The organism is Pacificibacter sp. AS14, assembly GCF_038899935.1.
Lineage (GTDB): Bacteria > Pseudomonadota > Alphaproteobacteria > Rhodobacterales > Rhodobacteraceae > Celeribacter.
Genome location: NZ_JBBMQI010000012.1, coordinates 1 through 97,497 on the forward strand (window position 1 = coordinate 1; position 97,497 = coordinate 97,497).

At 53.2% G+C, this 97,497-nt stretch carries 92 protein-coding genes and 1 tRNA gene; 44 read left to right on the top strand and 49 right to left on the bottom strand.

The genetic code is table 11. The annotated features are described in order from the left end of the window. Positions 1-411 precede the first annotated feature (411 nt). Positions 412-1,644 carry a bifunctional alpha/beta hydrolase/OsmC family protein gene (locus WNY38_RS11985; protein ID WP_342857575.1) on the top strand — a complete coding sequence of 411 codons (1,233 nt, stop codon included), beginning with the start codon at positions 412-414 and terminating at the stop codon, positions 1,642-1,644. 256 nt (positions 1,645-1,900) lie between these two features. On the opposite strand, the gene WNY38_RS11990 is transcribed toward WNY38_RS11985, so the two are convergent. Continuing rightward, entirely contained in the window at positions 1,901-2,350 is a 450-nt protein-coding gene (locus tag WNY38_RS11990; protein ID WP_342857576.1) for a GAF domain-containing protein, read from the bottom strand. 164 nt (positions 2,351-2,514) lie between these two features. Here WNY38_RS11990 and purB point away from each other — a divergent pair, with 164 nt between their 5' ends. The 4 genes from purB (at position 2,515) to WNY38_RS12010 (ending at position 7,061) form a co-directional block, all read left to right on the top strand. Further along, positions 2,515-3,822: an adenylosuccinate lyase gene (gene purB, locus WNY38_RS11995; RefSeq protein ID WP_342857577.1), complete on the top strand. Its 1,308-nt coding sequence runs from the start codon at positions 2,515-2,517 to the stop codon at positions 3,820-3,822. 191 nt (positions 3,823-4,013) lie between these two features. Continuing rightward, entirely contained in the window at positions 4,014-5,141 is a 1,128-nt protein-coding gene (locus WNY38_RS12000; protein WP_342857578.1) for a FliG C-terminal domain-containing protein, read from the top strand. 91 nt (positions 5,142-5,232) lie between these two features. Beyond that, on the top strand, positions 5,233-6,105 hold the full coding sequence (locus WNY38_RS12005; protein WP_342857661.1) for a DMT family transporter: 873 nt from the start codon (positions 5,233-5,235) through the stop codon (positions 6,103-6,105). A gap of 50 nt (positions 6,106-6,155) precedes the next feature. After that, positions 6,156-7,061, top strand: coding sequence for a lysophospholipid acyltransferase family protein (locus tag WNY38_RS12010; RefSeq protein ID WP_342857579.1), 906 nt, complete (start codon positions 6,156-6,158; stop codon positions 7,059-7,061). A gap of 34 nt (positions 7,062-7,095) precedes the next feature. On the opposite strand, the gene WNY38_RS12015 is transcribed toward WNY38_RS12010, so the two are convergent. Together WNY38_RS12015 and WNY38_RS12020 are read right to left on the bottom strand one after the other, a co-directional pair. Further along, complete coding sequence (locus tag WNY38_RS12015; RefSeq protein WP_342857580.1) at positions 7,096-7,677, bottom strand: PDC sensor domain-containing protein; 582 nt, start codon at positions 7,675-7,677, stop codon at positions 7,096-7,098. 112 nt (positions 7,678-7,789) lie between these two features. Then, positions 7,790-8,566 carry a DUF1223 domain-containing protein gene (locus WNY38_RS12020; protein WP_342857581.1) on the bottom strand — a complete coding sequence of 259 codons (777 nt, stop codon included), beginning with the start codon at positions 8,564-8,566 and terminating at the stop codon, positions 7,790-7,792. Positions 8,567-8,870: 304 nt separating this feature from the next. On the opposite strand from WNY38_RS12020, the gene acnA reads away from it, so the two are divergent. Further along, positions 8,871-11,561 carry an aconitate hydratase AcnA gene (gene acnA, locus WNY38_RS12025; protein ID WP_342857582.1) on the top strand — a complete coding sequence of 897 codons (2,691 nt, stop codon included), beginning with the start codon at positions 8,871-8,873 and terminating at the stop codon, positions 11,559-11,561. A 150-nt stretch (positions 11,562-11,711) separates the two neighbouring features. Here the strand turns inward: acnA and WNY38_RS12030 are convergent, their stop codons facing one another. Further along, entirely contained in the window at positions 11,712-11,912 is a 201-nt protein-coding gene (locus tag WNY38_RS12030) for a hypothetical protein (RefSeq protein WP_342857583.1), read from the bottom strand. 184 nt (positions 11,913-12,096) lie between these two features. On the opposite strand from WNY38_RS12030, the gene WNY38_RS12035 reads away from it, so the two are divergent. Further along, complete coding sequence (locus tag WNY38_RS12035; protein WP_342857584.1) at positions 12,097-12,846, top strand: hypothetical protein; 750 nt, start codon at positions 12,097-12,099, stop codon at positions 12,844-12,846. Positions 12,847-12,969: 123 nt separating this feature from the next. After that, positions 12,970-13,413: a ribose 5-phosphate isomerase B gene (gene rpiB / locus WNY38_RS12040; RefSeq protein ID WP_342857585.1), complete on the top strand. Its 444-nt coding sequence runs from the start codon at positions 12,970-12,972 to the stop codon at positions 13,411-13,413. Between the two features lie 120 nt (positions 13,414-13,533). Here rpiB and WNY38_RS12045 read toward each other — a convergent pair whose 3' ends face one another. The 3 genes from WNY38_RS12045 to WNY38_RS12055 all read right to left on the bottom strand — a co-directional run bounded on the left by WNY38_RS12045 (position 13,534) and on the right by WNY38_RS12055 (position 15,376). After that, entirely contained in the window at positions 13,534-14,151 is a 618-nt protein-coding gene (locus WNY38_RS12045; protein WP_342857586.1) for a flavin reductase family protein, read from the bottom strand. 96 nt (positions 14,152-14,247) lie between these two features. Continuing rightward, a complete protein-coding gene (locus tag WNY38_RS12050; protein WP_342857587.1) occupies positions 14,248-14,751 on the bottom strand; it encodes an EVE domain-containing protein in 504 nt (167 codons plus the stop codon). Positions 14,752-14,755: 4 nt separating this feature from the next. Continuing rightward, on the bottom strand, positions 14,756-15,376 hold the full coding sequence (locus tag WNY38_RS12055; protein ID WP_342857588.1) for a glutathione S-transferase family protein: 621 nt from the start codon (positions 15,374-15,376) through the stop codon (positions 14,756-14,758). A 94-nt stretch (positions 15,377-15,470) separates the two neighbouring features. Between WNY38_RS12055 and WNY38_RS12060 the strand changes: the two genes are divergently transcribed. After that, positions 15,471-16,193 carry a YafY family protein gene (locus WNY38_RS12060; RefSeq protein WP_342857589.1) on the top strand — a complete coding sequence of 241 codons (723 nt, stop codon included), beginning with the start codon at positions 15,471-15,473 and terminating at the stop codon, positions 16,191-16,193. 9 nt (positions 16,194-16,202) lie between these two features. Here the strand turns inward: WNY38_RS12060 and arsH are convergent, their stop codons facing one another. Genes arsH through WNY38_RS12075 form a run of 3 tightly spaced genes read right to left on the bottom strand, consistent with a single transcriptional unit; the run spans position 16,203 to position 17,691 of the window. Then, on the bottom strand, positions 16,203-16,931 hold the full coding sequence (gene arsH / locus WNY38_RS12065) for an arsenical resistance protein ArsH (protein ID WP_342857590.1): 729 nt from the start codon (positions 16,929-16,931) through the stop codon (positions 16,203-16,205). Further along, positions 16,928-17,323, bottom strand: a complete 396-nt coding sequence (gene arsC, locus WNY38_RS12070; protein ID WP_342857591.1) for an arsenate reductase (glutaredoxin) — start codon at positions 17,321-17,323, stop codon at positions 16,928-16,930. Before arsC ends, arsH begins: the two co-directional genes overlap by 4 nt. After that, the gene (locus WNY38_RS12075) at positions 17,323-17,691 is read right to left on the bottom strand and encodes a metalloregulator ArsR/SmtB family transcription factor (protein ID WP_342857592.1); all 369 of its coding nucleotides are present in this window, start codon (positions 17,689-17,691) and stop codon (positions 17,323-17,325) included. Before WNY38_RS12075 ends, arsC begins: the two co-directional genes overlap by 1 nt. 241 nt (positions 17,692-17,932) lie before the next feature. Between WNY38_RS12075 and WNY38_RS12080 the strand changes: the two genes are divergently transcribed. The 4 genes from WNY38_RS12080 to WNY38_RS12095 all read left to right on the top strand — a co-directional run bounded on the left by WNY38_RS12080 (position 17,933) and on the right by WNY38_RS12095 (position 21,844). Further along, positions 17,933-19,210 carry an O-acetylhomoserine aminocarboxypropyltransferase/cysteine synthase family protein gene (locus tag WNY38_RS12080; protein ID WP_342857593.1) on the top strand — a complete coding sequence of 426 codons (1,278 nt, stop codon included), beginning with the start codon at positions 17,933-17,935 and terminating at the stop codon, positions 19,208-19,210. Between the two features lie 233 nt (positions 19,211-19,443). Further along, entirely contained in the window at positions 19,444-19,899 is a 456-nt protein-coding gene (locus WNY38_RS12085) for a RimK/LysX family protein (RefSeq protein WP_342857594.1), read from the top strand. Continuing rightward, the gene (gene rimK, locus WNY38_RS12090) at positions 19,896-20,801 is read left to right on the top strand and encodes a 30S ribosomal protein S6--L-glutamate ligase (RefSeq protein WP_342857595.1); all 906 of its coding nucleotides are present in this window, start codon (positions 19,896-19,898) and stop codon (positions 20,799-20,801) included. Before WNY38_RS12085 ends, rimK begins: the two co-directional genes overlap by 4 nt. Next, complete coding sequence (locus tag WNY38_RS12095) at positions 20,801-21,844, top strand: succinylglutamate desuccinylase/aspartoacylase family protein (RefSeq protein ID WP_342857596.1); 1,044 nt, start codon at positions 20,801-20,803, stop codon at positions 21,842-21,844. Before rimK ends, WNY38_RS12095 begins: the two co-directional genes overlap by 1 nt. Before the next feature lie 152 nt (positions 21,845-21,996). Here WNY38_RS12095 and WNY38_RS12100 read toward each other — a convergent pair whose 3' ends face one another. From WNY38_RS12100 to yajC, 8 genes are all read right to left on the bottom strand, one after another. Then, on the bottom strand, positions 21,997-22,536 hold the full coding sequence (locus WNY38_RS12100; protein WP_342857597.1) for a DsbE family thiol:disulfide interchange protein: 540 nt from the start codon (positions 22,534-22,536) through the stop codon (positions 21,997-21,999). Next, on the bottom strand, positions 22,529-22,687 hold the full coding sequence (gene ccmD / locus WNY38_RS12105; protein ID WP_342857598.1) for a heme exporter protein CcmD: 159 nt from the start codon (positions 22,685-22,687) through the stop codon (positions 22,529-22,531). The genes WNY38_RS12100 and ccmD overlap by 8 nt, the downstream gene beginning before the upstream one ends. After that, positions 22,684-23,418, bottom strand: coding sequence for a heme ABC transporter permease (locus tag WNY38_RS12110; protein ID WP_342857599.1), 735 nt, complete (start codon positions 23,416-23,418; stop codon positions 22,684-22,686). The genes ccmD and WNY38_RS12110 overlap by 4 nt, the downstream gene beginning before the upstream one ends. A 110-nt stretch (positions 23,419-23,528) precedes the next feature. Next, entirely contained in the window at positions 23,529-24,185 is a 657-nt protein-coding gene (gene ccmB / locus WNY38_RS12115) for a heme exporter protein CcmB (protein ID WP_342857600.1), read from the bottom strand. Beyond that, positions 24,182-24,802, bottom strand: a complete 621-nt coding sequence (gene ccmA / locus WNY38_RS12120; RefSeq protein WP_342857601.1) for a heme ABC exporter ATP-binding protein CcmA — start codon at positions 24,800-24,802, stop codon at positions 24,182-24,184. The genes ccmB and ccmA overlap by 4 nt, the downstream gene beginning before the upstream one ends. Before the next feature lie 30 nt (positions 24,803-24,832). Then, positions 24,833-25,186: an Mth938-like domain-containing protein gene (locus WNY38_RS12125; RefSeq protein ID WP_342857662.1), complete on the bottom strand. Its 354-nt coding sequence runs from the start codon at positions 25,184-25,186 to the stop codon at positions 24,833-24,835. 54 nt (positions 25,187-25,240) lie between these two features. After that, a complete protein-coding gene (gene secD, locus WNY38_RS12130; protein WP_342857602.1) occupies positions 25,241-27,868 on the bottom strand; it encodes a protein translocase subunit SecD in 2,628 nt (875 codons plus the stop codon). Positions 27,869-28,014: 146 nt separating this feature from the next. After that, complete coding sequence (gene yajC / locus WNY38_RS12135; protein ID WP_342857603.1) at positions 28,015-28,338, bottom strand: preprotein translocase subunit YajC; 324 nt, start codon at positions 28,336-28,338, stop codon at positions 28,015-28,017. Between the two features lie 253 nt (positions 28,339-28,591). On the opposite strand from yajC, the gene WNY38_RS12140 reads away from it, so the two are divergent. Together WNY38_RS12140 and serS are read left to right on the top strand one after the other, a co-directional pair. After that, a complete protein-coding gene (locus tag WNY38_RS12140) occupies positions 28,592-30,208 on the top strand; it encodes a pentapeptide repeat-containing protein (RefSeq protein WP_342857604.1) in 1,617 nt (538 codons plus the stop codon). Between the two features lie 70 nt (positions 30,209-30,278). Next, entirely contained in the window at positions 30,279-31,571 is a 1,293-nt protein-coding gene (gene serS, locus WNY38_RS12145; RefSeq protein WP_342857605.1) for a serine--tRNA ligase, read from the top strand. A 91-nt stretch (positions 31,572-31,662) separates the two neighbouring features. Here the strand turns inward: serS and WNY38_RS12150 are convergent, their stop codons facing one another. Both WNY38_RS12150 and uvrA read right to left on the bottom strand, forming a co-directional pair. After that, positions 31,663-32,085 carry an NUDIX hydrolase gene (locus WNY38_RS12150; RefSeq protein WP_342857606.1) on the bottom strand — a complete coding sequence of 141 codons (423 nt, stop codon included), beginning with the start codon at positions 32,083-32,085 and terminating at the stop codon, positions 31,663-31,665. Then, positions 32,085-34,967 (bottom strand): excinuclease ABC subunit UvrA, encoded by a 2,883-nt coding sequence (uvrA, locus tag WNY38_RS12155; RefSeq protein WP_342857607.1) that lies wholly within the window; start codon positions 34,965-34,967, stop codon positions 32,085-32,087. The genes WNY38_RS12150 and uvrA overlap by 1 nt, the downstream gene beginning before the upstream one ends. 256 nt (positions 34,968-35,223) lie before the next feature. Here uvrA and WNY38_RS12160 point away from each other — a divergent pair, with 256 nt between their 5' ends. Next, complete coding sequence (locus WNY38_RS12160; protein ID WP_342857608.1) at positions 35,224-35,592, top strand: rhodanese-like domain-containing protein; 369 nt, start codon at positions 35,224-35,226, stop codon at positions 35,590-35,592. 18 nt (positions 35,593-35,610) lie between these two features. On the opposite strand, the gene WNY38_RS12165 is transcribed toward WNY38_RS12160, so the two are convergent. The 8 genes from WNY38_RS12165 to WNY38_RS12200 all read right to left on the bottom strand — a co-directional run bounded on the left by WNY38_RS12165 (position 35,611) and on the right by WNY38_RS12200 (position 46,285). Continuing rightward, a complete protein-coding gene (locus tag WNY38_RS12165) occupies positions 35,611-36,579 on the bottom strand; it encodes a LysR family transcriptional regulator (RefSeq protein ID WP_342857609.1) in 969 nt (322 codons plus the stop codon). Positions 36,580-36,734: 155 nt separating this feature from the next. Beyond that, positions 36,735-38,129, bottom strand: a complete 1,395-nt coding sequence (gene lpdA / locus WNY38_RS12170; RefSeq protein ID WP_342857610.1) for a dihydrolipoyl dehydrogenase — start codon at positions 38,127-38,129, stop codon at positions 36,735-36,737. Between the two features lie 159 nt (positions 38,130-38,288). Next, positions 38,289-38,894 carry a DUF924 family protein gene (locus tag WNY38_RS12175; protein WP_342857611.1) on the bottom strand — a complete coding sequence of 202 codons (606 nt, stop codon included), beginning with the start codon at positions 38,892-38,894 and terminating at the stop codon, positions 38,289-38,291. Positions 38,895-39,043: 149 nt separating this feature from the next. Then, on the bottom strand, positions 39,044-40,324 hold the full coding sequence (locus tag WNY38_RS12180) for an MFS transporter (RefSeq protein WP_342857612.1): 1,281 nt from the start codon (positions 40,322-40,324) through the stop codon (positions 39,044-39,046). Between the two features lie 167 nt (positions 40,325-40,491). Next, entirely contained in the window at positions 40,492-40,950 is a 459-nt protein-coding gene (locus WNY38_RS12185; protein ID WP_342857613.1) for a GNAT family N-acetyltransferase, read from the bottom strand. Between the two features lie 25 nt (positions 40,951-40,975). Continuing rightward, positions 40,976-41,596, bottom strand: coding sequence for a LysE family translocator (locus WNY38_RS12190; RefSeq protein WP_342857614.1), 621 nt, complete (start codon positions 41,594-41,596; stop codon positions 40,976-40,978). 100 nt (positions 41,597-41,696) lie between these two features. After that, positions 41,697-42,761, bottom strand: coding sequence for a tRNA preQ1(34) S-adenosylmethionine ribosyltransferase-isomerase QueA (gene queA / locus WNY38_RS12195; RefSeq protein WP_342857615.1), 1,065 nt, complete (start codon positions 42,759-42,761; stop codon positions 41,697-41,699). 23 nt (positions 42,762-42,784) lie between these two features. Continuing rightward, complete coding sequence (locus tag WNY38_RS12200; RefSeq protein ID WP_342857616.1) at positions 42,785-46,285, bottom strand: DUF3971 domain-containing protein; 3,501 nt, start codon at positions 46,283-46,285, stop codon at positions 42,785-42,787. Between the two features lie 22 nt (positions 46,286-46,307). Here WNY38_RS12200 and WNY38_RS12205 point away from each other — a divergent pair, with 22 nt between their 5' ends. From WNY38_RS12205 to WNY38_RS12235, 7 genes are all read left to right on the top strand, one after another. Then, positions 46,308-46,439, top strand: coding sequence for a hypothetical protein (locus WNY38_RS12205; protein WP_342857617.1), 132 nt, complete (start codon positions 46,308-46,310; stop codon positions 46,437-46,439). 30 nt (positions 46,440-46,469) lie between these two features. Next, a complete protein-coding gene (locus WNY38_RS12210; RefSeq protein WP_342857618.1) occupies positions 46,470-46,928 on the top strand; it encodes a peroxiredoxin in 459 nt (152 codons plus the stop codon). Then, positions 46,925-47,752 carry a ferritin-like domain-containing protein gene (locus WNY38_RS12215; RefSeq protein ID WP_342857619.1) on the top strand — a complete coding sequence of 276 codons (828 nt, stop codon included), beginning with the start codon at positions 46,925-46,927 and terminating at the stop codon, positions 47,750-47,752. The genes WNY38_RS12210 and WNY38_RS12215 overlap by 4 nt, the downstream gene beginning before the upstream one ends. 318 nt (positions 47,753-48,070) lie before the next feature. Next, complete coding sequence (locus tag WNY38_RS12220; protein ID WP_342857663.1) at positions 48,071-49,378, top strand: M23 family metallopeptidase; 1,308 nt, start codon at positions 48,071-48,073, stop codon at positions 49,376-49,378. Beyond that, positions 49,368-49,895: a polymer-forming cytoskeletal protein gene (locus WNY38_RS12225; RefSeq protein WP_342857620.1), complete on the top strand. Its 528-nt coding sequence runs from the start codon at positions 49,368-49,370 to the stop codon at positions 49,893-49,895. The genes WNY38_RS12220 and WNY38_RS12225 overlap by 11 nt, the downstream gene beginning before the upstream one ends. A gap of 160 nt (positions 49,896-50,055) precedes the next feature. Then, positions 50,056-50,961 carry a DMT family transporter gene (locus WNY38_RS12230; RefSeq protein WP_342857621.1) on the top strand — a complete coding sequence of 302 codons (906 nt, stop codon included), beginning with the start codon at positions 50,056-50,058 and terminating at the stop codon, positions 50,959-50,961. Positions 50,962-50,999: 38 nt separating this feature from the next. Beyond that, positions 51,000-51,683 (top strand): haloacid dehalogenase type II, encoded by a 684-nt coding sequence (locus tag WNY38_RS12235; protein ID WP_342857622.1) that lies wholly within the window; start codon positions 51,000-51,002, stop codon positions 51,681-51,683. A gap of 13 nt (positions 51,684-51,696) precedes the next feature. Here WNY38_RS12235 and WNY38_RS12240 read toward each other — a convergent pair whose 3' ends face one another. The 3 genes from WNY38_RS12240 to WNY38_RS12250 all read right to left on the bottom strand — a co-directional run bounded on the left by WNY38_RS12240 (position 51,697) and on the right by WNY38_RS12250 (position 54,722). Then, positions 51,697-52,182: a GNAT family N-acetyltransferase gene (locus WNY38_RS12240; protein ID WP_342857623.1), complete on the bottom strand. Its 486-nt coding sequence runs from the start codon at positions 52,180-52,182 to the stop codon at positions 51,697-51,699. Between the two features lie 32 nt (positions 52,183-52,214). After that, positions 52,215-52,988, bottom strand: coding sequence for a DUF2189 domain-containing protein (locus WNY38_RS12245; protein ID WP_342857624.1), 774 nt, complete (start codon positions 52,986-52,988; stop codon positions 52,215-52,217). Between the two features lie 123 nt (positions 52,989-53,111). Further along, positions 53,112-54,722, bottom strand: a complete 1,611-nt coding sequence (locus tag WNY38_RS12250; RefSeq protein ID WP_342857625.1) for a divergent polysaccharide deacetylase family protein — start codon at positions 54,720-54,722, stop codon at positions 53,112-53,114. Positions 54,723-55,000: 278 nt separating this feature from the next. On the opposite strand from WNY38_RS12250, the gene WNY38_RS12255 reads away from it, so the two are divergent. The 3 genes from WNY38_RS12255 to WNY38_RS12265 are packed head-to-tail and all read left to right on the top strand — an operon-like array spanning position 55,001 to position 57,458. Then, on the top strand, positions 55,001-55,594 hold the full coding sequence (locus WNY38_RS12255; protein ID WP_342857664.1) for an aminodeoxychorismate/anthranilate synthase component II: 594 nt from the start codon (positions 55,001-55,003) through the stop codon (positions 55,592-55,594). Further along, entirely contained in the window at positions 55,591-56,610 is a 1,020-nt protein-coding gene (trpD, locus tag WNY38_RS12260) for an anthranilate phosphoribosyltransferase (RefSeq protein WP_342857626.1), read from the top strand. Before WNY38_RS12255 ends, trpD begins: the two co-directional genes overlap by 4 nt. 56 nt (positions 56,611-56,666) lie before the next feature. Further along, positions 56,667-57,458 carry an endonuclease/exonuclease/phosphatase family protein gene (locus WNY38_RS12265; RefSeq protein WP_342857665.1) on the top strand — a complete coding sequence of 264 codons (792 nt, stop codon included), beginning with the start codon at positions 56,667-56,669 and terminating at the stop codon, positions 57,456-57,458. Here WNY38_RS12265 and WNY38_RS12270 read toward each other — a convergent pair. The 6 genes from WNY38_RS12270 to WNY38_RS12295 form a co-directional block, all read right to left on the bottom strand. Beyond that, positions 57,453-57,872, bottom strand: coding sequence for an RbsD/FucU family protein (locus WNY38_RS12270; RefSeq protein WP_342857627.1), 420 nt, complete (start codon positions 57,870-57,872; stop codon positions 57,453-57,455). The two genes, WNY38_RS12265 and WNY38_RS12270, sit on opposite strands and share 6 nt — an antisense overlap. Before the next feature lie 158 nt (positions 57,873-58,030). Next, on the bottom strand, positions 58,031-59,419 hold the full coding sequence (locus WNY38_RS12275) for a TRAP transporter large permease (RefSeq protein WP_342857628.1): 1,389 nt from the start codon (positions 59,417-59,419) through the stop codon (positions 58,031-58,033). Positions 59,420-59,424: 5 nt separating this feature from the next. After that, entirely contained in the window at positions 59,425-60,129 is a 705-nt protein-coding gene (locus WNY38_RS12280) for a TRAP transporter small permease (protein WP_342857629.1), read from the bottom strand. A 163-nt stretch (positions 60,130-60,292) separates the two neighbouring features. Then, complete coding sequence (locus WNY38_RS12285) at positions 60,293-61,294, bottom strand: DctP family TRAP transporter solute-binding subunit (protein WP_342857630.1); 1,002 nt, start codon at positions 61,292-61,294, stop codon at positions 60,293-60,295. A 343-nt stretch (positions 61,295-61,637) separates the two neighbouring features. Beyond that, positions 61,638-62,882 (bottom strand): sigma-54 dependent transcriptional regulator, encoded by a 1,245-nt coding sequence (locus tag WNY38_RS12290; protein WP_342857631.1) that lies wholly within the window; start codon positions 62,880-62,882, stop codon positions 61,638-61,640. After that, positions 62,879-64,687: an ATP-binding protein gene (locus WNY38_RS12295; protein ID WP_342857632.1), complete on the bottom strand. Its 1,809-nt coding sequence runs from the start codon at positions 64,685-64,687 to the stop codon at positions 62,879-62,881. Before WNY38_RS12295 ends, WNY38_RS12290 begins: the two co-directional genes overlap by 4 nt. 143 nt (positions 64,688-64,830) lie before the next feature. On the opposite strand from WNY38_RS12295, the gene WNY38_RS12300 reads away from it, so the two are divergent. Next, entirely contained in the window at positions 64,831-66,042 is a 1,212-nt protein-coding gene (locus WNY38_RS12300) for a cytochrome P450 (protein ID WP_342857666.1), read from the top strand. Here WNY38_RS12300 and WNY38_RS12305 read toward each other — a convergent pair. Together WNY38_RS12305 and WNY38_RS12310 are read right to left on the bottom strand one after the other, a co-directional pair. After that, entirely contained in the window at positions 66,013-66,861 is an 849-nt protein-coding gene (locus WNY38_RS12305; protein WP_342857633.1) for a type IV secretory system conjugative DNA transfer family protein, read from the bottom strand. The genes WNY38_RS12300 and WNY38_RS12305 overlap by 30 nt on opposite strands. 123 nt (positions 66,862-66,984) lie before the next feature. Continuing rightward, complete coding sequence (locus tag WNY38_RS12310) at positions 66,985-67,494, bottom strand: recombinase family protein (protein ID WP_342857634.1); 510 nt, start codon at positions 67,492-67,494, stop codon at positions 66,985-66,987. Between the two features lie 185 nt (positions 67,495-67,679). On the opposite strand from WNY38_RS12310, the gene WNY38_RS12315 reads away from it, so the two are divergent. Beyond that, the gene (locus WNY38_RS12315) at positions 67,680-68,849 is read left to right on the top strand and encodes a hypothetical protein (RefSeq protein WP_342857635.1); all 1,170 of its coding nucleotides are present in this window, start codon (positions 67,680-67,682) and stop codon (positions 68,847-68,849) included. Between the two features lie 173 nt (positions 68,850-69,022). On the opposite strand, the gene WNY38_RS12320 is transcribed toward WNY38_RS12315, so the two are convergent. Beyond that, complete coding sequence (locus WNY38_RS12320) at positions 69,023-70,072, bottom strand: endonuclease/exonuclease/phosphatase family protein (protein WP_342857636.1); 1,050 nt, start codon at positions 70,070-70,072, stop codon at positions 69,023-69,025. 177 nt (positions 70,073-70,249) lie between these two features. On the opposite strand from WNY38_RS12320, the gene WNY38_RS12325 reads away from it, so the two are divergent. The 3 genes from WNY38_RS12325 (at position 70,250) to WNY38_RS12335 (ending at position 71,674) form a co-directional block, all read left to right on the top strand. Continuing rightward, positions 70,250-70,762 carry a hypothetical protein gene (locus WNY38_RS12325; RefSeq protein WP_342857637.1) on the top strand — a complete coding sequence of 171 codons (513 nt, stop codon included), beginning with the start codon at positions 70,250-70,252 and terminating at the stop codon, positions 70,760-70,762. A gap of 544 nt (positions 70,763-71,306) precedes the next feature. Continuing rightward, positions 71,307-71,486 carry an AlpA family phage regulatory protein gene (locus tag WNY38_RS12330; RefSeq protein ID WP_342857638.1) on the top strand — a complete coding sequence of 60 codons (180 nt, stop codon included), beginning with the start codon at positions 71,307-71,309 and terminating at the stop codon, positions 71,484-71,486. A 14-nt stretch (positions 71,487-71,500) separates the two neighbouring features. Beyond that, positions 71,501-71,674 carry a hypothetical protein gene (locus tag WNY38_RS12335; RefSeq protein WP_342857639.1) on the top strand — a complete coding sequence of 58 codons (174 nt, stop codon included), beginning with the start codon at positions 71,501-71,503 and terminating at the stop codon, positions 71,672-71,674. Positions 71,675-71,873: 199 nt separating this feature from the next. Here the strand turns inward: WNY38_RS12335 and WNY38_RS12340 are convergent, their stop codons facing one another. Both WNY38_RS12340 and WNY38_RS12345 read right to left on the bottom strand, forming a co-directional pair. Beyond that, on the bottom strand, positions 71,874-73,232 hold the full coding sequence (locus WNY38_RS12340) for a hypothetical protein (protein WP_342857640.1): 1,359 nt from the start codon (positions 73,230-73,232) through the stop codon (positions 71,874-71,876). Positions 73,233-73,402: 170 nt separating this feature from the next. Next, a tRNA-Ser gene (locus tag WNY38_RS12345) sits at positions 73,403-73,492 on the bottom strand. Between the two features lie 286 nt (positions 73,493-73,778). Between WNY38_RS12345 and WNY38_RS12350 the strand changes: the two genes are divergently transcribed. The 8 genes from WNY38_RS12350 (at position 73,779) to WNY38_RS12385 (ending at position 83,534) form a co-directional block, all read left to right on the top strand. After that, on the top strand, positions 73,779-74,711 hold the full coding sequence (locus WNY38_RS12350) for an SPOR domain-containing protein (protein WP_342857641.1): 933 nt from the start codon (positions 73,779-73,781) through the stop codon (positions 74,709-74,711). Between the two features lie 95 nt (positions 74,712-74,806). Beyond that, positions 74,807-75,991, top strand: a complete 1,185-nt coding sequence (locus WNY38_RS12355; protein WP_342857642.1) for a D-alanyl-D-alanine carboxypeptidase family protein — start codon at positions 74,807-74,809, stop codon at positions 75,989-75,991. A 9-nt stretch (positions 75,992-76,000) separates the two neighbouring features. Then, positions 76,001-76,630, top strand: coding sequence for a dTMP kinase (gene tmk / locus WNY38_RS12360; RefSeq protein ID WP_342857643.1), 630 nt, complete (start codon positions 76,001-76,003; stop codon positions 76,628-76,630). Then, positions 76,627-77,781: a DNA polymerase III subunit delta' gene (locus WNY38_RS12365; protein ID WP_342857644.1), complete on the top strand. Its 1,155-nt coding sequence runs from the start codon at positions 76,627-76,629 to the stop codon at positions 77,779-77,781. The genes tmk and WNY38_RS12365 overlap by 4 nt, the downstream gene beginning before the upstream one ends. A 35-nt stretch (positions 77,782-77,816) precedes the next feature. Next, positions 77,817-78,629: a TatD family hydrolase gene (locus WNY38_RS12370; RefSeq protein ID WP_342857645.1), complete on the top strand. Its 813-nt coding sequence runs from the start codon at positions 77,817-77,819 to the stop codon at positions 78,627-78,629. Then, the gene (locus WNY38_RS12375) at positions 78,626-79,420 is read left to right on the top strand and encodes an MBL fold metallo-hydrolase (protein ID WP_342857646.1); all 795 of its coding nucleotides are present in this window, start codon (positions 78,626-78,628) and stop codon (positions 79,418-79,420) included. Before WNY38_RS12370 ends, WNY38_RS12375 begins: the two co-directional genes overlap by 4 nt. A 4-nt stretch (positions 79,421-79,424) precedes the next feature. Continuing rightward, complete coding sequence (locus tag WNY38_RS12380; protein ID WP_342857647.1) at positions 79,425-80,363, top strand: AEC family transporter; 939 nt, start codon at positions 79,425-79,427, stop codon at positions 80,361-80,363. A gap of 333 nt (positions 80,364-80,696) precedes the next feature. After that, on the top strand, positions 80,697-83,534 hold the full coding sequence (locus WNY38_RS12385) for a Hint domain-containing protein (RefSeq protein ID WP_342857648.1): 2,838 nt from the start codon (positions 80,697-80,699) through the stop codon (positions 83,532-83,534). Positions 83,535-83,726: 192 nt separating this feature from the next. Here the strand turns inward: WNY38_RS12385 and WNY38_RS12390 are convergent, their stop codons facing one another. Beyond that, the gene (locus WNY38_RS12390; RefSeq protein ID WP_342857649.1) at positions 83,727-85,409 is read right to left on the bottom strand and encodes a BCCT family transporter; all 1,683 of its coding nucleotides are present in this window, start codon (positions 85,407-85,409) and stop codon (positions 83,727-83,729) included. A 180-nt stretch (positions 85,410-85,589) separates the two neighbouring features. Between WNY38_RS12390 and WNY38_RS12395 the strand changes: the two genes are divergently transcribed. Continuing rightward, a complete protein-coding gene (locus WNY38_RS12395; protein ID WP_342857650.1) occupies positions 85,590-86,513 on the top strand; it encodes a LysR family transcriptional regulator in 924 nt (307 codons plus the stop codon). A gap of 90 nt (positions 86,514-86,603) precedes the next feature. Here WNY38_RS12395 and WNY38_RS12400 read toward each other — a convergent pair whose 3' ends face one another. The 5 genes from WNY38_RS12400 to WNY38_RS12420 all read right to left on the bottom strand — a co-directional run bounded on the left by WNY38_RS12400 (position 86,604) and on the right by WNY38_RS12420 (position 93,540). Continuing rightward, positions 86,604-87,206: a hypothetical protein gene (locus WNY38_RS12400; protein WP_342857651.1), complete on the bottom strand. Its 603-nt coding sequence runs from the start codon at positions 87,204-87,206 to the stop codon at positions 86,604-86,606. Positions 87,207-87,467: 261 nt separating this feature from the next. Next, entirely contained in the window at positions 87,468-88,391 is a 924-nt protein-coding gene (locus tag WNY38_RS12405) for a restriction endonuclease (RefSeq protein ID WP_342857652.1), read from the bottom strand. Positions 88,392-88,411: 20 nt separating this feature from the next. Continuing rightward, entirely contained in the window at positions 88,412-91,852 is a 3,441-nt protein-coding gene (locus tag WNY38_RS12410) for a DNA methyltransferase (RefSeq protein ID WP_342857653.1), read from the bottom strand. 63 nt (positions 91,853-91,915) lie between these two features. After that, complete coding sequence (locus WNY38_RS12415; protein ID WP_342857654.1) at positions 91,916-92,935, bottom strand: site-specific integrase; 1,020 nt, start codon at positions 92,933-92,935, stop codon at positions 91,916-91,918. Then, positions 92,932-93,540 carry an integrase arm-type DNA-binding domain-containing protein gene (locus tag WNY38_RS12420; protein ID WP_342857655.1) on the bottom strand — a complete coding sequence of 203 codons (609 nt, stop codon included), beginning with the start codon at positions 93,538-93,540 and terminating at the stop codon, positions 92,932-92,934. Before WNY38_RS12420 ends, WNY38_RS12415 begins: the two co-directional genes overlap by 4 nt. 162 nt (positions 93,541-93,702) lie before the next feature. On the opposite strand from WNY38_RS12420, the gene WNY38_RS12425 reads away from it, so the two are divergent. The 4 genes from WNY38_RS12425 to WNY38_RS12440 all read left to right on the top strand — a co-directional run bounded on the left by WNY38_RS12425 (position 93,703) and on the right by WNY38_RS12440 (position 96,615). Beyond that, entirely contained in the window at positions 93,703-93,852 is a 150-nt protein-coding gene (locus WNY38_RS12425) for a hypothetical protein (RefSeq protein WP_342857656.1), read from the top strand. After that, positions 93,849-94,265 carry a hypothetical protein gene (locus tag WNY38_RS12430; protein WP_342857657.1) on the top strand — a complete coding sequence of 139 codons (417 nt, stop codon included), beginning with the start codon at positions 93,849-93,851 and terminating at the stop codon, positions 94,263-94,265. The genes WNY38_RS12425 and WNY38_RS12430 overlap by 4 nt, the downstream gene beginning before the upstream one ends. Positions 94,266-94,268: 3 nt before the next feature. Further along, positions 94,269-95,588, top strand: coding sequence for a relaxase/mobilization nuclease domain-containing protein (locus tag WNY38_RS12435; RefSeq protein ID WP_342857658.1), 1,320 nt, complete (start codon positions 94,269-94,271; stop codon positions 95,586-95,588). A 232-nt stretch (positions 95,589-95,820) separates the two neighbouring features. Continuing rightward, positions 95,821-96,615, top strand: coding sequence for a hypothetical protein (locus WNY38_RS12440; RefSeq protein WP_342857659.1), 795 nt, complete (start codon positions 95,821-95,823; stop codon positions 96,613-96,615). Between the two features lie 599 nt (positions 96,616-97,214). Here WNY38_RS12440 and WNY38_RS12445 read toward each other — a convergent pair. Continuing rightward, on the bottom strand, positions 97,215-97,497 hold a 283-nt coding region (locus tag WNY38_RS12445; RefSeq protein ID WP_342857660.1), incomplete at its 5' end, for a hypothetical protein.

The following is a 97,497-nucleotide window of genomic DNA, read 5'->3' on the forward strand; positions in this document are numbered from 1 at the left end:
GCCTCTCAAGACCTTGCAATATCAGACGCCAGCAGAGAAGTTCGCACAGTGTGTTGCGTCGACCAGTTGAGATCGCCGCTCAATCCTGCCATTCGCTGCGATTGCATAAGATGCAGAACTTGGATGGCTTGGACTGTTATATCGAAAATTCGGGCATGTTGATTTTGCCAATTCAAGCAGGATGTCGCAACACTTTGCGACTGCCTTGTGTCGCCATGATCAAGATATAAACCTAGCCGCTTGAAGCGTCGCGCGTTTGCGTAACACAAACACTGCGTCACACAGTTTGTGTCACACACCTCGTATCACACTGTGTGTGTGTGTCACACACCTTGCCTCACCATCGCGTGAGGGGGCTTGTGATGTGGGGGAAGACAGACCAGTTTCGTGTCAAACGCAAAGGAACATAGCATGCCCACCGAAAAGCTTACCTTCACCGGCCACGGCGGTCACCAATTGGCCGCGCGTCTTGATTTGCCCGCGGGGCCGCATCACGCCACGGCGCTGTTTGCGCATTGTTTTACCTGTTCCAAAGACATCCCCGCAGCACGGCGCATCGCGGGCCGCTTGGCAGCCATGGGCATCGCTGTGTTGCGCTTTGATTTCACGGGTTTAGGTCATTCCGAAGGTGAATTCGAGAACACCAACTTTACCTCAAACGTATCCGATTTGGTCGCAGCTGCCGGCGCATTGGCCGAGCGCGGCATGGCGCCATCCTTGTTGATTGGGCACTCGCTGGGCGGGGCAGCGGTGATCCGCGCCAGCCAAGAGTTGCAAGGCATCAAAGGCGTCGTCACCATCGGTGCGCCTTTTGATCCTGAGCATGTGACCCATAATTTTGGCGATGCTTTGCCCAAGATCATCAAAGACGGCGTGGCTTCGGTCGACTTGGGCGGGCGTCCGTTTCGCATCGGCAAGCAATTCTTGGAGGATGTGGCCAAAGGCGAGTTGACGCCAGCATTAAGCAATTTGAAAGCAGCGCTGTTGGTGTTGCACGGGCCAAATGATCGGATCGTGGGCATCGATAATGCCAGCCAAATTTTTATGGCGGCCAAGCATCCTAAAAGTTTTGTCACTTTGGACGATGCGGATCATTTGATCAGCCGCGCCAGTGATGCAGAATACGCAGCCGATGTGATTGCGGCGTGGTCGAAACGCTATCTGCCAGCCCCAGTAGAGGCCGTGAACCCCGCCATCCCAGAAGGCATTTTGCGCGTGACCGAAGCGGACCCGAGCGGGTTTTTGCAAGACATTCAATCGGGCGACAATCACCTGTTGGCAGACGAGCCCGTCAGCTTTGGCGGCACCAACAAAGGCCCCTCGCCTTACGGTTTGGTGTCGGCGGGTTTGGGAGCCTGTACGTCGATGACCATCCGCATGTATGCGCGACGCAAAAACTGGCAGCTGACGGGGGTGAGCGTCGATATCAGCCACGCCAAATGCCATGCCACGGAAACCGCGAACGCAGGCGCCTCAAGTGCTGAGACCAAAAGCACTGAAAAAATCGATACCTTCGAGCGCATCATCACGTTGACAGGCGATCTGGACGAGGCACAACGCACCAAACTGCTGGAGATTGCGGATAAATGTCCTGTTCACAAGACCTTAGAGCGCCAATCGACAGTTAAAACACGGTTGGCTTAGCGCCGATTTACGGGGTGACGAGGTTCTAACATCAAAGCCATTGAGACGCATGGGGGCGCGCCATTGCCCCCGTGCGAACCCAAGCACCCGTGCACACCCAAACTTTGACGGTGTCTTGTCTGATTTCTGCTTTGATGCGCTTGGATTTAAGCGGTGCCGATGTCAAAGCGTTCCTGAGTGTCAAAGCGTTCCTGATTGGGGTGCTCAGATGGTTGCTCGACATCACCAACGCCATCAACGTTTGGGCCGCGTAACGTCAACGTCCCGTCACGATAGAGGACGCCTCGGAGGCCAGTTTTGACAAAGCTTGAGCAGCCTCTTCAAGAAGCGTGATATCGACAGCGTCCCAACGACGTGCGTGTTGATGCACTGCAGAAATGCCCCCGACAGGCACACCGTTCAAGTGAAATGGCGTGCCCAAATAGGCCATGATTCCCATATCTTCGACAGCGCCTGTTTTGCCCACCAAAGGGTGTGTCAGCGCATCATCAATCACCAAGGTCTTGTTCATCTCGAAAACCACATGGCCGATGGTATATTTTGGTGGCAAAATGCGGTCAAATTCACGCCCAACTGGCCCATTAATATGACCAATGATGTGAAGATCATTTCCCTTCATAAGCCAGACAGCAACCCCAGAGGATTTTACCTTGTCATAGACAGTGTCTGCTAAGGCCATAACTTTTGGATTCGCGAATTCAAACATCAGTTTTTCCCAGGGCGGCTTTCACCACGTAAAGGTAACACAGTTTGACCTGATTCTTTGCGAAACTTTGACGCCAAGCCCAAGAACATGTCCTCCCTCTTGCCCCCACGCCCTGTTCGTTCTAAAGACGCGGCAACTCCACAGCAGATACAAAGGGCAAGCCTATGATCCCCCGTTACTCCCGCAAAGAGATGGTCGACATCTGGGAACCCGCTACAAAGTTCAAAATCTGGTACGAAATCGAAGCACACGCCTGTGAAGCCATGGCCAATCTTGGTGTGATCCCCCGCGAAAACGCCGACGCCGTTTGGAAAGCCAAAGACGTTGAATTCGACGTGGCGCGCATCGACGAAATCGAAGCCGTAACCAAACATGACGTCATCGCGTTCTTGACGCATTTGGCCGAACATGTGGGCTCTGACGAGGCGCGTTTTGTGCACCAAGGCATGACCTCTTCTGACGTGCTTGACACCTGTTTGAACGTGCAGCTTGTGCGCGCCACTGACATCTTGATCGAGGATGTCAAAGGCTTGCTCGCCGCGTTGAAAACACGTGCGTTTGAGCACAAAAACACGGTCCGCGTTGGCCGCTCACACGGCATCCACGCCGAGCCGACCACAATGGGTCTGACATTCGCGCGTTTCTACGCCGAAATGGATCGCAACTTGGCCCGTCTTATCGCGGTGCGCGCTGAGATTGCCACCGGTGCGATTTCTGGCGCCATCGGCACATTCGCCAATGTTGACCCGCGTGTTGAAGAACATGTGTGCGCGCAGCTTGGCTTGACGCCTGAGCCTATTTCCACGCAAGTTATTCCGCGCGATCGCCACGCGATGTACTTTGCCGTGCTGGGTGTGATCGCATCCTCCATGGAAAACATCGTCATCGAGATCCGCCACATGCAACGCACAGAAGTGCTTGAAGGGGCTGAATTTTTCTCTATGGGCCAAAAAGGCTCGTCCGCGATGCCGCACAAAAAGAACCCGATCCTCACAGAAAACCTCACAGGCCTCGCACGCCTCGTGCGTATGGCTGTGATCCCTGCGATGGAAAACGTGGCTTTGTGGCACGAGCGCGATATTTCGCATTCCTCCGTTGAGCGCACCATCGCGCCAGACGCGACCATCACCCTGAACTTCGCCTTGAAGCGTTTGACAGGCGTGATCGAAAAAATGCTCATCTTCCCTGAAAACATGCTCGACAACATGAACAAATTCCCCGGTCTGGTGATGTCGCAGCGCGTGCTTTTGGCGCTCACCCAAGCTGGTGTGTCTCGCGAAGCCGCCTATTCCATGGTCCAACGCAATGCCTTGCAAGTTTGGGAACATCGTCTTGATTTCCAAGAACTTTTGCTGGCCGACGCTGAAGTCGTCGCGGCTCTGGGTGCGGATGAGATCAAAGAGAAATTCGACATGGGTTACCACACCAAACATGTTGATACGATCTTCAAGCGCGTGTTCGGCGAAAGCTAAACCGGCTTACGAAAAGGCTGGGGCCAATCCCGCTCGAGCCCCAAAACAGACGCCCGCACGGTTTATCCGCTTGCGGGCGTTTTCTGTCAATTCTTCTAAAGTTTAATGCAATTTCAAACCTCTGGTAGCTTTGCGTTAAGGTTGATCGTGCATCTTGGTCAAAAGGCATGAATCAAATGTGAGGCAGTGGCGTGGACGGACTTCCCCAAGACTTTGGCGACATGGGCGCCCTGCCCGATCTGGGGTCCTTCGGGGGCAACGACGGGGGTGGTGGCGGCATGGGGGATTTCGATTTCGACCTGCCCGAACCCGTTATGCGGATGCCGACAAAACTGTCGCAAAAGGCCAAGGCCGCGGTCATCGTGAAATTGCTCGCCTCTGAAAATGTCAAACTGCCCCTATCGACCTTCCCAGAAAAAATGCAGGTCGAACTGGCCCATCAGCTGACAGACCTGCGCCACATCGACAAAGAGACCCTGACCGCGGTTGTTGAAGAATTCTTGACCGAATTGGAAGCCATCGGCCTGTCGTTTCCCGGCGGATTAGAGGGCGCGCTGAGCGTCCTTGAAGGGGCAATATCGCCGGCAACTTCGGCAAAATTGCGCAAAAATGCAGGGTTCTCTTTGACCGGCGATCCTTGGGAACGTATAGCCGATCTTGATGTCACCCGCGTTTTGCCCATTTTGAAAGACGAAAGCGTCGAAGTGGGGGCAGTGCTTTTGTCCAAACTCAAAGTCTCCAAATCCGCGCAATTGTTGTCGATGCTGCCCGGCGAACGCGCGCGGCGGATCGCTTATGCCATCTCGCTCACGTCTGGCATTGCCCCCGAGGTGGTGCAGCGCATCGGCATTTCCATCGCGGCCAAACTGGACGCGCAGCCCGCGCAAGCTTTCTCAGATGCACCGACTGAACGCGTTGGCGCAATTTTGAATTTCTCAGCCTCTGCCACGCGCGATGGTGTGCTCGAGGGGTTGGATGAAACCGACAAAGAATTCGCAGAAGAAGTGCGTAAGAACATCTTCACCTTCGCCAATATCGCCACCCGTGTAGACGGGCGCGATGTGGCCAAAGTTGTGCGCGGCGTCGACCAAGACGTGCTGATCAAAGCCCTTGCAGGGGCCACGGGCGATGCTGCAATCTCGACCGAGTTTATTTTGACGAATATGTCCAAACGCATGGCAGACGGGATGCGCGAAGAAATCGAAGCGGTCGGCAAAGTCAAAGAATCCGACGCAGAAGAGGCGATGAACGCTGTCGTCGCAGGCGTTCGAGAGCTTGAAGGCGCAGGCGAGCTGTTCTTGCTGACAGGTGACGAATAGGCCCTGTGCACGGGTGACGCCGGATCACGAGTGGACAACACGCAACCCTTGCCCCTAAAGTCCCGATATGATTTGGTTTTCACGTCAATCAATGGCCTCGCAAGGCATCCTTTTCGTCATGATATCTGTGAGTTTTTTCTCACTGATGGATGCCGTGGCCAAACAGCTTGGGCTGATGATAGACGTCAGCCAAATCCTGTGGGCACGTTATTTTGGGCAGCTTGTTATCGTCTTGATAATATGCCGAAAACGCACAATTCCCCTGCTCCAAACCTCACACTTGGGTCTGCAAGTCCTGCGCGCATTGACGCAACTCAGCGCGGCGGCCTGTTTCTTCATTGCGCTTAAGAACCAAGGTCTGGCCGAAGCCACCGCAGTTGCCGACCTTGCACCAGTGTTCATCACCATGTCCGCCGCGCTGTTTTTAGGCGAGAAAATTGGCCTGCGCCGCATACTTGGCGTTTTGGCTGCTCTTATGGGGGCGATGATCATCATTCGCCCTGGCTCGGATATTTTTGCCCTCACGTCTCTTTGGCCTCTGGGCACTGCCGTCAGCTTGGCTGTTTTTTCCATCATAACGCGCCACATTGGCCCGACAGAATCGCCGCTGACGGGGCTACTTTACTCGGGCATTGTTTGTGCAGCGATCATGTGCGTCATCGCGCCGTTTCACTGGACAGCGCCAACATATTTAACCGCGCTGATGATGGTCTGTGTTGGGGCCATCGGCACCATAGGACAATTGATGATGATCAAAGCCTATACGGTGGCGCCGGTCTCGATTGTGGCGCCGTTCACATATGCGGGTTTGCTGACAGCGACCCTTTGGGGCATCTTGTTTTTCGACCAATGGCCGGACCTATGGACCTGTGTCGGCGCACTTGTGATCGTGGCTGCAGGACTTTATGTGTGGCACCGAGAAACACGCGCGACGCGCGGCACGCATATTTCTGGGCAAACATAAGCGCGCTTTAGGGGGCAAGCCCTCTGGTCGTGTGTCACAAGGGGCAGTCAATGAAAATCAAACGCGGCGAGATTGAAGGCAGTCTGAACGACTACGTTCAAAACATTGTTTTGCGTGGACTTTTGGCGATTGTTGACCGTTTGCCATTTGCGTGGCGCCTTAAAACGCTTGGGGTCATCACGGCCTATGTCATCGGACCTTTGGCTGGATACAACAAACGTGTGCGTGAAAATCTTGCCTTGATCATGCCGGACTTGCCCGCACGCGAGGTGCGCCGTTTGATGCGCGCCGTCCCTGCGAACACCGGACGCACTATGGCGGAACTGTATTCTGGGGCAGATTTCAAGAATCGCGCAAAGAATGCCAAAATCACGGGCAAAGGGTTAGCGGATCTTGAACGGGCTATGGAGCGCGGCCAAGGGGTTATTTTGGTTTCGGGCCATTTGGGCAGTTATGAGGTGGCGCGCGCAGTACTGTTTGAACGCGGTTTCAACGTCGGCGCCTTGTTTAAGCCCTTTTCAAACCCGTTTTTCGATCCTTACTACCAACGCAAAATCGGTGAAATTTCTCAACCGATTATTCCGTCCAAAGACCGTGCAAGTCTGGTCAAAATGATACGATTTTTAAAGTCGGGCGGCATGGTTGGAATGTTGATTGACGTTCATTCTTACGGCGCGCCAGTTTTGAAATTCTTTGGGAAACGCGCCGCGACAGCGACTTCGGCGGCTGATTTGGCACTCAAGCACAATCTGGCGCTTGTGCCCATTTATGGCATTCGTTTGGACGATCACGGGGCCTATGAATTGGTGATAGAGCCGCCCATTGCGCACACAACCGCGCCAGAAATGATGCAGATGGTGAACGATTCCATTGAACACCAAGCACGCGCGCACATGGACCAATACTTTTGGATTCACCGGCGTTGGAAGGCTGAACCAGACAGCGGACGCACCTGAACTGCCCACCCATCTGTGTCTTTGTTTAATTGATCTATAGAATAGCGTCGGCAATCAGACCAACGGTGATCGCGCCAATGGGTTCGTTCGTGTTCGGGTCTGTGATCGTGTAAGACACTTGGACCTGATACACTCCGGTGGACGCGTCCATTTCCAGTTCAGACACATGCATCGCCCCCGTCCCTTTGCCAAAGGTCTCGGAGTGTTTGGCCTCATCGCCTTGCCAATAGTCTGACGTCGCTGACGAAGCCGCAACGTTCAGACCATGGGCATCCATAATGAACACTTCGGTGATGGTGCCCCCTGCATCTGCCACACGGTGGCGCAAAAAGTCACCGGCATCACTGTTCACAACAGCATCGACAAGGGGATGTGTGTCGGTTCTCACCTGTGCGCGCCACTCATTGTCTTTGGCGATGATGTCGTCATCACTCAGGTCTCCATCGATCACATTGCGCACACGAATGGCGCTCAGCAGGGCGACATCGGTGGCCCAATGCGCGACTTTGTCTTCGAAGAAACTTTTGATGACCATTGTTCGATCTGTGCCTTGCCCGTGAGCCGCGCTCAGAGGCATGAGCAAGAATAGGGCAATCAGCATATGTTTGAGGTTCATGAGCGCATTCCTTTTAATCTCTTCTGCAAAATGACAGAAAAAAATAAACGAAAGCTTTCAGTTCTATTTTAACTTTCAGTTCTATTTTAAATAGGCCAATGACTAAGGTCGATCAATCGACGCGCAACGCCGCAACAATCTCACCGGGTAGACCGTTTAAATTCTGCTGCACAATAACCGCGACTGGATCGGCTGAGGTGAGACCAAAGCCTAAGTGTATTGGGGACGCGCCATCCCAATCGCCGACATGCGTCCAAGAGGTGACGATATTGGCGTAGTCGATGGATTTTCCGGCGTTTTCACCCACGCGGATGGCCACAGTTTTATGCGGTTGATACCCGACGACTTGCACCCGCAAATCTCTTGACCGCGCGCCTGTGTTGGTCAGCGAAATAGACAGGCTGTCGCCAGAACGCACAGCCGTCAAACCTAGCTGTGAGGCCTCAATCTTACGTCTGTGATCTGCAATCAAATCTGCCAATTTCATCGGCTTGAAGCCGACGATATGATCTTGGCCGCCAACAATCATTTGCGGGGTATATATGGTCCTATGCCCTGCGGCTTTAGCGTAGGCACGCTGGCGTTCTGTGAAGCGCGGGTCGGCAAAGATGTCTTTCCAGCCGATGTAATCCCAGTAATCCACATGCAGCGCCAAGGGCAAAACATCGTCACGTTTGGCCAGTTCGACCAAAAGCGCATCAGCCGGCGGGCACGACGAGCAACCTTGCGAGGTGAACAGCTCGATCACGACAGGATAGGACGAGGGCAAATCTTGGGCCGCGCTGTGTTGCGCAGGAAGGGAAATCGTAAGACAAAATAAGAGGACCGCAGAGATGCGGGATTTAAGCGAAAAACGTTTGGATTTTGAAAATGCTTTGGCCTGTGTCATGCGCGCTCCGAATGCTGTAGAATACTCTTAACGCGTTGTGGGCTTTCAGGCCAATCAAGCAATCGCGAGAAAGCGTTACAGAAGTATAAATCGCCTGTGTACTAAGCGCGATCATAATGCCCAGAATTGGACCCGATGGTCACAAAATTATGCCAAAGCGCCACAAAAAAACCTGACAAAAACACTTATTTTGTCAATTGTGTACAACGGCATACAAAAAACGACATATGCCTCTTGATTGGACGCTGCGGATGGGTCAAAAGCAATTAAGCCATTTTTTTTCATGCACCAAGGGAGCTCACCCATGACAGTTGTTGTCGGACATGACACAGCCAAAACACGTCGCACACTCGACGTAAACGGCAAAAAATTCTCATACTACTCAATTCAAGCCGCAACAGACGCAGGCCTTGGTGATTTCACCAAATTACCCGCCGCTTTGAAAGTTGTTCTTGAGAACATCTTGCGCTTTGAAGACGGTGGTTTTTCTGTTTCCACAGACGATATCAAAGCCTTTTCTGAATGGGCTGACAAGGGTGGTCAAAACCCGCGCGAAATCGCTTACCGCCCTGCTCGCGTTTTGATGCAGGATTTCACCGGCGTTCCAGCTGTTGTGGATTTGGCGGCGATGCGTGACGGAATCAAATCTTTGGGCGGCAGCGCATCCAAGATCAACCCGCTTGTGCCAGTTGACCTCGTGATCGACCACTCTGTGATGATCGACGAATTTGGCAACCCACGTGCGTTCCAAATGAATGTTGATCGCGAATACGAGCGCAACATGGAGCGTTACCAGTTCCTCAAATGGGGTCAGACTGCGTTTGAAAACTTCCGTGTTGTTCCTCCGGGAACAGGTATCTGTCACCAAGTGAACGTGGAATACCTCGCGCAAACCGTTTGGACAGACAAAGACCAAAACGGCGAAGAAGTGGCTTACCCTGACACACTCGTTGGCACAGATTCTCACACAACAATGGTCAACGGTTTGGCTGTTTTGGGGTGGGGCGTTGGCGGCATCGAAGCCGAAGCTGCGATGCTTGGCCAGCCGATTTCCATGCTCATCCCTGAAGTTGTTGGTTTCAAACTGACAGGGTCTATGCTTGAGGGCACAACAGCGACTGACCTTGTGTTGAAAGTTGTTGAAATGCTGCGCGCGCATGGCGTTGTTGGCAAATTTGTTGAATTCTACGGTGACGGCCTTGATCGTCTGCCACTTGCTGATCGCTCAACAATCGCGAACATGGCGCCTGAGTACGGCGCGACTTGTGGTTTCTTCCCAATCGATGGCGAGACCATTCGTTACCTGAAACAAACAGGCCGCGACGAAGAGCGTTGCGACTTGGTTGAAGCCTACGCAAAAGAAAACGGTTTCTGGCGCGGCGACGATTACGCGCCTGTTTACTCTTCTACTTTGTCTCTCGACATGGGCGAAATCGTTCCTGCGATTTCCGGTCCAAAACGCCCACAAGACTACGTGGCTTTGACAGCTGCGAAATCTGCATTTGCGGGTGAAATGACCGACACGTTCAAACGTGAGCAAGGCAAAGAAGTGGCAGTTTCTGGCGAAGATTACACCATGTCATCTGGCAAGGTTGTCATCGCCTCCATCACATCTTGTACAAACACATCAAACCCCTACGTGATGATCGGCGCTGGTCTTGTGGCCCGCAAAGCACGCGCTTTGGGTCTGAACCGCAAGCCTTGGGTGAAAACATCTTTGGCCCCTGGGTCACAAGTTGTGACTGAATACTTGGAAGCCGCTGGTCTGCAAGAAGATCTGGACGCGATCGGGTTCAACCTTGTTGGTTACGGCTGTACGACTTGTATCGGTAACTCCGGTCCGATCCAATCCGAGCTGTCAGACGCGATTGCCGAAGGCGATCTCGTGGCGACGGCTGTTCTGTCGGGCAACCGCAACTTCGAGGGTCGTATCTCTCCTGATGTGCGCGCCAACTACCTTGCGTCTCCGCCCCTTGTGGTGGCCTACGCTTTGGCTGGCGACATGAACATCGACCTGACAACTGAGCCTTTGGGCACAGACAAAGACGGCAACGATGTGTACCTCAAAGACATCTGGCCAACCAACGAAGAAATCTCTGATCTCGTTGAGCAAACAGTGACACGCGAAGCCTTCCTCAAGAAATACGCTGACGTGTTCAAAGGCGATGAGAAATGGCAAGCTGTCGAGGTTTCCGGCGGCGAAACATACGATTGGCCAGCAGGATCGACCTACATCCAAAACCCACCTTACTTCCAAGGTATGGCTGCGGAAAAAGGCACGATCAAAAACGTGACAGACGCGAAAGTCTTGGCAATCTTGGGCGATATGGTCACCACCGACCACATCTCTCCTGCGGGCGGTTTCGCGCAATCCACACCGGCGGGTCAGTTCTTGTTGGACCGCCAAGTGGCCCCGCGTGAGTTCAACTCATACGGGTCTCGTCGTGGCAACCACCAGATCATGATGCGCGGCACCTTCGCCAACATCCGCATCAAAAACGAAATGCTGGATGGCGTTGAAGGCGGTTACACCAAAGGTCCAGATGGCGCGCAGGCGTCTATCTATGACGCGGCTATGGCCTACCAAGACGCAGGCACTCAGCTGGTGATCTTCGCAGGTGAGCAATATGGTGCGGGGTCCTCGCGTGACTGGGCGGCCAAAGGCACAGCGCTTTTGGGTGTCAAAGCGGTCATCGCGCAAAGCTTTGAACGTATTCACCGCTCTAACCTTGTGGGCATGGGCGTTGTACCGTTCGAATTCACAGGCGACGACAGCCGTGCCTCTTTGAGCCTCACAGGCGAAGAGACCGTGTCTATCACGGGCCTCGACTCTGTGTCTCCGCTGCAAGAACTGCCATGTGACATCACCTACGCTGACGGCACTGTGAAAACCATCACTCTCAAATGCCGCATCGATACAGCGCCAGAGATCGAATACATCGAGAACGGCGGCGTGCTGCACTACGTGCTGCGCAACCTCGCCAAAGAAGCGTAAGTTTCTACGCCTCAAAAACTAAGAAAGCCCCGCCAATTTGGTGGGGCTTTCTGCTTTGGGCTTATGATGAATGGCCGAGACATCCTCCTGCCCGATCATTCATCTCGATTGTCTCGGTTCAACAGGACGTCAAACATGGATTGCTGCATCTCAGTTTTGGCAGGGGGGTTGCATCGGAATAAATTCCCCTCTGGCCTGCTTTTGACTGCGATACGCTGCAAATTCATCTTCACCAACGGCGCCATCGCCATTGGTATCCAACCCCGAAATATCCAATTTGAGGTGAGCCACATCCCCCAATTCACGCGGGGCAGAATAGGCGGTCGTCGATAGCACAGGTCCCAAGGTCATCATCATTCCTTTCAAAACATGCCTCGAAGTCTTGCAAAAACTGGTTACAGTTTTCCTAAGATTGATCAGGCCCGAAAAGAAGACGGCGAGACCCCATTATTCCGATTTTTGCTATCAAAAATTGCCTGATACGGTTTTACGCATCAAAGTAGCCTCCAGAATGAGTCCAACAGGAATTTTATTAATGCCCATGACGAGCGAACAGTTAAAGTTAAAGTTAAAGCTAGAGCTGATGCAGCGCCTTGGTTTGGCTGACCAGAACGGCCATCTTAATATAAAAAAGGTAGAGCGCGCATATGAGCGTGCTCACAACAATCGAGATTTTGAAATTGAATTATATTGGAAACGCGCAACATACTTCTGGGGGTTTCAGGCTACATTCATGGCCGTAGCAGGAATAATTCTCGCAAACAATCCACTGGGAGGATGGTCATTCGGGTATCTTGCGTTGATCTCCCTAGCGGGTTTTTGCATAACCATTCTCTGGGGAATGATGTCCTTAGGTGCGAAGTTTTGGCAGTATAACTGGGAACGCTATGTCGATCTGCTCGAGCCATATGTCGTCGGAGAAATTTACAAATTTTTTATATCTGACAAAGAGCTAAGGCGTCCTTTCAGTGTGACCAAAGTCAATATGTACGTCATCTATGTATTTGGTTTTTTTTGGGCAGTCACATATTTCACATCTGGTTACGCAGCCACAAATACAGTCGCAGAACAGCCCAGTAATTTGGTAGCAGCGTTCGTATTCTACCTGGTAGGGATTGGACTCATGATTTTTTCGATGGCGCAACTTTTAGGTAGTCACGCATGGAAGGGGCTTCGAATGGGAGACCCAAAAGATCATGCGTTCACAAATCCAGCTTTGCACGGTGAAAATTTCTATCTTTATAAGCGGACCACTGTATTAGACACATCCGAAAAAGACACCTGACCCCGCCTTTCGTCGTCACACTTCACCAACATTGACTCCCCATCCCCCCACACAGTACCAGATGCTCAACCGTGGCTGGGCATCCTACGCCCCCACCGAACTCAAGGTATAGGACCTTCCATCATGACCGAAAACAAACGCATTGTACTGTCGAGCGACCATTCTGGTTTGCAGATGCGCGCGGCGATTGTGGCGCATATTACTGAGCTCGGATGGGAAGCCGTCGACATCGGCCCGACCACCACCGAGAGCACCCATTACCCTCTGCACGGAAAAGCGGCGGCGGATTTGGTGGCCTCGGGCGATTGCCGGTTTGGCATCATTCTGTGCGGCACGGGCCAAGGCATCATGATGGCGGCCAATAAGGTCAAAGGCATCCGCTGCGGTGTGTGTTCCGAGACGTTTTCTGCCCGCATGATCCGCCAGCACAACGACGCGAATATGCTGGCCATCGGCGTGCGCACCACGGGCGAAGGCTTGGCCTTGGACATCGTCGACGCGTTTTTGAACGCCCAGTTCGAAGGCGGGCGCCACGCCACGCGCGCGGATATGATCGAAGCTGACTGATCAGCGCAGCATAAAGCAAAAAAATTGGGGGCCGCGCATTTGCCCCCAAAGCCCATAACAGGGCAGTGTTTTGTCCAAGCGCCTTGACCATACGTCCTAACGACATGTCTTGAGCAGGTTTTATTCCGTCCAAACATCGCCAAGTTCAGGCGCGATAAGATCGAATTGCCTGTCGGAATTGATATAGCTGTCCCCATGCAGCCGCGCGATGGGGCGATAGGTTTCGGGGTTCACGTAGCGGCCCTCGGCGTCCAAACAGTCGCGGCGCACATGCATATGGCTGACCTCGCCGATCACCAAAACACGATTTGGCCAGTCCAAAAGCCGCTCAGTACGACATTCAAACACACAAGACGCGCCGGTGATCCGGTCTGCGTCAATGGTCTCGCAAGGCTCTGTTTCAACGCCAGCCAATGACAGCTCATCCACGCCCATAGGCACCGCGAGCCCCGCGATCAGCATCGCATCACTGAGCGCCATATCGACCATATGAATGGCAAACTGCCCTGTGCGACGGATATTCGCGGCAGTGTCTTTTTCTTGATCAGGTTTCGAGGCGATGCCTAAAACCAACAGCGGTGGATCAGAGGACATGACATTGAAAAACGACATGGGGGCTGCGTTGTTCGACCCATCCGTGTTGCGCGTGGTGACCAAGGCAATCGGGCGCGGGCCAACAAAATTGGTTAAAAGCCTGTAGCGGTCGCGGGGGGCAAGCGTGGTGAAATCAAACTGCATGTTAAGCCTCGCATTTGGGAGATTCTCACCCAAACAGGCCACACGCAGATTGACAACCGCCGTCGCGCACAGCCTGCCTGATACGGGCCATGCTGCTTAAAATTCAACCGCCCGCGGTGGCGTTTCGACCAGCGGCAAAGTGACATCCATAGCCCGCGCAATCAGATTGAAATCGGCCGCAGAAATCGCAAAAGATCCGCGTCTGAAAGGCATACCCCAGTGCCGGATATCTTCTATAAAGCCAAGGTCTTGCAACATGGGCCTGATCGGCGCAGAATTGGCTTTGAAATAGGTCACATCACGCCGGTAAGGCCAAAACCCAAGCGCTTGTTCAACTTGATAGACCTCACTTGTCACCACGCCGATGGCTGTAAAAGCCTGCAATGTCGCGCCCTCGCCCATGCCTTCACGCGGGGCATAATAGCTGATCAAATCGCCCAGATTCAGACGTTTTATCGGCGCGTGTTTGCCATGCCCCAATTGGGCAAAGCCCTCTGCGCGCCCGCGCGCCACATGACGCCCCGCCGCGACGCCAATCCAATAGCGGCGCGGGGAGGTCGTGACACTTGAGCCACCAAAAAGATCGCGTTCAAGTGCCATGGTGTTAAGCCGCCATCAATGCATCTTTGGCGCGTGCCTCATAGGCCTGTAGGGCTTCGCCATTGATGGCGTCACTCACGCGTTTAAGCCAGGCTTTCACATTGTCATAGTCCGGCGTCAAATGCGGCGCCCATTGAAAGGCTGAGGCCATGATCAAATCGGCCACAGTGATTTTATCACCCAATAAGAATGGCTTATCAGCCAAACCGGAGGTAATATGTTCACCCACTTCTTTCATGGTACGCACGCTGGTGACAATCATCGGATGATCAATTTGCGCGAAATGCGCCACCATTGCTGGTTCCAATACACCGCAATAATAGGTCATCCAAGACAGAAAGGCTCCGCGCCCCTTTTGACCTGCAAGGATGCTCAACCCAGACCCGTAGAGCTCATCAAGATACATCATAATCGCCGCACTTTCGCGGATATGTTCACCATCGTCCGTGATCAGATACGGCACCTTGCCCTCTGGATGCGGGTTGTTTGAATCCGCATGACCGGACCCGTCTGCTTTCACAACCGCGACATTGACCACTTTGATCTCATCGAGTTTACCCATCATCATAAGTTGGGCGATGATGCGTGTGGCGCGACTTTCAGGGGTGTAATAAAGTGTTGGCATGGTTTGGCCTCTCGTTTTTGGCTTTGCGTTATGCCGTCGTTGTGGCACCTTGCTGCTGACAATTCCTGTCAGTAAGTTTATGCGATAAACCTATATGTCCAAATCAGATCGACTGTTCAGATTGCTCCACCTCATTCGCGGTTTGACCCCGCCGGTGACGGCTGCGCGATTGGCCAGCGCTATGGAGGTGTCAGAGCGGACGATATATCGCGACATCGACAGTTTGCGCGCAGCGGGGGCACAGATCGAAGGCGAAGCGGGCTTGGGCTATACCATGACCGAAGACATCGCCTTGCCACCGCAGACCTTCACGCAATTGGAAATCGAAGCGCTGACATTGGCCTTGTCGGATGCAAACCAGCGCTGCGATCCTGCGCTGGCTCAGGCGGCATCGGATGCTTTGACAAAAATTCTGGCCACCCTGCCTGAGCGCCAACAACGCCAAGCCGCCCATGCGGTGAATTTGGTGCATCGCTTGCACAGGCCGGCCGCGCCGAGCATCGATATGAGTGCGCTGCGCGAGGCGATGTGGGCCGAAGAGGCGCTCGACATAAGCTATACAGATGCCAAAGACCATGAGACCCAGCGGCGGATTTACCCGCTGACCTTATCGTATCATGATCAAGCGGTGATGCTGCTGGCGTGGTGTTGCACACGGCAAGATTTTCGCATGTTTCACACCACGCGCATTTCAAACCACAGCAGAACAGGCGAAAGCTTTCGCCCCCGCCGTGTGCCGCTGTTGCGCGATTATGTGGCACGCTTGCGGGCGCGTGACGCAAAACATGGCGTCAGAGCCCTGCCTGAGCGCCGTTAACCGCCGCCCCTAACTTGCCGCTTGCTTTAGATTGACGCGATCAATCAAGGCCTGCGCGCTTTCCACACGTTCAGAATAACGATCCGTCAAGGCGGCGCGCGCGCGGGTCATATAGGTGAACTTGACCAGTTCCTCCATCACGTCAGTGATACGCATCAAATAGGGCGAAGGTTTCATGCGGCCAGCCTCGTCGAATTCATTCCATGCCTTAGCGATTGAAGACTGATTGGGGATGGTCACCATCCGCATCCAGCGGCCCAAAATGCGCATTTGGTTGACCGCGTTAAAGCTTTGCGAGCCACCACAGACCTGCATCACCGCCAGCGTTTTGCCTTGGGTTGGACGCACAGCGCCCATTGAGAGCGGAATCCAATCGATCTGGGCTTTCAAAATACCGGTCATCGCACCGTGGCGTTCGGGGCTGGACCAGACCATGCCTTCGGACCATTCCGCCAAGTCGCGCAGCTCGGCCACTTTTGGGTGATCGGGATCGCAAGCATCGGGCAATGGCAGGCCGCTTGGGTCAAAAATTTTGACCTCGCAACCATACCACGTCAGCAAACGCGCGGCTTCTTCGGCGGCCAAACGCGAGAATGACCGCGCACGCAATGACCCGTAGAGCACCAAAATACGCGGCGCATGACCATCGTCTTTGGCATTTGCATAATCGCGCCAATCAATGGGCTTGAGCTGGCTTTCCTCCACGGCGGGCAAAGCGTCTGTGGCAATCAAACTCATGATTTCACGACCTCGCCGTCTTCTTTGGTATAGCTCGCAGGCGGGTTTTCCATGATCCCAAAGACCTTTTCAGACGGGCGGCACAACGCCGTGCCTTTGGAGGTCACCACAAAAGGCCGGTTGATCAAAATTGGCGCCTCCATCATCGCGTCCAAAATTTGATCCTCCGTGACGCCATCGCCCAGCAAACCGCGCTCTGTGGCCTCGGATTGTTTGCCACGCAGAGCACTATGCGCTGTCTCGCCCGCATCCGCGATCATTGTCACCAATTCAGCCCGCGTTGGCGGCGTTTTCAGGTATTCGATCACCTCGATGTCGTCCTCTGACTCTTGCAAAATCGCCAACGTGTTGCGCGAGGTGCCACACTTGGGGTTGTGGTATATTTTTGTCATTATTTCAGATCCTTAGGAAGGGTATTTGAAGTCGCATCGCAACAAGGTGCAATCATATTGACCACAGGGGCACAGGCTTCGGTTGCGCCACCACAGCAGTCTTCAAGTAAAAAACGCAGCAAAGCATTCACCCCATCCATGTTTGAGCGATAAATGATGCTACGCCCTGCCCGCGTGCTGGTGATCAGCCCCGCCTGCACAAGCTGCGACAGGTTTTGCGAGGTGGTGTTTGCTTTGGCGTTCAGCGCCACCGCGATGTCGCCAGCGGCCATGCCATCTGGGCCAGCTTTGATCAACAGACGAAAGGCTTCAAGCCGCAAGGGCTGGCTGAGGGCGGCAAAGGCGGTGAGAGCTTGTAAAATATCCATATTTCATGAATTACTGAAATGAAGGCAATTTGCAAGCCATCTTTTGCGCTGTTTAGAGGTTTTCAACCAATGTCTGGCACCCTGTGGCCTATGAAAATTTTGCTGACAGTGATTCCCCTACCGATCACAGAGCTTTTGATCGGCCTGCCTCTTGTCCTGATGTTGATTTTGGGCAGCTGACACCATTGTCATGCGCCCCCCTGTGACCTAGTTTCACGCAACAGTCACCAAGGAGGACACCATGACCGAACGCACCCAAGGGTTTGACACGCTTCAAATTCACGCAGGCACTTCCCCCGACCCCACCACTGGCGCGCGCCAAGTGCCGATTTATCAAACCACAGCCTATGCCTTTCGCGATGCAGAACACGCAGCGAAATTGTTCAACCTAGAAGAAGTCGGCTACATTTATTCACGCTTGACCAATCCGACGGTGGCAGCCCTGCAAAACCGTATCGCAGCACTTGAAGGCGGCGTGGGCGCTGTTTGTTGTTCATCTGGCCACGCGGCACAGATCATGGCGCTGTTCCCGCTGATGCAGCCAGGCACAAATATCGTTGCCTCGACTAGGCTTTACGGCGGCACGCTGACGCAATTCAGCCAGACATTCAAACGCTTTGGCTGGTCTGCAACCTTTGTCGACTTTGATGATTTGGATGCCGTGAAGGCCGCGATTGACGACGACACCCGCGCGATTTTCTGCGAAACGATTGCCAACCCCGGTGGCTATATCACTGATCTGGACGCTGTGTCTGTCATCGCCAAAGACGCGGGCATTCCGCTGATCGTCGACAATACCACCGCCACGCCTTACCTGTGCCGACCGTTTGATCACGGGGCCACTTTGGTGGTGCATTCGACCACGAAATACATGACCGGCAACGGCACTGTGACCGGCGGTTGTGTGGTGGATTCGGGCAATTTCGACTGGATGGCTTCAGACAAATTTCCCTCGCTCAGCCAGCCTGAACCCGCCTACCACGGTCTGTGCTTTGGCGCGGCTTTGGGTCCGATGGCGTTTACATTTCACGGCATCGCAATTGGTCTGCGTGATTTGGGCATGACCATGAACCCACAAGGTGCACATTACACATTGATGGGCATCGAAACCCTGTCTTTGCGGATGCAACGCCATGTTGAAAATGCAGCGACTGTCGCTGCATGGTTGGAAAAAGACCCTCGGGTTGAGGCCGTGACCTACGCTGGCTTGGACTCGTCGCCTTATAAAGAACGCATGGCACGCATCTGTCCCAAAGGCGCTGGTGGCTTGTTCACCGTGGCGCTCAAAGGCGGCTATGAAGCTTGTGTGGCAACCGTGGACAAGATGGAGCTGTTCTCTCACGTGGCCAACTTGGGCGACACGCGCAGCCTTGTGATCCACCCAGCATCAACCACGCACCGTCAGTTGACGGAAGCCGAACAAGTGAAAGCAGGTGCATCGCCAAATGTCTTGCGCCTGTCCATCGGCATTGAAGACGTGGCAGATATTATTGCTGATTTGGATCAAGCGATTTCATAAGCGCCGAAATTCAAAAAACACGAAACCCGCTCTCATTTGAGGGCGGGTTTTCCATTGGATGCAGTCGACTTTTGCGACATCTTTTATGTCTGTCTCAATGGCCGCTCTGCGGGACGAAGCGTGCGTTTGCACCATCAATTTGAATGACCGACAGTTCATTCAACGCGCCCCATTGGCACCTCCGCCAAAAGCTGCCATAAATCAAAGCTACACACTAACTGGAGACGCCTCACATGCTCGTTGTCGGCTGGCGAGAGCGGGTTGATCTCCCGCTCTTTGGACTTTCAAACCTTAAAGCGAAAATTGATACAGGTGCGCGGACCTCTGCGTTACATGCCACAGATATCGTAACATTTGAGCGCGACGGTGTCCCATGGGTGCGCTTTCACACAAAATTCGACGACGACTCGATCGATACTGATGTGGAATGCCCGATCCATGACCGACGCGATATCAAAAACACAAGCGGCATCCCGGAGACCCGCATCGTGATACGCACCAAGTTCCGCATTGGTAAGAGATTGTGGTCGATCGATCTATCGCTCACAGAGCGGTCGGACATGAAATTCCGCATGATTGTCGGGCGCACAGCGTTACGTAAACACCACATTCTGGTCGACCCCAATAAAAGTAACCTCACGACGCCCATTTCAGCAACAAAAACAGATGAAACAAGGATTTCTTCATGAAAATTGTAATGCTCGCTCGCAATCCCAATCTTTATTCACACAAACGGCTTGTGGAAGCCGCCGAAACGCGCGGGCATGAAATTCGCATTGTCGATACGCTCAGATGTTACATGAACATCGCATCGCGAAAGCCCGAGATGTACTACAATGGCGAGAAGCTGACAGGGTATGACGCAGTGATCCCGCGGATTGGCGCCTCGATTACCTTCTACGGGATGGCGGTTTTGCGGCAGTTCGAAATGATGGGCGTTTACCCCCTTAACGAGAGCGTCGCGATTGGCAGGTCACGTGACAAACTGCGCTCTATGCAACTGTTGGCCCGTGACGGTATCGGTTTACCGGTCACCACCTTTGCCCATGACCCCAAGCAAACCGAAGAAGTTCTTAAGGTTGCAGGCAAAGCCCCGCTCGTCATTAAATTGCTCGAGGGGACACAAGGCATGGGCGTTGTTTTGGCCGATACGGATCGGTCCGCCAAGTCGGTGATTGAAGCATTTCGCGCCACAAAAACCAATATTTTGGTGCAAGAATTTATCAAAGAGGCTGGGGGCACAGACATCCGCGTGATCGTTGTGGGCGGTAAAGTTGTGGCTGCGATGAAACGTACAGGCGCCGAGGGTGAATTCCGCTCTAACTTGCATCTTGGTGGGTCCGCTGAGGTGATTAAACTCTCACGTGAAGAACGCGCCACGGCCATTGGGGCCGCAAAGTCGATGGGGTTGAATGCCTGTGGCGTCGATATGCTGCGCTCTGATAATGGTCCGCTGGTGATGGAAGTGAACTCATCTCCCGGTTTGGAAGGCGTTGAAAAAGCGACTGGTTTGGATATTGCAGGTAAGATGATCGAGTTCATCGAAACGCATGCGAAGCCCAACGCCACAAAAACCAAAGGTAAAGGCTAATGCCCAAACGCGCCGATTTTGTCATTGGCAGCGAACGTGTAGCGCCCGGCACCCGCCGGACGATACATGTTCCTGTCAGCGTTTTGTCAGACCATACGCCGGTAACAATGTCGGTGAATGTCACGCATGGTCGCCTTGATGGCCCCACGATTTTTGTTAGTGCTGGCATTCATGGAGACGAAGTGATCGGGGTTGAGATCGTGCGCCGATTACTAAGGTCGCCCAGTCTTGGCTCGATCAAGGGCACATTGATCGTTGTTCCGATCGTGAATACCTACGGTTTCTTGAACCATTCTCGCTACTTGCCGGATCGACGCGATTTGAATCGCATGTTTCCCGGAAGTGAGACAGGATCACTTGCATCGCGTCTTGCGCATATTTTCACGACCGAAATCGTCGCGCGTTGCGATCTTGGTATTGATCTGCATTCAGCCGCCATTCACCGCACCAACTATCCCCAAATTCGCGTCTCGCCGAACAACCCTGAAATGCTTGAACTGGCCAATGTCTTTGGTGCGCCGATTATTATGCAATCACCCGTCCGCGAGGGATCACTGCGGGGGTCAGCAAAAGACCTCGGTATCGACGTGCTTTTATTCGAGGCTGGCGAGGGCCTGCGGTTCGATGAATTCTCGGTAAGGTCCGGCGTTGCAGGTATTTTGCGCGTGCTGCGTTACAAGGGCATGGTTGCGGGCAAAGGGATTGCCAAGGCAAAAGCCACACCCCAATTTTGCCCATCAAGCAAGTGGTTGCGTGCACCAACAGGGGGGTTATTACGTACGTTCCGGGCGGATGGCGATCTCGTCCGCGAGGGGGAGCTGATGGCATCAGTCTCGGACCCATTTGGTGAGACTGATGACGATATTATAGCACCGTTTGACGGCATCATCGTTGGCCGCGCAGTTATGCCCATCGTGAATGAAGGTGACGCTGTTTTCCATCTCGCCCGCGTGAAATCGGTGACAAGAACCGAGGACATGGTCGAAGACTTGAACATCCAGTTGAGCGATGATCCGATGTTTGATGAAGACGAGATTATTTAAGGGCATTGAAAGTGTCTGCCGTCAGGTGTTCATGAAGATCAAGCGCAGGCGCACCAGACGAGTCTCCAAAGCAGACATTAGCTGCAACGCAGAAATTTGGTAATTGTGGGCTCATTGCTGCCGTTCGCTGCGCTCTACGCAAGCCGTCCCTCTTACTCAGCCGCTTGCACGATCTCAGGCTTGATGTACTTGTCCATGATCTCTTGCGTGATCGGGCCTGCAAAGCGGTAGGTGATCTCACCGTCTGCGTTGATCACATAGGTCTCGGGCACGCCGTATAGGCCCCATTCCAACGCCGTGCGGCCCGGTTCGTCCGCGCCAATAGCCGTATAGGGATTGCCCATCTCAGATAGGAACCCAATCGCCGCATCAGCTTTGTCTTTGTAGTTGATGCCGTAGATGGTCACGCCCTCGCCCGCCATGGTCTCAAGCTGGGGGTGCTCGGCACGACACGGGGCGCACCAAGAGGCCCAGTAGTTCACCAGTTTGACGCCGCCCGTGCGCAGCATGTCGTCGCTGAGAGGTGTTAGATCACCAAGCGGGGTGACATTGGCAATCGACGGCGCCGCTTTGCCCGTTTTGGCAGAGGGCAATTGATTGGGATCATCGCGGTTCATGCCGTAGATGAACAGGCTTGCGAGCCCCACAAACATCAGCGGCGGCAGGGCCATAAGGGGAGAGAATTTAGCCATTGGTTTTGCGACGCTCCTCGGCGGCTTGTAGACGTTTTTTGATACGGGCGGCACGGACCATCGACAACGCAATCAGCCCGCCTAGCAATACGAATGTGATCCCGTAAGCGGCGAACACATCGCTCGCGTATTTTCCCAGATCAGGCATCATCCTTGGACCCTTTCGCGCATTTCGATGGCGTGCAAACGACGCGCACGGATTTCTGTGCGGGTGCGCAGCAATACCAGCGCCAAGAACAGTAAAACAAAGCCCGCGAGCGCCACTAAGGCCGGATACCAAAACACATCTGCGACGTTTTCCGCCTTGTCCAACGACAAAGACGCGCCTTGGTGCAAGCCTTGGTTCCAAAAATTTACTGCGTAGCGTGACAGAACGGCAAAGACCGATCCGACAAGGCATAGGACTGAGGTGAGATCGGCAGCTGTGTCTGGGTCCTCGATGGCTTCCCAAAGCGCTAAGTAGCCGACATAAAACAAAAACAAGATCAGGAAAGACGTGAGACGCGGGTCCCATTCCCAATAGGTGCCCCACATCGGCTTGCCCCAAATGGCGCCTGATGCGAGCGCGATCAGCGTCATCACCATGCCCACAGGGGCAGCGGCTTTGGCCGCCAATGCGGACACATGGTGGCGACGGATCAGCCAGACCAGCGAAGCGATGAGCATCATCAACCAAGCATTGATCGCAATCATCGCAGAAGGCACATGGATGTAGAAAATCTTGACGGTGGCGCCTTGGCGGTAATCATCAGGGGTGAAAAAGAACCCCCAAATCAGCCCAGCCAGAAACAACACACCCGCAGCGATGGAAATGACAGGCAGGGCCTTGTCGGTCCATGCCATGAACTTGCGCGGATTCGCCCATTCCCAAAATGACGCCATGTGTTTCTCCCGATTTGAGGCTCACCTTAGGGGCAAGCGCCGGTGTTCTCAACTCAACATCGCGTTATAGCGGTATGCCAAGTCCCTGCTGAGGTATAAGGCAAAATGCTTTAACGCAATGATATGCGAATGGCTGCGGCTGCGGCAAAGGGCAGCAAGGCAATCGCCCCCGCTGTGATACCGCCTTGCATCAACAAAGGTGTCATGACTTCAAAGCCTTGCGCGCCACGTCTCACCACTTCTGCCCCGAAAATTAACGTTGGAATGTAAAGCGGCAGCACGAGCAAGCTCATCAACAACCCACCGCGTTTAAGCCCCACAGTGATCGCCGCGCCAAAGGCGCCAATGAACGACAAAGCCGGCGTGCCGATCAACAGGGTGACGATCAGCCAAACATAGGCCTCTGTATCAAGATGTAGCAAAACGCCCAACATCGGCGCGGCTATCACCAGTGGCAGGCCTGTGGTGATCCAATGCGCCAGCGCTTTCATCGCGACCAAGCCTTCGAGCGGCACAGGGGCTGTGGCCAGCAAATCAAGCGAGCCGTCTTCAAAATCGAGGGCGAAAATGCGATCCAGCGACAGCAAGCACGACAGCAATGCCCCGACCCAAAGCACGCCAGGCGCAATGGCCCCAAGGCGTTCGGAATTGGGGCCAACCCCAAAGGGCACAAGCGTCACGAGGATCAAAAAGAACCCAAGACCAAGGCCAAATCCGCCGCCCGCGCGCAAAGCCAAAATAAGGTCGCGCATCAACAGCCGGATCATAAAAAGGCCTCGTCAAAAGCGCCAGACATGGCTTTGGAATCGGCGCGAAACGGCGTGACATCCAAGACCTGAGCGTCGAATCCAAGGTCGATATGCGTGGCCACGATCAAAGCACCCCCTTGAGCGATATGATTGGCCACAGCAGCAGCAAACAAAGCGACCGAGGCCGCATCGAGCGACACGGTAGGTTCATCAAGCACCCAAACGGGGCGGCCCGTGACCAGCAAGCGCGCCAGACCCAAGCGACGCTTTTGTCCTGCTGACAGATTGCCCGCAAGCCGATCCGCCAGAGAGGCCAGATCAAAGGCTTTAAGCGCAGGGGCAATATCGCCACCACCATAAACACCAGACCAAAATTTCAGATTTTCAGCAGCCGTTAGCGTCGATTTCAACCCGTCCGCATGGGCGGCATAAGCCACGGCATCATCAGCGCAGGTGACAGTGCCCGACATCGGCGGCTGCAACCCCGCCAGCGTGCGCAGCAACGTGGTTTTGCCCGCCCCATTGGGGCCGCGCAGCACCAAAATTTCGCCCGCTGCGACAGAGAAATTGAGGCCTTCCAAAACAGGAATGCCACCGCGCGCGATGCTAAGGTCTGTGACAGATAGGATGCTCATAAAGTCAGCCTACAGGCATTTGTGGGCGCATCAAACAGGTAAGAGTGCCACAGCCACGCGGCGGCCTTCTGAGGCCAAAATATTGTAGCTGCGACAGGCTGTTGGCGTGGCCATAACTTCGGCCCCGATGCCCGCTGCGTCCAGTGCGCGGCGCAAGTCTGCTGGCAGATAGGCCAGCTGCTCACCTGTGCCAAAGACGATAAAATCAACCTGACCTTTGAGGGCCAAAAGTGGCGCGTCATCATCAAAGCCGCCCCAAGCCGACACATCCGCTGCCATCATCAACATCGCGCCTGTGTGCACTTCGCCCTGCACCCGAAAAAAACCGGGGCCATAGCTGTCAATCGGCACGGCGCCGTCAAAGGCCATCTCATTAATATGCATCATGCACTCCGTTGCTTGGCGTTCGGATTGATTGTCGTGGTGGGCAGAGCGGGATTAAACCGCGCTGCCGTCTGCTTGAATACCCGGTGTCGGATCTTTCTTTTCCCAGTCGCGTTTCACACCCAGCCAAAGCAAAATGTTGGACGCCACAAAGACCGAAGACCATGTGCCGACGACGACACCCAAGGTCATCGCAAACACGAAGCCACGGATCACATCACCGCCCAGAACCAATAGTGCGATCAAAGCGATCAAGGTCGTGCCAGACGTCATGATGGTACGCGCCAAGGTTTCGTTGATCGATAGGTTCAATACGCCGGACAGTGGCAGTTTTTTATACTTGCGCAGGTTTTCACGCACGCGATCAAACACCACCACGGTGTCATTGAGCGAATACCCCACGATGGTCAAAAGCGCTGCGATGATCGTCAGGTCAAACTGGATTTTGAAGATCGCGAAAATCCCGATGGTGATGGCGACATCATGCACCAAAGCCACAACTGCGCCCAAAGCGAACTGCCATTCAAAGCGCAACCAGATGTAGAACAGCACTGCGCCAATCGCTGCGACAACCGCCAAGACAGCTGTCGTGATCAACTCACCCGATACTTTGGGACCAACCGATTCAACAGATGGGAAAGTGATCGTTGGATCAACGGTTTGCAGCGCCGCTTCGACAATGGCGATGATTTCAGGCGTGACAGCTTCGACCTCGTCTTGCGCCTCGATACGCACCATGGCGACATGCTGGTTTTCATCAAATGTCGGATCAAAGACTTCGGTGATGGTCACATCGCCCAGCCCCAATGGCTCCATCGCGGCACGGTAATCTGAGACACTGACAACGCTTTCAGACTGCGTGCGAATGGTTGTGCCACCGCGGAAATCGATGCCAAAGTTCAGCCCAAAGATAAAGAAGGCCACCACAGCTGCAATGACCATCGCACCAGACAGGCCAAAGGTGAACTTGTTGGTTTTGAAGAAATCGACAGTGGTGTTGTCACGCACAAGTTTGACACCTTTAAGCGTCCAGCCTTTGCGGTTCTTGCGGTGGTACCAAATCGACACCATCGCGCGGGTCACATAGATCGCGGTGAACACAGAGGTCAAAATGCCCAAAGCCAGCGTCACAGCAAAGCCTTTCACCGGACCAGAGCCCATGACAAACAGGATCGCAGCGGTGATAAAGGTGGTGATATTGGCATCGACAATCGCCGACAGGGCTTTCTCATAGCCAAGCTCAATCGCACGGCCCGGCCCTTTCGAGGTTTTCAATTCTTCACGAATACGCTCGAACACAAGCACGTTGGCATCCACAGCCATACCCACGGTCAAGACGATCCCCGCGATACCGGGCAAGGTCAGCGTCGCGCCGATGGCCGACAAGAACCCGAACAGAATCGCAACGTTGATGATCAAAGCGATATTGGCGAACATACCGAACAGCCCGTAGGCCAGCCCCATGAACACCAACACGGCGGCGAAGGCGACCATGGTCGCGACCTTGCCAGCCGCGATGGAATCCGCGCCCAGCTCTGGTCCGATGGTGCGTTCTTCCAAGAAATTGATCTTGGCAGGCAAAGCACCCGCGCGCAGCAAAACAGCCAATTCGGTGCTTTCCTCAATCGAAAAACTTCCCGAAATCTGACCAGAACCACCACGAATGGCCTCGTTGATCACAGGGGCCGAAATCACTTCATTGTCCAAAACAATCGCGAAAGGCGCGCCCACATTGGCCGCCGTGTACTCGCCAAATTTGCGAGCGCCCGACGGGTTGAACCGGAAGGTCACAGCCGGTGCGCCGTTTTGGTCAAACGCAGGCTGGCTGTCGGTCAGCTCATCGCCGGACACAACAGCGGTGTCTTCCAATACATAGTAGACGCCATTGCCTGAAATATCAGGGGCAAGAAAATTGCGCGCGCCGGGGGCTTGGTCAGGGTTCGATGTCTGGCCCACAACAGGGTGGAACGTCAGTTTAGCAGTGGTGCCGATCAAGGACTTCAGCTCTGCAGCTGATCCGATCCCAGGCACCTGAATAAGAATGCGATCTTCGCCTTGGCGCTGGATCGTTGGTTCGCGTGTGCCAACTTCGTCGACGCGGCGGCGGATGATTTCAAGCGATTGCTGCATGGTGCGATCGTCTGTTGCGGCGCGTTCGGCCTCTGACAGCTCAATCGAGATCACATCATTGTTGGCGCTCACCACGATGTCGTTCTGACCCGCTGCGGTCAAAGACACCACAGGTGTGGCCAAAGCGCGGACTGTTTTCAGTGCTGTTTCCATTTGATCGGCGTTGGAAATACGCACCCGCAAAAGGCCGTCTGGCGCGTCTAGGCGGCGGATCGTGCCGACTGTGGCGCGTTCGTCGCGCAAGGCATCGCGCACCTCTGGCCAATAGCCGTCCATGCGTGTCGCGTAGACCTCGTTCACGTCCACTTCGCCCAGCAAATGCGCCCCGCCGCGCAGATCAAGCCCCAGATTGACCACATTAGACGCCAGCCATGATGGCCAAGCGTCGCGTTCGGCTGCCAAGGCTTCGGTCTCTCCAGAGGTTTCAATCGTGGCAATCGCCTGATTGTGCGCATCAACGCGGTTGTAAAACCCGTTGGGCAAGGCCGCATAAAGACCGAGGGCGACAAAGCCCCAAATTACGATCCGTTTCCAAAGAGAGAAGTTGAGCATGTCACAGCCTATATGCGGGGGCGCGGGTGTGGAGTATCACCTATGCGCGGGTTATTTTCGAGGTCTTAAAACCAGGTCTTAAAACAGTCTCTTTAAACGATCAAAGGCCTGCAGTTTCGCAGGCCTTTGTTAGTCATATCAAACGCTTAGGACGCTGGCTCTGTTTTGGAAATCACATTGGCCAATGTGCCTTTGAGAACGCGTACCTTGACGCCTTCCGAAATTTCGACTTCCAATTCGCCGTCTTCTTTGACCTTGGTCACCTTGCCCAAAAGGCCGCCCGCTGTTACAACCATATCGCCGCGACGCACCGCTTCGATCATGGCTTTGTGCTCTTTGGCTTTTTTCTGCTGTGGGCGGATCATGAGGAAGTACATGATCGCGAAAATCGCAATCAGCGGCACGAATTGCATGATTGGGTTGCCTGCTGCGCCGCCTACGGCTTGAGCATATGCTGGAGTTACGAACATGTTTTCGTCCTTTGTCAAAAGCGGCGCATATCTTGCACCAAATATCATTCCAAAAGGCGGTCCCCCGCCCCCTTGTCGCGCGCACCCTATAGGCGGCTTTTGCCCTTTGCAAGCAGGCCATGTCGGGTTTTTGCGCCCTATTTACGACCAGTTTTACGACCCGCCAACATCAGACAATTTCGCCCGTGACAATCACACAGTTCCTTGCTGATATAGGGGCGATTTTACGGATAAGAATAAGAGCGGATTAGAAATGTCAGAGAAAACCGGTTTTCAAGAGCTTATGTCGCAGGTGGATGGGGTGATTTTCCATCCTTTGACTGTATTTTTCGCTTGGTTCGCACTTGCATGCGTACTTGTTTTGAAAAGTCCTAAAAGCCTCAAACTTAGAAAACTGAAACTTTGGCGCTTTTCTGATACATGGTGGTTGAATGCTCTTGGTTGGTTTGCAGTTGGCTTCGCTCCGATACTGATAGCATTGCTGCTATCTGTGCTGACAATGCTTACCCAAGTTGGTTGGCGTATTGTATCAGGCGACACCTTACAACCAATCACGACGCCAAAAGGCATCATCGAGGATGGCGCTGATAATTTAAGATGGTACGTCCTAGCCTTTGTTGGCCTTTTAACCGCTCTCGCCGGAATTCTGGGAACCCCCCTCACTTTAATCCGCGTTTGGACAACGGAACGCCAAACAAACACAGCGGAACAAGGGCTGATCACCGACCGAATTAATAAGGCGGTCGAAGGGCTAGGGGCAGAAAAGAACGTCAAACGTCACCGCCAACATTTCAAAGGGCAACTTCAATACGAAGATATAAAGGGTATTGACGGCAGGCTTCAGCCGAATATCAACAAACCTATTTATGAAGAAGTTACGGTTCCAAACCTTGAAGTCAGGATTGGGGCAATATTTTCGCTCGAACGCATTGCGCAAGATAGCTTACGCGATCACGTGCAGATCATGGAAATAATCTGTGCATATATTAGGTCAAATGCACAAGCTGAAGACGCACTGCTTAGCCCACATGAAGTCTCCGACACTCTCAGTGCAGGCAATGAATATGAACAAGGTTTAAATAGCGAGCAGATATTTCAAGACAAACGATACAACCATGTAAATTTTTATGAGTGGACCCCAACCGAACTAACACACGAAAACCTACTAAAATGGGCACAAGAGCGACTCCAAGCGAGAGAAGACATACAGACGGCGCTAGCAGTTCTTGGTCGACGAACACAAAGCCAAAGAGCGCACGAGCATTCGGCAGATTACAAAATTAATCTAAAGAAAACGAACCTTCAAGGAGCTGTCCTGCGCGGCAACTTTGATGACGCCCTGTTCTCAGACTCTAAGCTGGATGGCGCAAACCTCTACGGGTCGTTTGAAAATGCTCACTTTGGAATTTATGCAGAACATGCCCTGTCAGGTGCAACATTACAGGGCGCGCGCTGCGACAGTATCAATGCGACAAAGACCGATTTTTCTGGATGTAATCTCGACAGCGTTTTTTTTGGCGGATCCACTTTGAATAAGTGCCTATTCCGCGCCGCAAAATTAGATCACACGAATTTTAATGGCGCATCTCTTGTGGGAACCGACTTCGCATTTGCAAAACCTCTGCATGTCTATTGCAATAATGGTGCAAATTTCGAGCGCTCTCGTTTTTATGACACAAAACTCTCTGAATTTAAAGGCATTGAGGAGGGCCCTAGTAAAGATCTTTGGGTCGAGAGCAACGTCAACATGACACAAACTCAAGAAGCAAAATTCGAAAAAAGAAAAGGCAATATCGGCGAGCTAGACAGTCGGAAAAAATGGCAGCAGTGGGTTGAAAATGTTTCTCCTAACCTAAATCCAGATGCTTGATCCCATCCCTGCCCTATTGCATAAGCAGCACAACAGATTTTCAACCCGCTCCAATCCAAGGACTTCTCCGATGCATGACATCAAAGCCATTCGCGACACCCCTGATGCTTTTGACGCCGCCATGGCGCGCCGTGGGCTGTCTGGGCTGTCATCGCAAATCTTGGACATCGATTCCGCGCGCCGTGCGCTGATTGCAGAGGCCGAAGAGGCCAAGGCGACACAGAACAAAGCGTCCAAAGAGGTCGGCGCTGCCAAAGCCCGTGGTGACGAAGACGAATTCCAACGCCTGCGCGCGCTTGTGTCCGAGAGCAAAGCCAATATCGCGCGGCTCAATGACGAGGCCAAAGCCAAAGACGCAGAGCTGACAGATGTCTTGGCCCGCATCCCCAATGTGCCAGCGGACAATGCGCCAGACGGCAAAGATGAAGACGAAAACGTCGAAGTCAAAACATGGGGTGATGTGCCGTCTTTCGATTTTGACGCGAAAGAGCATTTCGAGATCGAAGCGGTCAAAGCATCGATGGATTTCGAGACAGGCGCGAAATTGTCGGGCACACGTTTTGTGGTGCTCAAAGGCGGCGTCGCACGCATTCACCGCGCTTTGGCGCAGTTCATGATCGACACCCATGTGGACGAAAACGGCCTGACGGAAGTGAACACACCCGTTTTGGTGCGCGACGAGGCCATGTATGGCACGGATAAGTTGCCAAAATTCGGTGAAGACAGCTATCAAACCACAAACGGCTGGTGGTTGATCCCAACATCCGAAGTGCCGCTGACATATTCCGTCGCGGGTGACGTTTTGGACGCCAGCGCCCTGCCGATCCGCATGACAGCGCATTCTTTGTGTTTCCGGTCTGAGGCAGGATCAGCGGGCCGCGACACATCGGGCATGTTGCGCCAGCACCAGTTCGAGAAAGTCGAAATGGTGTCCATCACGCACCCAGACGCGTCAGACGCAGAACAAGCACGGATGCTTGGCTGCGCTGAAGGCATTTTGGAAAAACTCGGCGTGGCGTATCGCACCGTCGATCTGTGCACCGGCGACATCGGCTTTGGCGCTAAGCGCACATTCGATATTGAAGCGTGGTTGCCCGGTCAAAACGCGTACCGCGAAATCTCATCGGTCTCGACCACTGGCGATTTCCAAGCCCGTCGCATGAATGCACGCTTCAAGCCTGCGGATGGTGGCAAACCTGAGTTTGTGCACACGCTCAACGGCTCTGGCTTGGCGGTCGGTCGTACGTTGATTGCTGTGCTGGAAAACGGTCAACAGGCCGATGGTTCTGTCACCCTGCCCGCCGTTTTGGCGCCTTATCTGGGCGGCAAGCTGACCTTGGGCGTTGATGGCAAACTGAGCTAATCTCGCCTTAACGCAAACGAAAACGGCGTCCTTTTTTACAAAGGGCGCCGTTTCTTTTTAAGACCAAACCATCAGTTTACTGTGCTTGTTACTAAGCTTGAAACACAGCCGCCATGCACACCACGTCATCGACTTTATCCGACATAGGCAAGCGTTTGGCGTAGATGTCCTCGAGCGGCACCCAAGCGGCATCAAGTGCATCGTCATCGGCCACAGGTTCGCCCGAAACATAGTCGCACAGCACTGCCCCAAGCACGAAGTGGTGGGTCACAGTGCCACTTGCATCACGGTGAATAAATTCAGCGGTCTCAATCAGTTGCACAGGCGTGGCGATCACGCCCGTTTCCTCGGACAGTTCACGAACAGCAGCCTCGGCAAAGGTCTCGCCAAACTCCACATGTCCGCCAGCAAAGCCCCAAGTGCCCGCGTCTGGCGGGTTCTTGCGTTGCACCAGTAATGCGGCCCCATCGCGCAAAACAACCGCCAGAGCGCCAAGTTTTGGAAGCTGTGACATCACTCAGCCGCCTTGCGTGCTTTGATCTTTTCCAACATCGGTTTCAAGTAGCGCCCAGTGTGCGAGGCGTCAACTTGGGCCACCTGTTCGGGCGTGCCTGTGGCCACAATCATGCCGCCGCCATCGCCGCCCTCAGGCCCGATATCGATGATGTGGTCTGCGGTTTTGATCACATCCAAGTTGTGCTCAATCACGATCATCGAATTGCCCTGATCCACCAGTTCGTGCAGCACTTCCAACAGCTTTTTCACATCTTCGAAATGCAGGCCCGTTGTGGGCTCATCAAGGATATAAAGCGTGCGTCCAGTTGAACGTTTCGCCAGCTCTTTGGACAGTTTCACCCGCTGCGCTTCGCCGCCCGACAGGGTCGTCGCTTGCTGCCCAACTTTGATATAGCCAAGCCCCACACGCATCAGCGCATCCATTTTGTCGCGGATGGCTGGCACGGCTTTGAAAAACTCCTGCGCGTCCTCGACTGTCATATCAAGAACGTCAGCTATGCTTTTGCCTTTAAAGTGAACTTCCAAAGTTTCGCGGTTGTAGCGCTTGCCTTTGCAGGTCTCACATTCCACGTAGACATCTGGCAAAAAGTGCATCTCAATCTTGATCACACCGTCGCCGGTGCAGGCCTCACAGCGCCCGCCTTTGACGTTGAAAGAAAAGCGTCCGGGCTTGTACCCGCGGGCTTTGGATTCGGGCAGACCGGCGAACCAATCGCGAATTGGCGTGAAGGCGCCCGTATAAGTCGCGGGGTTCGATCGCGGGGTGCGTCCGATGGGGCGTTGGTCGATATCGATAACTTTATCGAGGTGCTCCAATCCCTTGATGGTTTCGCATGGTGCAGGGGTTTGGCGCGCCCCGTTCAGACGCATTGATGCTGTTTTGAACAGTGTTTCCAAGGTCAAGGTCGACTTGCCGCCGCCCGAAACACCAGAGACCACAACGAACATCCCTAGCGGAAATTCCGCTGTGACGTTTTTTAGATTGTTGCCCGTGGCCTTGACCACTTTGATCTTTTTCTTATTGCCCTTGCGGCGCACTTCGGGGATGGGCACCTCGCGTTTGCCTGTCAGGTAATCACCAGTGATAGACCCTTCGGTCTGTTCAATTTCCAAAGGCGTGCCCTTGGCAACCACTTGCCCACCGTGCACCCCTGCCCCCGGACCGATGTCGAAAACGTAATCAGCCTCGCGGATCATGTCTTCGTCATGTTCCACCACGATCACTGTATTACCTTGATTACGCAAGTTTTTCAGCGTGTCGATCAGGCGATCATTGTCGCGCTGGTGCAGGCCGATTGAAGGCTCGTCCAGAACATAAAGCACGCCTTGCAAGCCTGACCCGATTTGCGAAGCCAAGCGAATACGCTGACTTTCGCCACCAGACAGGGTGCCAGAGTTGCGCGACAAAGACAGATATTCAAGGCCAACATTGTTCAAAAACCCAAGGCGTTCGCGGATCTCTTTGATGATGGCTTTCGCAATCTCTTGCTTTTGCTTGCTCAAGGATTTGTCGATGCCATCGATCCAATCATAAGCTTCTTTGATCGACATCTGCACCACTTCGCCCGCGTGCAAGCGCTGGTCTTCGGGGCCGATTTTGACCGCCAACGCTTCGGGGCGCAGACGGAAGCCATTACAAGTGCCGCAATGGCGGTTGTTTTGGTAACGTTCAAATTCTTCGCGGATCCAGTTGGAATCCGTCTCGCGGTAGCGACGCTCCATATTGGGAATCACGCCCTCAAAAGCCCGCGTTACCTCGTAGACGCGGCCGCCTTCGTCATAGCGAAACTTGATTTCTTCTTCACCAGAGCCGCGCAAAAACACCTCTTTGACATGATCGGGAATGTCTTTCCAAGGGGATGAGGCCTTGAATTCGTAATGCTTTGCGATTGCTTCGATGGTTTGCAAGAAATACGGCGTTTTGCCTTTACGCCACGGCGCGATAGCCCCGTCTGCGACTTTCAAGCTGGCGTCAGGCACCACAAGGCGTTCGTCGAAAAACAGCTCGACCCCAAGCCCGTCACAATGCGGACAAGCTCCGAAAGGCGCGTTGAAGGAAAACAAGCGCGGCTCAATTTCTGGGATGGTAAAGCCCGACACAGGGCAGGCAAAGTTTTCGGAAAACGTCAGGCGCTCGATCTCGCCTTCGCCCTCACGCGGGGCTGTTTCTAAAATTGCGATACCATCAGCCAGATCAAGCGCTGTGCGCAGGGAATCCGCCAAACGGGTTTCCAAACCTTCACGCACCACGATGCGGTCGACCACAACGTCGATGTCGTGGCGGAATTTCTTGTCCAAAATGGGCGGCTCATCAAGTTCGTAAAATTCGCCATCGACTTTGACGCGCTGAAAGCCCTGTTTGCGCAGATCAAGGAATTCTTTGCGGTATTCGCCTTTGCGGTCGCGCACGATGGGGGCCAGCAAGAAGCCTCGCGTGCCCTCTGGCTGCGTCATAACGATATCGACCATATCTTGGACCTGTTGGGCCTCGATCGGGTCGCCTGTCGCGGGGCTATAGGGCGTGCCCGCGCGGGCAAACAACAGACGCAGATAGTCGTAAATCTCGGTCACGGTGCCCACAGTAGACCGTGGATTTTTCGAAGTGGTTTTTTGCTCAATCGAAATCGCAGGGGATAGACCTGCGATGTGATCAACGTCAGGTTTTCCCATCATATCAAGGAATTGGCGGGCATAGGCGCTCAAAGATTCCACATAGCGACGCTGTCCTTCGGCATAGATCGTATCAAACGCCAATGAGGACTTGCCTGAGCCCGACAGCCCTGTGATCACCACAAGCTGGTCGCGCGGAATATCCACATCGATGTTCTTGAGATTGTGCTCGCGCGCACCTCTGACTTCGATCGATTTCAGCTCTGCCATGTGCCTGCCACCCGTATAAATTCACCCAAAGCTCAACGCTTTTAACATATCTAGCGGGCAAAGCCGCATGTTCCAATACAAAAAAGAGAACATTAGGCGAACAAATGCAATATATAGGGAGCAATCGCAGCATTTAGGGGTAAGTTGCGCACAGGCCATACCCGATAAGCAAAAAGTTGGCGAATTTATAACTGACAGCAAGCTTGATCTGGCCTAAATGATGCGCAACACAAGACATGAAACAAGAAGGCAACACATGTTTGGACTTTTCAAAAGCGGCCCCAAAAGTGGACCAAAAATCAGCGTCGATGATATTCGGGTCGGCATCAGTTCCGGAACAACGATCTTAATCGACGTGCGTGACCCAAGCGAAGTTGCTCAATCTGGCATTGCCAAAGGCGCGGTGAATATTCCGCTGGCTGCGTTGGCCATGCGCGCCAACCCGTCCTCGCCTGAGTGCGACTCGGACCTGAAATTGGGTAAAAAAATCGTGCTCTATTGTGCTTCTGGGGCTCGATCGGCTGGGGCAGCACGGATGTTGACCCAAATGGGGCATCGCGATGTGCAAAACCTAGGCAGCCTGACCGATTGGACATTAGACGGCGGCGACATACATCGGGCCTAGACTTTTGATATAGGGTCCTTATTCGGCGGGTTCGGTAACATCACCGTCAAAAGTCGCCTGTTCTGCGCTGGCCATTTTCCCACCCGCGCTGAGTTCATCTGGACCGAAATAGATCTCGCGGCGCGATGAAAACCGCGCCGCGATAAAGCGCATAAATTCGGTCACACGCGGGACATGACGCAGATCGGGATGGGTCAAAATCCAAATCGGGAAATGATCATCCAGCGCGAATTGCGGCACACGCACCAATTTCGTATCACCACTGCCCACCAAATGGGTGCAGCGTACGACGCCGATACCCAAATGTGCCGCCGAAATGGCCGAGATCATATCGTCGGTTTTCAGTGCGATTCTACAGCTGGGCATATTGGCGAAGAGCGTCGGCGGACACACGTTATCCCAAGCGGTAAAACCGATATAGGGCAGCGGCGTGTCCATGTCTTTACCGTCCAAGACATCGGCGTATTCTTCGATAAAATCGGGCGAGGCAAACCAGCCTGCGCGCTGTTGTACCATCATCCGCCCCCACAGGCTTTCCTCAGGCGAACTGCTGACGCGTATGGCGATATCCGCCTCGCGTTTGTGCAAATTCAACACATCGGTAGAGCCACGAATCTGGATATCAATACCAGGATGCAAACGTTTGAATTCTTTCAGGTCTTGCGCAAAATGGTCTTCGGCAACAAGCGGCGGAATGGTGATGCGCAATTCGCCCTCTTCGGTTTCGTCGCGCGCCGCCAAAGCGATGTCGAGCGCGACCATGCGCGCTTCAACCTCTTCAGCATGGGCGATGGCAACTTTACCCGCTTCTGTCGCTTGCAAACCAGACGCCAAACGGGTGAAGAACCGCACGCCTGAAGCCTCTTCGACCCGCGACAATTGACGCGATACGGTGGCGTGGTTGACCCCCAAAACGCGCGCAGCACCTGACAGGCCACCCTCGCGAGCGACAGCCAAGATATAACGCAGGGAATCCCAATCAGTCATAGGGCGACCATAGGAGTACGCGCATATGCGCACAAGCCCCGCACGAACATCGAACAATTAAGAACACCTAACGAATTCACGCAAGCAGCTACATAAAAAACGCAAAGCGCCGCCCCAATGGGACGGCGCTGTATCAATGTGATCAGGTGAAAACCTTAGATGTGCAGCGCACGCCCGTAAGCATCCAGCACAGATTCATGCATCATTTCCGACATGGTTGGGTGTGGAAAGACGGTTTGCATCAAGTCTTCTTCGGTGGTCTCAAGCTGACGTCCGATGACGTAACCTTGGATCATCTCGGTAACTTCTGCGCCAACCATATGCGCGCCCAATAGCTCGCCTGTTGCTTCGTCGAATATGGTTTTGACCAGCCCTTCGGCCTCGCCCATGGCGACAGCTTTACCGTTGCCAATGAAGGGGAATTTTCCGACTTTGACTTTATAGCCGGCCTCTTTCGCCTTCTCTTCGGTCAGACCAACTGACGCCACCTGTGGGTGACAATAAGTGCAGCCCGCAATGGTGTTCGGCTTGATCGCGTGGGCTTTGAGACCTGCAACAAGTTCCGCCACCATGACGCCTTCATGAGACGCTTTGTGCGCCAACCAAGGCGCGCCTGCGACATCACCGATGGCGAAAACGCCTTCGACGCCAGTGCGGCAGTATTCGTCTGTCACGATATGTGTACGATCGACTTTGATGCCGAGATCTTCGAGACCCAAGCCTTCAACATTGCCGACGATACCAACAGCAGAAATCACAGTGTCAAATTCTTGCGTTGTGGTGCCTTTGGCGTCTTCAAGATGTGCCACAACTTTACCCGCGGAACGGTCCAGTTTCTTAACAGTGGTTTTCTCTAGAATTTTCATGCCTTGTTTTACGAATTGCTTTTTCGCGAAGGCCGAGATGTCTTTGTCTTCAACCGGCAACACGCGATCCATGACCTCGACAACAGTCGTTTCAGCGCCAAGTGTATTGTAAAAGCTGGCAAATTCGATGCCGATGGCACCAGAGCCGATCACCAGCAATTTCTTTGGCATACGCGTCGGCACAAGCGCTTGGCGGTAAGCCCAAACGAGATCGCCGTCTGCTTCAAGACCGGGCAGTTCACGTGCACGTGCGCCTGTTGCGACGATGATGTTTTTGCCCACAAGGGTTTCAGTGCCCGCGTCGGTTTTCACAATGACCTTACCTGAGCCGGCCAACTTGGCCTCGCCCATGATCGAGGTGATCTTATTCTTTTTGAACAGGCCTTTGATGCCTGCATTCATTTGCTTGGCCACACCGCGTGAGCGCTTAACGATGGCGTCCAAATCAAAGCCGATTTTTTCAGCTGACAAACCAAAGTCTTTGGCACGTTCCATGTGGTGGAAAATTTCTGCGGAGCGTAGCAATGCTTTCGTCGGGATACAGCCCCAGTTCAAACAGATGCCGCCAAGGTTTTCACGCTCAATACAAGCGACTGAAAGACCAAGCTGAGCGGCTCGAATTGCGGCGACATAGCCGCCTGGGCCTGCGCCGATTACGACTAGGTCAAAAGATTTATCTGCCATGGGGATCCTCCCGAAACCATAATTAGTTTGACACTAAACTACTTTAAAAACTCGATCAACGGGCCTTGTGTCCATAGCTGCGAAAGGCCGCGTCCCACCTGACGCATAGCTCAGGCGAAAAACGCATAGATAGAGCGAAATGGTTTTGTTTACAGGCGATTAAGCTGCAACAGACGAGAGGGATTCCAGCGCAAATCGATATCCACCTTTGGCCAAAAACGCCTCTTCGGCTGTATTTGTGGCCCGAACAAGTGCTTCATTGCGGTAGGGAAAGCGACCAAACTCGCGAATAACATTGCGATGCGCCTTGGCGTGGCGCAGGTTATCATCTGAGGCCTCCATACGTTCTTTGAACAGACACACATTACGTTCTTGGTCTGTCAAACATTCAGAATGCATCAAGGGCAAATAGAAAAACTGACGTGCAGGTGCATCGATTTTCATATCCCAGCCCTTAGAAATAGCGGCCTTTGCTGCGGCCAAAGCTATCCGATCAGAAGCAAAGCTTTTGCCCTCACCACGAAACATATTGCGCGGCATCTGATCGTTCAGAATGATATAGGCCAATGCTCCGGAGGCGTGAGTCAGCCACAACGAAAAGGCCCCCTCCTGTGCTTTTTCCCAAGCCGGTAAAAACCGGTCGCGGATTTTAGCATCCAGCGCGTCATTCGCCACATACCAATCTTGGGGTGTGAGCTCATCGAGCCAAAAGGACAAGACATCATTCGGCGTGATGTTCAATTGCAGCGACGGGATATGGGCCATGTCGTCTCTCCGTGATGGCGTACCTGTTACATAAAATCGTTACAATTCCTTAGGGGTGACACAAGGGGAGTATCTCGCAAATCGCGTCATATTTTCGAATGTTGCGCAATTGGGACAGTTTGCGCAACAAATTAAAGTCGCAAAGCAGGCTACTCAAGTAACGCGGCTTGGATCTCGGCTTCTTCTGCGTCATCTTCGGCTTGCTCTATCGCCCATTCTTGCGCCACTTCAGACGCCACAGGTGTCGTTGACGGCATAACAGCGACATAGGCAGCGGTCTCATCAACGGGGGTCGCAGCGCGGCGCGTCATCCGCCAAGCCGCATAGCCCACGATGGCCAGCATCAAGATCGCTTGCAAAAGCCAATACCCAGACGGGCCAAAAAGCCCCATAAGCCAACCGGCAATCATCGGGCCGCCAACGGCACCAACACCATTAATGAAAATCAACCCACCAGACGAACCCGCCATATCATCAGGTTCGAGAAAGTCACTGGTGTGCGCAATCAAGAGTGAATAGAGCGGTGACGCCATGCCCCCCGCCAGAAGCGCTACACCAATTGCGATATAAAGCTGCGTGCCCATGACACTGCCCGCAAGACAGGCAACGCCACCAATACCGGCGGCCCCCAAGATCACCAAACGGCGGTCAAGGCGATCCGAAATCCACCCAATAGGCAGCTGGAACACCAAGGCGCCAATGAAGATCGCGGCCAAAAAAGTCGAAACTTCAGGCAAGGTAAACCCAGCTTGAGTGGCATAGACTGCCCCCATACCGAGCTGCGCCCCAAAGACGCCCCCCACCAAAAACATACCGACACAGCCCAAAGGTGACACGGCAAACAAGCGGCGCAGCGTCATTGGCTTTGAGGTCTCAAAGGGTGGCGTAGGTGATACCGACAGCAAGATCGGGGCGAAAGAGATCGAAACCAACACAGACGGAACAATGAACAGTATATAGCCAGAAGGGTCGCCAATGGACAAAATGCCTTGGGCGATCACCATGCCAATCGTTTGTACGATCATATAGGCGGAAAGCGTTTTGCCGCGCATGTCATTGGTGGTGGCATTGTTCAGCCAGCTTTCGGCTGTGACATAGACGCCTGAGAAACAAAAACCCAAGATGATGCGTAAAATGGTCCAAACGGTTGGGTCTGTCAGGGTGGGGAAAATGATCAAGGCTGCGGAAATGAACGACCCAAGCGCGGCAAAGACCCGCACGTGCCCCACTCGGCGAATCAAATGCGGGGTGATCTGCGATCCGCCCAAAAACCCAAGGAAATAGCCAGACATCACGACGGAGAGCGCGAAGGTGGAAAACCCTTCCAAGCCGCCACGCACCCCTAAAACCGACCCTTGAAGACCGTTACCGATCATCAAAAGCAACATACCAAGCAATAAAGCTGAGGAAGACGCGAGAACCTGACGCATAGAGTCACCTTGAACACTAGAATATTGGGGTGCCCATTTTGACGTTTGGACAGTTGAACGCCACTGCTATCAAAGGCGAATGAACTAAGAAAGAAGAATATTCACGGCATGCGAAAACGTCGCGTTTGAATAGATGAAATCCGAATGAAACACGGTTTTCTCAGGTTTCAAATGTCTTTGACAAAAAAGACACGATTGAACCCCTGCTCTGTGCGGCGTTCGATTTCGCGGTATCCTAGGTGTGGATAGATCGACAGGTTTTCGATCATTTTCTCATTGGTATATAGGCGCACTGCATTCAAGCCGGACTGTTTGGCAGAGCTTTCGCAAAAGCCGATCAAACGCTTGCCTATGCCGCGCCCTGTGGCCTCGCTGTGCACGGCGATATTTTCCAACATCATGTCTGATCCATCGGGGTAGAACACGATAACCCCAAGCACGTCTGACTGCGCATCAGTGGCGACATGGACATGACCCGAGGCAATAAGCCCCGCATAATCCGCTGTCATAGGCGCGGGCTTGTGCCCTATGGCCGCTATATATTGTTCATAAGCATCATGGGCGCAGGCGCGCACAGCCTCTACATCTGCACCTTGGGCTGGTCGAATGCTGATAGTGTTGTTCATTGGTCCACCTCCAAATCTACGACGTTCATCCTGACCGCGTGGGAGACGGGCTGACCAGCAGCAAAAGGCCAAAAAGCGCCATGGTCAGACCTGATGCGCGCTGCATCAGTGGTAATTTTCCTGCGGAAAATTTGGACGCGAAACGCCCGATCAGCGCATAGACACAAATCGCAATGGCTTCCATACCAATGAAAGCAGCACCAAGCATCGCATAGCTTTGCCAATAGGCGTCAAGAGCCACAAATTGCGGAAAAAAGGCGGCAAATATCAATATGGCCTTTGGGTTGCTCAAGGCGACAACCGCCTCAGTTTTAAAGGCGCGTAGTAGGTTTAGCTTCGCACCATCAGCAACACCCAACTCAATCGAGGCCGAACTGCGCCAGAGTGAGAGACCCAGCCAAATCAAATAGGCAGCGCCAATCACCTTAACGAAACTGAACACCACGGCAGATGTTGTTAGCACAACCCCCAACCCCAGTGCACTGACCGTGATCATGGGCACGAATACCATCAGTCGCCCCAAAGCGGCACATTGTGAAAAGACCACGCCCGCCCGCGCGCCATGCATCAATGCCAAAAGATTGTTCGGACCAAACGCAAGATTGAGTGCGAAACAAGCTGGCAAGAAGATGATCCAATCGATCATGTTGTCGTGCCCCAAATATGTGAAAATACTCAAGAGCAGTTTTACCGATTTACTTTAAGGTCGCAAGTTAGGATCACAGCGCCCCTTGGGTGGTTGCATGTCACTTGGCCTCATGCGGCAACAACAAGGACGCATCCCCATACGAGAAAAAGCGATAGTCATGCTCAATCGCATGGGCATAAATCTCGCGGATACGATCATATCCCATCACAGCGGACACCAGCATCATCAGCGTCGATTTGGGCAGATGAAAATTGGTCATCAGCGCATCAGCCACGTGAAATGTGAACCCAGGGCGGATGAAAATATCTGTGTCAGACACGAAAGCCGCGATTTGGCCTGTCTCGCGCGCGGCACTCTCGATCAGGCGCAAAGCGGTGGTGCCCACGGGGATCACACGGCCCCCAGCGGCTTTGGTTTTGGTGATCTCAGTCACAGCTTGGGGGGAGACCTCGCCCCATTCCGCGTGCATTTTATGATCGTCCACATTGTCGACTTTTACCGGTAAAAACGTACCTGCGCCCACATGCAGCGTCACATAAGTGATCTCGACGCCCTTGGCTTTGAGCGCTTCTAACAAGGGCGCATCAAAATGCAGCGAGGCCGTGGGGGCAGCAACCGCGCCAAGGGTTTTGGCCCACACGGTCTGGTAATCTTCTTTGTCTTGCGCATCAGCTTTACGCAGGGCCTCGATATAAGGGGGCAAAGGCATGGCGCCTGCCGCGTTCAAAGCCGCATCGAAATCATCGCCCGTCAGGTTGAACGTCATATAGGCAGCTCCGTCTTCTTTGCTGTCCAAAGTGGCGCTTAGGTCGTCTGAGAACCGAACGACTTCGCCCTCTTTCACCTTTTTCAACGGCTTCACCAATGCGCGCCACTGACCTGCTGTGGCCTGCGGTTCCAGCAAAGTTACCTCGACGCGTGCCTCTTGATAGCCTTGCGCAGTGTCGCGCCCGCGTTGGCCTGTCAGGCGCGCTGGCAGCACCTTTGTGTCGTTCAACACCAAGCGGTCGCCGGCGCGGAACCAATCCACCAAATCATACACATGCGCATTATGGATCTGCGTCGGCGTTGCCACCAACAAACGCGCAGAGGATCGAGGCTTGGCAGGCCGTGTCGCGATCAAGCTTTGCGGCAAGTCGAAATCAAAATCAGAGAGTTTCATCAAAATACCTTTAAAGACCCGCGTCAGTTGGCGGGGACAGAAGACGGTTTTTTACGGAAGATGCTGCGCAAAGCCCCCGGCGTCAGAATAGACAGCGGATTAACCCCTACGCTGGGATTGTCAATCGCGCCTTTGAGGGTGAAGTTAAAGCCAAACAATCCCTCGCCCTTACGAGCAAACACTTGACCGATCCCGTTCAAGAAATAGATCGGGGAAATCACCCCTTGCAAATCGATCTGCCTTGCGGCGGTATAATACGTACCCTCGCCCGTGATGCCCAATGACGGGCCCTCCGCGCTGGACGTCCCAATGAGGATCCGGTCGGGTTGAACTGTAAAATCGCTGCGAATGTCGCTGAACGCGATACCCGGCCCAGACAATTGATCCAACAATCCAACCACTGAAACCAGCGACAATAGCTGCGCCAATTCAGGCGCGGACAGCACACGCATATCCGTGATCCGCACTTTGCCGTCATAGTTGTTTTGAGCGGGCTTTGACGTTAGCGTCAATTCCAGGTTCCCGCCTGAGGCTTTCTCCAATAATCCAGCCGCCATGACGGTATTGCCCGCATTCTCGGCTCGCACAGAAATAGTCGGCCCAAATTGACCAGGACGAACCGTTCCAGTGATCGGCGCTTGACCGTTAAGCCGGCCCGCAAATTGTCCCGAAAGCCCACGGTTTTGTGTCAGTTGCGCCGAGACTCCGTTCAAAGACAAGCTTTCAGTCACAATCAGGCGATCCAAGACCATCTCGATGGGTCCAGAACTGGACGCGCCGCCTGTGCTGCCACCGTTTCCAAAGGGCGATTTCGACAGATCAAGTGTACCGCCGCCAAGTTTCACCGCGACAGATTGCCCTTTGCCACGCCCAATCAAGGTGGCAGAACTGTCCAACCAGCTGCCCACTTTCAACCTGTCAAAGCGCAAACGATCAAGCCCGCCGTTTGAAGCCAGCGTCACAGAGCCACCCGTCGCTGTCAGCCCCGGCGCTTCAATGGATAAAGACGTCACCTTGGGCACATCGCCGGATGTGCCGCTAACGCGAAACGAGCCGCTGCGCGCTTTGGATTTTGAAAACCCGATGGTGGGCATCGACAGACCGAGCCCCTCCATCTGTGAGGTGATGCGAAACGTTGGATCTTTGCCTGCGCGTAAGGCGACGTTCAAATCCCCTTGCGCACTGCCCGACAAAGTTCTGGCAGGCAGATCAATATCAAAGGCATCTAGAAGCGCTTGATTGATCGTAACAGAGCCGGAAATATCTGATTTTCCGCGGTTTTCAGGGCCAAAATTTTTGCGCCAAACCGCTATGGCGCGGGCGCCCGACACCTCGACGGATCCAGATAGACTTAACCCCTCAGGGGTCAGCGCCAAAGCCATACGTGGCGCGCGCAGCTCTTTGCCCGCCATCAACTGGGTTGAAGACGCATCTGTAATATCTCCGGTGATGTCGAAATCAACGTCCTTGATGTCGATACCTTTGATCAAAGGCACTGATAGCTGCCCCGCCAAAACCGCCTGCCCCTGCGCCACATCCGTGCCAAAATCAGCATCTTTGAGCACTTCAAAGGGTTTTAGCGTCATCAAAGCCAAAGCCGCCTCAACTTGCGACGATGTTTTTAGCTGCGCGGTCAACACCGCGGGTTTGACATCCAACTGTGGAATACGCAAAACTGTACCCGCCACATCGACATCGCCGCCAGACGGTGCCGAAATCGTGCCCTCTTGCACAACAATGGTCAGTGCATTGCCTGAAATGGTTCCATAGCCAGCGCCCGCTGTCACAAGGGGCAAAGCCTTCATGAACCGTACATCTGCATCCTCAAACGACCAACCCAAATGGGTTCGTGGCGTTGCAGCCCCCGGGGCCAATCGAAGCGACATTGCAATGTCTTTGTAGGTGGCTGACTGAATATTTTCCATGATCCAAGTGCGAGTCTTAGGCACGACAGCATCAGGCCATAACGCCATAAGGTCAGAGGCTTGCATCGCATCTGTTTCGGCATCTACGGACAAGCTCCAGCCCTCAGGTGTCGCGTGCGCGGCGCCCTTTGCGCGCAGCCATAGATCACCTTGCTGCAGCGCCAACTGTCCCAGATTCACAGAAAAAGGTTCAAGACTCAGTTGCAGATCAACAAGCCCAGCGTCAAACGACAGCGGTTGGTCGAACACGCCGCGCGGGTCGGCTGTGAGCTGATCAATATAGAACTGCCCTACAAACTGCGACGGGAAATTGCCCTCGAAAGCGCGCAGTAACACCTGACCGTTACCTGCGATGGTAAATGCTTCAGAGCGCATTGATAACTCTGTGAATGACAAGCGCTCAATCGCTGGGTCATAATCAAAATACCCTCTGGCACCGTTAAAATCTAATGGCCTTGCCCCGCCGCCAGCGATCAATTGACCGGAGCCAATTTCCAACGTGCCTGAGTAACTCGACAGGTCGCCAGCAGAATTTATATACGCGCGCATCGCGACTGAAATCGGTGCATCAAGTACGGATAAAAAGGCCAATGCAGGGGTTTGTTGCGCCATATCCAAAGCTGGTGCATTTTCGATATTCAACGCGATGGTTGTGGCCAATGACCCCTTGCGCGTTGCAAAGCTCATTTGCAGGCGCGCCAAGTCTTCTGTGCCATTAAACACATCAAAGTTCATTGATATATCTATATTTTCGTCAGAATTTGTTAATGTAAGAACCGCATCGGTAGCTTGCCAAATGCGATTTGAGCGCGCGTCCTCTAAAATGACAGTTAGTCCACTGACATCAACGGTTTGAACATCGCTCAACGGCTTGGTTGTAAAGGCAGTATCGATGGCTTTGAGCACCTCTTCCGCGGAGCCAAAAATTCCGCTTGCGCCACCAAAATCAAGGGCAAAGTTACCATCGACACCGCGCCTCACGACGATTTGTGCGCCCATCAAACGCAAGGCACGCGGCGTAATCTGTCCGCTTTTCAATTGCCCTATGGAAAATTGCGCATGAAGCGTGCTCAGCCGCGCGATCTCAGACCCGGTGGGATCAATGATGCCCACATTTCTGGCGCGAATTTGTGGAATGAAATGTTTATCGACCGTGACAACGATTTGCCCGACCGAGACTTTGGCATCGCCCAAATTGCGGTTCATTTGGCTTTCAATGTGTTTGGTCAGCGCGGGCGGCAAAACGACGTCCTGTCCCGTCAACGACAACACACCCACCCCAGCCAAAAGCCCCAAGAACAACACCATAGAAAAGAACCACAGCCCAAAACGGTGCGCGTGGTGGCGTTTTTTATGAGGGCGAACACCCCAAAGCTTATTGGTTTTTTTGTCTTCACCAGAGTTTGCACCGGGTGCGGATGCCTCATCCGTCTCCGGCGTCTCCGGTGTCACATCGATTGCAAGAATCGCATCGGTGCTGCTTGCTTGGCGCAAGCCCTTGTCGCCTGAGGCCTCCATCGGCGTGCCTTCACGGCCTGTCGCAGCAGGGATCTGCGTGCTGTCCTTTTGGGACGGATCAAGATCAGGCGTGTCGCTCATGGCGTGTTTGGGACTCTCAAAAATGGATCTCGCCACATCACATGACGGGCGGCTGGTTGATCTTGGCGTATTCCGGCTTAAAACTGAACCCTATTCAGATGCAATGGTCAAAGCGGTCCTTTTCAGCGACAAGGGCACAAATTGGCCGACCTAACAGAAACGCTTTAACCCGCAAGGATCAAACATGCTCGATATTGGAACACTCGCCCCTGATTTCACTTTGCCCCGCGACGGAGGCACCGATCTGTCACGCGCCGATCTTATTGGACGCAAGGTGGTTTTGTATTTCTACCCCAAAGACAACACACCCGGTTGCACGACAGAGGCGTTGGATTTCACGGCAATGAAGGCGCAGTTTGAAGCGGCAAACACCGTTGTAATCGGCATTTCGAAAGACAGCGTTAAAAAGCACGATAACTTTTGCAAAAAACACGATCTGGGCATTCCACTTTTGTCCGACGAAAATGGGACGATGTGCGAAGACTACGGCGTTTGGCAGGAAAAATCCATGTATGGCAAGACCTTTATGGGCATCGTGCGCGCGACCTATCTGCTTGATGAAGCTGGAAAAGTTCTGCGGATCTGGCCCAAGGTCAAGGTCAAAGGACACGCCGCCGAAGTGCTTGAAGCCGCGCAATCATGACCTCGCGCTCGAGTCCCGCGATGACGTTGACCGAGATGGCTGATGCTGTGTTGCGCACGGCAGACGGGCGCGCAAAAACGGCGCTGTCCCATCGTTATGCCGCATTGTGGCGCGCCAGTCGCGAGGACGGCGCCACACCGATTGAGGTCGGCACAATCACGCCGCCGGACTTTCCTGCGCGACCTAATAAACCTGAATTGCTGTCGCCCAGAGATGTACCCAAACGCAAACCCGGTACGCCGGAAGGGCGCATCGCGATGTTACATGCAATTGCCCATATCGAATTGAACGCCGTCGATTTGCATTGGGACCTGATCGCGCGGTTTTCACATGTGCCGTTCCCGATTGGGTTCTATGACGACTGGGTTCGCGCAGCTTATGAGGAATCCAAACACTTCAATCTGCTGTGTGATCGTCTTGAAGCCTTTGATAGCCACTACGGCGCTTTGCCAGCCCATGCCGGCATGTGGCAAGCCGCCGAAGAAACAGCAGACGACCTAATGGGGCGTTTGGCCGTGGTCCCGATGGTTTTAGAAGCCCGCGGATTAGATGTCACGCCAGGCATGATCAAGCTGTTCCAACAGGCCAAAGACAAAGACACTGTGGCGGCCCTCGATGTGATTTATGCCGAGGAAGTGGGCCATGTGTCCTATGGTTCTAAATGGTTCCATTTTCTGTGCGGCCGAGACAATGTTGATCCGAAACCGTTGTTTCACGCGCTGGTGCGCACATACTTTCACGGGGCGTTGAAGCCGCCTTTTAATGACGAAAAACGCGCGGAAGCAGGCATTCCACCGGACTTTTATTGGCCACTGATTGACTAATTCGCAAAATGCAACACTTGCGTGCTGCAGGGTATGGAATACCATATCTTGCAGTGGCATCTTTGCAGTTCTCAACCTTGGTGTGGTTTGATTCGGCGTGTCTAAAACTGGCAGCAAAGAACAGGCGAAATTCAGGCTCGTTTCGGCAAAAAACCGCCAATAAACATGCATTTCCCAATAGTGCCACATCAAAACGGGCAAAAGGATTGCCGATAGATGAATCCTTTTGTAACACAGTGGCAACCGCTGTGGATCGGTTTACAACCGCCCACATAAAAAGCGGACAAAATGGGATGTGAGGACGGTTTTTTGACCAATATGCTGACACACAAGCTCAATTCTATGCTTGAGCACAGTTTTCCTGAGCAAAGGGTATTTCTACGCTCTGAAAGCGAAACACGTTACATTCGCCTGACGCCGGTCACTCAAGTCATTGGCTTTGCTGGAATGTCTGTTTTAGCAGGATGGTTGATTGTCGCATCTGCAATAATTTTGATGGACAGCATTGGGTCGGGCAACCTGCGCGATCAAGCATCGCGCGACTTGGCACTGTTTGAAAGCCGCGTTAACGAATTGGCGGCTGAGCGCGATATGCGCGCGGCCGAAGCCACAGCCGCGCAAGCGCGGTTCAACACGGCGCTGGCCCAGATTTCCACCATGCAATCCGAGCTTTTATCCTCTGAAGAGCGTGTGCGTGAACTGGGTACAGGCGTTACCGTTGTCCAATCAACGCTGCGCCGCACCATGAAGGACCGCGATGCGGCTCGCGAAGACGCCGCGCTGCTACAGGCCAAACTTGATGGCAAGGATCCAGACACCCAAAGCATCAACCCGCAAGAAATTCGCAACACTGTCGATGTCCTGTCTGCCGCTTTGAACGATACGGCTGTTGAACGCGACAATATGGTGTTGCTGGCCAATCGAGCCGAACATACGGCCGACACGCTGCAAGACGATCTTCGCTTGATGGAAGAAAAGAACGACCGGATTTTTTCCCAGCTTGAAGACGCTGTGATCGTATCCGTTGAACCGCTGGACAAGATGTTTACGGCGGCAGGCTTGTCTACCAAGAGCTTGCTGAACACGGTGCGCTCGGGCCTGTCGGGCCAAGGTGGGCCGCTGACACCTATCACATTTTCCACCAAAGGCGGCATCGCGGACCCTGACAGTCTGCGCGCCAATAGCATTATCGAAAAAATGGATCGTTTGAACCTGTATCGCATAGCCGCCCAAAAAGCGCCGTTTGCTTTGCCGCTTAAAACTTCTTTCCGCTACACATCGGGCTTTGGCCCGCGCTGGGGCCGCATGCACGAAGGAACAGACTTCGCGGCAGCCTACGGCACACCTATTTACTCTACTGCTGACGGCGTTGTCACTTTTGCGGGCTGGTCTAACGGATATGGCCGTCTGGTCAAAATCCAACACGAGTTCGGAATTGAGACACGTTACGCACACCAATCACAACTTATGGTCAAAGTTGGACAAAGGGTCTCGCGTGGTCAGCAAATCGGTGCTATGGGGAATTCTGGCCGCTCCACTGGTACTCACCTCCACTACGAAGTGCGCGTAGATGGAAAGGCCGTTAACCCGATGACCTATATTAAGGCTGCCAACGATGTTTTCTAAAAGCAGAATAAATGAGCCGGGCCCGTCTAAAGGAACCGATGACGTGACACCAACAGACGCCGCTACGGCGCCAAAATCAGCGCCCCCTAAAAAGGCACCTGAATTCACCCCAACAGCGCCAAAAGCCAAGCCGCCAGCCTCTGTGCTGTCCAGCGATTTGACGATTGTGGGCAACCTCAAAACAACCGGCGATATTCAAATCGAAGGCACTGTTGAGGGCGACATTCGTGCGCATTTACTGACCATTGGCGAAACAGCCACGGTGCGCGGTGAAGTTATGGCAGATGACGTTGTCATCAATGGCCGCATCATCGGTCGCGTACGCGGTTTGAAAGTGCGTCTGACATCGTCTGCTAAAGTCGAAGGCGACATCATTCACAAAACCATCGCTATTGAGAGTGGTGCGCATTTTGAAGGCTCTGTTCAGCGTGCTGACGATCCTTTGACAACCAATTCCCAAAACAAAGCCCCTGGCGTTGCGAAAACATCGCCCGCGAAAGATCCTGCTGCCAAATAAGGCGCGGCTTGATCAGGTTTCAAAGCGGCCCTGACCTTTGTGTCACGGGCCGTTTTTTGTGTGACCGACTGCCATTGAAATTTCGACACATGCCCCCAAGACGCTTGTCTCTTGAGGCGATCCAAGACAGTGTTTGTTCAGATACTTAAGGACACGAGAGATGCCCAATACCACAGATAAAAGCGGCGCCGCTGGCAATGTGACAGGCGCTGCCTTTATGGTGCTGGCCATGGCCTTGTTTGCCGTCGAAGACACACTTTTAAAGCATGTATCATCTCACCTGCCTGTTTCTGAGATTTTGATTCTATTCGGCACTGGCGGGGCGCTGGTTTTCGCACTGCTGACTTGGCAGCGTGGCGAGCGTATTTTTAATACTGACCTCAAACACCCTGCCCTGTTGATCCGGTCTTTGTTCGAGGTTTTGGGGCGGTTGTTTTTCACGTTGTCGCTCGCGCTCACGGCACTGTCGACCACATCAGCGATTTTGCAGGCCACGCCTTTGTTGGTCGCCGCCGCCAGCGCTGTGATCTTTCGTGAAAAGATTTCGGGTCTGCGGTGGGCTTTGATCACTTTGGGGTTCTTCGGCGTGCTTTTAGTTCTGCGTCCGGGCCTTGACGGGTTCACACCCCTATCGATTTTGGCGGTACTTGGGATGATCGGCTTTGCGGGGCGTGATCTGGCGACACGTGCCGCGCCAAAGGGGCTGTCCTACGCCCAGCTTGGCGTTTATGGCTTTGCCATGTTGATCGTCTCTGGCGTGATCTTGCTGGCATGGCGGGGCCAAATGGTCATGCCCACAGGGCTTGAAGCCTTGATGCTGATATCCGCTGTTGTGGTTGGCGTCGCGGCCTATACGGCATTGACCTTTGCCATGCGCACAGGCGAAGTATCGATGGTGACGCCGTTTCGCTATTCGCGCCTGTTGTTCGCGATGGTGTTGGCGGCACTAGTATTTCATGAGCGTCCCGACGCGATGGAACTGTTCGGCGGGGCTGTAATCGTCGCGGCGGGATTGGCCTTGATGCTTACAGGGCGCAGGCGAGCTGCAGTGACCACCCCGAGCTGATGTAGCTTGAGAATTTGCGATCAAAGAAGGAGCTGACGATGACAGACCTAGACCGCCCAACCGTTTTGGTGTTTGACGTCAATGAAACTTTGCTGGATATCACCGTGCTGGAGCCGCTATTCACACGTCTGTTTGGCTCTGCCACTGTGCTGCGCGAATGGTTTGCTGAGTTGATTTTATATTCTCAAACACTCACCCTGTCCGATATTTACACGCCCTTTGGCGCGCTGGCGGGCAGTATGTTGCGCATGGTGGGAGCCAACAAGGGAATCGACGTTACGGATGCGGACATTGCCGAGCTGAAACAGCTGTTTGGCCAGATGCCAGCCCACAAAGATGTCGCGCCTGCGCTGACCGTTTTGCGCGATGCGGGCTACACCCTTGTGACCTTGACCAATTCTGCCCCGACGCCATCGCCGACACCGCTGGAAACTGCAGGCATCGCAGGGTTCTTTGATCATCACTTCAATGTATCCGAGGTTGAAAAGTTCAAGCCCCATAGATCTGTCTATGACCTCGTGCCCAAAGCGTTGAACATACCAGCATCAGACATGTGCATGATCGCATGTCATATCTGGGACACCATCGGCGCGCAGGCGGCAGGCTATCAAAGCGCCTTCATCGCGCGTGCGCACAACAGCGTTTTTGATCTGCCCAATGTGCGCAAGCCTGACTATGTCTGTGGCGATCTTACGGAGTTTGCAAAGCGGATGACGACGTAGATTTAAGCTGCGCTTATCTATGCGCCACCATAGGCAAGATCACCCCCCACTGCGTGTTTTGCGGCGGACCTAACGGATCGAACCCAAGCTTTGCATAGACAGCTATCGCGCGGGTATTGTCGGGGTGGGGATCGGTCGCAATCATCGGCGCGCCTGCGTCAAACAAAGCGCCCATCCTTGCAGCGATAAAGGCCGATCCATGCCCGAGGCCAATCATCTCAGGATCGCCAATGAACTGATCAATACCTCGCGTGCCTTTGGCAAGATTGGCAAAATGATGGTCGTTCCAGCCATGCACCGTATAATCTTGCATGAATGCAAAAGGACGCGCCTCAAAAGACACGATCCACCGCGACACGCGCGAGTCATTCATGTCGTCTTGATCGTATGGCTCTGCTGCATCCCACCATCTACGCACATGGGGCGCAGCTTGCCACCCAGTAATCAGTTCGACGTCATCCAGCGTCGCTTGGCGAAACTCATAGGAATTTTCCGCCATCAATCACATCCATCCGGTCATGATATAGCCCGCTACACCAAAGCCCGTTTGTACAGATGCCAAGTCGCGTGGCCCAAAACGGGCATGACCACCAACAAACCCAAAAACAACGGCAGCATGGCGATAAATGTCAGTCCCGCCACAAGCATGGCCCAGACCATCATCACCCAGAAGTTTTCTTTCACCACCTGCAAAGACAACAGCATGGCCGTGACAAAATCCACTTCTTTGTCAAGCAGATGCGGCAGGCTGGTGACGGTGAGCGAAAACAAGATGAAGGCCAAAACAGCCCCCACGCCAAGTTCAACTCCGATCATGGTCAGGCCGTTTGGCGTCAAAAACGCCTCATAGCTGGTGGACACATTGCGCATCACAGATAGACCCATGAACAGCGCGAAAATCATATGCGCTAGGAAAGACCAAAACAGGAAGTAAATCAAAATGATCGCGCCCATCCATGGCACTTGGCGGTCTTTTTCAGATTTCACCACGCCCAAGATTTTGTACCAATCCATCGCCCCGCCACGCTCTAGGCGGCGCGACACCTCGTACAATCCCACGGCGGCAAAAGGTGCCACCAGAGGAAAGCCCAAGGTCATCGCAAAGGTCCATTCCACTGTGCCCGCGCCCAGCCAGACCAAAACGATCCCGCCCAAGACGTAGACGATGGAAAAGAACAACCCGAACTGCGGCGCTTTGCGAAAGTCGCCCGCGCCAGCTTTAAGCGCAAACACCAAATCGCCAAGCGATAGACGCGCGACCTCAGGCACTGGGGCGGCAACTAAATCTGTCTCTAGATGGCTCATCGGGACCTCCTCGCGCCTGCGTTTTCAAAATTGAAAACACACCTCTTGGCTCAATGAGTTCACGCGAAATCTCACCCTGCTGTCAAGCATTCAACTTTGCGCATTCGAAATACAGCACGAAAGTTATTTTGCCGCCGTACCGCCGCCGATCAACAAAAACGATAAAGGCACCAATTCAACCGTGGCCGCGCGATTGCCCAATGACCATTCAACCAAAGCTTTCACGGTGTCCTCTTTGGCGCGGCCGACCAAGACGATGTCTTCGTCAATGCCTGCACGGAAGGCGGCCTGGTCCAAGAACCGCTTGATAGCAGCAATGTTCTGATCGCGCCCATCGAAATCGCGAAACACCAGTGCAGCGGGCTCTTTGGCGCGGGTGGCTTCTTGCATCAACGCATTCAAACCACTTGAAAACGACACAACGCCATGGCCACTTGAGGCGGCAGAGGCGACCACTTGGGCTGCTATTTCTCGTGTCGCTTGGAAAGAGGCCGAGGGCACATCAAGGAAACCGACAGAAACAGGTACCAAATCGCGCGCTTGGTTGATGGTCAAGGCTACGTCTTGGGCCGATGCGCCCTTAGGCAAGCCGATCAAAGACAAAACTTCAAGCCCCGCCGTGCGATACATCTGTGCCCGTTCGCGCGCACCGGGTGCCAGCGCATCGACGGCAAAGGTCACAGGGAATGGAAGGTTTGCAATTTGCGGTGATGTAGGGTCCAATTCACCGATATCGACTAAGATCACCGTCATTTCAGGCGCCCCGCTCGATTTGGTGTAGTCGGCGGAAAAGGCGATGATGGCTGGCAGGTCTTCTGCTGCGATGACAGGCGCCGCATCCGCCATCGCGCTGCCTGTCACTGAGGGCAATCGAGTGGATTTCATTGCATCGGTTCGATCGGTGAAGCTTCCGACTTTTTGTCCGACTGGCCTTTGTCCCTGAGGCATAATTTTTGCATCTGTTTGAGGGGCAACTGGCAGCTGTGCGCTCATAGCGTCGGCGATGCTCTGTGCGGCCTTATTGGTGTCACTGGCCGCGTCCTCTACCACTTGGGCTTCAGTCGATGGCGTCACAGTTGTGCCCATAGGCTTTGGCTTTTCGCCTGGCAGATCCGTGTCGACGTGAACTGGCGCTGTCCCTGTGTTTGGCTGGGTTAGCTCCATCGCTTGCGGGCTGCTCAACACGGGACTATCGCCTTGAATGACTGGCGTGCTTGCGATTTCAATTGCGGGCACATCCAAGCCCTCAGGCGTCTCATATGAAGGCAACGGAGCAGTATCATCAACGATTTCAGGCAGTATATCAGACTGCGTCTCAGGTTCGGATTCGTCAGGCTTAGCGGTGCTGCGAGCTGGCTCAGCGGCTTCGATTGGCGCTTTTGCAACGGGAGCGAGGTCAGACATGTCTGCGGCGTCCATTTGTGCGGGCGACGCGGTCGAAACCTCAGGGTCTTGAAGGTCGATTGGATCTTGTGCTTCAACCGCCTTTGGCATCTCAAGCTCCGTGATGGCAACAATTTCTTCTGCCTCATCGACAGGTTGTTCTGGGGCCATATTTTGCTCTGGCGCCAAAACTTCAGCTATTTCTTTGGGAGTATTGTCGTCATTTGCGGCGTCAGATGACAAAGACACGGGCGAGAGATACACTTTATCCACCACTTGGTTGGCAACAGTGACGATTCCAAAGCCCACGACAGAGCCCCACACCAAACCTGCCAAAATTCCGCGTCCCATACGTCGAAGCCCTTTGCTCACTATCGCTTTTGCCAATTTTTACTGGCATATTGCTATCTGTCTTGGCTTGTTTGAGACGCCAAATCCGCCCAAACATCGCAAAAATCAAGAGCGCGCTCTTGACCCTTTGCCTGCCTTCGTGGACATGTATAGCGCGTGCATCCACAGGGTTCATCCCCTTTTGACGCATGCGTGGCCAGATGGACGCCTATTGGCCACAGATTTTGCTGATTTACGCCGTCGTGCCCACGGAAAAAACCGTTTTAGAAAGACCTCATATGCTGCTTTTGATCGATAACTACGACAGTTTCACCTATAATCTCGTCCACTACATTGGCGAGTTGGGCGTGACCTCGAAAGTGGTACGCAATGATGAACTGACGGTGGATGAAGCCCTTGCATTGAAGCCTAGCGGTATTTTAATCTCCCCTGGCCCCAAGACGCCGAACGACGCTGGCATCTGCATGGATTTGATCAAAGCGGCGGCCGATGCTGAGATCCCACTGTTTGGGGTTTGCCTTGGGCATCAATCTATCGGTCAGGTGTTTGGCGGCAATGTTGTGCGTTGCCACGAAATCGTCCACGGCAAAATGGGCACGATTGTTCATGAGGGCAAAGGCGTTTTCAAAGGCCTGCCTTCTCCGCTGGCTGGCACCCGCTATCATTCGCTGATTGTGGACCGCGCCACCCTGCCCGACTGTTTGGAAATTACCGCCGCGTTGGAAGACGGCACCATCATGGGTCTGCGTCACAAAACCTTGCCGATCGAGGGCGTTCAGTTCCACCCTGAAAGCATCCGGTCAGAGCATGGTCACGAGATGCTGCGCACATTTCTAAATCAATTTTCCAATACCAAAGAGGTCGCCGCATGAGCGACATGAAGACCTATATCGCCGCCGCAGCTGATCGCGCATTGACCCGTGCAGAGGCCGAAGCAGCCTTTGACATCTTGTTCAAAGGCGAGGCCACCACCGCGCAAGTCGCGGGCTTTTTGATGGCGCTGCGCACACGCGGCGAAACAGTGGACGAGATCACAGCCGCTGCCGCCACCATGCGCGCGCATTGCGTGAAGGTTACGGCACCTATTGGCGCAATGGACATCGTTGGCACAGGCGGCACAGGCAAAGCCACGCTGCAAATTTCGACGGCATCTGCCTTTTGCACTGCCGGTGCGGGCGTGCCGATTGCCAAACATGGCAACAAAAAACTGACCTCCAACTCTGGCGCGGCTGACAGCCTTGGCGTCAATGGCATCAATGTGATGGTTGGAAAAGACGTTGTTGAACAATCGCTTGCACAGATTGGCATGTCGTTCATGATGGCGCCGATGCACCACCCTGCGATGAAACATGTCATGCCGGTACGCCTTGAGCTTGGCACGCGCACTGTGTTCAACATCCTTGGGCCTTTGACCAATCCAGCGGGCGTCAAACGCCAACTCACCGGCACGTTTTCCAAGGATCTGATCAAGCCCATGGCCGAAGTGCTTGGCGCGCTGGGGTCTGAGACAGCATGGCTTGTGCATGGCTCGGATGGCACCGACGAGATCACCATCACGGGCGAGACTTATGTGGCCAAGCTTGAGAACGGCGCAGTAACGGAAGGAAGCATTCACCCCGAAGACGCTGGCCTGCCCGTCTATGCGTTCACAGACATCGAAGGCGGCAGTCCGACAAGCAACGGCGCGCGCCTGCGTGCGGTTTTGGCGGCTGAAGAACACGGTGCCTATCGCGATGCAGTGCTGTTGAATTCTGCTGCCGCTTTGGTGATTGCGGATAAAGCGAGCGATCTGAAAGCAGGCGTTGAGATCGCCAAGGAAAGCTTGGACAGCGGTGCGGCCTTGGCGAAGCTTGAAGCTTTGGCAAAGCTTACATCGTCCACGAACTAACAGGCCGCGTTCGGGCAAGCCGCTTTGAGACCTATAAGGATTTTTCTGTGGACATTATGTGCTTAAATGGATGGGGCGGGACGTTGCATGAAGGCCTGCTGCCCTATCTGCAAACAGCTGCACCTGATATTCTATGTTTGCAAGAGGTCGTTCACAGCCCTGCGTCAGATAAGGACTGGCTAACATATCGCGACGGGAATCATATTCTACCGCAACGAGCGAACTTCTTTCGCGATGTGTCCAGAGCCCTACCCGATCATATTGCAGTCTTCTGTCCCGCCGCACAGGGCGTTTTATGGGATGACGATCAATCAATACCGTCACAATGGGGATTGGCAACATTTGTGCACAAATCAATCCCGATCATCGGACAAGCGCAGGGCTTTGTGCACAAAGGATATTCGCCTGACGGTTATGGGGATCACCCAAGATCACGTAACGCGCATGGCGTGAGGGTCTATAACTATAAATCCAATCGAACCATCAGCGTGACCCACATGCACGGGCTGCGAGATTTGAGGGGCAAGATGGACACGCCCCAGCGTGCAAAGCAAGCGCAGCGCCTTCTTGATCTGTCTCAACACCTGACCGAACCAGATGACGTGAGGGTGATTTGTGGCGATTTCAATGTTGAGCCACAAAGTGAAACGCTGCTGATCTTGCAAGCGGCTGGATTGACCGAATTGGTGATCAGCAGAGGCTTCACCAGCACGCGCAATTCACATTACAAAAAGCCCGGAAAATTCGCAGACTATATGCTCATCAATGACGCCGATGCTGTGAAGACATTTGACGTGGTTTACGATCCAGAAGTGTCCGACCACTGCCCTTTGGTGCTGTGCTTATAGAATCACAGGTCCAACGGTCAGTAGAATATTTGCAAATCGGCGCGTTTCGCCTGTGGCGATGACCAATAATGTGTCTGGGGATTTCACAGCGCCGTAAAAATCGCCACGCTGCACATAGTCCATCGGCGTCTTATCGGGCAAGATATCGCGGTAGCTTTGGTGGATGGTGTTATCGAAATCATCAGGCCAAGCCATCATCGTGCCTTGCTCGATATTGATCAGCTTGCTCACGCCTTCAAGCACGGTGGTGCTGGGGATCATGTTTGGCGCGAAGTTGAGATAGATAATTTCCGCGGCAGGGTTCGCGTTGGTCGCGCAAGAATAATTGGCATCAGCGATCAAGATACGTGCTTTGTGGCCCGCCTTGGCGAGCGTGGACAGAAGCTGTGGGTGGATGATGTCGGATTTGATCATTGGCTTTCCTTTGCGTGTGCGGTGCCGCTTTGGTGTACGCCAAGGCACGACGTGATGCCAGTGCAGCAAATCAGTCTCGCGAGCCAGTGCCACATAAAAGAAACCCCCACCGTGTGACCGGCAGGGGTGACTTTAGGTTTCAGCGTAAGTTTGTCACGTCAGTTCGTTATGATTTCCGGTCCCATCAAGGTTGTCGGCAGGTAGGTCGAAATGATGGGGATGTAAGTGACCAAGATCAAGAACACGAATAAGATCGCAAGGAACGGCAATGCGGCGCGCACAACAGACATCATCGGCATACCCGCGACGCCAGAGGTCACGAACAGATTAAGCCCCACAGGCGGCGTGATCATGCCAATTTCCATGTTCACCACCATGATGATCCCAAGGTGGATCGGGTCCACGCCAAGCTCAATCGCAATCGGAAACACCAAGGGCGCGACGATGACGATAAGGCCTGAGGGCTCCATAAATTGACCACCGATGAGCAAGATCACATTGACCATGACAAGGAACATGATTTTGCCAAAGCCCGCTGACAACATCGCGTCGGCGATTTTTTGCGGGATTTGTTCGTCAGTCAAAACATGTTTCAAGATCAAAGCATTCGCGATGATGAACATCAACATGATGGTCAGCTTGGCCGCATCGAACAAAGTATCACGCGTGTCTTTGTGGAAAAACGCTGTCACAATGGCCTGTGGCTTTTTCAGCAAGGACACAGGCGCGTTTGAGCCTTTGAGCGGGCCCATATCACGATAGACGAATGAGGCCACCAAGAAGGCATAGACAGAGGCCACGGCCGCCGCTTCGGTCGGGGTAAATATCGCGCCTGTGATGCCAGGGATGCCATAAATACCAACCATGATGATGACGATCAGCATCAGGCCCCAAAAGGCGTCTTTAAACGAAGCAGAGATTTCACCCCAGCCCGCCCATTCGCCTTTGGGCAGTTTTTTGACCCGCGCGATGACATAGATGGCAATCATCAACATGGACCCCGCCAAAAGACCGGGGATCACGCCCGCAAGGAACATACGGCCCACGGACACATCCGTGGCTGAGGCATAGACAACCATCACGATAGAGGGCGGGATCAAGATGCCCAACGTGCCCGCGTTACAGATCACACCCGCGGCGAAGTCTTTGGTGTAGCCCACCTTTTGCATTGCTGCGATCACGATCGAACCGATGGCCACAACCGTCGCGGGGGAAGACCCCGACAGAGCCGCAAAGATCATACAGGCGAAAACACCCGCGATGGCCAAGCCGCCGTGCATGTGGCCGACACAAGCGATGGAAAAGCGCACAATGCGCGTCGCCACGCCGCCGGTGGACATGAAACTGGAGGCCAAGATGAAAAACGGGATCGCCAGCAAGGTGTAGTGACCCGCCATGGCTTGATACAAAGACTGCGCTACGGACCCCAAAGAGGTGTCCGAGAACATAAGCAAAAAGACCATCGACGACAGGCCAAGGGACACAGCAATCGGCGCACCGATCAGCAGCAGGCCCAAGACCATCGAAAAGAGAAAAACGACTTCCATAGTGATTATTCCTTGTTCAAACCGGCTGTGTTCAACTCGGCCGCAACGCGCTCGACATCGTCTTCGGCTTCATGGGACACGATCAGGCTTAATTGCTCGCCTTTGATGATGCGAATGGTGGCTTGCACCACACGCAGCAAGATCAACCCGCAGCCAAAGGGAAGGATGAAATAGGGCACCACACGCGGCAGTTTGTCATATGTGTCACCATAGTTGATTGCGTCTTCCAGCCAGCGAAACATCTCAAGCATTGGCACTTGGTCGGTCATGTAAAACGCACGGTCGCGGGTATTCTCTGTGAACCCAGTTGGGAACCAGCGGCCTTCTGTGGGTTGCAATGCTGCGAAAGGCGCCCAGTAATCCCATGCGCCCTTCATCAACAAAGCCGCATAAATCACGCAGGCAAGAGCCGCCAAAATCGCCATGATCCGCTTGCCACGCTCAGGCAGCATATTGGTGACGGCATCGACCCCAAGGTGCGTGTTCTTTTTAAAGCCGTAAGAAATACCCAGCAGCACGAGCCAAGCGAATAAGATCAAAACGACCTCAAGCCCCCAAATAAAAGACTGGTTAAAAACATAGCGCAGCACCACGTTGAAAAACGTAATCAATGTCATCGCGCCCAAAATGCCAGCGATGATATTCTCTTCAAGCGCGTCGATAAAACGCGCGATGGCGCTTTGCGGCTTATCGCCAGATTGATGTGACATCTGTGTCCCCCACATCTTTGAAAATTGATGGGCCTTTGGTACGCGCCAGCCCCAAAAGGTCATGCACGATCAAAAATGTACAACACCAGCAAAGGCCGAACTGGTGCTTGAAAAAATGGCCCCGACCGCAAAGTCAGGGCCATATGTAAGTCAAATTAGAGCCTTAGTGCTTGGCGTTGATGGCTTGTGCCGCTGCGATATTGTCTGCACCAACATCGCCTTCGAACTGCGCCCAAACGGGTTTCATCACATCAACCCATTCTTGACGCTGCTCAGCTGTCAATTCACGGATCACGCCGCCTGCATCAAGCACAGCTTGGCGGTTTGCCGCGTCAACGCCTGCGATGGCTGCGTTACGCTCGGTCGTCACTTCTGTCATGATAGTGCGCAATTGATCGCGGATATCCGAGTCTAGGCCGTCCCACCAGTCAACAGATGTCACAACCATGTAATCCAGCAGGCCGTGGTTGCTTTCTGTCGTACCGTCTTGAACTTCAAAGAACTTTTGACCGTAGATGTTGGACCAAGTGTTTTGCTGACCGTCAACAACGCCGGTTTGCAACGCGCCGTAGACCTCAGAAAATGCCATCGGTTGTGGTGATGCGTCCATGGCTTCGATCTGTGCGACAAGCACATCAGAAGGCTGTACACGGAACTTGAGGCCAGCTGCGTCTGAGGGGTGGATCAAAGGTTTGTTCGCAGAAATCTGCTTGAGGCCATTGTGCCAGAAATCCAAGCCAAGCAAACCGCGGCGTGTCATGGATTCTTTCATCGCCTGACCTGTTTCAGAGTTTTGGAACTCGTCTACAGCGTCCATGTTTTTGAACATGAAAGGCAAATCGAAGATGCGGAATTCTTTGGTGAATGTCTCGAATTTGGACAAAGACGGTGCCGCCATTTGAACGTCGCCTTGCAGCATCGCCTCAAGCACTTGGTCATCGTTGTACAATGTTGAGTTTGGGTACACTTCAACACAGGCTTTGCCATTCATTTCAGCGTTCACACGCTCCATGAACAAAGAGGCTGCGATGCCTTTTGGATGCTTGTCGGTGTTGGTGACATGGCTGAACTTGATAACCATTTCGCCTGCATCACAAGCCGCCATTGCGGATGTGGCTGTGACGCTCAAAGCGAGTGCTGTTGCTGCTGTTGCGAGAAATTTCATGGATGTCCTCCCAGACATAAAGTCAAAATCATTGGCCTGCGTATGATTGCCCCCTTGAATCAGGGCGCTGCAGGCTCGATGTATAAATGACAGTCTGGCTATGTGCGCAGCAAGGGGAAGTGTCACATTTATAACAAATCCCTTTAAACGCATAAAAATCAAAATGTTAACGGTCAATCTGATTGCATAGCAGCCATGCCCCAAACGCAACATGTGCGGATTACCGCACATATGTTAGCGGCAACTGTGCGGATTTCCACACAGTCACACTCAGCGCGCGTTTGGCGGCAAATTTTTGATCCGCGCCACATGCGCCTAGATGTCTTCGCGCGTTTTGTAGATTTTATTGACGATACATCTCAGCCTTTATTTTATGGCGTGTCAATTTGTCGTAGAATGTTTTACGCGGCAACTTTAACCCGCGCGCAGCCTCGGTCACGCAGCCTGATGACCGTTGCAGCGCCGCGATCAACAACGAGCGTTCGACTTGCGCGATTTGCTCAGACAGTCCCAATTCGCCCTCCTGCGCATCGCCGTCCGACAGCCCCATAGCAAAGCGCATCGCGGCGTTCATTAGGCTGCGCGCATTGCCGGGCCAGTCCTGCGCCATCAAATTGGCGATGATGTCAGATGTAATATCAGGCACGGGCAGATTGGTTTGCTCGCAGGCAATATCGACGTAGTGGCGAAACAACACAGGGATGTCTTCGGGGCGTTCACGCAGCGCTGGAATGCGGATCACAGCAGCCTCAAGCCGGTAAAACAAATCGGCTGAAAACGCGCCTGCTTTGGCCAAACCAGACAGGTCGGCATAAGATCCCGCAATCAAGCGCGGGCGATCATGGGTCTCCAACAAGTCCAACAATGCGAATTGGGTATTTGACGGCAAAGCAGCCACTTCGTCGATAAACACAGACCCGCCCTCGGCGTCTTGAAAGGCTGTCGTCACCGCACTCGGGGTCATGGAGGCGCCGGAAAATTTCAAAAACGGCGCAAGTGATCCCGCAGACAACAGATGCACCACTTCAGCCATTTTGGCGGTGCCAACACCCGGTTTGCCAGTGATCAACACATCAGCCGCCGAGCGCGCCACAGCACGGGCTTCATCGCGCAAGCGTTTGGACAGATCAGAGGTGCCGCGCAACAATCGCGCCGCAGCATCACCTGCTTCCACTTGGCGCTTCAGGCGACGGTTTTCCAAGACCAAGGCCCGCGTGCGCAGGGCTTTTTCCACCACCGCCAAGAGTTCTTTTGGCGAACAGGGTTTTTCCAAAAAATCAAAGGCACCGCCAGAAATCCCTTTCACCGCCATCGGAATATCGCCCTCGCCCGTAAGCAAAATCACTGGCAATTCAGGATCGATTCCTTGCGCGTACTCTAACAGCGCGAAACCATCTTTACCGGGCATACGAATGTCGGTGACCACAACGCCTGCGAAATCACGCAGGATATGATCTTTGGCCTCGATATAAGTCCCAGCCAAGGTGGGCACGAGATCGGCCAGCTCAAGGGTCTGCCCCAAGGCTTGGCGCACGGATAGATCATCATCGACCAAAAGCACGCGGTCTACAGCATTGGTGCGTTTCATAGCAAAGTCTCCTCAGCAGCGTTACGGGATTTTGCAGGCGGCAATTCGATCACAAAAGACGCGCCGCCTGCGTCCGCATTGGATCCACGGATGCTGCCGCCAAAGCTTTGGATCAGCCCGTAGGAAATCGATAGGCCAAGCCCCATACCTTGAGCGGCGCCGACCTCTTTGGTGGTGTAGAACGGCTCGAACATTTTCTCGGGCTCCAAAATACCGGGCCCTGTGTCGCTAATGCGCAAGCGTACAGGGTCGCTTGGCTGGTTTGAGGGCGTGATGGCAATGGTGATGCGTCTGACATCGCTATCGCTCATGGCATCCACTGCGTTCGACACAAGGTTCATCACCACCTGCTGCAAACGCACATCGCCACCGCGCACCCATGCACGCCGCTCAGGCACCCAATCGACAGTGACGCCCGCGCCAGAGGTTTTGCCCGTGGTCATTTCCAACGCGGCATCGACGACGGCGCTGAGATCAACGTCAGATATGGCTTCGTTTTCTTGGCGCGCAAAAGACCGCAGGTTTTTGATAATCCGCCCCATGCGCCGTGACAGTTCTGCGATACGTCCAAGGTTTTCGCCGGCTTTGCTCGTGTTGCCGCGTTCCAAAAACAATTGCGCGTTCTCGGAAAAACTGCGGATGGCCATAAGCGGCTGGTTCAACTCATGCGAAATTCCCGCCGACATTTCGCCCAGCGCCGACAGTTTGCCCGCTTGCACCAGATCGGCTTGGGCACGCCTCAGGCGGGCCTCGGCCTCTTCACGCTCGGACACTTCGCGCATGAGATCACGATTTGCGATTTCCAAATCGGCAGTACGCGTGGCCACGCGGGCCTCAAGACGGGCATTGGCCTCAGACAATGTGCGTCTGCGTTCGGTGGCCAGCACCAAAAACGCGCCAAAGGCCAAGGCAATCGCCGCCACCAGCCCCGCTTGTAGCCCCGCGATGGACCGCACCGGTGCCAGATCATATAACAGCTCGCCCGTCATATCGACCACAGGCAAAGGTTGACGGATGTGCAAAACACTGGCGGGAATATAAGGCCCAGCCTCCATAGACCAAATATCATGACCAGAAATCACCCGTTTGCGCGTCACAGGAAGAGCACCAGCACTGCCCCCCGCCAAAATCAATTCCGTACGATTGGACACGAAAATCACATCAGCCGTGTCGGTGAAATAAACCGCGAATGGATCCGCGGGCCAACCCCATTCGATCGATTCCATATCCACACTGACCAAAACCGCGCCATGCGCGGCACCGCCGGGCTTGAACACAGGGGCGGCATAGACAAAGCGACGCGCGCCATCGACATCGACAAAATGCGCCACGCCCAGCGCACCGTTCATCGCACGGTCAAAGGCGGCTCGCGCGCCATGGGGCAATTCCCCCCCTTCGGAGGACGCAAGCACCAGACCGGATTTAGACACCAGCATCAAAGACTGTGAACCGGTTTTATCCGCCATGCTTTGCAGCAAGAGCGCCGCAGAGGTGTGCATCTGCGACATCGTATTGTCTGACGCATCACTTTGCAGAACCAAAGACAACACGGTGGGATGTTCAGCGATGAAAACTGACAGCTCGCGGTAGCGCCCAAGTCCGCTGCGCAGCCTATCCGTGGACAGCGCCAAATCGGCTCGCGCACGGGCGGCGGCCTGATCCAATTCGGCGCGAAAAGCCAAAGCATAGACACCTGCGCCTATCACAGCGACCATAAGCACAAGGCTACAGACCTCTATCAAGCGCCGCTTAAAAGCGCGCGCGGGCAGATCATCAACTGACGTATGCGGGGCAAGGGTGTTCATAGGGACGCACATTAGAAACTCCTGCTTGCAAAGCAAAGCACCAAGCAGCACTTTCCCTTTAATCAGTCTTTGGCCCCTCGACTTTCAAGAGATCACAGAACAAATTGCACATATAAATGACCCAATCCATTCGAGATTTTGCGATGAAAACCATTCTTCAAGACCCCAAATGCCCGAGCTTCGTGCAAGATCCCTATGCGTTCTATGACACCCTACGTGACTTAGGCCCTATCACCTATTGGCAGGACTTAGACCTACCAGTGATTGCCTCATACGACGGTGTCACTATGGGCCTGCGAGATCGACGGTTTGGGCGTGAAGCCCCTGAGGGGTTTCGCCCAGCGCATCCTGAGCATCTGCGTGCTTTTTATGACGTGGATGATCACTCTATGCTAGAGTTGGAAGGTGACCGTCACAAGCGTTTGCGGGGTCTGGTGTTACGGGCTTTCACCTCTAGACGCATCAAAGAGCTGGCCCCTGAGATCACTCAGACCTGTCACGAGTTGATTGATGCCTTCCCCACTGACGCCTTTCAGAATGCGCAGACGGATGACGGTTTCGATCTGCTGCGTGCCTATGCCACCCCCCTGCCCATTCGCATTATTTCCAAGCTTTTGGGCGTACCTGAGGATATGGGCGATCAATTGCTGGCCTGGTCCAACGCTATGGTCGCGGTCTATACGCCCAACTGTAGCATTGAGACGCAAGTGGCTGCGTCCAACGCGGCCTTAGCCTTTTCAGACTTCATGCGCGCCTATATAGACAAACGCCGCCTTACCCCCGCTGACGATCTGATTTCGCATTTGATTGCGGCCGAGGAAGATGGCGATAAGCTGTCTACGGATGAATTGATCGCAACCTGTATTTTGCTGCTCAATGCAGGCCATGAGGCCACTGTGCACTCTATCGGTATTGCGGTGAAAACCTTACGCGAGCACCAGACCCCTGTTGAGATGCTGAGTGACATAGCGATTGATGGCACCATTGAAGAGCTCTTGCGCTATGATCCCCCCCTGCATCTGTTCCAGCGTTGGGTGAACGAGGATACGACGTTTTTGGGGCAAGACTTCAAAAGAGGCGACAAAATAGGCCTTTTGCTTGGGGCGGCCAATCGCGATTATGACGCTTGGGATGACGCCGGTGTCTTTGACCCAACCCGTAAAGTGAAACAAAACACTGCCTTTGGTGGGGGCATCCATTTTTGCGTCGGCGCGCCGCTCGCGCGGCTCGAAATGCGCATCGCTTTGCCCGTGTTGTATGAGCGCTGCCCTAACCTACGCCTCACCGAAACACCCCGGTATGCAAACACATGGCATTTCCACGGGCTAGAACGACTTATGGTGAAGACATCCTAAGCGCCCCTCTTGAATGACGCGAATACCCATACTGATCAAGGTTGATGCCGCCTCATAGGGAACGCCGTAGGCAAAATGTTTGTCCCTCATCATATGTATGTTGAGTTGTTCAAAAAACTGAACTGGATCACTCTCTTCTGGGGTCGCTACATTCTTACGATCCTCAGGGCTTTGTGCGGGAATCTTTGGCAAAAAGATAAGCCGCTTTACTTCGTTTAGAGTTTTGTTCTTGATCTCAGGATGAGCAACAACCCAAGCAATATATCCACGTAGAACCAATCTGGCCGTATCGTAAAAGTGAGAATTGGCCCCCGTTTTATCTTGAACCACGAGCGCGTCGGCGATGGCGTCACAATCATCAATGAAGTTTTCGCTGAGCGAGTTCAGACTGCTGAGTGGGTTGAAGCCAGCTCGATAGCTATCATCAACATCGGCCACTCCAAAAGGATCGATGACAAAGACATCTTGATCTAAACCACCATCTTTAATGCCTTCGCCACGCCCGCGTCGCTCGGCGGTTAGCGTGGCATTCTCACCTTTGGGGTCGATGACCAATACTGACCCTTGATACATCAGCAAATTTGGCACGATGGCCGAAGTTCCTTTGCCAGTACGTGATCCAGCTATGGTCAGTAGATGGCGATTATCCTTCACGCCAATTGGAACGCCACCAATCCCCCCAAGGAATATTTTATCTGACGAATACTGCCAGTCTGGATGTGATTTAATTTTGTCGCGGGCTACCCATAATGCACGAGGCGCTTTGTCTTGAGAAGCATGAGAGTCAGGGATGCCGCGTGGCAGATCGGTAAAATCCATGTGAGTTCCTGATCGAATATCAAATGTAAAATAGGGACGTCATAAATTGGCAAGTGCGGTGATAGTCGCACTCATTCGTAACCTGTCATGAAAACTGAATTTATCAAACGTTTCTTGATCGCTTTAACCAATTTTATTGTTCGGCCTTCCCACATGCACCCCACGTTTCTTTGCTGCCGCCATGCCTGCTTTGGTGCGTTCTGATATTAAGCTGCGTTCATATTCTGCGAATACGGCGAGTTGCCCGAATATCATGCGGCCAACGGCGGTGTTGGTGTCGATGCCTTGGGTGATGGCGTGGAAATGGATTGCGCGCTCTTGCAGGTCGCTTAGGATTTGCAGCAAGTGGATTGTCGAACGCCCCAGCCTGTCTAGCTTCCAAACTGTTAGCGTGTCACCAGCCTTGAGGTCACGCATCATTTGATCCAACGCGGGGCGCGCCACCTTGGCACCTGAAACGCCGTGATCGCGGTATAGCTTTACGCAGCCTGCCTTTCGCAGCGCATCAAGCTGCAACGCTTCGGACTGATCGGCATCGGACACACGGATGTAGCCAATGATACGGCCTTCGGATTTGGTGAGTTCCATGCGTTTAGTGTGATCAATTTGTGTTTTGAAACAATCGTCAATCATGGCGTTTTTCCTCTTCCATAAAGGGGTCCCTTTGGAAGTGGGGTGTGACCTTGTTTTGACAGGACGGACTCCGCCTAAAAAGCTGTGGAAAAACAGCGCGCGCGGACTCCGAGGGGGTGAATATGCTACCCTTATCAAAAGGGACCCCTTTCACAGTGGCCGATCCAATCTAAAGGACGACCCTTATGTTACCCAAACAACTTACTGCCATGGCTGGTGTTCTGTGCACCGCCAGCATGCTTGCCAACGCCGCTTATGCTGAGGACGCAGTCACTTCACTTTCCGCCATCGAAGGCGAATGGGAAGGCAAGGTGCAGGTGGGCGGACTTGCAGGTTTTCTTGAACTCAAACTTGGTGTCACCAGTGCTGGTGCTATCTTGGGCATGCAACAACTGACACTGAGCTGCGAATACGTCGTTGCGCCAACGATAAAAGACGGCATGTTCGACGCCTTTCTTGTCAAAGACGTCAATAATAATTGTGAGAACGACAAAGTGACATTTGCGGTTACAGACGGTCAACTTGGCGTCAAACTCGTCGATCAATGGCAGAGCGTAGGGGCGTTGTCCCAAACCAATGGCCCTGCAATTGGTGAACGTGTTTTCCCCGATGCGGCTATTAAAGGCGTGACCATGGGGACGCCATTGGATCAGCTCGACGGTCTGCTTCCTGCAGGTGGAAAGATCACGCCAGAGCAATCTTTGCGCAAAGTCGTTCGCGCATTAAAGCAACTTAATGGAACATATCGTCAAATCTCCGTTCCATATTCTGAGCCAGAATTCACGAAATATTCTCAGGATAATTTGGCGTTCTATAACGTTCCCAATGACGCCAATGAGGGTGTGATGGCAATCACACGATTTTACTCACCGTCACCGCTACAAGCGACGACATTCGCCAGCTATGAGGCCGCACTATTAGAAGCCTACGGCCAGCCAGCCCAAACCAGTAAAGAAAGTCGCAGTGTCATGCATCACTGGCACTATGGCCTCGACGGTCAACCCGCAACGGGGATCGCGTTGGAAAGCTGCACCAGACACATACGCAGCAGTACAAGCGGGCCTGCCGCAGCCATGCTCTTTAGTGCACTAAAGTTTTCTGTGAGTGGGCGTCCTGCAAAAGGCAAAGGGAGCCTGACTCCCAAATTACTCACGCGGCCAAACTGTGGTTATTCATTGGAATACTTCATCACAAGCAAAGAGGATGGCAGCTTGCAAGACGCTCAGGCGGTGTTTTACGACCATCGCGCACTCGCCACTGAGATGTGGCCAGACAAGGCCGAAGACTTACAAGAAGAAGTCGAAAAACGGTTGGCATACATAAAGGCCGCAGCAACGAACGCACCTGACCTATAAATCCACCGTCATGGGGAGTCTCAGGGCTTTCCCATGATTACTATCCCGCCCGATAAATCAGCCGTTCGCCTGAGATTTCTGTTTCGGCGTACTCCACCGCCAGATCGCAGGCGATGGAGCCTAGATTGATGTAGTTGACAAGGTGATCGGGGATTTCGCCGGACAGACCTTCGTCAACTACGAACGGTAAGGGTTGCACATACAGGAGCGTGATCCGTTGTCAGAAGCTTATCAAGATCATCGAAATGTTCCGAATATACCTTCAAGTCGCTCACTTTTGCGATGTGATTTAGATTTTTTGGATTGAGTGCATTTGTGACAAAAATGTAGTCAAGCGTTTCGGCTGGATACTTCCAACCACCCGCGTGCGTTGCTGGGCGCGTCGCTGAATTCTGGCTCGGCAGAAGCCCGTAAGCGTCATAGAGCTGCCAAGTGAAATTCCAAGCACGGTCAGAGGCGTCTTCAATCTTACTGCGTCTCTTACGAGCAATGTTATCGATCCACTCTTGTTGGGTTATCATTCTTAAAGTTGGTGAATGAGGTCCATCATTCATGTCTCCCAATACGACAATTGGCTTACTGGGATTTTCATCCAATTCTTCCATTGCGGCCAAATAGACACCCGCAGCCTCGGCGCTTCGACGCACAATTTGATCAGCATCCTTTATTGCTCTAGCCCGAAGATGCTCGCGAAAGCGAGTTTTCCAATCCGCAAAACTCGCAATTTCGTCTCCATCGATAAAGGCCCCTTGAGACTTAAAGTGGCACACATAAACCACAACTTCGCCAAGTTGTGGTGTTTGAACCGTTGCGCGAGTTACGGCACGTCGAAAATCAAAGCCATCCTCTACTTGTGTTTGATCTTTTAACTGTTGCGGAAACGCCAACGCGGAAGGCTCGCCTACAAATGGATGACGAGAGGCAATTGCGGTGATTGGACCGACAAAAACTTTGTCATTGTTTGGGTCAACTGCTGGAGTATCGACCACAGCCACATGTTCGTACCCAAGTGAGTTGAAAAGCTCTTTGAATTCTTCGACGCTAAAGATTTCTTGCAGCCCAATTATGTCGGCATTCATATCTTCGACTACGCTACGAATCCAAGAAAGCTTTTGAGCCCATTGATCCGGTTCATAGTCGTTGCTTTCCTCCATGTCGTACCAGTAGGTACCAGGTTTTGCGAATTGATATAGATTCCAAGTTGCTACTTTTAGTTCAGCCATTTTGTGCCCTATAAATTTGATTTTATGTATTGCCCTCATACCACAAATTGTTCGAAATTTTAATGACAAGTTGCGCCTGCAACCGTCTGGCTTCCGCCGAGGAGCGGGGTGGTAAGGATCAAAGGTGCGGTCACGCAGGACCAGAGCCACGCGCAGGTGCAGCACAGCGAACCGAGCATGGCGAGGCCCCACCCTTTGATCCGCGCGGGGGCAGCACAGCGAACCGAGCATGGCGAGGCCCCACCCTTTGATCCGCGCGGGGGCAGCAGCCCTAGTTGTCATGGGGGTATTGGGGGAGCGGACAAGCTCACCAAATTGGCGATCATCCCATTGCCAAGCCGTGCGCTTGAAATATTGACAGAGGCAAAGGCACTCAATGACGGGTCCGACCTGATCTTTGCAGGGACGCGCTATGGCAAACCTCTTTCCGACATGACGCTGTCGAAATTGGTCAAAGAGAACGGCTTTACCGCAGACATTCACGGGTTCCGCACATCGTTTAAGACGTGGACCCAAGAGCGTACGACCACCGCACGCGAAGTGTCAGAGGCCGCGCTGGCTCACACCATCCAAAACAAGGCCGAAGCTGCCTATGCGCGGTCTGATCTATTTGAGAAGCGGCGTGCGCTTATGGAACGCTGGCAGAATCACCTATCCGCCAAGGCTGCGAAAATTCATCTGATCGGGTGAAACCATACTGCTAAGCCTATATCTAGCCAAACAACCCTGCATTTGTTGCCCGAAAGCCACACTCAATTTGTTCGCATATGATGGACACAATTCATCATGGCGCGAGCAATTTTCGCTCAAGCAACACCACCTTGGATTTACGCCTTTTAGTTGAAGGACTTACGATACAATCCAATCCAAATTGACAAATTCACAGTGAAAAAAGTAACACTAAAGTAACCCCAAAATGACCCCAAAATGACCCCAAAACAGCACATAATTACGGGTAAATTACGGGTAAATTACAGGAACAAATCTTGTTATCTCAATAGCTTGCAACACCGTTTCAATATTTTTCTTGAGCAAATTCCTTGCAACCCCTTTGCACTGTGTGGGACAGGCTTTAGTGTTTGCGGCAAGGCTTACAACAGGCCCCGAAAGAGCACGGACGCCGAGAGTAATCCCAGCGTCCGATAAAATGGAAAAAACTTTGGAGAGTCAATTTCCATGCTCTTTCTAACACGCCGCTAGCAAAAAAAAAGCGGCAAAATTGAAAGGGTCTCTAATGACCGAACACCTATTGAGACGCTACGGCGTTGAGCAGATCACAGGCATGAGCAAGAGCGGGCTTTACCGCGCTATGTCCGAAGGCAATTTCCCCCGTCCCGTGAAAATCGGACAAAGAGCCGTTGCATGGCGCGCAAGCGACATTTCCAAATGGCTTGAATCCCGAACCACAGCTTAGGGGGTTCCGATATCATGGAAAACTTAAAACCCGCTTGGGCGGCACGGCGGAGCTATGTCATCACCAATGGTGACTGCGCGCCATTCACACTGACCACCAAGGGCCGCACCGCATGGCTTTTGGATGTCTTACGCCTGACCAAAGGCAAGGGCATCACCACCGCAGAACTGCCCGCACACTTGCACTGATCCCGCTATACCGATTTGGTTAGACAGCATCGCAGACATGGGGTTCGTGTTTTTGGGCTTTGCTGTGGCATGTTGCCTTTGGGGAGGCTTAGGCTGGCGGCATCCGAACACTGACCCCAAACCTTAACATTTCTCAACATGCTGGGCGGGGAACTAATGCCGCCCAGCTTGCAAAAACTTAATAAAACGCTGGGAAAGCCTATGGCTCAAAGCCCTCAGAATCTTCTTCTAAAGCTTCGGTAGAAACATCTTCGCTATCATCGCGGCCTTGTTTGATCTGAGGAGCCTTGCGCTGCCAAGCAGAAATGTTTGAACCGAAGTCGCCATAAAACTTAGGAACCAAAACTTCCAACTCAGCGATAAAGTTAGTTTGCTGGGTAAATTTGGCCCCAAGCCGTTCAGATGCAAAGAGATGAAAACCATGGGGAACAAGGTGTTCTTTGCCCTCACTTGCCAAGTCGGGGTCATTGCGCAAGTCTTGAAATGCGTGCTGTGTAGCCTCGCTTGCACCTGGCCAAAGCAGTCGCAAAAACAAGCCATCGACCTTTTCAGCTTTGACTTGGCGCAACAACCAATTCACTCGCGCCTTTGTGGTTTTTTTATCCTCAGGCGCGCGCAAGGTCATCCCAACGTCGATGCTACGGCGCGGAATGTCAGCGACAACATCAATTGTTGCAGCGGCATCTGGCACACTCAGCGAACACTTCAAACAATGAGCATCGCGCAAATCTTGCAACTCGTCCTTTTGACGGCTGGCAGGGTCAGCGGCGTGTTTTCGTGGAAGGCGCTCAGACACATTCGCCCCCGTCATACGACTTAAAATAAGTGATAGGTCACGCGTTTCTTGGTGCCATGCCTGCAAAACAGGCAGAACCAAAGGTGAGCGTGCAGGAATGCTACCGCCACTTGAAACGAGCTTATTCAACTCTGCCCATTCGCGCGGCATACGATCAAAGCCCTTAACCCCCGCGCTTTCGTGAGTTAGAAATCTTCGCAATTCATTCAGCAATATTTTCTGATCGGTATCTGCAACCCCCTCACTAGACAAAAGCAAATCTGCAATCGTCAGAATATGCATCCATGACCAGTGATAAACTGGAATTTTCGAACGGCTTTTTCGAACATCATCTAGCGGATGAACCATTGGGCTAGTGGCGAACTGATTTGAAATAGAAATCACACAATCCGCGCCGTTCTCTTTTGCCAAGGCACGATATCGCTCTAATTGGCTTGCATCTAAATCATTGTTGCCGACCTTCGCTTCGATCAAGGCCACCCATTCACGACTGCCTGTCTTTAGGGTTATCAATCCATCTGGACGGTCATTGACTGACCCACTTTGTTTTTCAAAACAAACTTCGGTGTATGTTGCCACCTTAGTCCGTTTCCCAAGCTTTTGCCCGACACTAGACAGCAACTCTGAGCCGAACTCTTCAACCTTAGACACACAAGCCAAAACAATAGACGTTGTTCGCCCTTCTTTGGATGTTGTTGAGAGAACGGGAAACAAACGCGCGGCTTCACCTTGCTTAAGATACTCAGGTAATTGTTCGGACATGTCCCCACCTCAAAAATTATTAAAATACTGAGGTATGAAAGCCCAATGCAGAACCCTACGTCAACAATTAGAGAGGCGATGACTATGATTTAGCCGTGGGGCAATATGTGGGGCAAAAAACGACACACCTACCCTAAATGTTTGATTTAATGCAAAAATTTAGGGTGATGTGGCGGAGGAACAGGGATTCGAACCCTGGGAGGACTTTCACCCTCGTCGGTTTTCAAGACCGGTGCATTCGACCACTCTGCCACTCCTCCGACGCGCTCTCTCTAGCGCCCTCTTTTCGATTCTAAAAGATGTGTAACGAAAAAAAATCAAAACAATTTCAATATGTCCAATTTTGACGGTCTTGTGCAATTACAGCCAAGGCTGAAAACGTGCCGTTTTTTTTGCCCATTGCCGAACGCAGGGCTTTCCAGCGCAAGGGCAAGCCGCTAGACTGCAAAAAAACAAACCGCACCAATGCCCAAAGCGGCGAAGCGGGACAGGCAGAGCAGATCATTCGTGCGCAAGACGCGGCACAAAGTTCAAGGGGCACAGAGCATGCAGTCGACAGGCACTCCAACACCAAGCAAACGCCTAAATCCAAGCCTCAAGAGCCGCCCCTTCGTTCGCGTGCTTTTGGCACTGACAAGCGCAACATTTCTTGTGGCCTGTGAAGACGGACAAGGCGGCAATATTTTTCAGAAAAAACCGAGTGCGTCTGCGGATGGTACCGTGCAGCAGCAAACATCAACCAAAATCGTCGAGCGTGACATTGAAGCCCCTGATGTGTTTCAAGTGACCTCAAACGGACTTTGGGATGGCAGACCATCTTTAGGCGGGGTTTGGGTTGCGCATTCTGACGTGACCGACCCCGAAAGAGTCATCATCCGCAATTCTAACAATGGTAAGTTCGTGATTGGCGCCTTGTTCAAACGCGAGCGCAGCTCGCCTGGCCCTGACATTCAGGTGTCCTCCGATGCTGCACAAGCGCTTGGTCTTTTGGCCGGCAGTCCAGCTGAACTAAACGTCACTGCGTTGCGCCGCGAAGAGGTTCCTGTTGAATCGCCCCCTTTACAGGTTGAAACTATCGCCCCAGCAGAAATCATTGAAGCGGCCCCACTTGACCCCATTGCCGATGCAGCCGCCACTTTAGACGCCCTTGCTCCTGCGGTCTCAAGCACGCCAATCGCAAAACCTGTGGCACCCCCAGAAACAACTGCGCCAAAGGCAATAGCAGCCCAGCCTGCTGCCTCAACGTTGAGCAAACCATTCATCCAAATCGGGATTTTCTCTGTCAAAGACAACGCGGACCGCACGGTTAAGATGCTTGGCGCGCAAGGCCTTGTCGCCACCGTAAAAAATGGTGAAACCTCAGGTAAAGCGTTTTGGCGTGTGGTCGTGGGACCGGCGTCCAATGCAAACGAGCGCAAAGATCTTCTCGCAAAAGTGAAGAGTTCTGGCTTCACTGACGCGTACTTTGTGACACACTAAGGCACTGAAGCTCTATTCACCTTTACCGTTCAATAAGTTTACGTTTGCCCACGTGGCACCGTTTTGACGTCCGAGACACAAAGGATTGCATATCAATGCCCCATCTCCTGTCCCGCCTCACCTGTATCTGTGCAGCAGCCTGTGTGTTCGTAGCATCGGTATTGCCCGCCTCTGCTTTTGAAACCCGTGCGCGGGCCGCGTGGGTTTATGACCTGACGACCGATACGCTGTTGTTGGAAAAAGAAGCCGATACACCGCTCCCGCCAGCCTCGATGTCGAAATTGATGACGCTCAACATGTTGTTTGAAGCGTTGCGCGATGGTCGTGTCACTCTGGATACGCGATTTTCTGTATCGACGCGCGCCAAGAACATGGGGGGGTCGACGATGTTTTTGGACGAAACGGATCGTCCCACCGTCGAAGAACTGATCCAAGGTATTATCGTTTTGTCTGGCAACGATGCATGTGTCGCGGTGGCCGAAGGGCTTGCAGGCACAGAAGATAATTTTGCGCGTTTGATGAATGAACGCGCGCAGGCTTTGGGCATGGACAATTCGACCTTTGCCAATGCCTCTGGCTGGCCAAATCCTGGTCAACGCATGTCGATGGAAGACCTCGGCGTCTTGGCCACACGCCTGATCAAAGACTTTCCCGAATACTACGGGTACTTTGGTCAGCTTGAGTTCCCTTATGACAATCGCGCACCACAAAACCGCAACAATCGCAATCCCTTGCTGAAACTTGGCATTGGTGCTGACGGACTTAAAACCGGTCACACTGAAGAGGCAGGCTATGGACTTGTCGGGTCTGCAATGCAGGGGAACCGTCGCTTGATCTTCGTCATCACAGGCCTGACATCACAAGCCGAGCGTGCTCAAGAGGCCGAGCGCATTGTCAGCTGGGGCTTTCGCCAATTCGCGCAAAAAACCGTCGCGACATCAGGGCAAGAATTCGCCCGTGCAGACGTCTGGATGGGCAATGAGACAAGCGTTGGGCTTGTCGCGGCACAAGACATGTCTTTGTTGCTGCCTGCCCCAATGTTGCAAGATGTTACCGGTACTGTCGTCTATTCAGGCCCGCTACAGGCGCCAATCATGCAAGGCGACAAGGTGGCAGAACTCGTGATTGACCGCGGCGATATGCCTGAGGCGCGCTTGCCGCTGGTGGCGGATCGCACGATTGAACGCGGTGGCATTGGCCCGCGTTTACGCACGGCTTTTGGGGTGCTGCGCACTAAGCTGACCTCACCCTCCGACGCCCCTGCGACTGTGGCGCAATAGGACCTATATATGTTCATCAGTTTCGAGGGCATCGACGGCTCTGGCAAATCCACTCAAGCGCGTCTTTTGGCGGATTTTCTGCGCAATCAAGGTCATGACGTGATCTTGACTCGCGAACCAGGCGGATCGGCAGGCGCTGAAGAAATTCGTGCGCTGGTGCTTGAAGGCGATCCGGATCGTTGGTCGGCGGAAACAGAGCTATTGCTGTTCACCGCTGCGCGCCGCGACCATCTGGAGAAGACCATTCGCCCAGCACTGAAAGCAGGACAAATCGTAATCTGTGATCGCTTTGCTGACAGTACGCGGGTCTATCAAGGCACCACCCGTGGCGACCTGCTGGAACGCGTGAATGCGCTGCATGCGGCGATGATCGGGGTTGAACCTGACATCACGATTTTGGTCGATATCAATCCCAATGTCGGCTTGTCGCGCGCAAAATCACGCCAGACTGCAGAAGAGCGCTTCGAGGATTTCGGGGTTGAGATGCAAATAAAAATGCGCAGCGCCTTTTTGGACCTCGCGGCTCACGCCCCTCGCTTTGTGGTGATCGAGGGCGCACAAAGCATCGACGATGTTGCCAGTGATATTGCAAAAGCAATTCTGCCGCGTTTGGTCGCCGCGGAAGGCCCCCACGCATGAGAGCCCCCGCCGGTGACATGGAGCTGGAACCAGAATCCGACCGTGCCCCCGGTGCGCCGCACCCGCGTGAAACCTTGCATTTGTTTGGCCAATCCAAAGCCGAAGACGCGTTTTTGGAGGCGTTCAACACAGGACGCTTGCACCATGCATGGCTGATCACAGGACCACGCGGCGTTGGCAAAGCAACGCTCGCATGGCGGATTGCACGCTTTTTATTGTCTCAACCTGTCGGCGAAGCTGACGCGGGCCTATTTGGGGACGCGCCCCCTGCTCCGACCAGCCTAGAGATCGGGCATGACACGCCTGTCTATCGCCGGTCCGCACAATTGGCAGAACCGCGCCTGTGTTTGATCCGGCGCGCATATGATGCAAAAAAAAGTCGCCACACGGCGCAGATTTCCGTGGAAGAAGTGCGCAAACTTGGCGCGTTTTTCCACATGTCCGCTACCGACGGCGGGCGCCGCGTGGTGATAGTCGACAGTGCTGATGAAATGAACGTCTCATCCGCCAACGCATTGTTGAAAATGCTTGAAGAGCCGCCTAAAGATGCGGTGCTTTTGCTTGTGTCCCATCAACCCTCACGGCTTTTGCCCACCATCCGTTCACGCTGTCGCGAGTTGCGTTTGGGGCATTTGAACAGCGAAGATGTACGCCAAGCCCTTGACGCAGCAGGCTTTGATGCGGCAGACCAAAGCGAAGCCCTTGCTGAATTGGCAGCAGGGTCGGTTGGGGAAGCTTTAAGATTGACGCATTTGGACGGAATGGACGCTTACCGCGAAGTCGTTGCCCTGTTCGCAACGCTGCCCAAGCTGGATCGCCCCCGTGCGCTCAAACTGGCGGAAAGCTGTGTGGGAGCTACGAATGTGGATCGTTACGAGCTTATTTTAGGACTGATTGATCGGTTCTTGACCCGCTTGGCGCGTACGGGTGCGGGCCGCCCGCCTCTGGTCGAAGCCGCGCGCAAGGAGGTCGAGGTTATGACCCGTTTGGCCCCAGACAGCATGGCAGCCAAGGACTGGGCCACATTACAGCAAGAAATATCGGCCCGTGCGGCCCATGCCAAGGCAGTCAACCTTGACCCCGCTGCATCGATCCTTGATATGGTATTTAAAATCAATGACACGGCGTCTCGCGTAGCACGTTCTCGGTAAATTTCTGCGCGCCGCCACAGTTTAGAGCATCCGCAATGTCCGCATCTGATATCACAACCGAAACAATGCCTTTGATCACCGACAGCCATTGTCACACGGACTTTCCTGACTTTGCAGATGAATTGCCGCAGGTGATTGAGCGGGCGGTGGCGGCGGGCGTGCACCGGATGGTGACCATCTGCACCAAGCTGAAAAACGCACCCCAAGTGCAAGCCATTTCTGAGGCCCACGCGCCGGTGTTTTGGGCCGCGGGCACCCATCCGATGTCGGCGTTTGAGGAACCATTGGCCAGCGTAGACGATTTGGTCAAATTGGCAGAACACCCGAAATTCGTTGGCATTGGTGAAACGGGTCTCGATTATCATTACAGCGTCGACAGCATGAGCATTCAGCAAGAAAGTCTGCGCATTCATATCGAGGCGGCGCGCCAAACCGGCCTACCCTTGATCATTCACGCCCGCGCTGCCGATGACGACATGGCGCGTATCTTGGCTGAGGAACATAAGGCCGGAGCCTATTCTTGCGTGATGCATTGCTTTTCCAGCTCACGTGAATTGGGCATGGCGGCACTTGATTTGGGGTTCTACCTGTCGATGTCTGGCATAACGGCTTTTCCGAAATCATCTGAGCTGCGCGAAATTTTCTGCGATGTGCCCAAAGACCGGATTTTGGTGGAAACGGACGCGCCTTATCTTGCGCCGCCGCCCTTTCGCGGTCGTCGCAACGAGCCGTCATATGTGGCCCACACAGCGCGCAAAGCGGCCGAGACCTTTGGCATGGATTACGCCGATTTTGCGGCCCAAACAGAAGCCAACTTTGAACGCCTGTTCACCAAGGCCGCGCTTTGAGCCTGACGTTTACCATATTGGGCTGCGGCTCATCCGGCGGCGTGCCGCGCATTGGCGGGGTTTGGGGGGCTTGCGATCCAGAGAACCCAAAAAACACGCGGCTGCGCTGTTCTGCCTTGGTTGAAAAAACCGGACCCAACGGCACGACAAAAGTGTTGATCGACACCTCGCCCGATATGCGCAAACAGCTGCTGGACGCGCAGGTCAGCCATTTGGATGGGGTGATCTACACCCATTCTCATGCGGATCACGTCCACGGTATCGACGATTTGCGCCAAGTGGTCATAAACATGCGCAAGCGCCTGAAAGTCTGGGCGGACAAAGAAACACAAAACGATCTGACTACTCGCTTTGGATATGCTTTTGTGCAGCCCGAGGGCTCGAACTACCCTGCCATTTTGGATCTGCACGCCATATCAGGCCCAGTGACAATCGACGGTGCGGGCGGGTCAATTACCTTTGATCCGATCAAGGTCAACCATGGCCAGATCGACGCTCTTGGGTTCCGTATCGGATCTTTAGCCTATATTCCCGATGTCTTAGAAATCTTTGAGGATAGCTGGCCCAAGCTTATGGGGCTGGACACATTGGTTATTGATGCGCTGCGTTACGAGCCACATCCGTCGCACGCACATCTGGCACGCACGTTGGAGTGGATCAAACGCGCGGCCCCCAGCACAGCCGTTCTAACAAATATGCACATTGATCTTGACTACAAGACCCTGCAAGCTGAGACCGAAGATCACATCACACCGGCATTCGATGGTATGATGATCGCCTTTAAGGACTAATCCTATGCAAGCGCTGCTCGAAGTCATTTTACCTGTCGCTCTCGTGGTGGGTTATGGATATCTCGCGCGGGTACGCGGTTGGATTTCCGACGAAGCTGTGGCGATGTTGACGAAATTCGCCCAAAACTTTGCTGTGCCTTTGTTGCTATTTTCCGGCATTGCGCAGATGGACTTGGGCGAGACGTTTCATTTGCCTTTGCTATTGTCCTTCTATATCGGCGCATTTTCGGGCGGCGCTTTTGCTTTTTTCGGAGCGCGCTATCTGTTTAAACGCAGCCTGACCGACAGTATCGCCATCGGTTTTGTCGGGTGGTTTTCAAACGGTATGCTGCTGGGCATTCCCATAACCGAACGCGCATACGGGATTGAAGCCTTGGCGTGGAACTTTGCAGTTATTTCGATCCATGCGCCATTGCTCTACGGGTGCGGGATCACTGCGATGGAACTTGCCCGCGCCCAAGGGCAAAATATATCCGCGACAAAACTGGCCAAACAGGTCAGCTCGGCTATTTTGCACAATCCTTTGATCATCGGCATCTCAGCAGGTTGGATCGTCAATGTGACGGGGCTGTCATTGCCCCTGCCCGTCTGGGACGCGGTAAATCTGATGAAAAGCTCTGCCATCCCAGTGGCCTTGTTCGGATTGGGCGGCGTTTTGGTACGCTACCGTCCTGAAGGCGATATGCGCATCATCGCTTGGACTGTCACTGCATCGCTTGTGGTGCACCCTTTGATTACCTACGGCTTGGGTCACTTCGTTTTCGATCTAGAGGTCGGCCCCCTCAGATCAGCGGCACTCACTGCTGCGATGGCTACAGGCGTCAACGGCTATTTGTTTGCAGATATGTACGGATCCGCGAAAAGGGTGGCTGCCTCGTCGGTTCTGATCGGGACAGCATTGTCGGCGCTCACCATATGGTGTTGGCTTGCCATTCTTCCCTAAGAGCGCGCCAACGCCCCCTAAAGCATAATTCTTTCTGAGCACGATGCCATGTCGCGTCTTTTGGAACTCACGTGCTGTTGGCCCGTACAATCGCCCCGCGATCTTCGTTTGGGTGCCAAAAATGGTTTCGAGCGCTGAGCCAAAAACCAAAATTTGGACGGATCTATAGATGAAAACAGTGCGTTTTCGGAAACAGTGCCACCAAAAACCCCTTATCTTTCACGTTTAGACCCAAAGTGCGCCCGATTTGAGCCGCAATTCAACGTCATTTTATTAACCAATAAGACCAAACTGCGCTCTGTGATTGGGCCTATAGTTATTAAGGTTACTGATATGTCCGTATTCGACGTGAAATTTTATGATATTGATCCAGCATCCTTTTTGGGAGCAACGGGCACTTCATCAGTTTATACTGGCCCTGAAACTGCCACAGGCATCGCCGCGATCACAGACAACGGCACGAGCGACGATGGGCTGGGCTTGGATGATGACAATGGCGGCGACGGCGCGACCACGGCTGTCGTTTCGCTTGATGGGAACACCTCGTCTGGTGTGACGGTTGACGCAGAACTCGTGTGGACCGTTCAAGACACAACCACAGGTGAAATCTTTCAGATCGCGCAATTCGACGTTGAAAGCGGCGACGCAAGCGGGCTTTACACATTGTCCGAAGTGCCTCTCGTTCAAGGCCATACTTATGAAGTCCTGAACTATGACAGCTTCGCGGTCATCGCGGACGGCGAAGAAGCCTTTACCTATGCCGATTACCAAGACGACATCGTCGAGGGCACCAGCGGAAATGACACGATAGACACCAGCTACACTGAAACGTCGGGTGGTGACGTGATCGATGGTGAAACTGTCACGACAAACGTCTTTTCTTGGGATGACTACGCTGAAGATGACGTGGATTTGTCGGGTTCAGACGGGTCCATGACTGTCGGCGGCATTGAGGTGTCCATCAGCTATAATGACGAAGGCCCTGGATACTCCGCCGCTGTTTCGGACGACACGATCTACACCGAAACAGGCGAAGACTTTGACACCGACAGCTCTCTTTTGCTGCTCGGCAACAACGCGAACGGCAACGGCACCGGGTCTAACACCTCGACTTTGACCATCGACTTTGATCAGGCCGAAGGGTCTGAGATGAATGCAGAAGTTGAAAATGTCACATTCCGCATTTCCGATATCGATGTGGCGACCTTTGTCGACACCCTCACGGTCACAGCAACGGATGCCTCGGGCGACCCTGTCACTGTCCTTATAACATCCGCAGGAGATGTATCCGTCGTTGGAGACACAGCAACGGGTGTCTCCAGCACCTCCTCGGCTGACGCAGATGGATCGATCCTTGTGACCATTGCTGGCCCAGTGGCGTCTATCGAGATCGATTACGGCAACGATGGCACAGGCAATCAAGGCGTCAACATCTCTGACATCCATTTTGACAGCGTCTACGCCGATTACGACGATACAGTTGAGGCTGGCGACGGCGACGACTATGTCGATTCTGGTCTTGGCGATGATATCGTATCTGCAGGTTCTGGCTCTGATACTGTGTCGGGCGACGATGGCGATGACGTCCTATTTGGTGATCAAGACACTGCGCCGACGGCCACAACCATGGGATCAAATCTGATCACTAACGGCACCATGGAAGCCTCTGGCACCAAAGTCGACGGCTCTGTAAAGGCAGAGCTTTCAGGATGGACCAGCACCGTTGATGGGATTGAAGTTACGAATTCTGAGATCTGGAATGGCTCTCTTGACGGGGTCAGCAACACCGCTGGCGACACCTATGTCGAACTGGACAATAGTTTGGGCGTCGACGCCATAAGTCAGACGATTGAGACCACAGCGGGCACTCCGTATGTTCTAAGCTTTGACATGGCCTTGCGCGACACCGCCAGCGACGATGGCATAGAGGTCTATATCGACGGCGAGCTTGTAGACACCATCAGGCCGAGCGATGAAACCTGGGAAACGTATACGGTCGAATTCACAGGAACCGGCGATGATACAACCATCGAGTTCACTGAGATCGCCAGCGAAGACGACAAACGTGGCGTGCTTTTGGACGATGTGTCTGTCATGGAAGTGACCTACGTCGTTGACGCGGATGCGACGACAGACGGCGACGACATCATGGATGGCGGCGACGGTAATGATATTATCTACGGTCAAGGCGGCAATGACACGCTGAGCGGCGGCGCTGACGACGATTACATCGACGGCGGCAGCGGCGATGATACGATTGACGGCGGTGACGGCGAAGATACGATTGACGGCGGCGACGGCGAAGATACGATTGACGGCGGCGACGGCGATGACACCATCTACGCTGGCAGTGGTGATACGATTGACGGCGGCGACGGCGACGACACATTCATCATCGATCCCTCACAACTTGAAGGCAACGTAGACCTGCTAAACCCTGATGTCATCACCATCATCGGTAGTGAGACTGGCGAAGACGGCATCGGCGATACCTTGGACATGAACGGCCTTATGGTGCCTGGATCCGTTGTGCGCGATGCTGACGACGACGAAAGCGGCTATGCGACGCTGACCGATGGGACGATCATCCGCTTTGAGAATATCGAGACCTTAATCTGTTTTGGTCGCGGCACCCGCATTGAGACCCCTTACGGACCACGGCGCATTGAGACGCTGAAGGTCGGCGAACTGGTTCTGACGCGCGATCATGGCCCGCAGCCGCTGCGTTGGATCGGGTCACGTGGTGTTGAAGCCAAAGGCGATTGTGCTCCTATTGAAATCAAATCTGGCGCATTGGGCAACACGGCCGATCTGATTGTATCGCCGCAACACCGCATGTTGCTGGACGGATGGCGCGCTGAGATGTTGTTTGGCACGGACGAAGTCTTGGCGGCTGCCAAGCACCTGATCAACGACAGCACCATTTTGCGTCGCAAAGGCGGGTTTGTGGAATACTTCCACATAATGTTCGACGCACATGAGGTTGTTTTTGCCGAAGGCGCTGCCTCGGAAAGCTTTCACCCGTCTGATGTGTCTTTGACTGGGGTGGCTGATGAGGCGCGCACAGAACTGTTCGAACTGTTCCCAGAGTTGCGCACGGCACCATCTGGACATGGGCCGACAGCACGGCTTTGCTTAAAAGCACATGAAACGCGATTGTTGGTCGCCTAAACCTCCAACTCTCCAAAATGTCAAAGCGCCCAACGTGAATTGGGCGCCTTTTACGTCACAATGGAAGAGCTCAACCTCCTCCCGCGCCGCCTGTCGGACCACATTTAGCCTGTCCAACTTGCGACGGAAGTCGCTCTGCATGTTGCAACGTCGATTTGGTTACCGGACGCACCATCGCGCATCCGGCAGTGTTTATTCAGCGGGTGATACCGCCACTTGTCCATCGGTCGTTGTCGCCACACCTTCAGCAGCACGTCTGGTATCGTTCCAGATGGCTTTCACCAAAGCAACACATTGAAGAACCATCACGATAGAAAATGGGAATGCACCGATGACCATCGCGGTTTGAATGGCTTTCAATCCGCCACCTGGTCCACCTGCAATCAACAGACCAGCAACCACGGCTCCCAGAGCAATACCCCAGAAGTAAATATGAGGACGCGCTTTGGGGCCTTCGTCACCTGCCGCGTTGATTGTGTTCACAATCAACACCGCGGAGTCCGCTGTCGTGACAAGGTAAGTCAACAACAGCACAACGATAAGCACCGACATGATCCAACCCAGATTGGCACCCAACATGTAAACGACCATAGCGAAGATCTTGTCACCATCAGAGACAGAGAAAATCGTATCGCCAGCAGCGCCGTTCAAAGTCAGGTCAATGGCTGTACCACCGGCAAAGCTGAACCAGACAAAGCACATGAACGCAGGGATAACCATCGCGCCAAGAACGAACTCACGAATGGAGCGCCCCTTGGAAATACGCGCAAGAAACATGCCCACAAACGGTGCAAATGCGACCCACCAAGCCCAGTAGAATACAGACCACGCACCCTGCCAGTTTTCTTGGTTCGTCGCAACGGACCCTTCAACACCATCAGAGCGGAAGACTTGGAACATCAGTTTTGGCAAGGCCATCACGTAGTCAATAACGCCAAAGAACAGAGCGTTCAAACCAAACCAAGTTGAGCCAAAGATCAAGAAGAAGGCCAACAAGCAAATGGAAAGGCCCATATTGACGTTGGACAAAATCTTGATGCCTTTGCCAACACCTGACAACGCAGATGCTGTCGACGCCCCCATGATGATGACGATCGCAATCAAAACGCCAAGCGTGTTGGATGTGCCAGCATCGTTGGTCAAACCGCTGATACCGATACGGGTCATGCCTGCCACGAATTGTTCGACGCCAAAGCCCAAAGCTTGAGCAACGCCTAAAATAGTGGCAACAACGGCAACAATGTCGATAACATTGCCGATTGTGCCTGAAAGGGCCTTGCCGAAGATCGGTGTAAGCGATGAACGCACTGTCAAAGGCAGACCACGACGGTAGCTGAAGTACGCCATCGCCATGCCTGTCAGACCGTAACACGCCCATGCGCCAAAGCCCCAATGCAGGTTTGACCATTTGTAAGCGTTGCGCACATTGTCAGCGGCGGAGCCATTCGTAAGCCCCGCGATCACGTCAGGATTGTTCTGAAAGTGATACACAGGTTCAGCCACGGCCCATGTCAGCATGCCGACACCGATGGCAGACCCAAACATCATTGAGAACCATGAAAAGTTAGAAAATTCAGGAACGTCGCCTTCGACGCCAAGTTTGAGTTTTCCGGTCTTAGGATTAACGGCAAGAACGGTGCAAACTATTAAAAACAAAGCAACAATATAGATATACCAATAGGCCGTATGGGCCAGAATAAAGCTATTGATTGCGTTTAAAATGCTACCAGCCTGCTCAGGGAATACAACGGCCCAGATCACAAGGATCGCGACAATTATTTTCGAGTAGATAGAAACACTTTTACTAAAGCCAGTGTAGAATCCGCTATCGGATGTCTCAATCGGCAAGTCCATTAAGGGAGGTTTTAGGGACATAATTTCCTCTTTGTTGGTTAAAAAGGTGCTTGGTGTTATGCGCTCTCAATCATTTAATTGGATAGAGTTGTCGCTGGGGAATTTTATTTTCTTGAGCACCTATCTTTACGTTAACCGAAAAGTTTGGTTTGGTAATTTACAACCTTTACTCTTAAGGTTGCACAAAATGGAAACCATGAGTTGGCAAGACAGGCAATCCTAAAGTCCCTTGGGGACGTCGACATCCGCCTTCTACGCGTCTTCGTTGTCGTGGCAGCCTGCAATGGTGTCGCCGCTTCCGAACTTGAATTGAACATCGGCAAGTCGACGATATCGCGCCATCTTTCTGATCTTGAGGCGCGGCTTGGATTGCGTTTGTGCAACCGTGGCCCTTCTGGTTTCAACCTCACACCAGAAGGCGAACAGGTGCTGCAACTCACCTCGCAACTCTTGGCGCATATTGATGAGTTTCGCTCTGGCGTAGATGCGATCCAAAGCAATCTGTCTGGCACCATTCGGTTTGGGTTGTATGATCAATCGTCCACCAACCCGAATGCGCAAATTGATCGCGCCATCGAAAAGTTCGACACGATCGCGCCGAATGTTTCGCTTGAAATATCTGTCGACACGCTGACAGCGCTTGAGGCCAATGTGGTCAACGGCTCGCTTGATCTGGCTGTTATGCCAATTTATCAAACATCGTCGATGCTGATTTATACGGAAATTTACTCGGCCAATATGACCCTGTACTGCGGCAAAGGTCACCCGCTGTTCGGATGTGACACCCAAGGCCTTGATCCAAAGCTGGTTTTGACTGAGCATAAATACGCGGGCTATTCTTTTAACTCACCCAACATGCGCGCGACCAATATGCTGGGTTTAGAGCGTGCCGCCAGCGTGAAAGACGAAGAAGCCCTAGCCCTTTTGGTGCAATCTGGTCGTTATCTCGGATTTTTGGCAGATCACATCATCTATGGCATTGGGGGAAGTGATAATTTTTGGCCGCTTTTTGCAGATGAAATTGCCTATTCCGTTCCCTTTGCAGCCATCACCCGAAAGCGGCATCAACCCGAACGTAAAGCGGAAGCCTTTTTAGCTGCCTTGATCGAAGCTCATACGGCTTAGACTCACAACAGCTTAGAGCGCAAAAAATCCACCATTGGCCCAGATCAATTTGGTCGCCGTCAGCGGCGGATATCTTGTTTTAAACCACCATTAGGCGATTTGACTAAGAAAGTTTTTGGTCCGCTCATGTTGCGGATTGCCAAAGAACAGCTCAGGCGTGTTTTCTTCGACAATCAAGCCAACCTCCAATAGCTTGCTGATTTCATCACGTGAGACCAAGCGATCGCGTGCGGGGGCTTTTGGCGGCTTGCGCACCTCTGACAAAGGGTTGGCATCGATCCAGCCCCATTCGCGCCGCGCCACGTTCAGCGCCACACTCATGATTTGCATTTCGCGAATAACGCTGCCCGCCGCCAATGCGCACAATTGCGCGTCGCGCCAATCGGCAAAATGGATTGGTTTTAAATCTGTGAGTTTGATCTGTGCGATCGGGTCACGTTTCAGCTTTTCAAGTCGCACGATTTCCCATCGCGCCCCACGTTTTTTGTGCGAATGCTCACGGGCATATTTGTCGAACACATCATAGAGTTTGAAGTTGCTGACAGCTTTCGCCCCATGGCGCAGCGCATGCTCTTCGTCATCGGCCCAAGCCTTGGCATCTGATTTAAGGCGAAAGGTTTTCGACTTGCGCGTGCCCTTCACATAAATCTGAGCTTGATGCTTGCCATTTGCGAGCCTCTGAAATGTCGCCACGAAACACTACCTGAGTTAAAAACGAATACGTTAATTCGTAATTTATTCGTAATGCTTGGTCAACTTAGGGGAAAATGGGGGTGTAAAGCTATGCCTAAACCTTTGTTAAACCCCTTATTTATAAGGGCAAAGGGAATTTACTCCCACACGGACACACATTCAAGAACTAGTAGCTTGATATAAATAAATAAAATAAATGTGATTTATACCAAAGCCCCCTCTGAGGCCCCCAAAGGGGAATTTACCCTCTGTATACTGAAGTCAAACGCCGTCAAACCATTGCGGATCGACAGTCACTTGTTCGACCATTTCTGTCTGCACTCCTAGCTTGTTAGCTTTCAACAGATCGCACAGGCGCTCGCCATCTATCAGGTCGATTGCCTTAGCACCGTCGCGTGTCGCTTCTTCTGAGGCTTGGCTGGTGAAATGGCCCGTTGTTATAAACAGCCCCTTGTCTGCGCGGCCTTCCAATGCGCCTCGGAAATCTCTGATCTCTTTTGAGCCCACACTGCCTTTATAGCGTTTGCATTGAAAGTAGACTTGGAAAGAGACCAAATTGACCCTGAGCACGCCCACGCCGTCGATCCCGCCGTCACCCGATTTGCCGCGCACTTCGACTTTGACAAAGCCCGCTTCTCTTAACAGTCTTTGTGCCAAGCGTTCAAACGCGTCGGGAGCCATGGCTTTCATCACATCCAAAAGTCTAGACTTCCAATCATCGTGAATGTCCGGCTCTTCTTGCGTGATCACTTCGATCTCAGGCGCTTTGCGCTTTGGCTTGTCACGCTTCGCTTGCAGGCGCTCTCGTTCCTTTTGGCGCTTTTCCTTTGCCCGTTCTTTTTCTTCTTGGGTGACCTGATCATAAATCGCGCGCGTTGCGGCAACATCCAGTATTTTCGTCCCCGTTTCCGTCAGCGCCCAAACGCCACGCGCAGAGTTTTCCAACGCCTGCCCCCGTTTCAAATAGGTGCGCGCCCATGACAGATAGTAATTCACACGAGGCATATTGTTATTGGCCATCATGTAGCTTTGCTCGGCCTCTGTGACGCCTTCCAGCGATATGACCTCTTCATCCAGTTCTTGAATCGTTGCAGACCCGCCAAGCACGCGCAGGGCCTCAACCGTGGCCAGCATCATGCCCGCCAAATCTGGCAGGCTGTCTTGGTCGACTTCAAATCTGCGCACGTCCATGTCCTATCTTCAAATTAAGCGGCAAATTTGCCGTCATCCAATTTATCCGCCTGCCCAAGCGCTGCCAAACTTTCTAACAAAGGTTGCACGGCTGTGGTGCGGGCACGGGAAAAACGGCGGGCGATTTGTTCGGGGGACGCCTCGCCCATATCCACCAGAGCCTCGCGCACGGCGGCGATTTGATCGGGCATGGTTTTGGGCCATGGGGCTTTTTCGACCTTGGCAACAACGCCGAGATCCATATCGGCGGTTTTGCCTTTTTCCACCTGCACGCCTGTTGGGTTTTGATACTCAGGGCGCAGCCAGCGGATGTGACCGCGCGCTTCTTCTTCGGCGCGCTCCTTGTTGAGATCAACCAGTCGCATCAGAATATCTTCATCGCTGAGGTCTTGTGGCCAGCCGTAAGCATCGGCCACAGCGGCGTCGATTTGATCATGCAGATCACGCAGAATACCGATGAGACCTTGGTCGTAAATCTCTCTGTCCTTGCCTTCGATATCATCGCCCGCGCGCAGCTTTTCCAACACGTTGTACATTTGGGTCAAGGTCAGCTTCGGATGCGCCGCCTGTTGGCGCTTGCGATGCGCGTCGAGGTCTTCGCCAAGCTGGCGCAGGTGGATGCGTTGCGGGTCTGTGAGGTCTGGGAAGGGGAATTTATTGAAAGCGTCAGTATGATTATATGTTGGGTCATTTCCGATCCCCAACCAACCGCCCGCTGCAAGAGAAAACACCGTGTGTATTTTTCCACTCAGTATCGAAAGTTGACAAGCATCTGAGAGCCCAACAGCAACAATTTTACTTTCACTTATTGTCTTCCCGTTTTGAAATTGAAACAGCCTAAATTTTGATGTGCGGGTCGTCCCAATATAACGCTCCAAGCCGGTTAATGCCTGTCTATAATTTCTATGTGTTGCTCCAAACCATTGCCAATTGTCTCTGCGAAATGGAATTGGGTTTTCATCACGTTCAGGCTTAACTCGGTCAAAAAGCAATTGGTAGACTTTTGGAAATGCTAACTTTAGTTCCGACCGCGTCATCGGGTAAAGATCAAAAGCATACCTTGCGGGCTTATTGTTTGTTAGATCTGAACCGTTCATATATCTTCGAAGATAAGGGGTGATAGCTTCCCCATACTCTTCAAAATAAGGCCTTGCTTCAGCTTCGCTTAAAATAAAGCCTTGGCCGTTCAATTGCATGCCCTTTACAGCAAGTTTTTCATTTGAAGTTAAAGCCTTGGAACCAGCCACATCAGCCCCAATCTGTAAGTTCGCAAATATCTTGCCATCCTGACGGTCAAAGCTGACAATGCGTCCATCCACATCTTCTTTGTCTTTGCTTTCACTGGTCACAGTCAGTAAATGCCCAGTACGATTGCCAGCCGCCCCAACGGTCATAGCTATCCGCACGGCTGCGCCATACAATGTATCCACCCAAGGGTGATCCGGTATCGCAAACAACAGTGACAGCGGCTTTTTCGGATCGTTTAGATGCGGTTCTAACACACGACGATTTAACGTCTGACGCAGAGAGTTGGTAGTAATTAATCCAAAGCGCCGCGTGCCTTTGCCCGTCTTGGCATTCCAGCCACGTGCGGCCAAAGCCGCCTTGTCCCACCAGAACATCACCAAATCCGCAGATTGCGGCATTTTGGGGTAGGCGGACCATAGGGCTTCGACATAACCATCGCCCAGACTGTCCCGCAGACGGGATGCGCCAATAAACGGCGGGTTGCCCACGATGAACTCCGCCTCTGGCCATTTGGTCGGTTTGGGCTTGGCATAGTCATAGACGGCAATGCGCGCGGTGGGGTCTGGTACCTCTTCGCCCGTAACTTGGTGGCGGATGGTTGTCACCCCGTCCCAACGGGTCACAGGCGCGCCGCTTTCATCGATACGTGGCGTGTGTTCGGACCATTCCAGCACGGCATCACGGTTTTCGATATTTTTGAAATCACGCAACACGGGCTCCGACGGGGCGGCGATGCCATGGGTGCGGTAGTGCCATTGCAGATAGCCGATCCACAGGACAAGCTCAGCCACATTGGCGGCCCAAGTGTTCAACTCGATGCCAAGGAACTGGTGCGGATCGACAGTGATGAAAGAGCTTTGGGCCTCGCCAAGTTCATCCATCAAACTGGTGACTTCGCCCTCAAGCCGTTTCATCATTTCCAAAGCAACATATAGGAAGTTGCCCGAACCACAGGCGGGGTCCAAAACGCGCACTTCGCACAGGTTGTGGTGAAAATCCTTGACCAGATCGAGCGCCTTATCGGTTTTGCCATCGGCGTTCAAACGCTGCACAGCGATCTGCACATTGCGCCAATCATCGCGCAAGGGCTCCATGATCGTCGGTGTGACAAGGCGTTCAACATAGGCACGCGGGGTATAATGCGCGCCCAGTTTGTGGCGTTGTTTGGCATCTAAAGCGCGTTCTAGCAGGGTACCGAAAATAGCGGGCTCGACCTGTTTCCAGTCGGCTTCGGCTGCTTCGATCAACAGGCCAAGTTGCACGTTGTCCAAGGGCAGCGCATCTGCGTCTTTGAACAGCCCACCGTTGAACCGTTTGAGGTCGTGCATAAGCACTTGAGAAAACCCGCCGCCATCCATGGTCTGCCACAGGCCTTTCAGCGAGGGCTCGGCATGTTCTGGGTGACCGCGTAACTTTTTCAACAGTTCGGTAAAACTGCCCATAGGGATCAAGTCGACGTCTTCGGCAAACATCGAAAACAGGCAGCGCATCAAAAACCGCGCAACCGTTTCGCTGTCATGGCCTTGGCCTTCAAAGCTTTTGCCCAATTCAGCCAGACGTTCGGCAATCTCACGGGTGACTTTTGCAGATTTAAGCGACGGATCAAGGCTTTGCGGATCGGTCCAGATGGCCCGCAACAGATCAAGCGTTTCAGGTTGGCGCAGATCCTCAAGATAGATGCGATAGCGGTTGCCATCTGGGAACTGTGTGTAGCCTTGCCCTTGGCCTGAGAAATCAGAATAAAGCTCGATCACATGGCCAACATCGACAATCATCAAAAAGGGTGGCCAGCCATCCTCTTTGGACACAGCGCGGGCATAGTTGTCGGCTTGGTTACGTGCCTTGAGCATGGTGTCATCGAATTTGGCTGTGCCGCGTGTGCCATGTCCCGATTGTTTCGGCGCGTCTTTGGCGACAAACATCTCAAGAGTGTTTTTGTCTTTGGTATCGAGCGAGGTGAACTGTTTGGCCTCAAGAATAAAATGGCCCTTTTTGTATAGATCAATCCGCCCATTGCGCGTCCGCCCCGTATGAGTCAGCGTGACAGGGCGCTCAAAGCGATAGTCCAGAAAGTCGCCATCTTTGTCGGACACATATGGGCGTTCGACCCCTAAAAGGTCTGTTAGCTCAATAGCAAAGGTCTGCGCGGTGGCCATTTCGCTACCACCAGACCCCTGCCAACGCTCAATAAACGCTTCAATATCCACGCGTTTCCCCAAAATAAATAATCTTATCCTCGGAGTAAGCCACGCATTTCAAAGAGTTTCAATCTAGGACTTCATTTTTATCAACTCGGCTTGGCGTTCAATCGCAACAGGGCAATAGGCGCTGACGGTGGTGATGACGCTGGAATGGCCTATGTTTTGCGAAAAGGCTTTGAAGGCTTCGCGGGTTGGATAGGCAGTGTCGGCCCATTTGACCAAGGTTTTGCGAAAGGCATGTGGGGTGAATTGGGGTAGATCAGCGCGCAGGAAAGCGTCTTTGATAGCAGCACGGATGGCATTGGCGTTTTGGTAAATCTCGCGTTTGAGGCCTGTCACTGTGAAAGCGCCGTCTACGGCCTGAATCTGCGGCGGCGGGAACAAGGCGTCATCAGGGCCAAAGAGCTTTTCAGTGCGCAAGTAGGTGACCCAAGCCGTGAACGTAGCCAGATATTCAGCATCAAGAGGCAGAAAATACGTTGTGATTGTTTTGGCATTCTTGGTCTTCACTTCACGCGCATCCTGATACACACAGCCGTCTATCAGGTTGATGTGTTTGAGGCACAAAGACGCCACTGCACCGTCCCGCGCGCCTGTCAGCATAAAGAACGCAAACAGGGCTTTGTTGCGCCTGTCGATCTCAGTGACCTCGGGCATATATGAGAACGCGTGGCGAGCCATTTCCATCGACGGATAAGGCGTATCGCGCACAGCACTGGCCACCCGCGCACCTTTGGCATCCATGTTGAAATAGTCAGCATCGGAATGACGAATGCGGCTTTTGTATCCGCTTTGATCTGCAAGCCAAAAGAAGAACCGTTTGTTGGCCATCAGAATGCTGCGAATGGTGGATTTGGACAGAGGCTTGCCCGTCGCCTTACTCACTTCATTTTCCAGTTGGTCTTGGAACTTGATTGCTTGTTCGATGTGAAATCGCTTAAAGCTTTTGAAGCCTGTGCTTTGCTCAAACCTGAGAATGCCTTCAGCATCTTTTTGAACCGACTTTAAGTCTTTGCGTTGTGCCCTTTTGCGATATTGCAAATAACGGCGCTTCATTCGTTCGTTTTCTTCGTTGATTTTGCGCATCATTGGGCGCTCCTGTTTAAGTGTGAATTTAGACGGATAACAGCGGCGTCAATTAGCGCAAGCCCGCTGGCCACGGCATAACGAAACACGGAGCCGATGCGGGCGCGCAGGCGATGTGCCGTTTCATAATTGCCCTTGGCCTCTTCTTTACGCAGGCATTTCAAAATCATTGGCGCTGTGATTTCAGTGATCGGTTTGCGACCAAAAGCGGTGTTCGCCAATTTCAAGTGATAGGCGGTCTTGTCCAGCGTGGCTTTGGATTTGCCTTCGATCTGTTGTTTGGCCAAAAACGCCGCGCCAATTTTCTCAAAGGTGTTGCCATGAACTTCGCGGGCTTGGGCCTTGGCTTCTTGCTTGGCTTCGCTAGGATCAATGCCCGCCGCGACCTGTGCGCGCGCCTCTGATTTAATTTTACGAGCTTGCGACAAAGTAATATCGGGATAGGCCCCAATCGATAATTTCTTTTCTGCGCCGTGCAAACGGTATTTGAAATTCCAAAGCTTAGAGCCATTGGGTTTGACCAAAATATAGAGCCCCTCAAAGTCAGAAACTTTGAAAGATTTATCTATGGGTTTTAAATTCCGAATCTTTGAATCACTTAATGGCATTGGGGGCCTCGTTTTTTCACGTCCAACGCGGAGCCCCCAAAAAGCCCCCCAATCTGGGGGCATCGTATCGGACGGCCTAAAACACCATCGGACAAAGAAACGCCGCAAAACCCTTATAACAAAGGGCTTATCGGATGTCTTGGGATATTACTGGATGTGAAAATGGTGCCCTCGACGGGATCAACATCGAACCTACTTCTCGACCCTGAGCAGCTTCCTTGCGATAATTTGAGCGCTGTCTTTGAAGCGCTGCAAGACTGGGAAGAAGTGCTGTCATCAAGCGGCCTCGAATATGAGGAGTTGCAGCCATGACGATGATGGAACATCTCAAAGGACGGTTCACGACTGCGGCGCAATCACCAGAACCGACACCAGCGAAAAAACGCAAACGCCCTTCCCCGCTGTCGGTGCGCCTGAGTGAAGACGAACGGGCAAAGCTGGAAAAGGCGGCGGCGGGGCAGTCGCTCAACAGCTATGTGAAAGAATGCCTATTTGCGGGCAAGCGGCCGCGCAAAAGCAAGGTGCAGGATTACGAGGCGCTCGCCAAAGCGCTGAGTTTGCTTGGGCGCTCTGACCTTCAAACGCGCCTGTCGGCGCTGCTGCTTGCGATTGAGGCCCAACGGCTTGTCGCCTCGTCAGAGACCGAGCGGGATATTCGCGCGGCCTGCAATAATGTCGCCCTGATCCGTACTGAACTGGTCAAAGCGCTCGGCTTGAAAGCATAGCTCATGATCCTTGTCGGCAATCAACGCGGAGGCGGCAAGAACCTCGCCCTTCATTTGATGAAGGACGAGAATGAACACGTGCAGGTCCACCAAATACGCGGCTTCGCGTCCGATGATCTGCAATTTGCGTTTCAGGAATCCTATGCCATGTCGCGGGCAACGCGCTGCAAACAGCATCTGTTCAGCCTGAGTTTGAACCCGCCGCATGAGGCCAACACCTCGCCCGAACTCTTTGAAGAGACCGCTGATAAAGTCGAAGTACGGCTGGGGCTCGTGGGGCAACCGCGCGCCATCGTGCTACACACAAAGAACGGGCGCACGCATGCGCATGCCGTGTGGTGCCGCGTGGATACCGAGAATATGAAGGCGGTGCAGTTGTCCTTCACAAAGCGGAAAATGCAAGATTTGTCGCGCGAGCTTTATCGCGAACATGGCTGGGTGATGCCGCGCGGGTTTGAGCGCACCGAATTTCGCGATCCGCGCAATTATAGCCTTGCTGAATGGCAGCAGGCCAAACGGGCAGATAAAGACCCCGCCAAGCTCAAAGCCATGTTTCAGGACACATGGGCGATGTCGGATTCCAAACCTGCCTTTGAACATGCCTTGCAAGAACGCGGCTTTCATCTGGCGCGGGGGGATCGACGCGGCCATGTCGCCGTCGATTACAAAGGGGAAGTCTATCCGATTTCGCGCTGGACAGGCGTGAAGGCAAAAGACGTCCGCGCCCGCTTGGGCGATCTGAACGTCTTGCCGTCAGTGGCGCAAGCCGAACGTGCCGCCAAGGATGTTGTGGCAAAGCGACTGGCTGAGCTGGAACGCCAACAAACGGAGCAAGAACGTATCAAGGCGTCGCAACTGGCGCGGCAAAAAGAGCAGCAAGCCCGCGCCCATCATGAGCACCTTGCCAAGGTTGCGGCGGAGCAAAAGGCGAAACGGGCGCATGCACAGGCTGAACGCAACGCACGGCTGCGCAAAGGGCTTGCGGGGCTGCTGGACCGGATCACGGGCAAACGCCGCAAGATCGTTGCAAAGAATGAATTTGAAGCCAAGCAAGCGGTTGTGCGGGATCAGGTACAGCTCAAACAAGTTGCACAAGTTCAAACGCACTCAAATCTTGAGGTGTTGAGCAAAGAACAAACCCTGCGACGCCAATTTAAAGAAAGCCGCAGCGAGCTACGGCAAGATATCCAGAACCTAAAAAAGCCAACAGAGGAAGAACCGTCAAAGGACGCCAAACGCGATGCATATATGAGGAAACGAAAGCGCCAAAGCACATCGCCACGCCCCAAGCGCAGCCGCGACGGGCCGGATTTGAGCCGCTGATCGTGCTAGACGAAGTGAATTTGATTAAAGATCACAACTCTTGATAAGGCCAAGCGAGCAAGAAACAACGCGCGCCTTTATTATAAGCAATATTCAAATCATAGCCTCATTGCTAATACATACTCCATGAATCTTAACTCATAGGCATCCACGCAGCATTGAATGAGATCGAATAGTTCTTAAATATTTACGAAGAAGGCCAGCTCTACATATTATAAATAATGAGGCGACCATGATTATTAGCCCCTTTGGATATAAATTAGCCGCGTTTTGCTTGTTCGTTGCATTCCTTTCAGCTGCTGGGATGTTGTTCCTTTATCTAAATTATCAATCTCACTCAAACTTCGACGCAATATTGATCGTTGGCTTTTCGATCCTGTCAGCGCTAATGTCTACTGCCCTTACGGTCTATCTCTTCGACATTGCCTTACGCAAAGAAACAGAAACCCAGTTGAGCCAAACAATCGCAAATTCCGTCGATGAATCAGTAAGACGTTCTCTAGACATAAAAAGCTCAGGCCTAAAATCGGTTCATGCGAGCTTCGATAGAAACTTATTTGTCAAATCCGCGAGAAGTTCGCAGGATATCTTTATACTTCAAACCTATGCACCTAATCTTACAGGGTTACGCCCAGCAATAATTGACACGCTGAATCGAGGGGGAAATGTAAAGTTATTAATTCTTGATCCTGCTTCATCCTTCGTTGATATCCGCACATCCGAAACGAGAAATGTTCATGCAAACTCGGAAGCTTTTATCAGTGAAATAGAACATAGCTGTATCTCAAGATTTCGGAGCTTTGTGGACATTGCAGCTAATGGACAAGCGGAACTTAGAGTGTATGATAGGTCGCCCGGCGTTTGTATTTATGGGACAAGCAACTCTATGTTTGTAAGTCCATTCCTAACAGAATTAGATGCTGTTTCAGCTCCGCAGGTTGAATTATCATATGATTCAGATACTTACAGTGTATTTCTTGACCATTTCAACAAAGTCTGGGAGAATGCAAAAAAAATCGAGGTTTAGTTGTTAAGAGTAATTGTTGGCGAGAGATATGGGACTGCGGTCGAGGCATTGGTATTTGCTTTCGCTCTGGCGAGCGTGCCATACGGATTAGCACAGCAGAACAAGCCTGTTCCCGATCCAGAAGCTAAGCACTTGATGTCAATTGAAGAACCTAAATAGGCTACACTTCAGTTGATTCAACCCTACTTTTACAGCCAAGGCGCGCAACAAACATTTAAGCACTGCCCGATGTGGCTTGCTCCCCATTTTCTTCTCCTCTAAAACAGGAGTTGCGCATGCAACCCTTGGATTTCGCCGAGAAGCGGGGGGCAAACAAAGCCAAAAATCGACGGCGGGCGTATGAGCGCAGCGAAGAGCCTCGGGAGACCGTCTATTTTTTGCGGCGTGCGCTTGGGGCGGCAGCCCCAGCCTTTGCGCAAGGGAGCGAAGCCGTATGGCCAAAACGCGAAGCGGCCTGGTTCACGAGAGCCCGGTCAGATAGAATGCGCCATATGGGCGGATAGGAGGCATTCGCTGCGGATGCGAATGGGTTGCCACATTCCCATAAAAAGCCGACATTGACTTGGTATGTTCTGTGTTTTGTTTCCGGCCTCTGGCTCTCATGACTGCATGTTTTTGCAAATTTGGTCCAAGAAGGCGTCATCGGGGGTATCCTTTGACCATGCTTTTGCAAATGAAATGTCATTTGAATCAGGGAGCTTGTCTTCAGACAGAGAATTGATTTTAATTCGAGCTGGGAGAGCGGCTGCTTCGCCGACGAATAGTGCTTCCTGCCTAGGAAGTGAAGACAGCGCAGAAGTCATATTGGACCTGTCACGTTTCTGTGCCGCCCCAAGTGCTCGTTTAGGCCACTTTCCGTTCGAATGCGACGGGGCTTTTCCA

Bases quoted from the DNA above. Each gene is read 5' to 3' on its own strand.
- WNY38_RS12435 (WP_342857658.1), top strand. From the start codon at position 94,269: ATGATCCTTGTCGGCAATCAACGCGGAGGCGGCAAGAACCTCGCCCTT.
- WNY38_RS12265 (WP_342857665.1), top strand. From the start codon at position 56,667: ATGTGCTTAAATGGATGGGGCGGGACGTTGCATGAAGGCCTGCTGCCC.
- WNY38_RS12180 (WP_342857612.1), bottom strand. From the start codon at position 40,324: ATGCGTCAGGTTCTCGCGTCTTCCTCAGCTTTATTGCTTGGTATGTTG.
- WNY38_RS12185 (WP_342857613.1), bottom strand. From the start codon at position 40,950: ATGAACAACACTATCAGCATTCGACCAGCCCAAGGTGCAGATGTAGAG.
- WNY38_RS12440 (WP_342857659.1), top strand. From the start codon at position 95,821: ATGATTATTAGCCCCTTTGGATATAAATTAGCCGCGTTTTGCTTGTTC.
- WNY38_RS12085 (WP_342857594.1), top strand. From the start codon at position 19,444: ATGCTCGTTGTCGGCTGGCGAGAGCGGGTTGATCTCCCGCTCTTTGGA.
- WNY38_RS12245 (WP_342857624.1), bottom strand. From the start codon at position 52,988: ATGAGCCATCTAGAGACAGATTTAGTTGCCGCCCCAGTGCCTGAGGTC.
- purB (WP_342857577.1), top strand. From the start codon at position 2,515: ATGATCCCCCGTTACTCCCGCAAAGAGATGGTCGACATCTGGGAACCC.
- WNY38_RS12020 (WP_342857581.1), bottom strand. From the start codon at position 8,566: ATGACACAGGCCAAAGCATTTTCAAAATCCAAACGTTTTTCGCTTAAA.
- WNY38_RS12300 (WP_342857666.1), top strand. From the start codon at position 64,831: ATGAAAACCATTCTTCAAGACCCCAAATGCCCGAGCTTCGTGCAAGAT.
- WNY38_RS12200 (WP_342857616.1), bottom strand. From the start codon at position 46,285: ATGAGCGACACGCCTGATCTTGATCCGTCCCAAAAGGACAGCACGCAG.
- WNY38_RS12295 (WP_342857632.1), bottom strand. From the start codon at position 64,687: ATGAACACCCTTGCCCCGCATACGTCAGTTGATGATCTGCCCGCGCGC.
- WNY38_RS12045 (WP_342857586.1), bottom strand. From the start codon at position 14,151: ATGCAGTTTGATTTCACCACGCTTGCCCCCCGCGACCGCTACAGGCTT.
- WNY38_RS12030 (WP_342857583.1), bottom strand. From the start codon at position 11,912: ATGACCTTGGGACCTGTGCTATCGACGACCGCCTATTCTGCCCCGCGT.
- WNY38_RS12425 (WP_342857656.1), top strand. From the start codon at position 93,703: ATGGTGCCCTCGACGGGATCAACATCGAACCTACTTCTCGACCCTGAG.
- WNY38_RS12365 (WP_342857644.1), top strand. From the start codon at position 76,627: ATGAGAGCCCCCGCCGGTGACATGGAGCTGGAACCAGAATCCGACCGT.
- WNY38_RS12320 (WP_342857636.1), bottom strand. From the start codon at position 70,072: ATGGCTGAACTAAAAGTAGCAACTTGGAATCTATATCAATTCGCAAAA.
- WNY38_RS12250 (WP_342857625.1), bottom strand. From the start codon at position 54,722: ATGGGACGCGGAATTTTGGCAGGTTTGGTGTGGGGCTCTGTCGTGGGC.
- WNY38_RS12215 (WP_342857619.1), top strand. From the start codon at position 46,925: ATGACCTCGCGCTCGAGTCCCGCGATGACGTTGACCGAGATGGCTGAT.
- WNY38_RS11990 (WP_342857576.1), bottom strand. From the start codon at position 2,350: ATGTTTGAATTCGCGAATCCAAAAGTTATGGCCTTAGCAGACACTGTC.
- tmk (WP_342857643.1), top strand. From the start codon at position 76,001: ATGTTCATCAGTTTCGAGGGCATCGACGGCTCTGGCAAATCCACTCAA.
- WNY38_RS12255 (WP_342857664.1), top strand. From the start codon at position 55,001: ATGCTGCTTTTGATCGATAACTACGACAGTTTCACCTATAATCTCGTC.
- trpD (WP_342857626.1), top strand. From the start codon at position 55,591: ATGAGCGACATGAAGACCTATATCGCCGCCGCAGCTGATCGCGCATTG.
- WNY38_RS12315 (WP_342857635.1), top strand. From the start codon at position 67,680: ATGTTACCCAAACAACTTACTGCCATGGCTGGTGTTCTGTGCACCGCC.
- yajC (WP_342857603.1), bottom strand. From the start codon at position 28,338: ATGTTCGTAACTCCAGCATATGCTCAAGCCGTAGGCGGCGCAGCAGGC.
- WNY38_RS12270 (WP_342857627.1), bottom strand. From the start codon at position 57,872: ATGATCAAATCCGACATCATCCACCCACAGCTTCTGTCCACGCTCGCC.
- WNY38_RS12340 (WP_342857640.1), bottom strand. From the start codon at position 73,232: ATGTCCGAACAATTACCTGAGTATCTTAAGCAAGGTGAAGCCGCGCGT.
- WNY38_RS12370 (WP_342857645.1), top strand. From the start codon at position 77,817: ATGTCCGCATCTGATATCACAACCGAAACAATGCCTTTGATCACCGAC.
- WNY38_RS12385 (WP_342857648.1), top strand. From the start codon at position 80,697: ATGTCCGTATTCGACGTGAAATTTTATGATATTGATCCAGCATCCTTT.
- WNY38_RS12275 (WP_342857628.1), bottom strand. From the start codon at position 59,419: ATGGAAGTCGTTTTTCTCTTTTCGATGGTCTTGGGCCTGCTGCTGATC.
- WNY38_RS12350 (WP_342857641.1), top strand. From the start codon at position 73,779: ATGCAGTCGACAGGCACTCCAACACCAAGCAAACGCCTAAATCCAAGC.
- WNY38_RS12310 (WP_342857634.1), bottom strand. From the start codon at position 67,494: ATGATTGACGATTGTTTCAAAACACAAATTGATCACACTAAACGCATG.
- uvrA (WP_342857607.1), bottom strand. From the start codon at position 34,967: ATGGCAGAGCTGAAATCGATCGAAGTCAGAGGTGCGCGCGAGCACAAT.
- rpiB (WP_342857585.1), top strand. From the start codon at position 12,970: ATGACCGAAAACAAACGCATTGTACTGTCGAGCGACCATTCTGGTTTG.
- WNY38_RS12150 (WP_342857606.1), bottom strand. From the start codon at position 32,085: ATGTCACAGCTTCCAAAACTTGGCGCTCTGGCGGTTGTTTTGCGCGAT.
- arsC (WP_342857591.1), bottom strand. From the start codon at position 17,323: ATGACAAAAATATACCACAACCCCAAGTGTGGCACCTCGCGCAACACG.
- ccmD (WP_342857598.1), bottom strand. From the start codon at position 22,687: ATGATGCCTGATCTGGGAAAATACGCGAGCGATGTGTTCGCCGCTTAC.
- WNY38_RS12230 (WP_342857621.1), top strand. From the start codon at position 50,056: ATGCCCAATACCACAGATAAAAGCGGCGCCGCTGGCAATGTGACAGGC.
- WNY38_RS12290 (WP_342857631.1), bottom strand. From the start codon at position 62,882: ATGAAACGCACCAATGCTGTAGACCGCGTGCTTTTGGTCGATGATGAT.
- WNY38_RS12420 (WP_342857655.1), bottom strand. From the start codon at position 93,540: ATGCCATTAAGTGATTCAAAGATTCGGAATTTAAAACCCATAGATAAA.
- WNY38_RS12240 (WP_342857623.1), bottom strand. From the start codon at position 52,182: ATGGCGGAAAATTCCTATGAGTTTCGCCAAGCGACGCTGGATGACGTC.
- WNY38_RS12015 (WP_342857580.1), bottom strand. From the start codon at position 7,677: ATGAACCTCAAACATATGCTGATTGCCCTATTCTTGCTCATGCCTCTG.
- WNY38_RS12415 (WP_342857654.1), bottom strand. From the start codon at position 92,935: ATGATGCGCAAAATCAACGAAGAAAACGAACGAATGAAGCGCCGTTAT.
- WNY38_RS12280 (WP_342857629.1), bottom strand. From the start codon at position 60,129: ATGTCACATCAATCTGGCGATAAGCCGCAAAGCGCCATCGCGCGTTTT.
- WNY38_RS12095 (WP_342857596.1), top strand. From the start codon at position 20,801: ATGCCCAAACGCGCCGATTTTGTCATTGGCAGCGAACGTGTAGCGCCC.
- WNY38_RS11985 (WP_342857575.1), top strand. From the start codon at position 412: ATGCCCACCGAAAAGCTTACCTTCACCGGCCACGGCGGTCACCAATTG.
- WNY38_RS12005 (WP_342857661.1), top strand. From the start codon at position 5,233: ATGGCCTCGCAAGGCATCCTTTTCGTCATGATATCTGTGAGTTTTTTC.
- WNY38_RS12010 (WP_342857579.1), top strand. From the start codon at position 6,156: ATGAAAATCAAACGCGGCGAGATTGAAGGCAGTCTGAACGACTACGTT.
- WNY38_RS12075 (WP_342857592.1), bottom strand. From the start codon at position 17,691: ATGGATATTTTACAAGCTCTCACCGCCTTTGCCGCCCTCAGCCAGCCC.
- lpdA (WP_342857610.1), bottom strand. From the start codon at position 38,129: ATGGCAGATAAATCTTTTGACCTAGTCGTAATCGGCGCAGGCCCAGGC.
- WNY38_RS12285 (WP_342857630.1), bottom strand. From the start codon at position 61,294: ATGAAATTTCTCGCAACAGCAGCAACAGCACTCGCTTTGAGCGTCACA.
- arsH (WP_342857590.1), bottom strand. From the start codon at position 16,931: ATGAGTTTGATTGCCACAGACGCTTTGCCCGCCGTGGAGGAAAGCCAG.
- serS (WP_342857605.1), top strand. From the start codon at position 30,279: ATGCATGACATCAAAGCCATTCGCGACACCCCTGATGCTTTTGACGCC.
- WNY38_RS12225 (WP_342857620.1), top strand. From the start codon at position 49,368: ATGTTTTCTAAAAGCAGAATAAATGAGCCGGGCCCGTCTAAAGGAACC.
- WNY38_RS12125 (WP_342857662.1), bottom strand. From the start codon at position 25,186: ATGCATATTAATGAGATGGCCTTTGACGGCGCCGTGCCGATTGACAGC.
- WNY38_RS12430 (WP_342857657.1), top strand. From the start codon at position 93,849: ATGACGATGATGGAACATCTCAAAGGACGGTTCACGACTGCGGCGCAA.
- WNY38_RS12325 (WP_342857637.1), top strand. From the start codon at position 70,250: ATGGCGAGGCCCCACCCTTTGATCCGCGCGGGGGCAGCACAGCGAACC.
- WNY38_RS12060 (WP_342857589.1), top strand. From the start codon at position 15,471: ATGTCCAAATCAGATCGACTGTTCAGATTGCTCCACCTCATTCGCGGT.
- WNY38_RS12160 (WP_342857608.1), top strand. From the start codon at position 35,224: ATGTTTGGACTTTTCAAAAGCGGCCCCAAAAGTGGACCAAAAATCAGC.
- WNY38_RS12335 (WP_342857639.1), top strand. From the start codon at position 71,501: ATGGAAAACTTAAAACCCGCTTGGGCGGCACGGCGGAGCTATGTCATC.
- WNY38_RS12110 (WP_342857599.1), bottom strand. From the start codon at position 23,418: ATGGCGTCATTTTGGGAATGGGCGAATCCGCGCAAGTTCATGGCATGG.
- WNY38_RS12205 (WP_342857617.1), top strand. From the start codon at position 46,308: ATGGATCTCGCCACATCACATGACGGGCGGCTGGTTGATCTTGGCGTA.
- WNY38_RS12050 (WP_342857587.1), bottom strand. From the start codon at position 14,751: ATGGCACTTGAACGCGATCTTTTTGGTGGCTCAAGTGTCACGACCTCC.
- WNY38_RS12235 (WP_342857622.1), top strand. From the start codon at position 51,000: ATGACAGACCTAGACCGCCCAACCGTTTTGGTGTTTGACGTCAATGAA.
- WNY38_RS12165 (WP_342857609.1), bottom strand. From the start codon at position 36,579: ATGACTGATTGGGATTCCCTGCGTTATATCTTGGCTGTCGCTCGCGAG.
- ccmA (WP_342857601.1), bottom strand. From the start codon at position 24,802: ATGAGCATCCTATCTGTCACAGACCTTAGCATCGCGCGCGGTGGCATT.
- WNY38_RS12140 (WP_342857604.1), top strand. From the start codon at position 28,592: ATGTCAGAGAAAACCGGTTTTCAAGAGCTTATGTCGCAGGTGGATGGG.
- WNY38_RS12210 (WP_342857618.1), top strand. From the start codon at position 46,470: ATGCTCGATATTGGAACACTCGCCCCTGATTTCACTTTGCCCCGCGAC.
- WNY38_RS12390 (WP_342857649.1), bottom strand. From the start codon at position 85,409: ATGTCCCTAAAACCTCCCTTAATGGACTTGCCGATTGAGACATCCGAT.
- WNY38_RS12100 (WP_342857597.1), bottom strand. From the start codon at position 22,536: ATGGCTAAATTCTCTCCCCTTATGGCCCTGCCGCCGCTGATGTTTGTG.
- acnA (WP_342857582.1), top strand. From the start codon at position 8,871: ATGACAGTTGTTGTCGGACATGACACAGCCAAAACACGTCGCACACTC.
- WNY38_RS12055 (WP_342857588.1), bottom strand. From the start codon at position 15,376: ATGCCAACACTTTATTACACCCCTGAAAGTCGCGCCACACGCATCATC.
- WNY38_RS12220 (WP_342857663.1), top strand. From the start codon at position 48,071: ATGCTGACACACAAGCTCAATTCTATGCTTGAGCACAGTTTTCCTGAG.
- WNY38_RS12380 (WP_342857647.1), top strand. From the start codon at position 79,425: ATGCAAGCGCTGCTCGAAGTCATTTTACCTGTCGCTCTCGTGGTGGGT.
- WNY38_RS12330 (WP_342857638.1), top strand. From the start codon at position 71,307: ATGACCGAACACCTATTGAGACGCTACGGCGTTGAGCAGATCACAGGC.
- ccmB (WP_342857600.1), bottom strand. From the start codon at position 24,185: ATGATCCGGCTGTTGATGCGCGACCTTATTTTGGCTTTGCGCGCGGGC.
- queA (WP_342857615.1), bottom strand. From the start codon at position 42,761: ATGAAACTCTCTGATTTTGATTTCGACTTGCCGCAAAGCTTGATCGCG.
- WNY38_RS12305 (WP_342857633.1), bottom strand. From the start codon at position 66,861: ATGGATTTTACCGATCTGCCACGCGGCATCCCTGACTCTCATGCTTCT.
- WNY38_RS12080 (WP_342857593.1), top strand. From the start codon at position 17,933: ATGACCGAACGCACCCAAGGGTTTGACACGCTTCAAATTCACGCAGGC.
- rimK (WP_342857595.1), top strand. From the start codon at position 19,896: ATGAAAATTGTAATGCTCGCTCGCAATCCCAATCTTTATTCACACAAA.
- secD (WP_342857602.1), bottom strand. From the start codon at position 27,868: ATGCTCAACTTCTCTCTTTGGAAACGGATCGTAATTTGGGGCTTTGTC.
- WNY38_RS12035 (WP_342857584.1), top strand. From the start codon at position 12,097: ATGCCCATGACGAGCGAACAGTTAAAGTTAAAGTTAAAGCTAGAGCTG.
- WNY38_RS12175 (WP_342857611.1), bottom strand. From the start codon at position 38,894: ATGGCCCATATCCCGTCGCTGCAATTGAACATCACGCCGAATGATGTC.
- WNY38_RS12190 (WP_342857614.1), bottom strand. From the start codon at position 41,596: ATGATCGATTGGATCATCTTCTTGCCAGCTTGTTTCGCACTCAATCTT.
- WNY38_RS12355 (WP_342857642.1), top strand. From the start codon at position 74,807: ATGCCCCATCTCCTGTCCCGCCTCACCTGTATCTGTGCAGCAGCCTGT.